The organism is Dyadobacter bucti (genome assembly GCF_005869225.1).
Lineage (GTDB): Bacteria > Bacteroidota > Bacteroidia > Cytophagales > Spirosomataceae > Dyadobacter > Dyadobacter bucti.
In genome coordinates this window covers 57,672-173,014 of record NZ_SWFP01000011.1, presented here as the reverse complement: position 1 = coordinate 173,014, position 115,343 = coordinate 57,672, and the positions used below count along the sequence as shown (strand labels likewise).

Sequence of the window (115,343 nt, the reverse complement as noted above, 5' to 3'; positions counted from 1 at the left end):
GGGTTCGGGCCTTACTTCGGCTACTGTTAACGGTTATATCAACGGTCAGCCCATCGGCACTTTTTTCCTGAAAGAATTCACGGGATTTGACGAAAACGGTATCAGCACTTTCCGCGACGTGGACGGGGACGGCATCATTACCGACAAGGACCGTATCAGTGCCGGCACTGCCCTGCCGACAAGAATGTTCAGCGTGAACGGAAACATCGCGTTCAAAGGTTTTGACCTTACTGCCAACTTCAATGGTGTAGCGGGCAACAAGGTTTATGACAATACTGCCAACTCCAATTTTTATAAGTTAAGATTGTCAAAAGGTCTGAATGTTACAAAAGAGGCGTTTGCAGAAGCAAGAGAATCGACGAATAACTCTGCACCTGTTTCTACCCGTTACCTGAAAAGCGGCTCTTATTTCCGACTCAACAACCTTGCGCTTGGATACAATCTGAACACAACTGCACTGGGAATCAACAAATGGGTGCAGAGTGTGCGGCTTTCGGTTACCGGACAAAACCTGTTCGTGATCACCAAATACAACGGATACGATCCGGAAGTTAATAACGACAGACAAATCAACGGCATTTCTTCGTACGGGATCGATTACCTGAGCTACCCGAAAGCTAAGTCCGTGATTTTTGGTTTAACAATCGGTTTATAATTTTATAACAATGAAAAAGAAATTACATATTCTGCTGACCCTGGTCGGCATGCTGTTGATAAATAATGCGTGTACGGACCTGAAAGAGGAGGTATTGGACGAAACATTAGGTAAAACCCTGACTGACCAGGAGGCTGCCGACGGCATTATCGCTCCTGTTTATGCACTTCTGCCAAACATTTTCCAGCATACAACGTACTTCGCATTGCAGGAAATCTCGACAGATGAGGCTATTCTCCCCTATCGAGGCGGAACCGACTGGGGTGACAATGGTATTTACCTTGCTCTTCATGCACATAATACAACCAGTACCGATCCCAATGTAAGGAATACCTGGGACAACCTGGTTCAGTCCATTTCCAGGTCAATTACAGCAATTAATACCCTGCCTACGCTCAACAATGCCAATGCTCCGCTTTACTTGGCCGAGGCAAGGGGCATGCGGGCTTACTACTCGATGCTGACGCTTGATTTGTTCGGGGTTGTTTTTGTGAAAGATGATCCGGGTTCGCCTTCAAAAATTATCCGTGGAGATGAAGCGGTCAAGTACATTGAAAGCGAACTACTGGCAATAGAGCCTTTGGTACAACCTAAAACAGCAGTTGGCCCGGGCCGTCTGAACCAGGCTGCGGTTTGGGGGTTATTGTCAAGATTATATCTCAATGCCGCGGTGTACCGGAATATTTACGGAGCCACTTTTGATTTCAAAGCGGAGGATATGGACAAAGTGATCCAGTACACCGACAAGATCATTGCTTCCGGCCAGGCACAACTTTCGAGCGATTATTTTGCGGTTTTTGGCAACAACAACCATACAAACCCCGAACTGATCTTCGCAGTAGACCAGCGGCCGGAGCTGAATGGCCATAACCGTATGGCTTACTTTTCGATCTCGGGAGACCAGTTTCCACTAGCCCAGTTCCCGGGCGCCAACGGAACCGATGGACCAGGTATCACTTCCGATTTTTACAAAACCTGGGTAGATGCCTACGGTGCAGTTGATCCGAAAAGAGATCCGAGATTTTACAAAGAAAACATGTCCGTTTACTCCAATCCGGCTGATACCTGTTTAAATGATGCAGATTACAAAATCAACCGCGGGATTCTCAGAGGTCAGCAGTACGGTGCTTTGCGGGTGAATGGTGCGTTTTTAAGATGTCCCGACGGAAAATTAAAAGTCGGAAAACTGGGCTATGTGACCAGAAGCAAACCGGAACTTGCAGTAAACTTTACAGAGCTGATTGATTTCACAACAGCCGGAAGCAACTACAACTCAGGTTACCGGGTTGAAAAGTACGAGTTCAGCAGCGTTTCCAACACAGGCCGGAACAAGGGTGAAGCGGATATTGTGATACTCCGTCTGGCAGATATCTACATGATGCGTGCCGAAGCCAAATTGCGTAAAGGCGATGCAGCCAGTGCGCTGGCCGACGTAAATCTTGTGCGTGCTTCCCGCACTGCAACGCTGCCTCCTCCTGCGTTAACGACCATGAACCTCGACCTGCTTTTCCGTGAAAGGGGATTTGAGTTCTACTGGGAAATGCTTCGCAGAAGTGATATGATCCGCTTTGGAAAATACGAAGGTAAGTGGACAGAAAAGACAAATACAGATGTCCACAAACGCATCTTCCCGATCCCGCAAACTGCTATCGACGGGGCATCGAATCTGCCGGGGTATATGCAGCAGAATGAAGGATATTAGGAGTTAACAAGACAGGGTAACTAAGTTAAAAATCCCGTCAGGTGTTTGCCTGGCGGGATTTTTTTGATTGCATGTATAATTGCTTTATACTATCGGCTACTGATTGCCTGATCGTTACTTTTCTGATGCCCGTTCATTGATCGTTAAACTTCAAACATTTACTCCTCTGAGCTCGGTTCCAACACCCTGGCACTTTCGAAAGTATTCACAAATGTCTGACGGACTCGCACCGATTTGTTCAAATACGGTATCCAGATCGCAGACTGAATAATTTGCCTGAAGACCTGGTTCAACTGAGAATCATAATTGTTGCCTGAAACGCCGTAAAGAAAATATGCCGCCGCAGTATCCGCTATAACAAATAGCAGGTTTCCTCCCATATAAACAGAATATAGCATAGGAAAAGAATCTCGCTTTTTGAAAAACAGAAAATTCAGCAACACAGAAAAGCAAACCATCATTACGTTAAAAAACATTTCAAAGAGCAGCAGCACCCTATATCCCAAAATCATCATTCCTGACCTGTCATTCAGTACATCCCAGCCGGATTTGGTATAATAAATTGATCCTGACTGATTCAGCATAGTGAATAAAATAACGAAAGGTTGAAGAGCAATCGAAATGCCGATTAGCGCAACCCATCCGCCTATTGGAATAGCAGGCTCATTTTCCTGACCGGCCAGGGGCGAGTATCTATACAGTCTGCGAAAGAAAAAGGCTGAACCACAGACAGTCAACAAAGAAAATATGACCGTCCCCCAATTCACATTACTTTTGCTGATGTCTCCAAGGTCAGCTGTGGTTAATTGATAATTAAGATTATCAGCCAGCTTCTCCATATCCGACCGGAACTGTCCTGCCAGGGCAACCGGCACATGATCCTGCCTTGTTTCATATTCGTAGGTAAGCTCCCAGACATTTTCATCATTTAAAAACTCGGATTTAAAATGTATAAGATAAGCCGCTCTTTCAATATTCCATGAATCGTGTGGTACTAACCGGGTTCCGCCTGTATGGACACGTATGGTGTAGGTATTGTGGTAGGGATATTTCAGAAAAACAGGATCCTTCCTTTTTCGGTTAGGGAGTATAGTCAGCTGATCGTAAAGTATTTTTCCCAAAATATTAAAATAATACTTTTTTCGGGTGCTGTCGTACTGCCACGCATTCTTCATCGTATACCGCTCGAAGAGCGAAAAATTGCTGGCCTCCCGCTGGTCATAAAATTCAAGAGTGTCGGACAATTCAAACTCTGCATGTTTGTACGTATCCCGATAGTAATTCAAATAACTTTCCTCTGTTTCAGAAATAACACTCTGCTGAAAGAAAGACCGGAAATCGTCAGCCTGGCCTTCAAAATAGATTGTTTTCACCTCTACACGGCCATTCGCGGCGGTGTCGCCCTCTTCCGGAAGGTAAATATCTTCCGTTACAGTCAGGTATCCCGGGTTTTGTATTGGTAGTGCAATGGGTCTCTTTTGCCCTTTCTTAAGAAGCAGACCCTGCCCGTATGGGGGGAAATTTAGTTTGGACAAAGCCCCGCCCTGCAAGGAAATAGTAGCATCGACAAAGATAATAGCATCCTGGGCATTCAGGTAAGGCCCCTCGTCCCTAAGCCGCATACGCACCACGACGTGATTGAAGTTATTAGGGGAAGGCAAATAGTCCGACAAAGATGCTCTTTTGTAAGTGTCCACCAGCAATGGATCACATTCAATATCGTTTGCCTTTAAGATGGCGCATAGTAAAAAGGCTTTGTCCTTGCAGTCTCCATAGCGTTGTTTAAATACACTGGCCGGATCATGCGGACGATGCGAATTTTCTCCAGTCTCAATCCCCATGTAACGTATATCATCCTGAACAAATCTAACCGCCGTTTCGATAAATTGAATAGTGCTTATACTGGACTTTTTCCATTCGTCAACCTTATCTTTCAATGCACCTGTGATAGCTGGCACTTGATAAAAATTCAGTCCCCAGTCGACCACTTCTTTCCAGCTTTTGTATTCTGTTACCTGTACAAAAGGCTGCTTATTGTACCAAAACGGCACATTGTCATCGTACGGAATATTCTTAACATTTTTCAAGTCCCACTCGTGAGCCTCCCCTTCTTGCGTGACTTTGATGGTTTTTACGGGAGGTTTATTAAAGTCTTTGAACAAAATCTCCCTACCCTTTTTTGCAATAATAGCATAATGGATGTGCGATGTGTAATCATAGGTATAGAAACTCAGATTGCGGGAGTACTTATTTTGAAAGACTGGGTTCCAGCCTTTACGGGAAAAAGAAACTTCTATCCTGTCCCCCTTCCTGATGTCTTTCAGAATCACAGACGCAGAATAGTATCCGTTGTAAATGAATCGCTGCCGGTCCGTTTCCAACGGTAAAATATTGAAATTTGATCGATTCAACTGCGGGATAGCCTGCCCGTTGCGCCAAATTATGATGTTATGAAAAGTCAAATTTTCATACATGGGGTCAAACGTTACCGAAACCTCGGACCCGTTCTGGATACCGCTTTCATTTACAATTTGCCGGATAAACCGCTCATAGGTTGTCTTTTTATCCAGATTTACCTGCGTGTCGGAAAAAGACAGGTAATAACCGCCCGAAAACTCTTTTAGAGAAGGGGCCTTACCTCCCGGAATTACGGGAACCACCCAGGAAGGAGCAGGAGAAATTTGAATAGCGGGGACTGCAAACGCTCGGGTCACTGCAAAAACGAAAGCCAGAAATACAATCCATCGAACTTTAACGAAGGTAGAGGTAATGGTCAATTTATAAGGGTATAGATGAAGGATTTTCTAATGTAAAGATATTTTTGTTAACGACCAGCGAGGAAGTTTCAAATTTCAATCTGGATCCTAACCTTTCCCCCAAGCCCCTTTTCAACTATTTCAAAAAGTGTTTTCAACGTAAGATTGCTGCCATCGTTTTCAACCCTGGATATGTATTCTCTTTTTTTCGAAACAATTTCAGCGAGTTCCGATTGTGTAAGATTTTTATCTTCCCTTGCCTTTTTCAAAAGCAGCCCGATCTTGAAACCTTCAAAATCTCTTTCAAGGTCCTTTCTCCGGGTGGTTCCTTTGGCACCATATACACGATCTTTAATTTCGGACCAGCTTGTCGTATCGATCTTATCTGCTTTTTTGTTCATAGTATGCATTCATTAAAAAGGTTGCTTTATCTATTTCGCTTTTCGGTGTCTTTTGTGTTTTCTTCTGAAATCCATTGAGCAAAATCACAAGTTTGTCATGATCGAAAAAACAGAAAACCCTCCAGATGTTCGAACCAAGTTGTATTCTGGCCTCATACAGGCCTTTCGATTCCTGTATATGTTTCAAGTAACCGGAAGGAACTCTCTGCAATGTTTCGATTGCATCAATTATCTTGAAAATTTTATCCTGAACCTTTTGAGGCTGATCTAACAAAAACTCTTCGAAATAGTTCTGGAATGCAATTACGTCTCTTATTTTTAACGCCAAAAAGGTAACTTAAAAGTTACTAAGTTCACCTCTACTTAGACGTTTGCCTTACCAAATGTTCACATTTTTAAAAATCAAATCCGCAATGAACTTTCCCTTATAATCAGCTCGGAAGGCAACACGATATTTTCGTGAACGAAATCACCGGAGCCGTTTACCTGGTTCAGAAACAGCCTCGAAGCCTCCATACCAATTTTCCGTCCTGGCCTGCTGACGGTGGTAAGAGAAGGAAATGTGTATGCGGATATCGGTGAATTGTCGAACCCGACCAGGCCCATGTCCTGCGGTATTCGCAAGCCTCTGTCTTTTACAACCCGCATCGCCCCGATTGCAACCTGGTCGTTGGCCCCGAAAATCGCATCGGGAGGCGATGCCATGTCCAGCAGCCGTTTGGTGGGTACAATGGCACTTTCCACTTTGAAATTGGTATTGATGATCAACTCTTCCTGCACCGGCATGTCATACTTTTTCAGGCAATCCACATAGCCTTTGAAACGCTGCTCGGAAACAGTCAGCCCGTTTGGCCCTTTCAGGTGTGCGATCTTCTTGTACCCAATGCTGATCAGATGCTCGACGGCCGCAAAAGCACCGTGGTAGTCGTCAACCGTAGCCCGGCTGGTTTCAAAATCCTCATATTCGCGATCGATGAATATCAGCGGTGTTTTCCGCTGGATCACATTTTCCAGATGCTCGTAATAGCCCGAATCATAAGTTTCCTGGGAGACAGATAAAAATATCCCTTCTGTCCTGTTCGACAGCAGTTTGGAGAGATACTCTTTTTCCAGAAGATAGTTTTCGTTGGTCACGCAAATGTTCAACGTATAGCCCATAGGTTGCAGCACGGTGTGCAGCCCTTCGATCACCGCAGTTTCATAATAATTGCTGATCGTAGGCACGACCACACCCAGGGAAGCGGTTTTTTTATTGAGCAGGCTCAATGACACCTCATTCCGCTGATAACCTACTTCACGGGCATATTCCTGGATGTTTTTCCGGGTATCCTCATTGATCGCGGGATGGTCGTTCAACGCTCTGGAGACCGTGGAAGGAGAGCAGCGAAAGCGGCGCGCAATGTCTTTAATAGTTACCGGACGAGAAGAATTCATTTGATGTATAATAACAATTAAAACTTATAAATTTTTTCAAACGTTTGCATTCATTATTAACATATTTACATTTTGTGTTTAATTTATACAACACTATCATTGTACAAATGTAATTGAAATGCACAATGAGCGACCTGCTAGTTAAACCCAAAGCTGACCAAAAAACCTACCATTCCCTCACCAGTCAGCAAGCGGGCTGGACTTATTTAAACTTTGAAGCGAAAATACTCGATGTGAATGAACAATTGTCCGCCAACACCGGTGAATATGAATACTGCATCGTGTTGCTGGGCGGCAATTTTAAAGTTGAGGCCGCCGGACAGACCTGGGAAACACGCAACGGTCGCAAAAATGTTTTCAGCGGGATCGGGCATGCTATGTACTTATCCAGGAATACTGATTTTACTTTAACCGCTCTGTCACCAGATACGGACATTGCGATATGCCGGGTTGCGTCGGACGAAGACCATCCGCCGAGAATGAAACGTCCCGAAGAAGCTGCTATTGAATACCGGGGTGGGGATAATGCCAACCGCCAGATCAACAGTCTGCTGGAACCGGGATTTGACTGCCACAAAATTGTTTGCGTGGAAGTGTACACACCTTCCGGCAACTGGAGTTCTTTCCCCGCACACAAACACGATGAACGAAAAACAGATGCGGAAGGAAACCTGACGGAGGCTAATCTCGAAGAAATTTATTTTTACAAGATAGACAAACCGCAAGGCTACGCCATCCAGCAGGTTTATACTGAGGACCGCTCACTGGACGAGATCGTGCGTGTGAAAAATAACGAGGCCGTACTCGTACCAAGAGGCTATCACCCAGTGGTGGCAGGGCACGGGTACAATGTATATTATCTCAATTTTCTCGCCGGCAGCGATCAGTCCCTGGCAAATACGTCCGATCCCGACCACGACTGGATCTACGGCACCTGGAAAGGATCTGATCCGAGATTACCGATTGTGACTGCAGAAATGAATGGGTAGGGAGCAGAAGCCTTCGACCGTCGGCTTTCGGCAAATCATGACAACAAATGACCACTCATGACAGTCCCTGACCATGCATGACCAAAAATGACGACCAATAACAATACCCGGCAGTCCATAATTTAAAAGCATCCACACCCAAACCGACGGCTGACCGCCGAAAGCCGAAAGTCTCCAGATATGAAAAAATACGATTTACTGACCCTGGGCCGCTCGTCTATTGATCTTTACTCAGCGAATGTCGGCAGCCCTTTTGAAAAAATTGAGGCATTCAATGCTTTTGTAGGGGGTTGTCCGCTGAATATTGCGACAGGCAGCCAGCGACTGGGTTTACAAACGGCCATTCTTACCGGAATTGGCAATGATCAGGTCGGGAATTTTATCAAGTACTTCCTTGATCAGGAAGGAATCAGCACGGAGTGGGTACCTACGATCGAAGGTACCAGAAGTTCTGCCGTCGTACTGGGTATAGAGCCTCCAGATCGGTTTCCGTTGGTCTATTATCGTGAAAATTGCGCCGATATCAACCTGAATATCGATCACGTAGACGCGATACCGTTCCAGGATTTCAAGGCAGCGGCGTTTTCAGGAACCGCGTTCAGTAAAGACCCGAGCCGGACCGCCATGTTCTACGCTTTGGAACTTGCCAAAAAACATCAGGTTACCCGTATCCTGGACATCGATTTTCGGGCAGACCAGTGGTTTGACCCACGTGCGTTTGGTGTGACTTTGCGCGCTTCCCTGCCCAGTTTCAATATTGTAGTAGGCACTGAAGAAGAAATCCTTGCGACTTTCCTGACGGACAAGGAACAGCTGCTGATCAAGCACCAGCAGATCTCGGCCCCTGAAATCCGCGGAAATATCGAGAATGCTATCGGTGAAATCTTGCAGTCAGGGGTGGAAACGTTGGTCGTGAAACGCGGAAAAGACGGCGCATCTATTTTTCAGCCGGGAAAAGATGAGGTGAAGGTCCCCGGATTCCCGGTTGAAGTACTGAATGTGCTCGGTGCCGGAGATGCTTTCTGCGCCGGATTTTCATTCGGATTGCTCAGCGGGTGGGATTTGTATAAAAGTGTCAGAATGGGAAATGCCTGCGGAGCGATTATCGTAACCCGAGAAGGCTGCGCGAATTTTATGCCCACGCATGAAGAAGTAATGGACTTTGTGTCCGGCTACGGCGGGCTTTAACAATTAATATTTATCAGGTCTCAGATCAGCATATGCCGAGACCACATTTACCAAATACATGGAAAAACTAAAAAATTATATCAACGGACAATGGGTAGACAGCCATTCTACCCATTTTGTAAACGTAGTCAACCCGGCCAGCCAGGAAGTACTTGCGCAGGTCCCTTACGGAACGGAACAGGACGTCGCCGATGCAGCAGAAGCTGCGCAGCAGGGTTTTCAGGAATGGAGAAATACGCCGGTCTCCAAACGGGTTCAGTATTTATTTAAACTGAAAACCATTCTCGAAGACAACCTGGACGATATCTCCCGTACCATCGTGCTGGAATCCGGCAAAACATACCTGGAAGCCAGGGCTGAAATTGTCAGGGCTATTGAAAACGTAGAAAACGCCTGCGGAACGCCCACACTGATGCAGGGCGAGTTTTCGGAAGACATTGCAAAAGGTATCGACGAATACATGATCCGCCAGCCGCTCGGCATTTGCGCCTGTATCGCCCCTTTCAATTTCCCGGGGATGATTACTTTCTGGTTTTTACCTTACGCGTTGGCTTGCGGCAACAGTTATATCATCAAGCCGTCCGAAAAAGTACCGCTCACAATGACCAAAATCGTCGGCCTGATGGATCAGCTGGATTTACCAAAAGGTGTCCTGAACCTTGTACAGGGAGCACGTGAAGTGGTTGACGGAATCCTGGAACATCCGGATATCAAAGGCATCAGCTTTGTAGGCTCGTCGAATGTGGCCCGCTATGTTTATTCCAAAGGTGCAGCTTACGGAAAACGTGTACAGGCACAAGGCGGGGCCAAAAACCCTGTGATCGTGTTACCCGACGCGGACATTGAAATGACATCCCAGATCGTGATCGACAGTGTATATGGATGTGCCGGACAACGTTGCCTCGCTGCTTCTACGATTATCACGGTGGGTGACCATAAGGATATTACCGAAAGCCTGGTTGAGTCGGCAAAAACACGCAAAACAGGTTTCGGGCTGGAAAGCGACGTATTGATGGGACCTGTAATCACACCTGAAAGCAAACGCCGCGTGCAGGGCCTGATTGAACAGGGTGTTAACGAAGGAGGCAGGCTGCTGGTCGATGGAAGAAACCCTGATGTCAACGGTTTCGAACAAGGTAATTTCATTGGCCCGACCATCATCGAGGACATTCCTTTGGACGGCGAGCTGGCAACAACAGAGATTTTCGGGCCGGTACTGAGCCTGGTTCACATCAATACAATCGACGAAGCGATACGTTTTATCAACTCCGGGAAATATGGAAACATGGCCTGTATATTCACCAGCAGTGGGTTGAACGCGCGTAAATTCCGCCACGAAGCCGAAGCCGGGAACATCGGGATCAATATTGGTGTCGCGGCCCCGGTTGCACAGTTTCCTTTTTCAGGATGGAAAGAAAGTTTTTACGGCGACCTCCACGGACAAGGCAAGCATGCCATTGAATTTTTTACCCAGACCAAAGTGGTCATCGAACGGTGGCTGAAAGAATGGAACAGAAAGTTTTAACCGCTTTCGACCGGCGGCTGTCAGCCATCGGCCTTGACCAGCTTTTTGAAATTTTTGATTATTTATAAACAACAACAACGAGCCAAACATCGCCGAAAGCTGAGAGCCGACGGCCGAAAGCTCTAAATAATCCTAACCCAATGACAAGAAAACTTAAAACCGGTGTAATCGGACTAGGAAGGATCGGTCAGATCCATCTCAGCAACCTAGTCCACCATATGCCCGATGCGGAGGTAATTATTGCCTCGGATCTTTCACCTGCGTCGCATGCCTTTGCCCATGGCATCGGTGTCTCGAACGTCACTACCGATGCCTACGATGTGATCAACCACCCGGATGTGGAGGCAGTGATCATCTGCTCGCCCACTCCTTTTCACGTGCCCTACACAGTTGCGGCAGCGAAGCAGAAAAAGCATGTGTTTTGTGAAAAACCCCTTGATGTGACGCTGGATGCCATTCAGGCTGCAGAAAAAGCTGTGAGCGAGAACAACGTCAAATTAATGCTGGGTTTTAACCGACGCTTCGATGCCAATTTCAGTAATGTACGCAGCCTCGTGGAAGCGGATAAAATCGGGGATCCGCATATCCTGCGCATTACCAGCCGAGATCCGGCGCCGCCGCCTGTAGAATACCTTAAAATTTCCGGCGGGATTTTTCTGGACATGTCTATCCATGATTTTGATATGGCCCGGTATATTGTGGGCAGCGAGGTGAAAGAGGTGTTTGTAAAAGGCGATGCGCTCATTCATCCGGAAATCAGAGAATTCGGGGATATAGACACAGCCGTTATCGTACTGACGTTCGAAAACGGGGCTATCGGTGTGATCGACAACAGCCGGAAAGCAGTATATGGCTACGATCAGCGACTGGAGATATTCGGGTCAAAAGGGATGGCAAAAGCAGAAAACAATACGTCCGATACGCTTGTGCACTTTGACAGCAACGGCGGGCATATTTCGCTGCCGCTGCATTTCTTCCTCGAACGTTATGAAACCGCCTATCGTGTTTGCCTGAAATCATTTATCGACTGTGTCCTGAACGATACACCGTCCCCGGTCGATGCCCACGACGGACTCATGGCAACCGCTATCGGTATCGCAGCCATGAAATCACTAACCGAAGGAAGAAGTGTGAAACTCGATGAGGTTTTGCAGCATGGGTATTTGGTGATGTAGCAGGAAAAAGCTGTCATTTATGGCCAGGTGTGGTCATTCGTTGTCATTTATGGTCATTTGTAGTCATTGATTGTAACGTTTAGTCATGGATGGGAAGAGGTAAAAGTATTGGGAAAGTTTATAAGTTTGGCGCGAAAATAAACCCCGAAACACCACAAAAAATGACTACAAATGACAATCCCTGACTATAAATGACCATCCATGACCACAAATGACCACCCACGACAGCAAATGACCACGAATGACAATAAATGACCAAAAAATGACAATAATTTCCCAAGAAATACCCTTTTCCATTCACTAACTCCGCATCAGAATGTCCAATACCGGTTTGCAATCGCTGGATTACGTAGTATTTTTTATTTATTTGATAGGCGTCTCTGCTTATGGCTATTGGATTTACAAGAAAAAAAGCGCGAAGGAAGTCAGCTCAACTGACTACTTCCTGGCAGAAGGCTCTTTGACATTCTGGGCAATCGGTGCATCGATTATTGCCTCCAATATCTCCGCTGAGCACTTTATTGGCATGTCGGGCTCAGGGTTTGCGATCGGGCTGGCTATTTCTTCCTATGAATGGATGGCCGCTGCTTCGCTTATTGTCGTAGCGTTGTTTATCCTGCCGGTTTATCTCAAAAATAAGATCTATACCATGCCCCAATTCCTGAGGCAACGGTATAATCCTACAGTAGCTACAATCATGGCGGTATTCTGGCTGCTGCTATACGTTTTCGTAAACCTGACTTCGATCCTGTACCTCGGAGCATTGGCTTTGGAAGTAACCGCCGGGCTCGACTTTACGTATGGCATCATCGGCCTCGGCGTATTTGCTGTGATCATCACCATCGGAGGCATGAAAGTGATCGGCTATACCGATGTGGTTCAGGTAATTGTACTGGTATTGGGCGGACTGGCCACAACCTATCTCGCATTGGACCTTGTTTCCACGCATTTCAATAAACCCGGGATTTTTAATGCGCTGGGGTTGCTGAAAGACCAGGCCGATTCACATTTCCACATGATCCTGCCCAAAGAAAATCCTTTCTACAAGGACCTTCCGGGCTTGTCGGTCATCATTGGAGCAATGTGGATCAACAATCTGGCTTATTTCGGATGCAACCAATATATTATACAGAGAAGCCTGGGTGCGGATTTATCCACTGCCAGAAAGGGGATTCTGTTTGCCGCTCTTCTGAAACTGCTCATTCCGATCATCGTGGTAATACCCGGAATCGCGGCATTTGTATTATACCAAAACGGCATGTTCCAGCAGGAAATGCTCGATGCGGGCGGTGTGGTTAAGCCGGATCATGCATACCCTGTTCTGCTGAATCTGTTACCGGCGGGGCTGAAAGGAATGGCCTTCGCCGCTTTGACAGCCGCCATAGTAGCTTCTCTTGCGGGAAAAGCCAACAGTATTTCCACCATTTTCACCCTGGATATTTACAAACAATATATCGCCCCGCAAGCCAGCGAAAAACAGCTTGTAAGGATCGGAAGGTATACAATATGGGTGGCGATGGCGATTGGTGTGCTGATCGCCCCGCAATTAAGGGTACTGGATCAGGCATATCAGTTTATTCAGGAATACAGCAGTTTTATTACACCCGGCGTATTTGCTATATTCATTTTCGGGATGTTCTGGAAAAGAACCACGTCGGCAGCGGCCCTCACAGCGGCTTTGCTGACCATACCGCTTTCAACCGCAGGTAAATTCTTGTGGCCAAATATTCCATTCCTGGATCGTATGGGCATTATTTTCCTGATATTATCTGCTATTATCATCATCATGACCGTAGCGGACCCAAAGAGTAAAACCAATCCGAAAGGACTGGAAATCGACGGCTCCATGTTCAGCCCTGGCAAAAGCTTTGTCATCGGATCCATCATGATTTGCGGAGTACTGGCTGCGTTGTATACGGTGTTTTGGTAAGGAGGCGGTCGGCTTTCGGCATGCGGGGAGCTTGATGGAGAAAATATTGTAAATTTTATAAACAAAAAACGTCGGCCGATAGCTGAAAGCCGACAGCCTAAAACGAGGCCGACAGCCGACAGCTCAAAGCCGATAGCCCAAATAATGCTTCTAACAACCAAACAACTCTTCCAGAAATGCTACGGCCGTTATGCAATTCCGGCGGTGAATGTGTTTTTTATGGAAGAAATACATGGACTTTTTGCTGCGGCACAGGAAGCTGAATCTCCCTTCATTGTGCAGACAACACCTTTTGCCCGTGATTATGCCCATGCAGATATGTTGCTGTCCATGATACAGTCGGCGGCGCGAATATATCCGGACGTAACCTTCGCGGTGCATATGGACCACGGCTATGAAGAGCACATTTTTGATGCCATTGAAAAAGGCGGATACACGTCAGTCATGATCGATGCGTCACATGATGATTTTGATAAAAATGTGGCCCGTACACGGGAAGTAGTCGCCCGGGCCCATGCCAAAAACATCAGCGTAGAGGCCGAGCTCGGCGTTCTGGCAGGTGTGGAGGACGACCTTACTGTGGATGCTTCCCATTCATTTTACACCAACCCGCAGGAAGTGGAGGATTTTGTGAAAGCAACTGATTGTGATAGCCTGGCCATTGCGGTCGGTACCAGCCACGGAGCGTATAAATTTTCAGGGGGACAGGGTCTTCAGTTTCACATTCTGGAAGAGATCCAGAACCGCTTACCAGGATTCCCGCTGGTACTTCATGGCGGCTCCAACGTAGTACCCGAAGTAGTGGAACGCATTAACGCAGCCGGCGGCAACCTGAAAACAGACGCAAAGGGCGTGCAGGAGGAAGAGATCAGAAAGGCGATCCCGCTGGGTATTTGCAAAATAAATATAGCAACCGATACCCGATTGCTATGGACGATGGTCAACCGGGAATTTTTTCGAGACAAACCAGATGAATTTGCCCCTACCACGCCTGGAAAGATCTTTATGGAAGAATACAGGAAGTTTATGTTAAAGAAATTTGAATTGTTCGGATCGGCAGGAAAAGCCGGTGAATTTCAATCCGCTGAGTACGCAGTAAAGTCTTAAAGGAAAAATCAGATGACCAGACGACTAACCGTAGCCCAGGCTACCATAACATTTTTAAAAAACCAGTATATCGAACGCGATGGTGTTGAGGCACCTTACTTCGGCGGGTGTTTCGGTATTTTCGGCCACGGAAACGTAGCGGGTCTGGGGCAGGCATTGCAGGAAAATCCCGATTTTCGCTACTACCAGTGCCGGAACGAACAATCAATGGTGCATACAGCCGTTGCCTATGCCAAGGTAAAAAACCGCCTTGGAGCATTTGTTTGTACCACTTCCATAGGCCCCGGAGCAACAAATATGATCACCGGCGCAGCACTCGCGACCATAAACCGGCTTCCGGTGTTGCTTTTGCCCGGTGACATTTTTGCTACCCGCGAACCCAATCCGGTTTTACAGCAACTCGAAAGCGCGTCCACCCAGGATATATCCGTAAATGACTGTTTCAAGCCTGTTTCCAAGTATTGGGACAGGATTAACCGTCCTGAGCAGTTGATTTATTCCTTGCCCGAGGTAATGCGGGTGCTTACGTCACAGGCAGAAACCGGCGCCGTAACATTATCCATGCCGCAAGATGTGCAAACACATGCATACGATTTCCCGGAGGACCTTTTCAGAAAAAGAGTATGGCATGTTGGGCGGCCAAGACCCGATCTTCCAACCCTCAGACAGGCGGCAGAATGGATCAAGTCTGCCAAAAAACCTGTGATCGTAGCCGGCGGCGGGGCTATTTACAGCGGTGCTTGTGATGTGCTTCACGATTTTGCCGCCAAAACCGGTATTCCGGTTGGCGAAACTTTTGCCGGGAAAGGGGCAGTACGTTATGATGCTCCTTACAGCGTCGGGGGTTTGGGTGCAACCGGTACAAAATACGCCATAGACATAGCCAATGAAGCTGATATCGTCATCGGTATCGGAACCAGGTACAGTGATTTCACAACTGCCTCCAAATCGATTTTTAAAAACCCGGGAGTCAGGTTTATCAATATCAATATCAGTGAATTTGATGCTTTTAAACACGCGGCATTGCCGGTGATCGGAGATGCAAAAGTGATACTGGAAGAGCTGGCTGATCTTTTAGGAGATTATGAAGTTGATAAAAACTACCGCGAAAAAATCAAGGACATCAACACAGCCTGGGATGACGAAGTTACGCAGATCTACGCGGAAGGAAACAGCACGGTACCTCCTATTGACCAGGCAGTTGTGATCGGGACGCTGAACAGCTTTATGGATGACAGGGATGTCATGATCAATGCATCCGGCAGCGCGCCAGGCGACCTGCACAAATTGTGGCGGGCAACGGACCCCAAGAACTTTCATCTCGAATATGGCTTTTCCTGCATGGGCTACGAAATCGCGGCAGGACTGGGCGCGAAAATGGCGGACCCGAGCCGGGAAATATATGTGATCTGCGGGGACGGAGGCTACCTGATGAACAACCATGAAATTGTAACATCGATTCAGGAAGGCGTGAAATTTACCATCCTGCTTTTAAACAATAACGGTTACGCAAGTATCGGAGGCCTTTCGGAAAGCATTGGCAGTGAACGTTTCGGGACAATGTATAAATACCGGGATGAAAAGTCAGGACAATTGTCCGGGAGCTTCCTACCAGTTGATCTGGCCAAAAATGCGGAAAGCCTGGGAGCGATAGTGATTAAGGCTACCGATCGCGCGTCTCTTGAAGCAGCCCTTGCCCAATCCAAAACCAGCGACCGAACGACTGTTATTTACATTGAAACCAGCTTGTACCGTACTGTGAAGGGTTACCACGCATGGTGGGAAGTACCAATTGCAGAAGTATCCACCTCGGCAACAGTACAAAAAGCATTCGAAACCTATCAGGAAAACAAAAAAGAACAAAGGATATTTTTATGATGGAGGAAATGGAGGAAGGAGGAAAGGGACGAAAGGTAAAAGCCCCCTCCTCCATCCTCCCCTTCCTCCCCTTCCTCCCCTTCATCCCTTTAAAAAAATGAACTTCGAAAATATAAAACTTGGAGTTGCTCCTATCAACTGGACCAACGATGATATGCCCGAGCTGGGCGGCGAGAATACATTTGAACAATGTATCAGCGAAATGGCGCTCGCCGGATTTACCGGCTGCGAGGTAGGAAACAAATTCCCGCGCGACACCAACGTGCTTCGGAAAGCGCTGGAATTAAGAGGTCTGCAGATATGCAATCAATGGAACAGCTATGAGTTGACAACCAAAACCTTTGCCGAAAACAGGAAAAACTTCACTGAACTTCTGGATTTCCTGGAAACCATGGGCGCGAAAGTGATTGGTGGTGGCGAAACGGGAAACAGCTGCCAGGGGCAAATGAACGTCCCGGTTTTCGAAGGTAAGGGTATGCTGGACAGCAAGGCAGAATGGGACAGCTTTACCTTTGGACTGAACGAACTTGGCAAAATTGCCCGTGACCGTGGCATGAAACTGGCTTTCCATCATCATATGGGTACCTGTATCCAGACAATCGAAGAAACGGACCGGCTGCTGAATGAAACGGATCCCGAAAATGTATTTCTGAACTACGACTGCGGACACTTCTATTTCGCCGGCGAAGATCCTGTCACGGCTTTGCAAAAGTATATTGGCAGAACAGCCCATATCCATTTGAAAGACGTTCGTCCGGATGTTTTACAAAGGGTGCACGATGAAAAGCTCAGCTTTCTGACGGCGGTGAAACAGGGTGTTTTTACGGTTCCCGGCGATCCGGAGGGCTGTATTGATTTTTCATCACTTTTTGCGGTCATCAAAGAAAGTGACTATCAGGGATGGATCGTATTGGAAGCAGAACAGGACCCCGCAAAGGCCAACCCGCTGGAATACGCTATTATAGCAAGGAATTTCTTTAAAGGACTCACAGGAATCTGATGGACTATATTTAATTTTTAACTAAATCGAACTTGTAATTTTTAAAGCGGCCGGATCTTTCCGGCTGCTTTTTTGTTTTGCCGCAACACTTCCGAGAGCAGGTACGTATTAACGGGTAAATACATTGAGCGGATCATTTCAATTTTCACCTGGCCTATGCTGCATCAGTTTACTTGTTTAACAAACTGATTTAATATGTTACATTTCAAAAAACGCTCACTACTGATTGTTCTCGCGGGGGCAATATGGATGTCGGGATGCAAAGACGAAGATGTTGCACCCGTCGACACCGCTCTGGCGTCGGATTCTCTCTCGGCTTACAAGTCCGTCAATACATGGTTGTATGAACTCATGGACGACGCCTATTTCTGGTACAAGAATATGCCCGCCCAGTCCAGCCTCGACGGTACCGTCAGCCCGTACCAGTATTTCGAAAAACTGGTTTACAACAGAGCAACCGTCGACCGTTTTTCGGGAATTACGGATGATGTGGATGCCATGCAAAACGAGTTCGATGGTATCAGCAAAATTTTCGGGATCAGCTATACCCTGTCCTATATTGATGAAGGCAATTCCAATATCGGCGCTTTTCTGAACTACGTGGTGAAAGGCAGCCCCGCTGAGGCGGCAGGATTAAAAAGAGGGGATATCCTTTTGAAAGTCAATGGATCTCAGCTTACAGCCGACAATTACACTTCCCTGCTTGGGAGCAATGAAACGGCTACCTTTACACTCGGCACATTGAACGGTTCCGAAATTGTGGCAAGCTCTTCGACAGTAACGATTACCAAGGCCGAAGTCAGCGAAGATCCGGTTGTATTTTCCAGCATAATCCGGAAACCTGCCTATGGAAAAACAATCGGCTACCTCGTTTATTCACAGTTCGTACCCGGTTCTTCCACCGATGCTGAAAAATATGACAATGAGCTGCGCCAGGCTTTTGCGAATTTCAAGAGCCAGGGTGTGAATGAACTGGTGCTTGATCTCAGGCTCAATTCCGGCGGGTATATCAGCTCGGCAGAGACGCTGGCCTCTCTGATCGGGAAAAATATATCCAGTTCAAAAACCTTTTATACGGAACAATGGAACGACAAATACATGGCCTACTGGAACCGGACAAATGGTACCAGTGCCCTGACATACAAATTTCTGGACGAAGCCAGCAACATTGGCAGCAATCTCAGCCGGGTATTTGTGCTGACATCGAACGGAACTGCGTCAGCCAGCGAACTGGTGATCAACGGTCTGAAGCCTTATATGGAGGTAATTACAGTCGGAGAAAATACTGCCGGGAAAAATTTGTTCGGGAAACTCATCGGCGACGACCTGAACCGCTGGAAATGGGGAGCCTATATCATGCTCGGGCAAACCGCAAACGCCAACGGCCAGTCGGATTATGGAACTGTCAACGGCATCACTCCCACTTATAACGTGGAAGATTCCAGCATTCCATACAAAGCTTTCGGTGACGAAAATGAAACTTTGCTAAGAAAAGCGCTGGACGTAATGGGCATTCCCGCACCGGTGAATTTAAGAGCGGAGGCGACAAAAAATGTAGCGACGTTCCGGAAGTTTTTCCGTGACGATTTGCGGGTACGCCCCGATCTGATGATAAAAAAAGGTGTAATTAAGGTCGAAAACCTGTAATCCTCTGCCGGTGAATTTAATGCAAAAGGGACCCTTAAAACGGGGTCCTCTTTTTGTATTTTTTTATAAATATCAAAAACTATAAAATGAGTGACAGATTTGTGTAATTTTATCTAAAAAAGACGAATACCCTCAATATCGCTCACGTCCCAGCATGAATCCGGCTTCCGGCCTTTGTATGAAATCAAGTTTACTTTTTGTATTAATCTTCTTCTCTACTCTGGTTTGCGCTCTTGCCCAGACGATCAATCACACCTACCGTTTCGAAAATAATTTTGAAGTACAGAAACTGCAATGCGCGCCGAATCTGGCATCGGTTCAGGCCGCAGGAAACTGTACGGATAGCCCTATATCCGGTGATTTCGTTGACGAAATCCTTTCATGCAGCCGAAACAGAAAGGTATATCACACCAACCTGAACTGGGGACTGATGTACCCGAATACCGAGGGCATCGTAGACGAGACTTACACCATTCAGATGTATGTCAAAATTACGGACTGGGGGCCGGCGCAATGGGCACGTATCCTTGACTTCTCGGACGGGCAGCTGGACGAAGGTATTTATTTCAAAAGTACCGATGATACCGAAGACCGTTGCCTGGACTTTAATCCCTACGGAACAGCAGGCATTTGCCCGGCATTTAAAAAATCAACATATTACCTGCTGACCTTCACCCGTAACGGGGCCCGTAATATACTGGACGTTTATGTGGACAACACCCTGTTTATTTCTTACAATGACTCGGAAAAACGATATGTTGGCAAGCCTGGTGTCCCTCTGTACTTTTTCAGGGACGATGCTGCAACTACCTGCGAGTCGGCTGCGGCCAATTTTGCATACCTTTCGCTCACCAACAAATATTTCAGCAGAAACGAGGTGGTCAGAAGCTATGCTTCTATTTGCACAACGATCAACTATTCCACGGCGGCCGATTTTTCAATTGCACCCAACCCTACCTGCGGCTACCCTGAAAAAGTAGAGATCAAATATACCGGTAGCATACCCGATCCGGGAACAGGATATACTTTCGAGTGGGGATGGGACGGCGGAACTGTCATTTCAGGTTCGGGAATGGGGCCTTATGTGGTTACCTGGGACGGAGGCGGCACCAAACATATCTCGCTGACAGTGAACAACGTCGACTGTAACAACCCGTTCGTGAATATCAAAGAACTTACCCTGAGTGATCTCGACCTAACAACGGCCCTCGAACCCGGCACCTGCGAAAAAAGTGAAGAAGGAACACTAACATTAACGGGGTCAGGCGGAATTCCGCCATTTCAATATTCGATTGATTCTGTGAATTATACACCGGATAACATCTTTAAGCTAATGCCCGCGACCTACCGGGTGTTTGTGAAAGATGCCAACAATTGTACGGTCAGGAAAATAGTAAAAGTGGAATTCTCAAGTAATATCACGCTGGAAACACTGAAAGACACTACAATTTGTGCCGGTCAGTCGGTAGTGCTGTTGACGAACAGCAACAGCCAGACATTTTCGTGGTCACCGCAAGCCGGGCTGGACAATCCGGCGGGCAAAGACCCGACGGCCGCTCCTGCTGCGACAACCCGCTACATCGTCACCGCGACCCAGGGCGTATGCTCACAATCAGACACTGTCCATGTGCGGGTAGCGCCAAAGATTGATGTATTGGTAACGCCGGATGCAACCATAGAAAGTAATGTGCCATTTCAGCTTTCTGCTTCGTCCCCCCAGGTACCCAACGCCAGTGATGCCCTTTTTATCTGGTCGCCGCCGAACGGCCTAAACGACCCTTTGAGCCCAACGCCACTGGCAACTTTACTAACCGACCAGACCTACTCTGTTGCAGTCACTTCGCCGGAGGGCTGCACCGTTTCGGCCGAGGTCAATCTGCGCGTACAAAGAGGTGACCGCGTGAATGTGCCGACAGCCTTCACCCCCAACGGCGACGGCAAAAATGAAATGCTGATGCCCATCGTTTCGGGTATCACGGGGATCAGTTATTTTAAAGTCTACAATCGCTGGGGAGAGGTTGTATTTTACACGAATGAGCTCGACAAAGGCTGGGACGGACAGTTTAAGGGCACCAAACCTGTCGCGGGAACGTATGTATGGATATTTGAGGGCACATCGGTGGACGGAAACATTATCCGTAAAAAAGGTACCGTGATGCTTCTTCAATAAGATTTTGGCATAAAAAAACCTCCAACCAAAAAGGAAAGAGGACGTTATAAAATTCAGTTGCTGTGAGCGTACGCTCAATTGATCCAGCTGAATTCATAGCTGAGTTCAGGTATTCTCGTGCGTTCTGCAATACGCCTCAATCTTGCCGGCAACGCCATGAGATAATCCCGTGCTTTTTCGGCCTGCTGGTTAATATCCCTCACAGAACCAATTTCCCATTCCAAAAGCAGAGAATCGAGGATTTCGATGTAATCGTGGGTGGTATATACACCAAGACGCTGGGCTGCATCCGAAAAGTGAGAAAAAGTATCCCCCATTTTCACGCCGGTTTCTCTCATAAAATGAGCAGGCATCACTATTTTTTTCTTCATCATGTCTTCCAGGGCCAGCAGCAGCTGAGACGGGTCAACTTCCAGAATACGGCTCACGAAGGCTTTATATGCCTTGGCGTGGCGCATTTCGTCCGAAGCGATCACACCGCAGATTTTCGACAAATGCGGATTTCCGAATTTTTTTGCCAAAGTTGCCGTCCGGCGGTGGGAAACATTCGTAGCCAGTTCCTGAAACGAGGTATATATAAAGTTCCGGTATGGGTCACGATCGGTTCCGATATCAAAACCATCAGCGATCAGGAACTGGGTTGACACTTCCATGGCCCGCATATTCACACGGCCCGATAAATACAGGTATTTATTGAGCAGGTCGCCATGACGGTTTTCCTCAGCAGTCCAGGCACGAACCCATTTCGACCAGCCCGAAGGATTATCCACCTGATCCACCCCGATCACATCCATCAGCCAGGATTCGTAGGTAGGCAATGCTTCTTCAGTAATCGTATCACCGATCAGAACAGCTATGTAATCATACGGCAGGTCGCGGCAACTTTCCTGCAGCAACTTCACTTCACTAAAAAAATTATCGTTGCTGGAATCCGGCAAAAAATCAGTAGGCTGCCAATTCTCCTCAATGGGCTTCAGGTATTCAGCCATCAGCGCATCCAGATCTTTTCCTACATGTTGCATGACTTCAAGTCTTTCTGCTGAAAGTGCGGTTTCCATTATCAATTCAGTTTAAACACAAAATACTATTTCACAAATTACGTAAATTAAAAGTAAGTTTTGAATGATAAATATCATTTCCTGCCCTACAAATTAGAATAAGCAAACCAGTTTTAAACTATTTTTGCACAAAAAATACGAATGAAAAAAATCCTCGATTACATCCTCAGTATTATTTATCTTGTTCATTTTGGTGTGACTTTGCTCGTGTTCCATGTTATCCAGGTTGTCGCATTTAATGTATTTGGCAAAAAAGTCCATAAAGTTTGTGTCGACTACCTGAACTTCTTTTTAACCTACGGCCTGTACCTCACAGGTTCCCGCATATCTTTTCATAATTTCTCGGTAATTCCTGAAAACCGACCCGTTATTTTCGTTGCCAATCATCAGAGTACCTTCGATATCCCGGCAATCATCTGGTTTTTGAGAAAATATCATCCGCGCTTTGTATCCAAAATAGAACTAGCAAAAGGAGTGCCCAGCATATCATACAACCTGCGCAAAAGCGGGGCCGCGCTGATCAACAGAAAAGACGGCAAGCAGGCTGTTGCCGAAATTCTAAGATTGGGGAAAATGATCCATGAAGAGAAAACCTCGGCGATCATTTTCCCGGAAGGCACCCGCACCGCCAGCGGTATCATGAAACCATTCGTGCCCGGCGGCGTGGCAACATTGCTAAAACGGGCTCCTGACGCACTTATCGTGCCGGTAGCGATCAACGGAACCGGGTCATTCAATCCCAAAGGTATTTTCCCTCTGACCTCATTTTCCGATCTTTCATGGACAGCCTTGCCTGCTATCGAGCCTGATGGAAGAAAAGTAGATGAAATACTAACCGAAGCGCAGGAAGCTATAAAGAATGTACTGACTGCCGGCAAGTAGAACATATCCCAACTCTACAATATGTTAAACAAATGCGTCAATTGTAGCGCGGTGCCCGCCGCTGCTCTCGGGGAGAAATCTGTATTAACAATCAAAAACCAGTTTGGCATTGTTCTCAATTACGCCAAACTGTGCTAGCCAATAACGCCCCTCAACGGTAACGTCCATTGACCATTTCCCTTTAACAAATCATTAACAAAGTGGCTTTAAACCCGGATATCCCGATGCGCTCTAACCGATGAACTTTAAAATTTATTAGTCATGAAAAACATACTTTTGGCCATCGGGATTTTAGCATTAGGATTTACAACCGCATCAGCCCAATACGGCCCGCGCTACGATAGCCGTGGCGGATACCAGGGTGAATACCGCCGGGAAAGGCCGTCGGAGATCAACCATTTGCAAAGAGAAGCCCGCCAGCAAATCGCAACGGGGATACAGAGGGGAAGATTATCATCCCGCGAAGCCAACGCTTTAATGAGCCAGTACGAACGTATCGAAGCAAAAGAAAGGAAGTTCAGCCGTCATGGCAGACTTTCGCCCAGAGAAACAAGAATGCTGCGTGACGACCTGCATCGCCTCATGGCCGACACCCGCAGGCTCAGCGACCGCCGCGGTGATAACTGGGCGCGCGGCCGCAGATATTAAGATAGTTGAAGGTTTAGGGTAATGTGGGAAATCATCCTGTCGCTGACGGGATGATTTTTTTACTTTACGTCATTTTTGAAATAGCGGACCAGCTTTACATGTGATTTTTCAAAGCCTTCGCGCTGATAAAACCGGTGGGCGTTTTCGCGGGTGCTTCGCGACGTCACCTCCATTTGTACCGCGCCCATACTTTTGGCAAACCCCACTACATGTTCCATCAGTGCTTTCCCTATCTGCTGTGAACGGAATTCATCTTTCACGTACATTTCCTGGATTTCCGAAACCAACGCGGCGTGGTGAAGCAAGGGCTGAATATGGCAGCTGACCATTCCGGCATCTTCGCCGGCATAACTGGCGATAAAGTAGCGGATGTTCGGACTGATCAGGTTTTTTTGAAAAACAAAGTCAAAACCATGCCGGTCCATTTCCATATTTTCCAGTCCGCATATCATTTTGTAAATCACATCCATGTCATCCAGGCCCGCTTCCCGGATCGATAATTGTCCCTCGTCCATTATGTCAGTAAGCCTGTAAATCTGCCGAATTATGTATAAATATTCCTTTTTCCTGTTTCTGGGCCAGGACTACCATAGCCCTGGCAACTTTTGCAGAATCAATTGCCTTGTATTTTTTCAGGCTGCCAGACATCAGCGGTCCCAGGAGTTTTGCAAGAACCTCTCCGACCTTCTCCCCTAGTCGACGCTCCTCCCGCTCGCCCAAAAGCAGCGAAGGCTGCAAAATATGAAGGGAATCAAAATTGAACGATGCCAGTTTATCCTGGACTTCACCCTTGACACGGTTATAGAAGAACACGGATTTTGAATCGGCGCCCATGGAGGACACGATCAGATATTTTTCAGCACCGTTGATCTTCGCAAGAGACGCAATTTTCAAAGGATATTCCAAGTCAACTTTTCTGAAAGCTTCCTGTGATCCGGCCTTTTTTATAGTAGTTCCCAGACAGCAGAAAATGTCGTCAGCCTTCACAGCGGCCTTATCCGGGCTGTCAAAATCAAAAATGATTTCTGCTAATTTCGGATGCCGGATGTTCAGGGATTTTCTCGTGAGTGCTCTCACTTCGCCGTAGTCAGGTGATTCCAGCAGGTTCTGAAGCACCTGTTTGCCTATAAGGCCCGTCGCACCAATCAGTAGTGCGGTTTTTGTATTCTTTTCAGACATGATGAACAGGAAATTTCAAATCAAAAGATACGAAATAGTCCTGACTAACGTCTCCATAATAACGTTTCGGGTATTTTATACGGGAAAAATACGGTATTTTAAAAGGCATTTTCAGCGTAGATGTCCGGTAAGCGTAAAGCTATTTTTGTAAAAATATACTTCATCAACATTTTTTACAACCTTCACGCTATACACGCACACAGCGTTTGAGTCGCACTATTTGAAGAGTGGTTCATTCAGCGGGTATAAGTGAAGGTTTTTTTATACCCGGCCGTCAAAGCTCCAACAGGTAAAATCCGGACAAGCACTCGAGATCCGATCAAGACAACATCCTCCCTAAGAGATATCTGCTTTCCAATATAACGTATATACACAAGGGTCACCTCTACTTCATGTATTCTCCGGCCCCTCAGGTTCTTCATTCTTCCAAACAAACCACCTGATTAGCCAGAAAGGGATTGCAGATACTGAAATTTCTTACGCAGGGTTACAGTAACAAAGCATTGCTGAAACCTTATTTATCAGTTTCAAAACCGTCAACCCTCCGCGAGAACATCATGCAAAAATACACTACCCTATTTTCATCGCTGCTGGTGACAATGGTAGCTTATGCCCAGGTGACCTTTGAAAGCACGATAGCGCCGGGAGATATGGAAATTTTAAAGACCATTGATGAAAACTTTCACGGTATCTCAGCCATAGAATATCTTCCCGGCACCGGCGACTGGTACCTGGGCGGCGACCGCGGACATTTCTTCAAGTTTAATAATTGCAGCAGAATCCAGGATTTCACGGGTAAAAATCTGGCTGCTGAGTTCAACACAGGATATTATTACGAGAGTATCCGCTACGATGCCGTCAACAGGATCTATTATTTTTCTGAGGAAAAAGAATCCTATACTGCCGTTTACCGGGTACGTGAAAATCTGAAATCTCAACCTTCCCAGTTACTTCAGATGACCCTTCCATCAGAAAATAAAGGAATTGAGGCACTCGCGGTCACTCCTTCCGGTGCCCTCTGGATTGCCCCGGAAGCCGGTTGGAAAAATGAGACGGCGATGGAGAAGGACACCATTCACTTTCTTCGTTATAAAAATCCTGCACCCGGAACCGGCATTCCCGACTCCGAACGTTTTAAGTTTCCGATCATGAGGTTCAGGGCTGCGTTGAAAAGTGACAAACCGGGCGGAATCTCCGAGATACTCGCAGTGGACGAAACGCACCTGCTGGTACTTGAAAGAGCGTACCATAATACGACCGACCAGGTCAGGGCATTTCTGTGGAATGTGACCGTTGATGAAAAAAATATGGAACTGGTAAAAGGAACGCTGGCCTTTGACTTTGGTAACATGAATAACCTTTGCAACATCGAAGGAATGTGCTGGGGCGACGCTGACAAGAAAAGCCTGTTTATCATTGCAGACGATAATTTCTACAATGACAAAAAAATTCCCGGTACCGATCGCTATGAAAAGCCTACACTCAGAAGCCAGATGATCGTGCTGAGAAGAAAATAAAGTCCATTCGACAGATCTGATTTGATAAACTGGCAACCAACGGTTACAAGTTTTGTATTAAATTTGAATATCTCATCAACCCGACAGATGTATGAAACATATTCTGCCAATTCTCCTTTTCCTGTTGTCCTTTTCATCATCAGCGCAAATCAGCTTTCTGGAATCTCAGACATCATGGGAACTGCTTTCTGAAAAGGCAAAAAAAGAAAACAAACTGATCTTCATTCACCTGGAAGACGACCAATGCGGGCAATGCAACTCGGTAGCCTCTCAGGGATTTGGGAGCAGCATTCTTAAAGAGAAATTCGAACAAAACTTCATATCGCTCAGAGTTAATGTTGACACGAACAATGGAAAGAGTCTGAAAGGAAAGTTTGACATAAAAGGAGCACTTATTTCTCTGTTCGTTGATGCAGACGGTAACATTCTGCACCGTTACAACGGTTCCACCAGCGCGGGGTTTATCTATGCTGAACAGGCGGATATTGCAATCAGCCGGAAATCCAGAAAAACCCTCGGCGACTATGAAAAAGAGTATGCGGCCGGAGAAAGGTCTGCCAGGTTTCTCGAAGAGTATATCGAAAGAAGGCGGGAAGTTTCCATGCCCACAGCTGATCTGCTCGACCACTACTTCGGCCAGCTGCCCGTGGACTCGCTGAATAATTCCAGGATCATCAAATTCATTTTTACCCAGGGACCGACCATTGATAGCAGAGTATACAAAACGATCATGGCGGCTACACGAAGAAGCGTTATTGACAGCGTATACAAAGTCAGCCCGATGCCCGAGGCGGTTGCGATGAACAATGCTATTATAGGAAACTCGTTCCGGAAGGCTGTCGAAAACAAAGACGCCGACCTGGCGAGCCAACTAGGTAGTTTTATCCAGAATTCATATGGACAGGATTTCCTCAAAGGATCAATAGCCAACAACCGAAATATGATCCGCTATTACCAGGCGGTCAAGGATACGGTCCAGTTTCTGGACATGGCCCGGAATTTCCTTGAATTTACGCATGTGCGTTTCTCCATAGATTCTCTCAAAAAATGGGACGAGCAGGACATGAAAAAAAATGCATCCCCGATCCATTCGCCTGGTGTACCGGTACCGATGAGTGTTTCAAAATTCACACCGTCGTCCCAGTTTTTTTACCACGAGCTAAATGAGTTTGCGTGGAACTTCTATCAAATGAGCGATAATTTAGGAGATCTGGAAAAGGCATTGGGATGGTCAAAAAAATCCATGGAATGGTTTGATGAACTCACAAAAGGCAAAGGGCATCCTATGTCGCTGGGTAACCCCGCCTATATCGACACCTATGCTCACCTTTTGTATAAACTCGGCAGGAGAGAAGAGGCTGTTCAATGGCAAACAAAAGCTGTGGAAGCGCAGAAAATAACAGGCGCTCCCGCCAGCTCATTTGAAGCGACGCTTGAAAAGATGAAAACGGGAAAGCTGTAAGTCATTTTCCGTTTTCAGACGTATATCGAAAAATTGAAGTTATGATCAGACAAAGGCGCTTTCGCCGGTTATCGCCCTCCCGACAATCAGCGAATTGATTTCCTTGGTGCCTTCATAGGAATATATGGCTTCGGCATCGGCGACAAAACGGGCGATATCATATTCCAGTAAAATCCCGTTTCCACCGAAAAGCTCCCGGGCATGGTCTACGATCGAGCGCATACGCAAGGTGCAGAATACTTTCGCCAGGGATGCATGCTCATCGGTAAGTACGCCGCCATCCTGTAACTGGGACAAGCGGTAAACCATCGTTTGCATAGCCGTAAGATCGCCGAGCATGGTGACCAGCAAATCCTGCACGAGCTGGAATCCGGCTATCGGACGTCCGAACTGCTTTCTTTCCATGGTGTATTTCAGTGCGAGTTCATAGGCTCCGCGCCCGCATCCTACTGCCTGCCAGGCCACTCCGGCACGTGTCATCCGCAACACATTGGCGGTGTCTTTAAATGAATTGGCATTCTGCAAACGGTCAGCTTCCGGAACGCGGCAGTCTGTTAAGGTGATCAACGCATTCTGAACCGTCCTCAGGGCCATTTTATCCTCCATTTTTTCCGCCTTGAAGCCCGGATTGTCTTTTTTCACAATAAAACCTTTCACCTGATTGTCGTCCAGATTTCTTGCCCAGATGATCGTAATGTCGGAAAAAGTAGCATTCCCGATCCATTTTTTCTGACCGTTGATCACCCACTCGTCCCCTACCCGCTGGCAGGTGGTGGTAAGCCCGCCCGCAACACCCGATCCTACTTCAGGCTCCGTCAGCCCGAAAGCGCCGATGATGTCCATTTTCTGCATGATCGGCAGCCATTGTTGTTTCTGCTCTTCAGAGCCGCACAAATAAATGGATCCCATTGCCAGCCCGCTGTGAACGCCGAAAAAAGTGGAAATGGAGGAATCGACACGCGCCATTTCCATGGCAATAAAACCCTCGAGTAATGCGGAGCGGCCGGCACAGCCGTAACCTTTGTAGGTTAGCCCGCAGATATCCAGTTTCGCCATCAGCGGTATGATGTGCATCGGGAAATGTGCTTTATTCCAGTATTCATTGGCAATCGGACGAATCTGCGTTTCCATAAAATCCCGAACTCTCAGCTGGATCTCCCGGTCCTCGCCGGTAAGGGTAGCACTCAGTTCGTAAAAGTCACCATTTACCACCGGCGGCGCCTTTTTCTTGCCGGAACCGGACTGCATGAATTTTAACATCTTGCCCAGGTCCTCTTCGCTCATTTTGGATACGACGCCCATAAGCTGGTTGAGATCCACTTTTTGGGAAAGCTTACTGATAGCCCCTAAATCTATATTTTTAATCAGTGAACGTAACTGGGAGAATGATTGAAAAAAACTCATAATTCAGATTTTCAGATGAGAAGAAAAAACCATTTTTATACAAAGGCTCATGAAGGGCTAATCTATTCCGCGTATCCGTAAAGATCATTCCCAAATTACCAAAGTGTAGAATTAAAGGAACAGCCCATCTGAATTTCATAGCGGCAGCCCGGTATTTCAACGTATAGGCAACGGGAACAGAAATTGATCAATGAACTGAAAACATCAGATCATAATGAAAACGCAAGCAAAAAAAGAAGACGTGGAAGGTGGATCACCGTCGCAGGGCGGGGATAAGGACAAAAACAAACACCAGGACGACAGTCAGAAACCTTCCAAAGTCCTGAAAAAAGAGTCCGTCAAAGAATCCGAAAGCGAAAATATGACAGGCAAAAAAGGCTACAATGAAACGCCGCCAACCGTCCCGGTAAAATCTACGAAGCAATAGGTCATTTTTTTTCCATCAACGCTTCGATCGCGGCAGAAAGGTAAACCATCGGCGCATTCCAGTTGATGGCTATTTCGTTCGACGCGTAGGAGCAATCATCGTCGGTAAACGACTCGTCCGCGATTTTGCTGGTATAGGTCGTGCATTTATCCTGCTGTGCGGGGTTGGGGCCGCCCGACAAAAGGCCGGGAACCGGGTCGGCGATCCCATCAGCTATGGATGGCCTGTGGTGCGGGTGCATGACTCTCTTCGATCCGAAGCCTGTCAGAAAACTGTAACCCGTGGCATTTCTGCCTAGCAGATAATCCAGATTTCCCAATGCAGCCAGCAGATATTTCCGGTCATTGGTAAGTTTGAAAGCGTAAATCAGGGCTATGCCCTGGTTGGCCGCCACAGAGCTGCTGCCCCAGCTGTAATCTTTGGCAGTTTTCCCCATCACTGTATGGTAAGGCTGTTTTTCAAGATCGGTCAGAAGATCATCGGAGAACTTGACAATGTTTTGCCTGATCGGTTGCGAAAACTGCTTCTCGATTTTAAGATCTTCCGAAAATCTTGCGATAGTATAATAGCCAAGTGTTTTCACCTGGCTCCATGTTGGCAACGGCAGCGGCTTTTCTGTTTCAAAAGAAATATTCTTGAGATAGTCTGTTTTGGATGTCAACGCATACATTTCTGCTGCGGCCCATATCCATTCATCAGATGAGGACCGGTCTCCATAAGCACCTGTCACTACATCCGGATCGAACTTCTTGTTCATTTCCTCCTGGTTATAGGTAACCGAAGGGTTCTTTTTTGCCCACTCCCACCCTTTCACTGCCGCAGTGATACATGAGTCGGACAGGCCGGGGAACTTGTTTTCGAAAGCTTTCAGAATACGTCCCGACTGAGCTGTAACCGCCACAAAGTCAAGGGTTGCTATTGTGTTTTTCTGCACAACATAGCGTGGATTTTTCGCTGCATCGGGCATCACCATTCCGTCGAATCTGGGATTGGTGAGCTTGTGGTACACGCCTCCGTCAGCCGGATCCTGCATAGTGAGCATCCAGCGCAGGTTCCATATCACCTCGTCCAGAAGGTCCGGTACACCATTGTTGCTTTCAGGAATATTGGTATTGAAATTCTCGAAATAGGATGGAAAATCTTCATAGAGCGACAACAATGTTCCCATCGTAATGCCCGAATTGACCACATACTTGTTGTAGTCGCCCGCGTCATACCAGCCACGGGGCGAACTTATCACCGAATTTTCGGGCCTGCCCTCAGAAACTGCCGAAGCATGGATCAGAATTTTATCATCCGGGTGTCCCGCGGGACGGGCCCATTTTCCGGCAAATTTTTCCGGCAGATCAATAGAGGCCCGTTGGTAATAAAACCCTTTCAATGCAGCCTGGGCCACCTCACGGTGTATCTTTTCCCCGATCTCAAATTCAGCCGACCTCCCGAGACCGGGCACTTCGATCACGTACTTTCCACTTTTTTTAAAACCTGTAAAATCGGCAATAAAACTCATCTTGCCTGAATGCTGATTGGTTCTCGGCCCCGCCGGTTTGCCTTTAAAAACAACCTTGCCCGTGCCAGCATCCTTTATTTCGAAAGACATACTTTTTTCTGCCAGGATCACAGCGGTTTTTGGGGCATTCGGGTAAAAACCGATCTGGTTCAGCCGGATGGCGGCTGAGAGTTGCTGCGCGGAAACAGGATTGAGCAATCCACACAGTACCATAAGGAGCAAGCCACCAAAGCTGCGGAAAACCGTTTGAGTCATGAGATGAAATTTTTGGTAAGAGAAGTTTTAACTTACCGTCAACCCACAAAGGCAGAAACCCGCCCTCTTTACTACTCAAAGATATCCATGATCTCTTCTATCATTTTCTCATAACTCTCAAACCGGCTTTCGTCATAACAACCAAGCGGGTCGGTCAGCACATGTGCAAGGCATTTGTTACAGTAAGTACAGGGCTTCGGCGCCCGGTCGTTTCCCGCGGCAAACATCAGCGGTAAGGTCGGGTTTGCGATCAGGGGGCGTGCAATTGTCACGGCATCACAAAAGTTATTCTCTAGGGCGGTCCTGATAATGGAGGCTGTCTGAAACCCGCCCGTGCAAAGTACTGGTATACTGACCTCATTCTTGATGGCCTTGCATACTTCAAGATTGATACCTTCCGAAATTGTGGGCTGTTTACGGGCCCATAACCACTTCACAACAGGTCGGAAAAGTCTGTAACGGAAAGACAAATAATTCACAAAAGACAACCTGCCGCTATCGATCATTGATGTATATGTGCCGGCAGCACTTTCTACAGGAAGCGGGCCTATTGGGTTACGGGGATGCGGGAACTGGCTTCCGACTGAGATATGCAGTGCGTCCACTCCTGCCTGTTCGAGCCACCGCGCAACCTGAATACCTTCCTGAAGCGTATTTCCTTTGCCAAAATTCAGGAAATAATCATCATGGTAATCAGCTGCATTGATCTTAATCTGTAAATGATAATCGTTTCCAACCTCCGAACGAATTGCCTCTACCACTTCCAGCAGGAAACGGGCCCGGTTTTCAAGAGATCCGCCATAGTCATCGGTACGCTTGTTAATGGCCGAGCTCAAAAATTGCGTAAAAAGATAACCGTTGGAAGCATGCAGCTCAATCCCGTCCATTCCGGCTGAACGCGCGCGAACGGATGCACGGGCGAAGCTGCCGACTGCCTCGGAGATTTGCGTTCGTGTCATAGCTTTCCCGATAATGCCGTGAAAGTGCTCCGGACCGTTTATCGGGCTAAGTGGCTTTAAATATTTGTTCTCAACTCCTTTGATATCTTGCTGCAGACCCGACATGGATAATTGTCCGATAAACACACAGTCAAACTCGTGAACAGATTTTACGACTTCCTTCCAAAACGGTATGCGTTCATCACGATCGATCATGGCATAGTTTGGGAGAATCCTTTGCGAACGCTCCACCGGAATGTGGGAACTGATAATGGCACCAACCCCTCCGGCAGCAAATTTTTTCTCCCAATTGATCCGGGCAGGAGTTCCGGAACCGTCATAGTTGTCTATTCTCCCGGAAATGCTGGACCGGAATAATCTGTTCTTAACATACAGGTTCCGGAACTTCAGTGGCTCAAAAATGATGTCTTTCATAAAGGCATTCCAAAACTGTGGTCCGGTGCAATCCCGAAACCCAGGTGGGCGAACCGGTCTGCAAGTCTGCTGATAAATTCCGCCTGGTCGAGTGTAGGATTGCCAATGCTGAAATTCCCCTTATAGCCTGCTTTTGCCAGTAACATCGTTTCGGCAAGGCATGCAAATGAGATTCCTGGCGGCAATCCGAGGCGCCCTATTTTATTGGTTTTTAAATGTGTGATCTTCACCAGTCCGCCATCGATGACGGTAACATCCGGTCTCTGTTTTAGAAGAACCGGATCGCTGTTCCTGGGCTGGGTATCGTCCAATACTATCGCATTGGCCTTAAGGTGGCCTGCATGTAAAATGCAATCCGCGGAGCTTGTCAGCAGCACAACAATATCCGCGTGGATAACTTCTTGCATACTCATTGACACCACCGAAACCACTTTATCATTTATTGTCTTCATCTCATCCGCCAGTTTCCTCAGACGACGTTCGTTGCGTGCCACAAGTATATAGTCAGCCTCCGCATGATGCCTCGCCAGCAGCAAACATACCAGCGCGCCGACGCTGCCCGTTGCTCCAACCAAGGCTACTACCGGACGTCCTGGCACTTTTTTGATCAAATTGACGATTTTGGTGTGTGTAATGACGGAAGTGTAGGCATTCCCATTTGTGACCGACAAATGTGGATTATCCGCTATGAGCTTTCCACCCATTGTAATTGAAGAACTAAGCGCCCCCAAGCCCATTATTCCGGCCCCTTTGGAAGCAGCAAGCTCCATGGCTTGCCTTACGCGCGGCAGCATTGTTTTTTGCTGTTCAAGCAATTGTCTTCCACTGTACGGAAGCATGATAATATATCCTTCAGGCTCGGTTGAGTCTTTTGTCAGCGTTACGTTACTCCAGACAATAGGAGGCAAGGGGCGGTTACGAAGCGCGTAACGATAGGCGGAATCCGGAATCCATCCGAGGGGCGGCACCACCCTTCCAAGATCTTTGGCATAACTGCGCAGATGTACCAGGAAAGCGAACTTTTGCATAATGTTGAATCAAAAAGTGTGTTATAAACAAGAAAGATGCAGCTCTTCCTCCGCCCAAATAATAAAAATGGCGAGAGATCAGCTGCATCCTTTTAGGGAAGGGCAGGTTTTACTTAGTGAATGGAGAGATTGGCCGTGCTGGTATTTGTATGCAACCGTTAACGGGATTCAGAAGGAATTTCTGCTTTGATACCCTGCCCCGTGATCACCGAGCGATGGTATTCGCCCCATTTTCTTAGTTCTTCGATCAACACATCCAGGGTCCGGCTGTGTTCGGTACGGTGGTATTCTACCGTCACCGGGAACGAATCAAAAACCTTCCGTTCAACCAGCTTGTTCACTTCCAGCTCTTTCAGTTCTTTGGACAACATTCTGGGAGTGATATTAGGAATGGCGTTCTGAAGTTCCATAAAACGCTTGTTCCCAAGCCCCATCGCTATCAAAATCGAAACTTTCCATTTTCCGCTGATCACATCCAGCGCATCCCGCACAGGTAGGATCATTTCCCGGCATTCAGGATGCGAATCTTTGAAACTCATATGCACTTACCTTTAGGTTATCACTATACTTTAATATATCGCTTACAAATGTATAGCAAATATACCGATCTTTGTAGTACAATTTAAATGAATCAGTACGAAGTTTAAAATTGATATAATCATGAAAAACAGGTCAATAGAAAAAGTAGTGTTTGCTCAGGAACATGCAATGGGCGATATGTATGTGAAGCAGCCCTTGCCTTCCCGCCAGGTAAATTACCTGGACCCCTTTGTACTTCTGCACCATGCCAAATACGAAATAGAAGAAGACCATCCACTGGAATTTGCCGGGGTCGGCCCACACCCTCACAGGGGCTTTGCACCGGTTACTTTTGTTTTTGAAGGTGGTGTAAGCCACCAGGATAGCCGTGGAAACGTTGGCACTGTTTACAAAGGTGGTGTTCAATGGATGAACGCTGGAATGGGGATCATCCACAGCGAAAGACCGGCGGTAAGCGGAACGCACGAGATCATTCAAATGTGGGTTAATACCCCGGCCAGAAATAAAATGGACCAGCCGACTTACCACCCCTTGAAGGCAGAAGAAGCCGGTAACTTTGTGAGCAATGACAAGCTGGTACATGTTGCCGTAGCCAGCGGAGAATTGCTGAACGTCAAAGGTTCCATACCCACATTGAGCCTGGTCAATTCCGCCATGATCAGGGCGCAAAAAGGCGGTAGCTTGTTTATTCCGTTTGGTGAAAGTCACAATGCCTTCCTGTATGTTCTGGGCGGAAAAGTGAAAATCGACGGACAGGTGATCAACAAACACCACATGGTTGTTTTCGCCCATGACGGCGAAGGTTTTGAGCTGGAAATACTGGAAGATACAAAGGCGCTCTTTATGAGCGGCGAGCCCATTGGCGAAGAGATCGTTTCTCAGGGGCCTTTTGTAATGAACAGCCAGGTAGAGATTATGGAAGCTTATCGGGATTTCAGAAAAGGGAAAATGGGGGTGTTGATTGAGTAGCGGCTGTCGGCTGACGGCTTTCGGCTTCCGCTTTCGGCTGTCATCGGGTGGAGGATTTTTACTTGTATGTCAAATTCTCAAAAAAGCCGATGCCCGAAAGCTGAAGGCAGAAAGCCTACTCCACCTTCTTCGGCCCGACCGAATCATAAACAACCATTTTTTCCCATAAATGAGAATATTCCTCGATAAAAGCCAGGTGTATCGGATGTGTCTGATAGATTTCTTCTTCGATGATATTTTTGAAAAAACACATCCAGGAAAACGTATAATCGTTAACAATAACCGGACGACCCGTGGGAGCAGGTTTACCAATGTGCGCATACTGAATGATGGGTAGTTTGGCCAGCTTTTTCAGACCTTCCAGAAGCCTGGCTTCATCCTGCGCATTATTAGGATCTTTTAGATAAAAATATACGTGGTGAATGAACAGCTCCTTCGTTCTTTCAGGCTCTGCGGCCAGGGGGGAAATTGAAGCGAGGGTAGCCAGTCCGGCATTTTGTAAAAACTGGCGTCGGGTTTTGTCTTTCATATTGCGGTTAAATAAATTTCAAATTAGTTACTACATCAGTCAGCTCATTTCCTCGGCGAGTCTTACCAGTTCGTTTACCGTTTTCCAGTTCCTGGTGGTGGCCGTCGCCTTGAATTTACTTTCAAAAAAATTGTTATGCAGCTTCGTTTGCCCATAGCCGGTCGGACAAAACAAGTAAATTGATTTCTCCTTCACTATAAATTCATCCGGCAGGTACTTTGCTGCTTCAATCTTAACAATAACGTCTTGGGCAGGACTTTGCGATAAAAATGTAACGTGCAGCTTGCCGACGTCCTTTTCCGGATCTTTGGCAAATGGATTCTCAATAAGTACTTTCCCCATTTCGGCCTTTGATAAAACAATCACCGGAACTTCAAATCCGAATGTTTTCAGGATGCCCTCATGAATGAGTTTCCCCAGATCCTGATCATCCGTTTTGGCATGATGAAAAATTACATTACCACTCTGGATATAGGTTTGAACGTCACTGAATCCGAGGTCTTCAAACATCTTTTTGAGCAACGGCATTTTTATCATCTTTTGCCCGCTGACATTGATCCCCCGCAAAATAGCGATGTAAGTCTCATTTTTCATACCTGCCGATCTCCGTTTAAAAATTCATGGTCAACTATCATGGTCTCTGTAAAGGTAAACTTACAAAATCACGTCATAGATAGTGATCCTTTTTCCCTTAACTCAATCCAGATTTCGATGATGATTACCAAAAGAGATATGATAGTCGCCGGTTTGGCCGCTTGTTTGACCATGACGGGCATGATAGCCGGCTCCAAAGTGGCTGTTATGGATTCCGCCATTTTTTCCTGGGATGACATTCCGGTCAAAACGACCAAAACTGGCGCGGTAAGAACGTTTTTTCGGTCGCAGACTGCTACGCTCGATGAGCTCGAATGCCACGTCACTACCCTGAACCCCGGACAGGAATCGCACCCGCCGCATAAGCACCCAGAAGAAGAAATCCTGATCATCAAGGAAGGTATGGCCGAAGCTCTGGTAAACGGGCAAATGCAGAAAGTCGGGCCGGGATCAGTTATTTTTCAGGCTGCCAATCAGATGCATTCAATCCGTAACGCAGGCGATGTCCCAACTACCTACCACGTTTTCAGCTGGCATTCGCCGGGTACGATGAAAAAATAACGGTTTCGGTAAGGTAATATAAACAGCAAAGCCGCAGACGAACCTGCGGCTTTGCTGTTTATCAACTCTGACAAAATGCTTTTATTTTGTTTTACCAAAATCAGCAGCTATTGTATTCAGCGCACTGTCTGACAAATGCTCGGAAGCAATCACCATACGGTATCTGAAAGTGGTCGACTCGCCTTTTTTCAGTTTGAAATTCAACACTTCCTTGCCATCACTGAACGCCTTCTGTCCCAGCGGATTTACTGCAAACAAACCGTAACCCCTTGCATGCCAGTAGGAAGGGTATCCTACGTTTTTGGGATGGTCGATCATGGCGATGCTGATGTTTTCATCCTTGATTTTTCCAGTCAGGTTACACCAGATCGCGCGTTTAGCCCATACTGCCTCTCCTTCTATTCCGTTGCTGTTCCGATAGTTGCCTGTAATTCCGGTGTTGTTCATCACAGGAACTTTGGTCGCGATCCCGGCGGCGTCGGTGAAGATCTCCGGCTTGTTGGAAGGCAATTCAAGCTCCCGTGCTACGCGGATCGCATACATGCCGTCTTTGATATCGGGCATTGCTGCATCGATAACCGCCGTCAATGTAGTGGAGCGGTCGATGAAACGCGTATCGCCTTTCGCACTGAAAACATAGGTGGTTGTTTCTTTCAACGTCAGGGTTCTGTCTTTATCGACCCAGTCTGCCGTCACAGTAAGCTCCCCTTTGTTTTTCCCGCTTTTAAGAGATGTGATCCCGGTATGCACAATCGTTCCGTATGCACGTTTGGCGTGGTCGACGGCGTCTGAATTATTCCAGTAATCGTTTCCGTTCACATCTTCATAATTCAGCCAGATGCCCACATGGTGCGGATGGTCCACCCGCTCGCCCGGACGCGGGTCCAGAGGCCAGCCACGTGTCACAAGCGTACCTTTTGCAGTCATCACCGGGTACAGTACCGCTTTTTTCAAAACATCTTCACCGGGATAGAAATAAGAGGTAAAAGGTTTTCCGTCAATACTGACTTCCACTTTTTTCTCTTTTTCATTTTTGACCAAATCAACTTTCTGCGCCTGCAACTGTCCCGACATCACTGCAAAGGAAAAAGTAGCAATTGCTATGCTGGTATGTTTAAAATTCACTTTTCTTAGCTTTAAATTTTAATAATTCACCATCCTCCCTTTCCTCCTTTCTCCCTTTCTCCTTCAAAAAAATTAACTCAAAACAATCTCCTTCTTGCCCGGATCCCAGCTCACACGTTTTCCGGTGTGCAGCGCCTGGGTAGCCATCATATTGGCAACAGAGTGATTGAACCCAACTTTCGCCGGTGCATTGGTTTCCTTCCGGCTGCGGATACATTCCATCCAGTTACGCATATGCAGGGAAGTCATCGGATCCGAACCAGTGTTGGCATCCGTCGATATTTTCTCACCTGTTTTCAGCGACATTTCGGGAAGCAAATTTGCTTCAAGACCCATCGACTTGGCGTCCTTGGCCTGCAAGCCGCCTTCCGGTGTAATTTTATTGGTATCCAGGTTGATCATCCCGCCGTTGGAATAGTAATATTCTTTTACGCCGCCCGCTTCATTATTGAACCGGGAAGAATAGATCACCTGAAAACCTTTTTCTTTATTGTCGAAAGGACCGTATTCGAACGCAGCACTGAACGTATCGGCATTGGTACGGCCGTCCTTCCAGGTGTAAACTCCTCCGTTGGCTACTACATTACGGGGAGCATCCAGGCCTGAGAACCAGTGTACGGTATCGATCTGGTGCGCCATCCATTGTCCAGGTATGCCTGAAGAATAGGGGTAAAACAAACGGAATTCAAGATAAAAACGCGGGTTCCATTCCACTTTCGGACGGTTCATCAGGAAGCGGTCCCAATCGGTATCCTCTTTTCTGATCTGAGAAACAAGGTCTTTGCGTCTCCAGCGACCGGGCTGGTTTACGTTCCAGGTCATTTCTACGGTTGTGATATCCCCGAATTTTCCCGATTTGATATAATCATAAGCAGCATGATAGTTGGGGGCACTCCGGCGCTGTGATCCAACCTGCACGATCTGTTTCGAGCTTTCTACTGCGCTCAGGGCAGTTTTTGCGTCTTCCAGCGATTCTGCAAATGGTTTTTCGACATACACATCGCGGCCGGACTTCACAGCTTCCGCGCAGTGCAGTGCATGCTGGAAATCAGCAGTACTGATGATCACCGCGTCCACATCTTTGCGGGCAAGGAGTTCATCGTTATTGCGGGCTTTCACAAATTCGCTTGCTACGTTCGGTTTGCCTTTGAAAAAGGTTGCGGCCTCGTCACGACGACGGTTCCAAAGATCCGAAACGCCCATAAATTCAAAATTCAATTCTTTCGCATGCTCGGCAAAGCTGGGAGCCAGCGAGCTGCGGAAACGGTCTGAAAAACCGATGATCCCTACCCGTACACGATCATTTGCACCCAATATCCGGCGATAGCTGGCCGCACTGAAAGCATTGGTACCTACGGCAATTCCGGCAGAAGCCATTGCAGCATTTTTTATAAAATCCCTTCTGGTAGTCATGATTTTTTTAGAATAAAGCGGTTATTATTTATCTTAAATTATCTTTTTCCATTCAATTTTAAATAGCTCTTCCAGCTATTATCTACTGTAAATTATTCCCTTTTTTGGGAAGCCGCTGCCCTTTACTTCATCTCCTTTACCTTAAGACTGCGAAAAGAAACGTTGTCGCCGTGATCCTGCAAAAGCAGGTTGCCTTTTTCAGAAAGCCCGAATCCCGGGAATCCTTTAAACTTTGATCCTGCAACCAGCTCTTTGAATTCCTGCGAACCGCGCACATACTCTACCACTTTATATCCGTTCAGGAAGTGCGTTACCGTCCCGTTTTTCTCCACTACTATCCTGCCCTGGTTCCACTCGCCGATTTTCTTAACCGAGTTTTTTGGCCTGTCGGCAGGTTTTACATCATAAAAAGAAGCGATAGTCCTGTTTCCATTCTTGCCCAGCTTGGCGTCCGGATGCTTTTCATCGTCGAGCACCTGGTATTCACATCCTATTCCCGATTTTCCGCCCGAGTTGAATTTTTGATCTACAAAATATTTCACCCCGCTGTTGGCACCTTCCGTCAGTTTGAAATCAAATTCAAACTCGAAAGCCGGGCCGTACAATTTGCGTGTAATGATATCATTCCCGGTTTCTGATCCGTCTGATTTTGAGATCGTAATAGTTCCGTCATTGTGGCTCCAGCGTTTGGAAGGAAAGTCATTTCCGCCATAGGATTTCCACTGATCCACTGATTTTCCATCATACAAAAGTGACCAGCCCTGTGCTTTTTCAGCCGGTGCTAATGCGTTGGGGATCAGGTTGACGATGCGGATATTGGCAGCAGGACTTGGTTTAAGATTGGAAGTCTGGATGCGGACGTTTTTCCAGCTCACCTGGGTTCCTTCGAGATCTTTATTACCGATAGCATGTACCTGCAGGCAGATAAACCCGCTGGGCGTCATATCATCGATCACATGTGCCACAGGTACGCCATTTAAAAACGTCCTGATCGACGTTCCGATCGCTTCAATACGGTATTTGTTCCATTGTTCTTTCTTAAAAGCTTTTTTAGCTTCGGGGTTCAGGTCCAGCGGATAAAGCCATCCGCGGCGGGCCTCGTCATACAAACCGGCTGAATAAGCGCGGTCACTCGGATCGATCTCTACCTGATAACCATGTACGCGGCCATTCTGGTATTCCGGTGTGGAAAGGCTTCTGATCTGAATACCGGAATTCAGCTTGTTATCCACTTTCACATCACATTCAAAAATAAAATCTCCGTAATTTTTTTCTGTGGTGAGAAAAGAATTGGGTGTTCCCATGACAGAAGTACCTACTATGGCACCGTCCTTTACTTCATAAGTGGCCTTGCCGTTCAACTGCTTCCAGCCTGTAAGATCTTTACCATTGAACAAGTCCTGCCACCCGTCTTTTGATTTCTGGGCATAGGCTGTGTAGATGCATGTTAATAATAGGAGACAAGAAAGGGATAATCTGTATTTCTTCATTTCGCTGAAAGTGATTTGTATTTTGTACCAGGTTAAAATCTGTGATCCGGTCCCGGCACCGGACTTATCACATACATAACGAAGTATTGCTGTAAATACCCCTACAAATCTTGTTTGGGCTATCAATTTAGTTTCGATAAAACCGTTTTATCCTCCCATCAAATCAATACTGCCAGCGAAATGACTTCCGGCCGGCAGTATTGATAGATCAGTTATATTTCAGTGTAAGGGAAATCAATAACCCGGATTCTGTGGGAAGGCCGACGCCCCTCCTTCTGTACGGTCAATCTGGGTTTGCGGGATCGGGCGCAAAAGGTGGATCGCTTTCACGTTCGGTGCTGCCTGCGGATTGTATTTCTGAACGCGGTCTACCAGGTTACCCCATCTTTTGAGATCCATCCAGCGGGTCTGCTCGCCCAGCAGCTCACGTCCTCTTTCTTCGATCAGCATTTCCATGTTCATCTGCGCCTCGGTAATTTCCATTGCGGCGGTTTTCCCGGGAAACGCAGCCCGGCGACGGACCATGTTGATCGCCTCCGTTGCCTCCTTGATTTTTCCCGTCATGAGCCTGGCTTCGGCGAGCATCAGATAAGTGTCCGCCAGCCTGAAACACATATAATCCCGGCTCCCTGGTTCGTAAGTCCTGTCGGGGCGGAGCGGATCTAGGAATTTCTTCAGTGTCGGGAAAAGCGCTTCGTCATAGCGGCTTGGCACCAGTACCTGATAAGGTTTTTTGGCCCGCTCCGCCAAGGGCATTTCATAGCCGGGAATGAATATGGCTGTATCGCCGACTTTGAAATTCACCTCCGTCTTAGAATTGTCAAACACATTCGTAAACTTGCCTGCCGTGTTCACGATCCAGGTATCCTTGAAAGTTTTTTTGTATCTCGAGTCATTCACACGGTCCTTGAACACCGTTTCGAGGCAATACTTGGTCGGGCGGAGCCTCTTGAAAGGGCGACCGTTGAGAACGTCCCGCACCATGCCGGCCTGCACGTCATACTGCATCCCGAAATACAGGTGAAGACTATTCCCTCCGCCATTGGTAAGCGGATCAGAAGTGTATTGTACCGCGAAAACGACTTCGTCATGCACCTGATTTCCCTGATCAAAAACGCTTTCAAAATCCGGCAGGAGCTTAAAGGTATAGTTATTGATCACATTGGACGCATAGGTTGCCGCTTTTTCATAATCATCCGCCGCCTTTGAGGTCGAATTTCCTTTGGCAAGATAAACGAGTGCAAGCAAATGCTCGGCCGCAGGCTTGGTTGCCCGGCCATAATCCGCTGACCTGGCCTTGTTTTCCAGATCCGGCAAGGCAGCTTCCAGATCTGAAATAATGGTTTTATAGATCTCGGATTCGGGTGCGCGGGAAGTTACTTTGGTTGGCAGGATAGTTTCCGTCAAACGTAAGTCGACTCCGCCAAACTGCTGCATCAAAAGGAAATAATAATGGGCACGCAGATATTTCATTTCAGCAACCCGCTGCTTCTTGATTCCATCAGCAACCGTTGCCGCAGGCGCACGCTCGATCACCGCATTACATACGTTGATACCACGGTAGGTTTCATCCCATATCAACGCCAGATAGTCGACCGTGGGCTGCAATTGTGCATCATAAAAATGGAACCCCTTGTATCCACCGTCCGCACCTGTTGCATACAGGTCCGTTCCATATTCGGTAATCGTAAGTCCCTGCTGGGTGCCGTAGTAGTTTCTTAATGAAGAATATGCTGCTTTTGCGGCGTCTTCAAAACCCTTGGGCGTATTGATGTAATCATTGCTGATGCTGGAAACCACTTTTTCGTCGAGCAAATCGCTGCACGACTGGCTTACCAGCAAAAACGCCAGCAGGCTTATTGTTTTGAGAGATTTTTTCAGATATATCAAATTCATTTCTGTAAAATTTAAATGTTGTTTTACCGGATTTCCGAAGATCAGAACTTCACGTTGATACCGATGGTCGAGACGCGGGTTGCTGGTGTAACGCCCGAGCCGATGGTCGTGTCCGAAGTTTCAGGATCCACACCATTGTACTTGGACCTGTATTTCGACCAGATTTTCGGCTGCTGGATGCTTGCAAACACACGCAATGATTCGAGTCCCAGTTTCTTAGTCAGGTTATTGCTGAAAGTATATCCGAAATTGACGTTACGGATTTTGACAAATGAACCATCATAGTAGATGATCGCCGAATTGTTTACCGGGAACTCCTGGTCCTTGTTGGGCTGCGGGAATTCATTGGTCGGATTGTTCGGCGTCCAGTAATCCACATACATTTGCTGATATCTTCCCGCCAGGGCATTGTTGTCGCGGTGGAAACCGCTGATGATCATCTGGCCGATTCTTGCATAAATAAAGAAGGAAAGGTCAAATCCCTTGAAATTGAAACGGTTGGTAATACCGCCGCTCCAGTCCGGTACGTCGGAACCCAGTTTTTGCCTGTCGTCTGCATTGATGATACCGTCAGGTTTGCCTGTCAGCTGCCCGTCGGGTCCTCTTCCGTTCACGTCCTCTACTTTGATCTGCCCTACACGGCTTCCGTATGCTTTTGCCTGATCCGCCTCGTTAAGCTGCCAGATACCCGCTTTTTTATAATCAAAATACTCCGACAACGGATAGCCTATAAACCATTTGTTGCCAAGATCATCAATAGGACCATTGTAAAGCGAAATAATAGCTTCTGTATTTTTTGTGAACATAAAATCGGTAGTCCATTTGAAACCGTTCTTGGTACTTACGTTGACCGTCGAAACGCCCAGCTCAATACCTCTGTTCCGGGTTTCCCCCACATTGCGGGTAACCGCGCTGAAACCGATCGATCCCGGCAGCTGGTCGGATAGCAGCAAGTCGGTGGTATTGGTTTCATACAGTTCCAGTGAACCTTGTACCCTGCCTTTGAATAAACTGAAATCGATACCGACGTTTTTGGTCGCCGACGACTCCCATCTCAAATCCGGGTTTCCGATTGTAGCCGGACGAAAACCGTATGCCGGTGTGTTGTTCCAGGCATATATACTCCTTCCCAGTAGCCCCTGTGTCTGATAAGGTGCAACCCCCTGGTTACCCACCGACCCGTAGCTCGCCCTAATTTTCAGAAGATCAAGCCAGGTAGTGCCTTTCAGGAACGGTTCGTTGGAAAGGTTCCATCCCAGGGCAACTCCGGGAAATGTACCGTATTTGGTATTCTCCCCGAACCGGCTCGAACCATCGCGACGGGCTGTGACCGTTACCAGATATTTATCGTTGTAGTCATAGTTGATACGCATCATGTAGGAGTTCAAAGTCCAGGGAATCAGCACGCTTCCTACTCCGAGCACTGCATTGGCGTTTCCTACTGCATAAAACTGCTGCGTTTCGGCAGCTACCCCCTGAACGGAAATCGTGTTCGCCTCAAAATTCTCACGCTGGATCGAATGAAGAGCGGTAATGCCGAGATTGTGTTTAGCCCCGAATGTTTTGTTGTAAGTCAGCAGGTTTTCAAGTGTCCAGTTGAAACCATACTGGTTGTATATTGCAGCCTGTGCTTCCCCTCCTTTTCGGGCGTTGGTCTGTGCACCGATAAACCTTCCGCCACGCTCCACTGCAAAGTCAGGACCAAAATTTACCCGGTACTTTAATCCTTCCAAAATCTTCACCTCGGTGTAAATACTATTGAATATCCGGTATTTTTTACGTTCATCAATCTGCGCGCCCGGCACGATTTCGGCCAGCGGGTTAGTCAGCAATGCATCGTTTGTAGGGGCAAAAATAAGGTTGCCGGCATCATCATAAGCTTTTCCGAGCGGATTTTGGTTCAATGTAAAAGCATACGGGTTAAGATCTTTCCCATTCCTGACCGAATACATAATGTAGGAAGAGATGCCGACTTTCAGCCTGTTGTTGATGTTATGATCAATGTTGGCCCGCAGAGAGGTGCGGGTATAGTCAAGGCCCTCAGAAATACCCTTGTCCCTGAAAAAACCTCCTGAGATATAAAACTGCGTTTTCTCATTTCCACCCTGCACACCCAGCGAATGGTTTTGCTGGAAACCCTGGCGCAGTATCATATCCTGGTAATCTGTAGTTCGGTTATTTTTGATACCGTCGAGCTCAACTGCCTCAAACAGTTTGGAATCTGCAAAAGCATTGATCTGCCCGCTTGGTACCGGGTTGCCCGCTTCGTCTTTGTAGAGGCTCCCGGAAGCGATCCCTCTCCGTGACTCACGCATATATTCTGCAAATTCCGGGCCGGTGAAAAGCCTGATCTTATCCAATGCGTCCGTAACGCCCACATACGTATCATAGCTGATCGTGGTCTTCCCTTTTGCCGACTCTCCACGCTTGGTGGTGATCAGTACCACGCCATTTGCACCCCTTGCCCCGTATATGGCAGTTGCGGTAGCATCTTTCAGGATTTCCATCGATGCCACATCGTTAGGGTTCATATCCTCATATCCCCCCGAAACGAAATCGAAAGGCCTGTTGGCCGCAGCCATTAACTCATTCCGATCGCCGGCCAGCGGAATACCATCCACTACATACAGCGGGTTATTTCCTGCATTGAACGAACGCCTTCCGCGAATCAGGATCTTGGGCGTGGAGCCCGGCTTGCTTCCCGACTGGGACACATCCACCCCTGCAACCCGGCCCTGCATGGCCTGTCCGATGTTGGTGATAGGCATTTCATTGATCTGTTTGGCGGAAACAGAAGAAATCGCGCCTGTCAGCTGGCTTTTTTTCTGACTACCGTACCCCACTACCACAACCTCGCTGAGTGTTTTCAAATCACTTACCAGGGACACGTTAATCACGCTTTGCGCTCCGACATTGATCTCCTGGGTTACAAAACCTACCGCAGAAAATACCAGGATACCCGAATTGTCGGGTACATCTATTTTAAACAAACCTTCAGCGTCGGTGTTGGTACCACTGCGGCTTCCTTTCAGTACTACGGAAACACCGGGTACCGGGGTGTTGTCATCCGAGGCGACCACCTTGCCGGATACCGCTTTGTCAATTCCTGCCTCGATGTTTCCGCTGGAGCCCGGCAGCGTTGCATACGCCGGGACTTTCAGTCCGATAACACCCGCCAATGCACAACATATCAAATGCCGGCTGATTTTAGTAAAGTCTTTTTTCATATTTACCTGTATTTATTTTAATAAAAATTCTTGAAATAAACTACTTGACGACAGAATATACCCGCACCCCTACCGGAAATGTATTATTTACTATATAAATAATATTACTTTATAAAATTACGGTTACTTAAAACGGCAAGAGGACCTGGGGAAAGCCGGCCGCGCTTCTGTTGGTTTAACGAGGGGGTGTTGGATTAATCTAATTTGAACAAAACCAATAAGATCAATTTTTTGTGTCTTTTGTACAAATAATCCTGAAGATGAGATTAAGTATTTGGAAAGAAAATCGGAAACAACCAGGCAATTTTATTTATGCACACGTTATCGGGAACGTTGCCAGGATAGGGACAATCTAATATTATTTTGCAGAAAAGCAATATTATCATGCATTTCAAAATGCCGGATAATTGCTATATGGTAATTTCATTTTGTATTTTACCAATAATAAATAAATAACGTGATGTAGTTGCCAACGGTTTGGAGGCACTGAATTTACTGGTACGAAACGGAGGGAATTATCTTGTCGAGGAAAATAAAAAAAAGTACAGCATCATCAGTACGGCCATTGAAATAATGCCAAGAATGATACTTTTGGTATTGAGCCTGGACCGGAGCAGGCCGCTTGATGCTTCGCCCGGCTCTCTTTCAGCTCTGATGTCCAGGCTGTTAATGATCCTGTCCCAGATGGAATTCACTTCCTGCCCGGAGAGCATTTCTGGTTTCCAATCGGAGGCGGTCAATACAATTTCGCGGGCGTTTGCTACGGTTTCCCTCATAGCCGGATATTTCAGAATCCAGTTTTCCCAGAATGAACGTATAGGTGGATCGTCAGGAAACCGAACCCATCTGATGAACAGGTTTTCCATCGCTAACTCTTCAGCCGATAACTCCGAAAACGGTTTCATTTTTACACATTTAATTGTCAAAAAAGAACACGTCAAGGAAAAGTACAATAGGCTGTTCTATTCTTTATTTCCGGTGTCCCTTTAAGATAAAAAAGAACTCCCCGATAGGTTTATACTCACTCCCGAAAACTAAGACGAAAGCCTGCTGGCACCTCCTGAAACAAGATCCGCCACGCTTTGCATAAATATTTCCGGATTCAATGAAACTAATCGAATTTTTCCCACTCTGGTTCTTCTCCGTTTACCGTTAGCATATTGATTCCCAGCCGTAGGGTAATTGCTTTCGTCTCAGGCGAAACTTTGGAGCTAAAATTACCCGGTAATTTATAAAATGGCTTCACAGCTAAAAAAATCACTTCGCAAAAATGAAAACAATGAAGGAAAATTTTTACCCTAGGATCAGCAAGTCTGCAGTTCTTATCTCATCAGTGCTACTGATTTTCTGGTACGCGCGTAATGTGTGGACACATGCCATGATGAAACACCGGAAACCCGCTGAAATTGCCGGTGATGTGGGCACAAAACCGGATGTCATTTCCGACAGTACCAGGTCTTCCATTTATCAGACGATCGCTAACCGCGAGTACAACATTACGGAGGACAAAAAACAGGGTGTTCTGCAAAGCCCCAACCGGAAGCAAAACCTGCGAGCGTATTACGAGCCCGGCAAACTGACTGTCCGGAACCGGGTTGATTCCGCAGGCCACAATTTCAGGCTGACATTAAAAAACGCCGGGGTTTTCGCAGATGGAAAAAAGCTCTTCGCGCCCCAGCCAACCGCCGCAAAAGAAACTTCCGACAGCAAACTTCTGCTGCGGCACGAGGGTTTCACGGAAGAATTCATCAATACCGAAGCAGGTATCCGGCAAAATTTCATTATTCAGCAAGCCCCCAAAAATACCAAAAGCCTACAGGTACGTCTGGAAGCAAAAGGTCTTAAAGTCAAAGATCAGGGGAAAAACAGACTGGCATTTTATGATAAAGACGATCGGGGGCTATCCGGTAATTGGCTGACATACGACGGCCTGAAATGCTGGGACGCAAACGGAAAACATTTGGATGCTACCCTGGCATATCAGCATGGGCAAATCATAATTGACGTTAATACCGCAAATGCAACCTATCCCGTCACCATTGATCCGATCATTGCGAATGGAAGTGTTAATGATGCGAATGCTTTGTTGCAGGGATTTCAGGCTGAGGCCAGATTTGGATTTTCGGTCGCCAGTGCCGGGGATGTAAATGGGGACGGATACAGCGACGTAATTGTTGGTGCCCCAGGCTACGACGACAATCAGCCCGACCAAGGCGCGGCATTTTTGTTTACGGGTTCTTCTACCGGGCTTAGCCCACTAGGGTTTCCGTACTTTGGTGATGCGATTGAAGGTGCTGAATTCGGGTGGTCGGTATCTTCTGCGGGCGATGTAAATGGTGACGGGTATAGTGATGTGGTGGTTGGTTCTCGTTTGTACACTAATGGCGAAGTAAATGAAGGAGCAGTTTATATATTCTATGGTTCAGCAGTTGGACTATCCAACGTCTCAACCAAAATTGAGTCCAATCAGGCAGGAGCACTTTTTGGCGGATCGGCAGCATCAGCAGGCGATATCAACGGAGACGGATATAGTGACGTTATCGTTGGCTCACCCTATTACAACCTACCTCCCAACACTGACTCTGACGGTGCTGCGTTTATTCTTTTTGGCTCAGCAAATGGCATAGGCCCGGTTGCCTCAGATACGATTGCAGTAGCAAGTCCCAATATAGGAGGTGGAGAATTCGGATCAAGCGCTTCAAGCGCGGGAGATGTAAACGGGGATGGCTTCAGCGACGTAATTGTTAGTTCCGAATATTATTATGTTAACGGTTCGAATTTCGCAGGTGCTGCTTTCATTTATCATGGCTCTCAAATCGGCTTACCTGCATCCCCAACACTTATGTTGCCAGGAAAAACTTTAGATAATCCTTTCGCAGATTATGTTTCATCTGCCGGTGATCTCAACGCAGACGGATACAGCGACGTTCTTGTGGGTGACGGCACATCAGTATATGTATATTATGGAGCCACTGACGGTTCAGGCATAAGCCTCCAAAGCGAAAAAATATTAGGTTACACAAACACCAGCATAGCCTGTGCCGGTGATGTAAATGCGGACGGTTATAGTGATTTAGTTATTGCAGATCATTATTTTGACAATAACTCCGGCCGCGCGCTCGTCTTTCACGGATCAAAAACTGGGGTGGTCACCACTCCCAAATCAACTATCAATGGCGATCAGGCAATCGGCCGCCTTGGCATGTCGGTTGCCAGCGCAGGGGATGTTAATGGCGACGGGGCCAGTGATATCATCATCGGTGCCTCTGAATACGACAAAATGGCCGCGGATGCAAATGATGGCATCGCCGTCATCTACCACGGCTCCGCAGCCTCGGTATCCGCATTTCCTGCTGCCCAAGTTCAGGCTGGACAATTAGATGCAGATGTAGGTTATTCCGTATCCGATGCGGGTGATGTTAATGGCGACGGTTATGCGGACGTGATAATAGGTGCTCCGTTTTATGACAATGGTCAAGTCAACGAAGGTGTTGCTTATCTGGGCTACGGAGCTTCTAACGGCACGATAAACAACCTGACATTGATAGAAATGAACCAGGCAAACGCGCATTTCGGCTACTCTGTCAGCGGTGCCGGGGATACAAATGGAGATGGTTATGATGATGTTATTATTGGCGCTAACCTTTACGACATGGGAGGAAACCTTGACGCTGGTGCTGGTTTTGTATTCTATGGGTCGTCTTCGGGAATTCAGTTGGGACTCACAAATGCCGTATCCCTCCCACAGGCCAATGCCCATGCGGGAAATTCGGTGAGCAGCGCGGGAGATATTAACGCAGACGGTTTCGATGACATAGTTGTAGGAGCTCCACTTTACGATAACGCACAGAATAATGCCGGTGCAGCGATCGTGTCGCTAGGCTCCGCCGCCGGTATCGCTACCGGGGGTGGGACGGTTATACAAGGTATACAAACCGCGGCGGAATTCGGAAATGCTGTTTCGAAAGCGGGAGATGTCAATGGCGACGGTTACGGCGATATCATCGTGGGCGCTTTCCATTCTGAAAATAACTCTAATACGTTGGATGAAGGTGGCGTTTTTGTTTACCATGGTTCAAAAACCGGAATCGAAACCGTGTCAAAAGCCCTGCTGGAACTAAACATCACAGGTGCATGGCTTGGCTATTCGGTTTCAGATGCGGGTGATGTGAATGGAGATGGTTTTGACGATGTCGTGGCTGGTGCAATTTATTATGCTAATGGTCAAGCCAATGAGGGTGCGGTAGCAGTTTACCATGGTTCAGCCTCCGGAGTGGTTCAAAACGCGGCAGCGGTTATTGAATACAATCAGGCAAATGCACTGCTCGGAAGCTCAGTTTCTTCGGCGGACCTGAACGGAGATGGGTACAGTGATATTATTGCAGGCGCACCATTTTATAGTGGGAACCAGGCCAGTGAAGGTGCAGTCCTGGTTTACTCTGGTTCCGAAACCGGCATCATTACTTCCGCCCCGACTGTTACAATGGAAGGAAACCAGGCAAACTGTCAAATGGGTTATTCGGCCTCCCTGGCGGGTGACATTAACGGCGACGGGTATGATGATCTCATTGCAGGGGCTATTAAGTACACCACCGGCGGCAGGGCACTGATCTACCATGGAAACGGCGACAATGGCGCACCAAACTATGAAAGGATAAAGGGTAATATCCGACTTTATCAAGATGATCTCACAACTTTAATAAATCAAACGAACGTGGATCAGGCGACCGTCGGCGTGGGATTGCATACCAAATCATTTCTGGGCCGCAACCGGGCCAAACTTGTGTGGGAAACCAGGAGCCAAGGTCAGCAGTTTTCGCACGCCAGCCCCATTACCAACAGCACGCAGTTTACCGGGGAGGGAAGTTTTGTGAATATCCAGTCCGGAAACACAGAATTGAAAAATGCAGTCGTCAAACCCGGCATTGCCACCAGGATCCGTGTCCGCGTAAAATACGATCCCGTGCTGGCAATCACCGGACAGGTATATGGCCCCTGGCGCTATGTAAATGATCCTGTGATCACCGATCCGGATGCTTTGCCGGTAGAACTTATTTCCTTCAAAGCCTCAGTCATCGAAAACCAGGTGCAACTTTCATGGGCTACGGCAACGGAGGTTAACAGCAATTATTTTGAAATTCAGCGGAGTAACAATGGAAAAGCCTGGGAGAAAATCGGGGAAGTTCCGGCTTTGCAAAACAGCAGTTCAAACCATCACTACACTTTCTCCGATGCCAATCCGCTGAAAGGGACAAGCTACTACCGGCTCAAAATGGTCGATCTGGACCAGACATTTGCATACAGCAAACTGCAATCCGTAAAAATCAAAAGCCTGACGACGGTTTACCCCAATCCGGTGGTCAACCAGCTGAAAATTGACTCAAAAGAAATTATCAGGAAGGTCAACGTTTTTAATTCATCAGGTATAAAAGTAATGTCAGTTGAAAACAGCCAGGGGATCGGGAGCATCGATTTGGGCGGATTGCCGCAGGGATTGTACCTGATACAAAGCCAGGATGAGACCTTCAAGGTCATGAAGAAGTAATTTTCTGTTCTCAATAATTGCCAAAAGGATCAGGCCGGTTTGTACCAGCCTGATCCTTTTGTTTTCAGAAAATACCGAAAAAAAACTACATCAAGGCCTATCGATAACTCGATACTGCCGCCTGACATGATTTGCTGTAATATCACTGACAATTATGCCCTTCCGCCTCATCCGGTAAAGTCAGTTTATACTCAATTATTATCAGTAACATTATGGAAAGGAAAACACACGTCCTCATTTTATGCCTCGCCAGTACTCTGCTTGCCGTGATATTGTACCGCAATGCAAAATTCCCGTACAGTCATCACACCAAGAAACCTGCTACTTCCAATAAAATTATCTCACCACAAACCGAAATCCCGGACAATTTCAAGGCATTGTATCAAAAAAATATTGCGCAAAGGGAATACCATATCACCTGGGACAAGGAAAAAGAATGCCTGCAAAGCCCCAACCGCAAACAGAACCTGCGCGCATATTATCAGCCCGGGGTGTTGAAAGTTCAAAACAGGGTTGATTCAGCAGGCAATAATTTCCAACTTACGCTCACCACCGAGGGTATTTATGCCGACGGCAAAAAACTGCACACCCCTTCAAAAAACAGCCCCTCCGAAATCTCGGACAACAGGCTCCTGCTTAAACACCCAGGTTTTACAGAAGAATATATCAACAATGAGCAGGGGATCCGTCAAAACTTCATTGTAGAATCGGCCCCTTCAGGCACCAGAAAATTGCAGGTACGCTTGTCGCCCTCAGGAATGCATGTCGATAAACTCTCCGATAATACCCTGGAATTTTATTCCGAAAAAGCTGGTCGAAAAACCAACCAGCTCACTTACGACAGCCTCAAATGCTGGGATGCGAATGGCAAAAACCTGGCAGCCACCCTGGCTTTTCAAAACGGACAAATCCACATCGACGTGGATGTGCATAAGGCGGCTTATCCGGTGACTATTGATCCGATTATGACAAGTGGCAACCCTGCCAATCCCGGCAATGCAGACCTGGTACTGGAGGGCTTCCAGGCAGGCGCCCAATTCGGGACATCCGTTTCCAGTGCAGGTGATGTGAATGGTGACGGGTTCAGTGACGTCATTGTAGGGGCACCATATTATTTTGATAACGAAGTAAACCAGGGTGCTTTTTTCCTATTTCTGGGTTCATCCGACGGTTTACAAACCAACGGTTACCCCTTCGCCGGACCAGCCGTTCAGGATGCTTATTTTGGAAAATCTGTATCGACTGCGGGTGACGTTAACGGCGATGGGTTCAGCGATGTGATTATCGGAGCGCCTGGCAGCAAAGCAGCCTACGTTTACTATGGTTCGGCAAGCGGCCTTGTTTTGGTACCGTTAAAAATTGACATCGCTCAAACCACGGCCGGGTTCGGAGGTGCAGTGAATGTCGCAGGCGATATCGACAACGATGGGTTCAGCGACGTAGTGGTTGGGGCCAAGAGTTTTTCAAATGGCCAAGCCATTACAGGTGCCGCATTCATTTTCAAAGGATCACAGGCGGGGCTCGGTACAATACCGTCCGACACCCTGCTATGCAACGATCCAGGGGCAGAATTTGGTCATGCCGTTGCGAGCGCGGGCGATATAAACGGGGATGGTTACAGTGACCTGATCATAGGAGCCCCTTACTACCACACGCAGCCAAATGTTAATGCAGGCGGCGTATTTATTTACAACGGATCATCTTCCGGCATCGTCCACACACCGGCAACTACACTTCCAGGCAAACATGCATTGTCTCGGTTTGGATTTTCCGTATCGTCCGCAGGGGATTACAATGGAGATGGATTCAGTGATATACTGGTGGGGTCAAACACCTACAAAGATTTTTTTCAAAATGAAGGAGCCATTTTCTTATACCTGGCAAATGGTAATGGGTATGGTATTGATCCTCAAAAAGAACATATAGTGAAGGGTGGTCAGGAATTCGGCCAACGGGGGGAATCCGTCGCCTGCGCCGGAGATATAAACGGAGACGGTTATAGCGATGTACTTTACGGAACGAGATTTGCTAACACAGGCAGCCTCAATGATCCGTTGGTAGGTTCTGGCAGGGTTAGCTGTTTCCACGGCACCAGACCTGGTTACATAGCTGGCGGCGACGGAGAACTTATCAAAGAATTATTGCATGCTGGTGCAGAACTTGGTACGTCTGTGGCCAGCGCGGGCGATGTAAATGGAGACGGATATAGTGATATCATAGCCGGAGCGCCAATGTTTGACAGAACCGGAGTGAACGACGGTGCGGTTCTTTTCTATTACGGGTTACCTGCTTTGACGATCACGAAAGCCAATATCTCGTTTGAAGGCGATCAGGAAAACGGAAATATGGGCTCGTCCCTCAGCAGCGCGGGTGATATCAATGGAGACGGTTTCGACGACCTGATCATAGGAGCCCCATACTACGACAACGGTCAGCAAGATGAAGGAATGTGCTTTCTTTATTACGGCTCAGCCAATGGAATCGATCCTGACAATGCAATTTTAATAGAAATGAATCAGACGAATGCCACTTTTGGATATTCGTTGAGTGGTGCCGGAGATGTGAATGGCGATGGTTATGACGATATTATTATCGGTGCACGTAGTTATACCATGCCAGGGTTTCAATTTTCCGGAGCGGCTTTTGTTTTTTATGGTTCATCTGCTGGAATTCAGCTAGGCGCGACGAATGTTGTGTATATACCCAAGGCCGCCGCAGGGGCAGGTCAGTCCGTCAGCGGGGCTGGCGATATTAATGGAGACGGTTACGACGATGTGATCGTTGGGGCATCCAACTATACCGGCGACAAGCAACAAGAAGGAGCGATCATGGTGGCTTTGGGTTCGGCTAGTGGCATACAATCAGGTTCCGGAACTATAATAGAAAGCAACCAGGCGCACAGTGATTTTGGAGTTTCCATGTCGGGAGCAGGAGATGTAAACGGGGATGGGTACGCAGACATTATCGTAGGGGCACCGGGATTTGCAATTAATGCGAATGCAGACGAGGGTGCCTGTTTTGTATATTATGGAACTAAAACAGGCATAAATACCAACCAGTATAAAATACTCTCACTCCCCCAGAATTCAGATGATTTCGGGACTTCGGTCAGTAAAGCGGGGGATGTGAACGGAGATGGTTACAGTGATATTGTGGTCGGAGCACCTGAGTATTCAACTCAGATGGGTGATGGAGCAGTGGCAATATATTACGGTGCGAGTATCGGCCTGTCCGAAGCCAACTCGACAATCCTGACAAGTAATCAACAGGACTCCGATCTTGGAAACAGTGTAGCAGGTGCTGATATGAATGGTGACGGTTACAGTGATATTCTGGCGGGCTCCCAGGGATACGACAATCCCGCTATTAATCAAGGTGCAGTTTTCATCTACCCGGGATCAGAAAATGGCGCTGGCAGCGAACCCATAATGCTAGAAAGAATAGGCGCCGTTGTTTTCGGCACAGAAGTTGCCTCTGCGGGTGATATTAATGGTGATGGTTATCAGGACCTTATACTAAGTGCGGCTTACGAAAAACAGGCCAATTTCGATAATGGCGTTATTTATGTTTTCTATGGAAACGCCGACCGTCTTGCATACAATCATGAAAAACTCCGTAACAATGTAAATCTTTATAATTCAAATCTCACTTCGAACTTGACGCAAACCAATACAGCCGATAGCAAAGTCGGAATAGGGCTTTCCGGAAAATCGTTTTTGGGCAGAAACAAATCCAAAATGGTTTGGGAGATACGGGAGCCTGGACAGAGTTTTTCACACAATAGCCCCATTACCAACAGCACACAGTTTACCGGCGAAGGCAATTTTACTGGTAGCCAGTTTCAAGGACAGGAACTCAAAACAGACGTTGACAAAGGCGAACCTTTTATAAAGCTTCGGGCACGTATCAAATTTCATCCAACGCTCGCTATCACCGGGCAAGTTTATGGCCCCTGGCGATATGCAGACCGTACGATCATCACCAATGAACAAGTTTTCCCGGTCGAGCTGATATCATTTTCCGCAGAAGTTATCGAAAATCAGGTGCAACTCTCGTGGGCCACGGCAACGGAGGTTAACAGTAATTATTTTGAAATTCAGCGGAGTAACAATGGAAAAGCCTGGGAGAAAATCGGCGAAGTCCCGGCTTTGCAAAACAGCAGTTCAAACCATCACTACACTTTCTCCGATGCCAATCCCCTGAAAGGGACAAGCTACTACCGGCTCAAAATAGTCGATCTGGATGCAACGTTTGCATACAGCCATATCGATTCCGTGAATATCAAAAGCAAACTGACCTTTTACCCCAATCCCACCTCCGGGCCGCTACAGATAGAGGCAGACGAACCGGTGATCGAAATTTCCGTTTACGATAGTTCGGGAATTAAAGTAATGTCATTGCAAAATGTCCAGGGCCTCAAAAGTGTGAACCTCGGGCAGTTGCCGGCTGGCAAATATCTTGTCCAGGTGAATGGCCGGGTGGTACACATAGTCAAGAAGTAGACGCAATTAATTTTTGCTGAACGAACAAGGAATCAGGCAGGTCATTGCTGACTTTACCTGATTCTTTGTTCGTTTTTCTTTACATTTGCGGGAATTTTCACGGAGATATAAGTACCTAAATATATACAATGACCTCGCATCAAATACGTCAGGCTTTTCTTGATTTTTTCCGCAGCAAACAACATTTAATTGTCCCCTCGGCACCATTGGTTGCCAAAAATGACCCGACCCTGATGTTCAATAACTCAGGTATGGCGCAGTTCAAGGACTTTTTCCTGGGTAACGGCACACCTCCGTCACGCCGGATCGCGGATACGCAAAAATGCCTGCGGGTGTCGGGGAAACACAATGATTTAGAGGACGTTGGATTCGACACCTATCACCACACCATGTTCGAAATGCTGGGAAACTGGTCATTTGGTGATTATTTCAAAAAGGAAGCTATCACATGGGCGTGGGAATTGCTGACGGAGGTTTACAAGCTACCGAAAGACCGGCTGTATGTTTCTGTCTTTGAAGGTGACTCCAAAGACGGTGTTCCTTTCGATCAGGAAGCCTGGGATTTGTGGAAACCGATTGTCGGAGAAGACCGGATTATTTTGGGGAATAAAAAAGACAATTTCTGGGAAATGGGCGATACAGGCCCATGCGGCCCCTGCTCGGAAATTCATATCGATCTGCGTTCCGCTGCGGAAGTGGCAGAAATATCGGGAAAATCACTTGTGAACAATGACCATCCGCAGGTTGTAGAGATCTGGAACCTGGTATTCATGCAGTTTGAACGCAAGGCCGATGCATCTCTTGTACCGCTTCCATCCACACACGTAGATACCGGAATGGGTTTTGAACGTCTTTGTATGGCCGTTCAAAACAAAACATCCAACTATGATACCGACGTTTTCCAGAACACGATTCAGGTTCTCGAAACTTTATCCGCAAAAACTTACGGATCTGGTAACGAACCATTTGCGGATATCGCAATGCGGGTAATCTCGGATCATATCAGGGCAGTGGCTTTTGCTATCACTGACGGCCAGCTTCCCTCCAACAACAAGGCAGGGTATGTGATCCGCCGGATTTTGCGCCGCGCAGTACGTTACGGTTATTCTTATCTGGGATTTCAGGAGCCATTTTTTTACAAACTTGTGCCTGTTCTGGCTGAGCAGTTCAAGGACGTTTTTACAGAATTAAAGGCGCAGGAAGACTTTGTAACCCGCGTGATCCTGGAAGAAGAAAAGAGCTTTTTACGGACACTCGAATCCGGCCTGAAACGCCTGGATACGATCACTACCACTTTGAAACAAAAGGAAATCAATGTAATCGCAGGCGACGAAGTGTTTGAGTTGAGCGATACTTTTGGATTTCCCGTCGACCTCACTGCCCTGATTGCCCGGGAAAAAGGTTTTATCATAGATGAAGCCGGTTTTCAGGAGGCCTTGCTGCAACAAAAGACCCGCTCCCGTCAGGATGCTGCCAAAGAGGCTACGGACTGGATCGAATTGAGAGAATCTGAGGGCACCGAGTTCCTGGGATACGACTTTGAAGAGACGCACAGCCATATTGTCAAATACCGGAAAGTGAAAACAAAAACGGGTGACGAATACCATATCGTACTCGACCGCACACCATTTTATGCCGAAATGGGCGGGCAGGTTGGCGATACCGGCTCACTTTTCCTCAGCAATGTAACATCCGGTGAAGAGGGGCAGGTCGTTCAAATTGTTGATACAAAAAAAGAAAATGACCTTTTTGTACATGTATCGAGGGATAAAAACCTGGATGAGGCTTTGCAGCACGCCGGGATAATCGTCGCAAAAATTGACAAAAACCGCAGGGACAAAATCAAAGCCAACCATACGGCAACGCACCTGATGTTATCTTCTATGCGGGAAGTTCTCGGAACGCACATCGGACAAAAGGGTTCTTTCCTGAATGATGAAGTGCTGCGCTTCGACTTTTCACACTTTTCCAAAGTAACCGACGAAGAACTGCGCCAGATCGAAGACCGCGTGAATTCGAGAATACGGGAGGATATCGTGCTGGAAGAAAGACGTAATGTACCTATTCAGCAGGCACTTGATCTGGGGGCGACCGCTACTTTTGGTGAGAAATACGGTGATTTTGTCCGGCTGATCATTTTTGATCCCAACTTCTCATTTGAACTTTGCGGCGGAACGCACGTTTCCTCGACCGGGCATATCGGTATGTTCAAGTTCATTTCAGAAGGTTCGGTATCTGCGGGTATACGCCGGGTGGAAGCAGTAACGGGCAAAAAGGCGCTGGAATTGATGCGTCAGCAGGAAGAAACTTTGAACAAACTCAAAGACCTGCTGAAAAATCCGACCGATCTGGTCAAAGCAGTGGAAAATCTGCTGGAAGAACGCGGTTCACTTCAGAAAAAAATCGTGCAGCTGGAAAATGAAAAGATCCAGACACTTAAAGTGCAGTTGCAGGATAAAATCAAAAAATACCAGACTTTCAGCCTGCTGGTGGAAAAAGTGGACGTACCCAGTGCAGATTCCCTGAAACAACTTTCTTATGAGCTCAGAGACCAGGTGGAGAACCTCATCGCAGTTTTTGGGGCTGATATTGCAGGAAAACCTCAGATCTCGGTTTTTATTGCTGAAAATCTGGTGCAGGAAACCGGCCTGAACGCAGGTAAAATTGTAAAAGACCTGGCAAAGGAAATCCGTGGTGGCGGTGGCGGCCAGCCGTTTTTTGCAACAGCCGGAGGATCCGACGTTAGCGGTCTGGATAGTGCGTTGGAAAAAGCGAAGGGATTGTTTTGATATAAATTGCTTACATACAAAAAGAGCGGAGCCCAAAAGCTCCGCTCTTTTTATTGCAGTTCACATATCCTACTCCTCGGCTTTTAACTGTCCTCTGATCTCCCCGTTGGGATATTTGGCAGAGTGAATATTCACATAATATAAGCCTGCTTTCAAATCTGCCACCTGCGCTTCTGTTAAAGTGTCTTTAAATGCGAAAGGTGAGGTAAATGTAGTCCCAAAATTGATAACTACGGCACCGGTTGAATCAGCAGGACCTTTGTGAATGTGCCATGCTGTTGGCGTAAAAGTGGAATCACCTGAAGTTGAATCCGACGCCGCCGAATCACTGTACATAATGTTCAAACTTAGTATTCTGCTTTCCTGATCCAATAATCCATCTACCGAACCCGTGGCCGTCGATGCATTAGCTGGCACTTCGTTTGCCCCTGAAAGCGTTGTACTTACCTTCAGTTCAGGTAAAACGGGAATCGGATCTGTAATCTCATCGTCATCACTACATCCCGCCGCCGCAACGATCAAAAACATACCCATGAATGCTAATTTCCTCATAATGTTGTGTTTTGGTAAAAAATTGGTTTGGCTGGTACAGATTCAAATATAAGCCCTTTCAAACCAAAGCACGACATTACATTGACTTTCAATCCTTTAATGATTTTTCGATTTTTCTATTATTGGGGAATCAGACATACCCTTTGCGGAATTATACAACATTTTCCGGCTTATGTACCGGACAGGAGGGCTGGTACCCGAATTTCCAGCGGTTATGCGACCAGAGCCACCATTCCGGCTGCCTCCGGATCGTAGTTTCCAGAGCCTCGTAATACGATTTCATAATCGCATTTTCATCGCTAAGAACTGCATTGGACGTGATCAGCCTGAAAGTGAATTTATATTTATTCCTCCCGTCTTTTTCAACATCCGCGTAAACCACTGCGCAGTTTCTTCGGACCGCAATCCGCGCCGCACCTTGCTGGATATACGTTGTTCGCCCAAAGAAATTCACGGCTTGTTTAGCAGCTTTCGGAGGACGCTGGTCTGCTATGGTAATAAAAATGGTCGGTTCGTCACCCCTCCGGTTAAGTGCTGTCCGGTACCATTCCGATTTAGGGACCAGTTTGATCCCAAAACGGCTTCTGATGGATTTCAGTTTTTTATCAATATACCCATTCGATACCGGCGAATAGGCTGCCAGCACCGTGCAGTCGGCGACCAGCGGCAACTGAAAAAGATACTCCCAGTTTCCGTAATGTGACGCGATCAGGACAATGTCCTTTTTTTGATTTATCAGCTGATGTATCAAAGAAGAATTTTCGTAACTGACGAGCTTCCTCAGATCATCGTTTTCCAGGTTAGCCAGCAGCAGCGTTTCCACAATGAGATCGCTGATATGCCGGTAGTAGCGCAAACTCAGGCTCTTGATATCACCATCTGATAATTCCGGAAAGCAGGCTTCCAGGTTTTTCCGAATTATTTTTTTACGATAGGGCCAGATGTGGGCAAATACCAGGAATATCAGATGGGACAGCCAGCGCGCCAAAGTGACGGCAGCGCCGGTAACGGGCTGTACAGTATTCATTAAAGAATAAGCTGCAAACCCGCATTGAAGCCCGCATACACACCCCGGAAGTCCTTGGAACCGTCGTTTTTCCAGATATATTTTTTGACAAAATTATAATCATCCTCCCGCGCATAGTTCACGTAATTGAAGGTTGGGCCGGCAAAAATTTCCAGCTTCGGGCCGATCCGATAGGCAGGTATGATCCGCAGCGAATTTTTAAAATAATTACCTCCCTTGAAATCGGACAATGTGTGCGAGATTGCTTCAAGATTAATCCTGAATTTATTCACCACCGGAATATGTGCCCCTAAACCCGCTTCTACGGCATACATATCTTTTTTGGTGTCTTTGAAATTAAAACCCACCCCAGCGATTCCATACATCACCTTTCCTCCCGAACGGAAAGAAGCAATTCCTGTCATGGTTTCATCCCAGGTCAGGGCTATTGATTTCTCCCCGTTTTTGATGAAGTTAAAAAGTGCGATCGGGTAGTCCGAGCTGTCGGCAATATTGATCAACCCGGCCAGCTGAACGCCTTTTACGTTGCGGGCAATGTTGGCAAAACCGGATACCTGTGCATTTACATTTCCGGCTTTATTTAAAAACCCTGCTAATTGAAGTCCCTTCACGTTTTGCCGTGCAATGTTGGTAAAACCCGCAATCTGTGCGGCCCCCGCACTTCCGGTAAGGTTCATAAAACCGGCGATCTGGGCTCCTTTTGCTTCATTTTTTACAACATTGGCAAAACCCGCCACCTGTGCCCCGCTGGCCGAATTCCCTACCACGTTCGCAGCACCCGCGATCTGCCCGCCACTGGCTGCATTTCCGACCACATTTACCGCACCGGCAATCTGAACCCCGGCGGCATTCTGCCTGATCACATTAGCCACGCCCGATAACGCAAAAGCTGTTTCATTTTTTGATAAACCTGCGATCGCATGCAGCGAAAAACGGTTGGTATAAGAAGCCGCGCTCTTGCCATTCGAACTGACCGGATATATAAAACCAATGTGAACAGCAGCTGTAGTATCCTGAGCGGAAGAAGAAAGAGTGCACGCAAAAAGAAAAAGTGCTGTAAAAAACGCCTTGTATGAATGGAATGACTGATTTTTCATGGGATTGTATTTAAAATAAAATGTCTTTAAATACATACCGGGTGGGAATACTCAATTGCAGGCCTTCAATCGTGCTCCTTCGCCGTATGTACAGTACCGACAACGACGTCAGGCTTTACCCTAATTTTTATTTAAATAATGTTGAAGAAATTTTGAATTCACTAGTCCGCTTTTGCGTAGCGGAAGCTCAGGCCGCCCTGCCAGCCAAACCAGCTGCTGAGCTTGCTTCCCATGTCGAAGCCGGGGTATTTGTTGAGAGGAAAGGATTTATAACCCTCCTTAACTTCATGCTGATCAGCTTGATACACTGAAAACGTAGGGCCGGCAAAAAGGATAAGCCGCCTGCTCAGTTTGAGGTTCAGCGCGGTTTGAAAGCGGTATATTGAAGGTATTTGCTCCCAACTTCCGAGATAGATATTCTGGCTGGTAATTTCTGTGAAAAGATCCAGGTTTTTGTTGATCCGGAATTCACGCCCGATTCCTGCCCCGAACGTGTAGGCTTTATGCTGGCTCCCGGTAGTAGTGCCGCCGATTAGCATGCTGTAAAACTTTCGCGTACCCATTTTCCAGGCCAGATTTATCGGCACAATTTCATTGGCATACACAGAAACATTGGAATTGCTTTTTTTGATAATATTGATCAGCCCCAGGCTCAGCCCCGCCGAACTATCAGCTACATTCACAATTCCAAGCTGAACACCTTTTAGTCTTTTTGCATAATTCATAAAGCCAAGCTGAAAACCTTTCACTTCCGTTTTTCCGATGTTTGCTACCCCTGAAAGCTGCATACCATCCATTTCGTTTTTTGCAAAATTGACGCCGCCCGTGATCTGTACTCCGTGGAAAGTGTCGGCAGCATGATTATAGGCTCCCGAAACCTGAACACCATCTCCTTCCCCGCCCACAATGCCCGCCGCACCGGAAACCTGGATCCCATGCAATGCAGCCGCGCTTCGACTTAGAAAACCGCTTACCTGCACACCATGAACAGCTTTTTTTACATTACCGCTAAATCCGGAAACCTGCACACCCTGCAGAGAATCGAGTACGTGATTGAGAAAACCTGCGATCTGCACACCCTTCACATAGCCCGAAACCACGTTAAAGGCGCCCGCAATCTGTACATATTGCACGTCTTTTTTTGACATATTGAAGCCGCCCGCCAACTCAACACCATTTACACCGGCAGTATAGCCTCCCAGTAAATTGAGGGAAAACTTATTGACCACCTGCGAACTCATACGCCCGTGCGTGCCAAGCCCCGGACTCAATGAGGCCTGATAGGGCAGCGCCACAAAAAACTTGCTGATATTGCGGCTTTGTGCACGCAGCCTCGCAGAAAGAAAAAGCCGGCCCAGCCAGGTGGAAGCACCTTCTGAATACCGGACAATTAAAGGATCAAGGTCGACCGCTCGTGTGGATATATTAATTTTCAGATCGTGGCTTTCTTCGGCTTGCACGACAATTGTTGTGTCGCCATACCCCACTTTGCTGACGGTAAGACTTACCGGAAAACTTCCTTTTACCCGCATCCGGAAACGGCCGTCATCATCGGTCAGGTCAGAAATGAGCAACTGCCGGGAGTAAACACTGGCATAGTCGGCGGGAGCATTGGTTTCTATATCAAAAACGCGTCCGCTGATATAGGATGTTTTCTCCTTCGGCGCTGGCAGGATAATCAGGTATTCACCCTTTTCCTTATACTGGTAATTGTTTTTGAATAAAATATCAAGTACTTGTTTGACAGGACTTTCACGCAGGTTCAGGGTCACGAGGCTGTCGCCGGGAATGATGTTGCTGTTATAGGAAAAATAAAACTTCCCCTGCTCGCTCACGGTTTTCAGCACGGAAGAAACGGGCTGTCTGCTGACGTGTACGGATACCGTTTTATTCAGAATGTTTTGGGTACGGGCAATGAATGGAATTACAATCAGGATTGCAGCCAGTTTTATGCCCCTAGATAAAGTAAAAGTCCAAATCATTCCGAAAGATAAGCCCTATTTCAAAATGATCTGCTGTCCCTGGTGTTCAACTTTCAATGTCAGAGTTTCACTAATCAGGTCAAGTATGTTGTTCAAAGGTTGGTGATCATAGGTGGAATTGATCGGCAGATCTCTCAATTTCTCATTTCCAATCACAATGTCCGCGTCGTAGACTTCATTCAGAATTTCGACAAGCCTCCACAGAGGTGTTCCTTCGCAAACCAGCTTTTGGGTCCGGTAATATTTATAAAAATCGTCCTCGGTATTTTGCTTCACCAAGTCCGGTTCAGATTTCAGCGCGGTTGCTTTTTGTTTGGGTACCAGCCGGACTTTCTCATGCTTTCTGGTTACTTCCACGAGGCCGGTTTCCACAATCACCTCCGTTTTTTTATCATTATCCTTCACATTGAAAGAGGTACCAACGACCTTCACCGTAACGTCATTGACCGAAATGATAAACGGCTTGCTCTTATCCGGCTCCACCTGAAAAAAAGCTTCGCCCGTCATCGCCACCTGGCGGGTATTTCCTCGGAAATCCCGCGGATAGGAAATGGTTGATTTTTTATTGAGCACAACCACCGATCCGTCCGGCAATGTATCAGTCAAAGTTTCAGCTCCCGAAGCGACTACAATCTGATCTTTACCGGTAAACTGAGCAGTATAAAAATAGGCCAGCCAGGCCGCACCCAGCAAGAAAACAAGCGTCGCCGCGACTCTGAACAGCGGGAATGCCGGTTTTTGATACAAAGGAATCACTGGCGTCTCCTCCTCGGGCTGCCGCGTCCTTTTCCGGAATCGCTGCCATGCCGCTTCCTCATCAATCTGGCTGTGCAAAGCCAGTTGTTTGCTTTGCGTCCAGATCAGCTCGAAATGTTCGAAATACCGCTGGTTATCTTCACTGTCGGCCAACCATTGGTTGATCTCGATCTGCTCAGCAACCGTCGCTTCATCCAGCAGGGACTTGACGAGCAGCTCATCTATGTTGTGGTTATAGTTCAATTCCTTTTTCATGATCCTGATTAGCTGAGGAAAAACAATAAAATTGACGCGGGTAGAAAGTTGACCAGCTTGATCCGCAAAAGCCGCAGCGCTTTTCCCATCTGGTTTTCAATGGTTTTGACCGGTAACTGAAGTCGGTCTGCTATTTCCTGGTATTTCAGTTCTTCAAACCGGCTCATCTGAAATATGGTCCTGCATTTTTCGGGCAGTTCCTTCAAGGCGTTTTCCAGCCTGTATTCCAGTTCGTGCAGTTCAAGATTGTGTGATGTATTGTTGCTATGTTCCATGTTGTTGACCGCATAATTCTGATAAGCCTCCCGGACTTTCAGGTGTTTGAGATAATTTAGGCTTTCGTGGTAAACAGACCTGTACAAATAGCCGCTTACCGATTCCCGTATCTCTATCTGTTCTGTTTTTTCCCAAAGTCGGCAAAAAACGTTCTGTACCATTTCCTCGGCCATGATATCATCTCTCACGATGGTACGGGCATAGGCATGCAGGCTTTTGAAATGTGCCTTGAAAACCTTTTCAAATTCCTCTTCCCTATCCTTATTTAAATAGGTTACATGTTCCGATACGGCTATGTCCATTGCAATGACACGGTTACTGAATACAAAAAAATAAGTGCCCGACTTGGGTTGTACATTGGAATGACAACCAGCCGGGCACCTACCCTAATTTTTTCAAGAAAAAATTTCCTGCAACTTAATTCGGTTTTTTAGCAGCCTTTTCTGCATCCGTAGTTTTGTTGGCTTTGTAGCGTTTATCAGGCGTTCCGTCCTTTTTCAGGTTTTTGTTTTCGCTATACCGTTTGTCCGGTGTTCCGTCTTTTTTTAGCTTCTGATTTTCACTATAACGTCTGTCCGGCGTTCCGTCGGCTTTGGTTTTGACAGTCACCGAAGTAGCCGTTTTTTCTTTTCCGGTGGTCTTTGTGGTAACTGTTGTTTTATTCGTCGGTTTGGCCGGGGTGGTCGTCTGCGCGAATACGGATGCACTCAGGGCGAGAAATGCGAGGACGAATAGGGATTTTAGGTGTTTCATTTTGGTTGAATTTTGAATGATTGAATGATTGAATGACGGAATTTTTGTTTGGTAAAGATGTTTTGGGTATTGCAAATACCAGACCAGGTTTCTTATTAAAAGGAAAATTAATAGCAATTTAATACAAGGACTTAATCAACTATCATTGATTTTTAGTGAAGGTTTTAAATTAATAATCAATTAAAATGATGGCTTTATATATTTGCATAAACAGAATCTATTATTACCCTACCTTCAATGAATATCCAGCAGCTGGAATATATAGTCGCCGTTGATAATTACCGCCATTTTGTTCAGGCAGCGGAGCATTGTAATGTAACACAACCTACCTTGTCAATGATGATCCGTAAGCTGGAAGACGAGCTTTCGGTAAAAATCTTCGACCGTACCAAGCAGCCTATTGTACCCACCAGCATCGGCAGGGAAATCATCGACCAGGCAAAAACAATTTTGAGGGAAGCCGGGAGAATGAACGAGATCGCCAGGCACTTTAACGGCGACTTGTCCGGTGAGATGCGCGTCGGTATTATTCCTACTATTGCCCCGTACCTGCTGCCCCATTTTGTCAATCCGTTTATCGCCAACTATCCTGATATCCGTCTGCACGTCTCCGAGATGATCACGGAACGCATCATCACCGAGCTGAAACTCGGGAATCTGGACGCCGGGATCGTCGCATCGGTTTCGGAAGAAAACAGCCTGCATGAAATCCCTTTGTACAAGGAGCGTTTTTATGCTTATTTGTCTGAAAATACGGACTTGTATGCCAAACAGTACATTTTGCCGACGGATATCGAACCCAACGAACTGTGGCTCCTGGAAGAAGGACATTGCTTCCGGACGCAGATCCAGCGCTTGTGTGAACTGAGCCGCAATAGCCAGTTTGGGAGCAGTTTCAGTTACCGGTCGGGCAGTATTGAAACGCTGATCCGAATGGTGGAACGCAACGGGGGCATCACAATCCTGCCCGAAATGGCAGTTATGGAGCTGTCCGAAGAGCGCAGGAAACATATCCGCAATTTCAAATTCCCCGAACCCGCCCGGGAAGTATGCCTGGTCGTCAACCGCGAACAAATGAAAACCCGCCTGATCGAAGCCCTGAAAACAGGGATTGTCGCCTATTTGCCCCAGGAGATTTTTGAGAAGAAAAGTGAGATCAGGGTTTTGTAAGGAAAAAATTAGCAATCTGTTTTAGCGCAAATTGCCACCCCATATATATCCATCAAAAAGCTTGACCGGGTGACGTCCGATTACATAAGATTGCGCAATATCAAGATTTTTGGCCAATGATTCTGTATTCTTAAGGTCGGCTTCCGTGGCTGTTTCCTTCACTTCAAAACATTGCTCTTTATTGACAATAAAATCAATTTCTCTCCCCGATTTTAACTGATAATATGCCACCTCACCTTTATGCATTAATTGATTAAACACCGCGTTTTCGAATTTTGCGCCACTACCGAGCTCTCCGGACAAAGAAGCAATGCCGTTGTCCAAAAAATATGCTTTCCTTGCTTTCACAATTTCCCTGTCGGGACTAGACGAAAGTACGGGTATCGTTTTGACCAAATAGCTTTTTTCCAGGAGGTCGATATAATTTTCAACGGTTTGACGGGCTAATCCCATAAGGCTGGTCAGTTTGGAAATATCCAGCTTTGTCCCGATCCGCACAGACAATAACTTGATGAGCTTAAACAGATTAGTGGGATTACGGATGTCCGAAAGCAGAGTAAGGTCAAAATTGATATAGGAACTCAGTATATCGCTGATTAAATCCTTTTTCTCAGCAACGGAATCCGCGAGCACAACTTCGGGAAATCCGCCATAATTAATGTAGCTGTCGTAAAGCATTTTCAGCCGCTCATATTCGGACTGCACAAATGTACCGGCGGTCTTAAAATCAGTTGAACTGGCAGGTATTTCCTTGAATGACAGCAATTCGCCAAAGTGGAGCGGATATATTTCAAATATCTTTTTTCTACCCGCCAATGATTCTGAAAACAGGTTTTTCATATAATAAGCGTTGGATCCGGTCACTATGAATTTGATATCATAGGTATCGTAGAGATACTTGAGAACACTTGGAAGATTCGGAACCAGCTGGATTTCATCTATGGCTATCAGCACTTTTTTACTAAAATCTGTCCCTTGCTGGGTGAGCGCGTAGACGATCGTCTCGTAATTAGGCTCGGCAAAAAGCGACCTGATGTCAATTCTCTCGAGATCAAAGTAATGCTTTTGAGCGATATCCGATTCAGCGATCAGTTGCTTGACAAGCGTAGTTTTACCCGTTCTGCGCATGCCGGTCAGGACAGTAATTTGCTTTCTGGGAAGGTGTTCAAGAAGGCTCGAAAATATATCTCTGGTGTAAAACATCCTTACTATTTTATAAGTGCACTGTAAAAATAGTAATACTATTTTATAAGTACACTACGAAAATAGTAATGATAAGAGGTGAGAAGTTAGCTATCTCAAAATCTTTTTACCCAAATACGCCTCCATTTCTTCCAGAGACAACGCATTAAAAGTCATGGATTTGGTCAAACCACCTTTGCGGGCAACGGCTACTCCGTAGTGCATGTCCAGGTAACCTTCTTTGGAATGTGCGTCCGGATTGATGCTCAGCAGTACGTCCTTTTCAATACAATAGGAAATCCATCGCCAGTCCAGATCGAGGCGCCAGGGGGAGGCGTTGATTTCCACTACTACTTTATGTTCTGCGCAGGCATCGATAATAACCTTATGATCGATCGGATAACCTTCTCTTGATAACAACAGGCGTCCCGTCGGATGCCCGAGAATGGTCGTATATGGGTTTTCAATAGCCTTCAGAAGCCGGGCTGTGGCCTTCTCCTGCGACATGGTCAGGTTACTGTGCACCGAAGCAACGATGTAGTCGAATGTAGCAAGGACTTCGGCCGGGTAATCCAGCGAACCGTCGCCGAGGATATCCGACTCAATTCCTTTGAGGATCTTGAAAGGTTTTTCAGGATTTTCAGCTGCGAACCTCGCGTTAAGCCGCACAATTTCCTCATGCTGGCGGATCACATCTTCCACTTTTAAACCCTGGGCATAAGTGGCAGTTTGCGAGTGGTCCGCTATTCCCAGATATTCAAAACCCAATTCCCGGCAATACAGCGCCATTTGTTCCAGTGTATGCTGCCCATCGGAATAGGTACTGTGATTGTGCAGGATACCTTTGAGATCATCCCAGGTCACCAGCTGGTCGTTGCCGTGTTTTTCAGCCCATTCAAATTCCCCGGCCCCTTCCCTCATTTCAGGAACAATATAAGGCAGCCCGGATTTCACATAAATACTTTCTTCGTTTTCGACCGGCTCGTAAACAGCGTTTTTCCAGATCGTACTACCCGAAGTTGTAGGATAACCCAGGTGGTCTGCGGTAGCTGTTTCCAAAAAGAGCTCATTCACCATGCGCTCAGGTTTCACGGCTATCACCTCAATACTCACTGCTACCTCCTGCACATTTCCTCTCCATATAAACGGCGACGATATTTTTTCATCCTGCACCAGGAATTCAATCCCGCCTAGTATGTTCTGCAGCAAAGCCGGAGATTCCGTTTTGACCAGGATTTTGATTGCATCCACAATTTCCGCCTTCCGCCTGATATCCCCCGCGACTACCACTTCTTCAAAATTCTTTTTCAGTTCATTGACAATCAAGCCAGCCACATTCTCGGCTTTGTCCATCCGCAGCTTGCCAGCCTGGTCTTTCAGGAATGCGAGAGATTCCAGGATCTTTTGCTGAATGCTTCCGCCAAAACCTTTGAGTTTGGAAACGCTGCCATTGAGGCACGCAAGTTCGAGTTCGTGGAGGTTGTCGATACCCAGTTCACGCCAGAGCAACGCAATTTTCTTTGGCCCTATTCCTTTGATATTGAACATCTCCATGACACCCAGGGGCGTATTGCTGAGGAGCTCTTCCAGCTCCGGGAATGTCCCTGTTTTGGCAATCTGGACTATCTTCCCAGCCGTACTTTTCCCGATTCCCTGGAGTTTGGTCAGTTCCTGTTCTGTCATATACTGCAGTTCACCGTCTTTGTATTTATCCAGATAAAATGCCGCAATGGAGTAGCCTTTTATTTTGAAAGGGTCGGCATCGTGCAATTCCAGCAACTTGGCGGTTAATTCCAGTATCTCGACAATTTCAGGATTGCTCATATATATCAAAAAGGTTAAAGAGAATTATCTGCGAATTACGAAGTATGTCTCAGCATTTGCAAGCCCGGCGCCTTACCAGCTGCATTTATAAGTTTCAAGTAGTTAATATAGTCCGTTGTCTTAAATAGCAAAAGCCGGAAGCAGGGAGAAAAAGCATAATATTCCTGATAAAAATATTTATAATGATAAAAGCAAGATGAGATAGCCAATAATACTGATGTCGGCGTAATACACATACAGCGTACCTGACGGCACGCAGATGATCCTGGGGATAACATGGGCTAATAATGTGGCATCCCTAGCGGGATGCTTGGCGATGTCACTCTAAATTGTAGAAGCACCATCAAGATGTCCCCATAGGGACAACATATGGGTAACAAGCGTACCTGACGGCACGCGGATGACCCTAGGGATGTGACGCTGGGCTGGGAATGTGGCATCCCTAGCGCGGTGCTTGGCGATGTCACTCTAAATTGTAGAAGCACCACCAAAATGTCCCAATAGGAACAACATATGGGTAACAAGCGTACCTGACGGCACGCGGATGATCATGGGGATGTGACGCTCGGCTGGGAATGTGGCATCCCTAGTGGGATGCTGGAAATAGCACTGTTAAAATGTAGCAGCATAATCTAAATGTCCCGATAGGGACTACATATGGGTAACAAGCGTACCTGACGGCACGCAGATGATCCTGGGGATGTGACGCTTGGCTGGGAATGTGGCATACCTAGCGGGATGCTGGAAATAGCACTGTTAAATTGTAGAAGCACGATCAAAATGTCCTGATAGGGACTACATGTGGGTAACAAGCGTACCTGACGGCACGCGGATGATCCTGGGGATGTGACGCTGGGCTGGGAATGTGGCATACCTAGCGGGATGCTTGGCGATGTCACTCTAAATTGTAGAAGCACCATCAAGATGTCCCGATAGGGACAACATATGGGTAACAAGCGTACCTGACGGAACGCGGATGATCCTAGGGATGTGAAGCTCGGCTGGGAATGTGGCATCCCGAGGGGGATGCTTGGCGATGTCACTCTAAATTGTAGAAGCACTACACATGTCCCTTAGGGACAACATATCGGTAACCAAGTAACAACTGGGTGTGCTGTCCGGTGCCGTAGGTACCGCATATAAAAAGCAGTAACGCGCAAATTTTTGAATCCTTTATTTAACAATAAACTATAATATATTCCCTAATGAGCCTTGACCAACTTAAAAATTACCGCCAGGAAATTCACAATCATTTAACAACACAACTCCTGCCTTTCTGGGAAAATCGTTGTGTGGATAAAGACAATGGCGGATTTATAACACATTTCGACAATGCCGGAAATGATTCGGGAGCAGATGAAAAGTCCCTGATCGCGCAGACCAGAACAGTTTATACTTTTTCATCTGCCCACCGCGCGGGCTACGGCGACGGACGTTATGCAGCCATCGCAAGTCACGGGGTCGATTTTCTTATTGATAAGATGTGGGACAATGAAAACGGCGGATTTTACTGGCTGATGGATCGCAAGGGCAATGTTAAGATCGATGAAAAAATAGTTTACGGACATAGTTTCGCCATTTATAGCCTCGCAGAGTATACCCTTGCTACGGGCGATCCGAGAGGTTTGGAATATGCGGAAAAAGTTTTTGACCTGCTGCAAAAATATGGTGCAGATACTTACTATGGAGGATATTTTGAAATGTTCCATAAAAACTGGGAACTGAAAGGCAAAGGCCCTGCAGGTGGCGACCGTAAAACGCTTGATGCCCACATGCACCTCATGGAGGCTTTTACTACGTTATATGAAGCGAGCCAGAAACAAGTGCACAAGCGCAAGCTGCTGGAAATAATCCAGCTGCTGATCAACAAGATCATGCACCCGCAATACAAAACGGGTATTCCGCAGTTCTGGGCTGACTGGACTGTTGCCCCTCAGATCAAGTTTGATATTATCTGGGGATGGGACAGGTTTACCGAAGACGGCCTGAAAAGTTCGGCGGAAGACAACACCAGCTACGGACATAACGTAGAATTTGCATGGCTGCTGATGCACGCGCTGGACATCGCCGGTGTTCCATACGATGCCTACCACGACCAACTGCTCGCATCGTATAACCACGCTGTCGAAAACGGGATCGACTGGGAGTACGGCGGTGTATATGTGGAGGGCTCGCACGCAGGAGAAGTATATGACCGGGAAAAAGAGTTCTGGCAACAGGCCGAGGTGATTATCGGGATGCTCGACGCATACCGGGTTTACGGGGATGAAAAATATCTTAAAGCCTACGACGCCACGCACCGTTTTGTTTTCGACCACATGATCCATTCGGAAGTAGGAGAATGGTTGCCGCTGCTTACCCGCCAGGGAGAGCCGATCTGGAAACACATGAGCCATTCCTGGAAAGTCAATTACCACTCGGTACGCTCCATGGTTCAGGGAATTGTGCGGCTCGACAAGCTGATTGCGACAGCCTAGCCCGTTCAATCTTTTATTAATTATATCAATGTGTAATTATATCCTGTTTTCTGGCAGGATATAATACACTTTCGGGAAAAAAATTTCTCAACTTTCAGCTCTGAAAACACCCTGGTAGCCTAATCTGCGCGGGAATGATTATTTAACATGGCTATTTAAACAGATGCTTATACAAGCATGATTTATTAATTTAAATAGCAAATGTTATGAGTGCTTTCACGCAACAAATTAAAGGGAACTGGAACGAACTAAAAGGAAAGTTCAAACAGCAATATGCAGATTTAACTGACGACGACCTGTTATACGAAGATGGAAAAGAAGACGAGCTTCTTGGAAAAATTCAGAAAAAACTAGGTAAGACCCGCGAAGAAGTGGAAACAGAGGTAGCAAGCTGGTCGAGATAACAAAAATGAATGAAAGCCCCGGAATCCGACGATTCCGGGGCTTTTTTTGTAGTAGGAAGCCGGATTTAATTTCTTTCATTTCTTTTAACATCACTCATTTAAAGCGTCTTCTGAATGATCAATACAAATGAAATACCGGTCGGAATAGTGGGTTTGGGATTAATGGGCTGCAGTATCGTAACATGCCTGCTGATCGCCGGACATCCTGTAATAGCAGTGGCCCCCGTGAGTGCAGATCTTTTACATGCTGAAAACCGGATCAGGAAGCATTTTGAGAATTCCGTTGAAAAAGGCCTCATTCCAAACAAACCTGAGTTTTATCTTCAAAATTTGACGATCACAGAAGACTACGGCTTACTGAAAAACTGCCAACTCGTCAATGAATGTACGATTGAAGATATTGATGTAAAAAACGCTGTATTACAAAAAATAGAAGCTGTTATCGCACCTGACGCGCTTCTGACGAGCAATACTTCCGCGATCCCGATCAGCAAACTGCAGAAACTCACGCAACATCCAGAAAGATTTCTGGGCCTCCACTGGACCGAACCTGCCCACACCACCCGGTTTCTGGAAGTAATCTGCGGAGATGATACGGATATCAAAAACGGGGAATATCTGTATGAACTTTCTCACCAATGGGGAAAAGAGCCGATTTTGGTACGGAAAGATATTGCGGGTTTCATTACCAACCGGCTCATGTACGCGATGTACCGTGAAGCAATCAGTCTTGTCGAAAACGGGTATGCGACTATTGAGGATGTGGACCGTTCCTGCCGGAATAACGCGGGCTACTTCATGACTTTCGTGGGTGTATTCCGCTGGATGGATCTCACTGGCGTTCCTGCGTATCACACGGTGATGCAAAATTTACTTCCTACACTAAATAATAGCACGGAAGTCCCGGAACTGATCGACAAAGTGGTGCGGGAAGGTGGAAGGGGCGTCGCCAATGCCCACGGATTTTACGACTATGCGCCCGGTGAAGCGAAAATGTGGGAAGAAACCTTCAAAGAATTCAGCTACGAGATCAGGGAACTGGCATTGAAATACCCTGTCGATATTGTAAAGAAAAAACTTGCTGAAAAGGAGGGAAATAGCTCCGAACAAAGTAGCTAGAAGGAAACTCCGGGGATGGAATTGGCTAATGTAAAACGATTTTCAGTCACTGGTTCCATCCCATTTCCTTTTTGAACTGTTCGTAAGTGATTGTATCTCCTTTTTCACATTCCTTAATTATTTCCAAAATAAGGATGTCTTCGTCCAGCTGATTCTCTACACCAAATAATTTGTCATTTCCCCTTGGTGTTTCATCATTTTCCTTCGCTCCGGGCATATTTATTTTTTTGAGGAGTAATATTTATACAAATCATTCAGACTGATAACTTGGCTATTCCTTAATCAAAAACCTGCTCGAACCTGAAATTCCGTTCTGATCCTTAAAATAGAAAAATGCATATTTATATCCTTCCTTTGGTTTAAGCGTGGATATGGTTTTGTTTTTGAGATCGATTTTCGCTTCCTGCTTTGTCCAGGTACGCTGCTCGTTGGTGGAAGTAAGATCGTTGGTATAATAAAATTCCGCCATTGAAACTGAATTGGGGTTGAAAGTCTCATACATAAGTTCCAGCTCATTTTCTTTGTCCACAATAAACTTGACGTTAATAGGTCTCGGCCCTTCATTCACAATTCCATCAACAAAAAACTTGATCTCTTTCGGTTCCCAGCCCGCTTCGTGGCTGTGCCTCATCTCCGGAATGATACATACTTCCCCACGAGCTTTGACCAGTGAGTAGGTCTTGTGATAGGGAATTACATTGTAATGCTTGTCCTTGTTACCATTGATAAAAAAGAATGGGCTGCTGGCATAAGGCAAGTAAACCGAAGGATCGAAGAATTTCATCCACCGCTTTTTGCTATCCATGGAAAGCTTGTCCAGCGGCACTTTGAAAACGTCGGACTCATCATAAAATCCGCAGCCGTATACCGGAACCGCAGCTTTGAACCGGTTGTCGAGACTCCCGACAATGCAGGTAAGGTAACCTCCCCAGCTGATCCCTGTCACTGCTGTCCGGTTTTTATCAATTTCAGGCAGACTGAGTAACAGGGAATGTGCAAGGATACCGCTGGCCACTGCATGGTAAGTCCATACATCCCTGATGTTAGCTGTTTCTATTTTTTCAAACTTGTTTTCATTGGATTGGTCCGGGCCGGGACGTTCAATCTTTTTGCCGTCAGGCCCGTTTCCGGACAAATCCATGGCAATAGCTGCATAACCCTCGTTCGCCCATTTTTCAACCCACTCTTTGAAAGCCTTCCCTCCGCCCCCATGGATCAAGACCATCCCGGGAAATTTCTGTCCGCTCTTTTTGCCTGATACAATATCCGGGTTCGAATAATATGCAAAAACCTCGGTCGGTTTTCCTTCGTAATCCACACTTTTATAAAGCAACGTACGCACCGGCCCGTCCGCAGTGGTCCACTTCACTTCCGGCGCAATGCTCAGGACTTTCAAGTCCCACAGCAAACTGTCGATCTTGAAAGGTTTGGTATTGATAGCAGGCACCTGAGTTTTCTGTGCATACCCGAAAGTCGTGAGAAATAATAAGAGAACAGACAGTTTTTTCATGTTGGGACAAAGGCTGGATTCAGGAAAAAAGGTTATGCAAAAAAATGGATTTTGCGGATCATTTTGTCAATAAAGGTGGTTCTTCTGAAAGGACTTCACTAGCTTTGGCCTACTCCTGAACCATCAATTTTTGACCTTTTGAAATACATTTAATTTTTCAGTAACACCGTTTCAAATGGACGATTTCATTGCCGCAAGATCACAAATGGCCCTTTCCCTGGGCTTCCACATCATATTTTCATGTATCGGAATGGTGATGCCTTTTTTTATGGCCGTCGCACATTACTACTGGCTCAGGACCAATAATATAGTTTACAAAAACGTAACCAAGGCATGGAGCAAGGGCGTGGCGATATTTTTTGCGACCGGGGCCGTTTCGGGTACCGTACTTTCATTCGAGCTAGGACTTTTATGGCCCGGATTTATGAAACATGCCGGACCGATCTTCGGGATGCCGTTCTCGCTGGAGGGTACCGCATTTTTTATAGAGGCGATCGCACTTGGCTTTTTCCTTTACGGCTGGGGCCGGTTCAACAAATGGTTCCACTGGTTCACGGGGGTGATCGTAGGCGTTAGCGGGCTGGCTTCGGGGATACTGGTGGTGGCAGCCAATGCCTGGATGAACAGTCCGGCCGGGTTTGATTTTGTCAACGGTCAGTATATTAACATTGATCCCATAGAGGCGATGTTCAACGACGCGTGGTTTTCACAAGCCCTGCACATGACCATCGCCGCATTTGTCGCTACTGGTTTTGCCGTCGCGGGCGTACATGCACTGATGATCCTGAAAGGCAAAAATGTCCTTTTTCATACCAAATCATTTACTATTGCCGCTATTTTCGGTTGTGTAGCAGCGATTTTGCAGCCACTTAGCGGCGATATTTCTGCGAAAGATGTAGCGATCAGGCAGCCCGCGAAACTGGCCGCCATGGAAGCGCACTTTGAAACCGAAAAGTCTGCCTCGCTGATCGTGGGCGGTATCCCGGACGAAAAAAATAAGAAGGTTGACTATGCCATTAAACTGCCCGGTTTTTTGAGTTTTCTGGCGCACGGTGATTTCGAATCAGAAGTAACGGGCCTCGACCAGATCCCCAAAAAAAACCACCCGCCCGTTGCCATCACACATTATGCTTTTCAGATCATGGTGGGAGCTGGTATGGCCATGATGCTGATCGCCATTCTTTATTTTCTTGCATTATGGAAAAAACAAACCTGGCTGCGAAGCCAGTGGCTGCTTAAACTTTTCGTTGCCGCCACGCCCCTGGGATTCATCGCCGTGGAAGCCGGCTGGACGGTCACCGAAGTTGGCCGCCAGCCCTGGATAATCTACAATATCATGCGCACCGCCGACGCCGTAACCCCCATGCCCGGCATTGCATACTCATTTTACCTGTTCTCCGCCGTATATGTTTCACTAGCCATAATCGTCATTTTCATGCTATACCGACAGATTAAGATGGTCGGGAAGCTGTATGATCATTCGTAAGTCAGGTTAATAAAGTCATTTGTAGTCATTAATTTTCATTGGGTCATTGGTTGTCATAGATAGTCATTAGGTCATTTATGGTCAAAAGGTCATTCATTGTTCCAAATCCTCATTCAGTCATTCAGTCATTCCCCGTTCCACGGCGGCTCATTCAGTCATTCCCCGTTCCACGGCGGCTCATTCACTCATTCAATCATTAAAAAATGCTCTACATCGTCATCACCTTCCTCTGGACCTCCATTCTCCTCTACCTGCTACTGGGCGGGGCGGATTATGGTGCGGGGATCATTGAGCTTTTTACCTCCAAAAGAAATAAAGAGGTTACCCGTAAAACTCTATATTCCGCCATCGGCCCGATCTGGGAAGCAAACCACATGTGGCTGATCATCGCCATAGTAATTCTTTTTGTGGGCTTTCCGGTTATTTATTCCACCATGTCCGTCAATTTGCATATTCCGCTGACGATCATGCTTTTAGGGATCATTGCAAGAGGCACTGCTTTTACGTTCCGGCATTACGACGCCGTCGTGGACGATATGCAAAATCTCTACAATCCGATTTTCGCCTATTCCAGTTTTATCACACCTCTATTTCTGGGTATCATCGCCGGAAGTGCGGTTTCCGGGCATATTGACCCGCAGGCGGATACTTTTCTTTCCGCATATATTTTCAGCTGGCTGCACTGGTTTTCTGTTTCAGTAGGATTGTTTACCGTCGCCATTTGCGGTTTTCTTGCATCTGTATATCTCATCGGAGAGACCAATGAAGAAACCGAGCGTCTCCGTTTTGCACACAAAGCCCAATTTTTCAATATTGCCGCCGTCATCTGCGGAGCGCTGGTGTTTATAGCAGCCTATGTTGAAAAAATCCCTCTGATAGAATGGGTATTCGGGAACTGGGTTGGCCGGATCGCCATTTTGTCCGCTACGTTGTCCCTTGTTCTGATGTGGTACCAGTTGTATCAGGGCAAGATAGGCCTGCTCCGGCCTCTGGCCGGTTTTCAGGTTACTATGATCCTGCTTACGACAACTTACCGCCATTTTCCCAAAATCGTCATCCTCAAAGACGGCGGCTATCTTTCGCTGCTGGAACATGGCGGACAGGAAAAAACGATGCAGGCACTGGGCGTTGCGCTGCTGGCCGGAAGCATTTTCATTCTTCCAGCGCTCTTTTATCTCATTTACAGTTTCCAGAAAAAACCGCTGGGATATAGTGACATCCAGAATCATTAGAACCGCCTTTAAATAATTGCGGCAATCCGCTGGTAAAGTGCATCGGGCTAACACGTAATAAATTCAATACTTTACGAGACTTCAAACACACTAATGGAGTTTTCGTATGATAAAGGTTTTAATTATCGATGATGAAGCCAAAGCCCGCAATGTGCTTTTTCACTACATACACAACTACATTCCCGAGGTAATCGAAATTAAGCAGGCGGCTTCCGTGGAAGAAGCTCAGAAAATCCTGCTCAACTATCGCCCCGGTATTGTTTTTCTTGACATTGAGATGCCGGGTCAAAGTGGGTTCGATTTCCTGCAAACGATCGATGATCCTGCGTTTGACATCATTTTCACTACCTCCTACAATCAGTACGCCATTCAGGCTATCCGTTTCAGCGCACTTGATTATCTGATGAAACCTATTGATCCGGGTGAACTGATTCTGTCCATTCGCAGGCATCTCAACAAACAAGACATGATCCGGCAAAGGCGGCTGCTCTTCCATAATCTGCTGAGTAACCTGGGGAAAGACTCCGCCAATGAATTTCGTTTGTCTATTGCCTGTTCAGACGGCATATTTTTCTTTGGTGTGAGCGAAATACTCCGCCTCGAAGCCAACAGAAATTACACGGCCATACATCTGGTGGGCAGAAAACCGTTCATTGCCAGCAAAACATTGAAGCATTTCGAAGACATGCTGGCGGATTTCAGATTTCTCCGCACCCACAAATCGCACCTCGTCAACGCCGACCACATTATACGCATCACCAACAACAGCGAATATGTGATCCTGACCGACGGTTCGCGGATCGAGATATCAAGAAGAAAAAAGGAAGAAGTGCAGCGGTTTATGAATATTCGGTGAGGGGGGGGTCAGAAATAACTAGATTCTTACTTTTCCCAAGGTTTAATCTTCACGATTTCGTCGCCCCTCATCACAACAAGCGCAGTGTCTTTTTGTTTTTTTAGCGCAATAACAGTTTCCCGGGTTTTTTGGAGCCCGAAAAGGATTTTTTCCTGTAATTCCAATTGCTTTTTAATATTAGCCATAATAGTTTCTTATTTGATCGTATTTGTCGTTTTGAATAATCTCTAAGTCAGAGCTAACTGTCTTCCTTGCTACCAATTCTTCCTTTTCAAAAGAGTTATCAATTAAAAAGGCATAATCAACAATTGGTAAATAAATATCAAATAGGTTCTTAATACCTTTAATATATCTCCTTTCAATTACATCCGGCTCAATGTTGTGGCCTCCCTCCGAAACTCTCATTTTGACACGTTCTTTTGCCAACTCGACATTTTTCAACCAGAAGAAAATCAACGTTATTGTAAATCCTTTTTTCTTTGCTTCCTCTATTTTTTGCCTATAGCTTCTGGTCGACAATGTTGTTTCGAATGCAAAGCTGTTTTCACTGTTTAATAGCTCATTAATCCTGTTCAGCATAATACGCCCCGCCTCTAACGCAACCTTTTCCGGCTGAAATGGAGATACTCCTTTTGCAATTTCATCGGCATTTACAAATTCTTTACATTCCAGAATTTCAGGCAATATTGCAAACGAGGCAGCAGTTTTTCCTGCTCCATTGCAGCCTGCGATTATGTAAAGGTCTTTATCCGCCATGAGATGAGTTGCAAGTATAGTATCAGAGTATACTTTAAAGTTTTCTATTTATCTCCCCCAATCAACCGCTCCAACCGCCCCATCATCTCATCTTTCTCCTTCAGCATCCGCTCATACAAAGCAATTTTCTCCTCGTGGAGTTGAATGATTTTGTCGATGGGATTGATGTGCTGAATGTTCACACCGTTATTGTTTACAGCGTTGTCTGCGAAGTTGCAGGATATGTTATAAATCGCTTTCTCTTCATCAAAGCTTCGGATCGCTTCAGCCGGTATTTTAAGTATGGCCGACACTTGTTCCAATATGTCGGAATCGATTTTTTCTCTTTGTTCCAATAAGGAAACTTTCTGCTGGTTCCACTCGCTGCCGAGCTCGAAAGCCAGGAATTCTTGTTTGATCCCCAGAAGTTCGCGGAAGCGTTTCAGATTGCGGCCTTCGTGGATGCTGGGATTGGAGGTAGTATGTGTCATGCGGAAAGGTAGTTTCGTTGAAAAGGCAATTTATATAAATCCGGCGGGAAGTCTCGGGATAATTTACAGGCACTTGAATGTAATTTACCGGGCCGACATATTCGGCAAAGTCTGAACAAAAGCCTCGCGGTAACTTTGCGGGCTTTGGCCTGTAACCGCTTTAAACCGCCTGTGAAAGCAGCTGAAATTCATAAAACCGCTTTCAAAACAAAGCTGCTTGATACTGATATCCCGTTCCATCAGCAGCTTGCAGGAATACCCTACCCTTATTTCCATCAGGAACTGCGAATACGTTTTCCCTGTCCTCGATTTGAAATATCTGCAAAAGGAATTGGGTACCATACCGGCAATCTCGGCGATTTCTTCCAGGGTGACCTTCCGGTGAAAATGGCTTAATGTGTAATTGTAGATCGCATTGATCCTGTCGCTGTCCGATTCCGAAAGATCCCGCTGATAACCCATGGACGACAGTAACGTATATTGACTGGACCGGGAGATCAGCCACAGCATTTCCAGCAGGGTAATGATACGGTCGGGACCTTCGGCATACAGTATCTTTTCCATGAGCCCGGCTACCTGCTGCCGCAGCTGCCCCGAAAGCAGCAGGCCCCGCTGCGCCTTTTCCAGTACCTGTTTGATCGGTTTGTTTTCCATCAGATCCAGAAAACGGCTGCCCCAGAAATCAGGCGCAAAGTGAATAACCGTTGAATAGGGCTGGCTTCGGTCAGGATCCTGCATATCGTCATCGTCCCGCCAGTAATGCGGCAAACCGCTTCCCACCAGCACGATGTCGTCTTTGGCAAAACGTTTGATATCGTCGCCTACAAACTGGGTGCCTGAGCCCCGGTGAAAATGAATGAGCTCGATTTCCGGATGGTAATGCCAGCGGTTATTGAGATTGGGGACTTTGTCGAGACGTACACTGAAAGAGTAAGACGGGGCTGTGGGAACCTTTAATAGACGGGGTTTCATGGTGAAATTTATACACGATCGATCAGATCATTTTCAAAAAGATGTTAAAATATCTCATTACTTGGATAAATAGTCGGCATATCTTCATTATAAAATATAATTCCTTTGCATTGTTTAATTTTACCAGAACTGTTTCCGGAACCCTTAACTGCTAAAACACTATGACAGATCGTAAGACGCGGCTGGCTATCATTCTTATTACCTCTCTGTTCTTTCTCTGGGGATTTGCATTAAACCTGAACCCGATACTAATTCCCCACCTGAAAAAAGCATGTCAGCTCAGTGATTTTCAATCTGCCCTGATCGACTCGGCCTCCTACATCGCCTACTTCCTGATCGCATTGCCCGCAGGTCTTTTCATGAAAAAATACGGTTACAAAGCCGGTATTACGCTCGGATTGCTGCTTTTTGCCTTCGGTACTTTCCTTTTTTACCCGGCGGCGGAGCTGAGGCAGTTCAGCTTTTTCCTGGTAGCATTGTTCATCATTGCCAGCGGGCTTACTTTGCTGGAAACCGCTGCCAATCCTTACATCACTGTTTTGGGAGACGCGGATTCAGCCACGCAGCGGCTCAATTTTGCTCAGTCTTTCAACGGCCTTGCGGCATTTCTGGCACCGCTCATGGGTGGTACTTTTATCCTTTCCGGCGTTAATTTATCGGAGCAGGAACAACAATCGATGTCGGCCAGCCAGCTGAATGAATACCTGACGGCAGAGGCATCTTCTGTACAAATGCCCTTTATTGTGATCGGAATTGTGGTTCTCCTGGTTGCTTTGCTGATCTGGCGCACACCGCTTCCGGAAATTCAGGAGGAAAAAGATGCGCCTGGAAAAGTAAAAGGTTCTATACTTTCTGAGAAAAACCTGGTTCTGGGTATTGCAGCCCAGTTTTTCTATGTAGGCGCACAGGTTTGTATCAGCAGTTTCTTCATCCGTTTTTCCGATAAAGTGGCAGGAATCGACGAAAAAACCGCAGCTTACCTGCTGTCCGGCGCGTTTCTTAGCTTTATGATCGGACGTTTTATAGGTACTTATCTGATGCGTTTTATTGCTCCTCCGCGTTTGCTGGCTATTTACAGCGTCATCAATGTCGCGTTACTTGTGATCGCAGTGATCACGCAGGGAATGGTGTCGGTGTATGCGTTGGTGGCCGTTCAGTTTTTCATGTCGATCATGTTCCCGACCATTTTTGCGCTGAGCATCAGAGGATTGGGCGAGAAGACCAAAATCGGGTCGTCGCTGGTGATTATGTCCATCGTTGGCGGGGCGGTTTTTCCGGTCATCATGGGCCAGGTTTCGGATGTCTCTTCTATTCAGACGGCTTATATTGTCCCGGCAGTGTGTTTTCTGGTCGTTCTGTATTTTGCGATCAAAAATAATTCTATCAAAAATGTAACCCTCGGGGCGTCTCACTAGCCGCCTTTGGCGTATTAATACCAATCATTATCAATTCAGTTTATTATGGATTTACAGCTTCAAAATAAAGTAATAATCGTTACCGGCGGCGCAAAAGGCATTGGCGAGGGAATTGTACAGGTTTTGGCAGGAGAAGGTGCGATACCTGTGATCGTGGGCAGGAATGCTGTGGATAACCAGAAAGTGGTGGATGATCTGGCCGGTAAAGGTTTCAAATCGTTCCAGGTCGAAGCAGAGCTTACCCAGCCCGAAGCATCCGAAAAAGCAGTCAATGCTGTTTTGAAGGAATTTGGCCGGATCGACGGCCTGGTGAATAATGCAGGTGCCAATGACGGCGTCGGGCTTGAAAGCGGCGATTACGAGCGCTTCATGCATTCGCTCCACAAAAACATGGTACATTATTACCTGATGGTACATTATGCGCTTCCTGCTTTGAAAGAATCGAAGGGTGCAATTGTCAATATCAGCTCCAAAACAGCTGATACCGGACAAGGCGGAACGTCGGCGTACGCAGCGGCCAATGGTGGCAGGAATGCACTGACGCGGGAATGGGCGGTTGAATTGCTGAAATATGGCATCCGCGTTAACTCGGTGATCGTGGCAGAATGCTGGACACCGCTTTACGAACGTTGGATCAATACCTTACCGAACCCAAAAGAAACATTGGAATCCATTGTAGAGAAAATCCCTTTCGAAAACCGCATGACAACGGCTGAGGAAATTGCCAATATGACTGTTTTCCTGCTTTCGCAACGTTCCAGCCATACAACAGGTCAGCTGATTTATGTAGACGGCGGTTATGTGCACCTCGACAGGGCACTGGCCAATTCGTGATCAATATGGAAACACTGGTTTGTACCACACCGGGTCAGTTTGAATATCGGAAGGCTGAAAAGCCAGTTTTGACGCCAGACCATACCATTATCAAAATCAAACGGGTTGGTGTCTGCGGAACCGACCTGCATGCTTTTGAAGGGACCCAGCCTTTTTTTAATTACCCCAGAATACTCGGACATGAGCTGGCCGGTGAAATTGTGGAAACAGATGGTGCACCGGATTTCACGGTCGGGGAAGCGGTTACTTTTATTCCCTATTTCAATTGCGGAAAGTGCATCGCGTGCAGGCAGGGGAAACCCAACTGCTGTACCACGCTGAAAGTTTCCGGTGTGCATATCGACGGAGGTATGCTCGAATACATATCGGTCCCCTCCTATTCGCTTGTTCACGGCGACGGTCTCAGTTTTGACGAACTCGCGCTTGTGGAGCCGCTGGCCATCGGAGCCCACGGAATCCGGCGGGCAGATATCATTGCGGGTGAACACGTACTGGTAGTTGGTGCCGGGCCGATTGGTCTGGGTGTAATGGAATTTGCAAGAATAGCGGGCGGGAAAGTGATTGCGCTGGATATCAACGATTCAAGACTGGAATTTTGCCGGGAGAAACTGAACGTATCCGCGACCGTCAATGGCTTGACCGATAATGTGGCCGAAAAATTAGCTGAGATTACCGGAGGAGATATGCCTACGGCTATCATTGATGCTACGGGCAGCCTGCGGGCAATCAATACTGCCTTCAGTTACCTTGCCCATGGTGGCAGGTATGTGCTGGTAGGTTTGCAAAAAGGCGATATCAGTTTCAGCCACCCTGAGTTTCATAAGCGTGAGGCCACACTTATGAGCAGCCGCAATGCTACAAGGGCCGATTTCGAACATGTGATTAAGAGTATGAAAAACGGGTTGATCGACCCGAAAACTTATATTACGCATCGGGTGGCTTTTGGGGAGGTGAAGGATCGGTTTGAGAGTTGGCTGGATCCGGCTAGTGGGGTTATTAAGGCTATGGTTTCTTTGGAGTAGTTGTGCTTGTGCCGATTGGAAATCGGCGACATATTGGCACCGATTTGGAAATCGGCGCCAGCTGCTAGTTCGTTTTTTTGTAGTTCAAAACAGCCCAGCCGTTTAAAAATACGGCCATGGCGGACACAGCTGCCAGATGCGGCAGGATATCGCGGAAACCACTGCCTTTTAGTATTACCATCCGCATCACTTCTATCATATAACGGACCGGATTAAACCGCGTGATCAGCTTTGCCCAATCCGGCATGCTGTCGATGGACGTGAACAATCCGCCCAGCAATATGAATATCATCATGAAAAAGAACATGATAAACATAGCCTGCTGCTGCGTATCGCAGAAGGTTGACACCAGCAGCCCGAATCCCAGTACGGTAAGGAGGTAAATGGCTATGAAAATATACAGTACCAGCAAACTGCCAATTGGTACAATGCCATAGATCAGGCGGGCTAGTATCAGGCCGATGGTGAATACAATATTGGCTAGCACCCAGAACGGGATCAGTTTGCCGAGGATAAAAATATGTTTTTTGATCGGCGTCACATTGATCTGCTCTATCGTACCGATTTCCTTTTCTTTTACAATATTAAGTGCAGCCAGAAAACCTCCGATCATTGTTACCAGGATGGCAAGAATACCTGGCACGATGAATACTTTGTAATTTAAGACTGGATTAAACCAGTTGGAAGCAACAATTTCGATCACCGGAAACTGGCTGAACCTCGGCTGTTGCACCAGCTGCATCCGGATATCCGCGTTGAAATCCCCGATAATACTTCCAAGATAGGCCCCGCCCAGATTGGCTTTTGTCCCATTGATCGCATTGACGGCCAGAAACAGTTTTTGTTTATCCTCGCGGATCAGGTTCCGCTCAAAACCATGCGGTATTTCAAGGATCAGGTCTGCTTTATCGGCTTCAATGAGTTTAAAAGCATCTTTGTAAGAATCATTGTAGCCTGTCAATTTGAAGTAACCAGAAGCTATTACTTTGGATATCAGTTTTTGGGAATAAGGAGAATGATCATTGTCCACCACGGCGAGATTGATGTTTCTCACCTCATAGTCGGCGGCCAGCGGCATCACTAAAAACTGCATCACAGGCATCACGAATATCAGGGTCACAATCGCCCGGTTCCGGAAAATCTGCCGGAATTCTTTTTGTAGTAAAAATCTGAGAGTTCTCATTCCAGACGTATTTTGAAGCTTTTTAAACTGATGATCAACAGGAACATAGTCATTCCAATGAGTATGACCGTCTCTTTCCACAACGCAGCAATCCCCAGTCCTTTGATCATAATGGATTTGACAATGATGTAAAACCATTTTGAAGGAATGATATTGGAAACGACCTGCAAAGGATACGGCATGTTTTCGATCGGGAACAAAAACCCGCTGAACATCATGGTCGGCAGAAGCATTCCCATCAATGAAATCAGCATCGCGATCTGCTGGGAATTTGTTTTGATCGAGATAAATATTCCCAGCGACAAACAGGTGATAATAAACAAAGTACTCTCCGCAAACAGTAAGACGAGGCTGCCTTTCACCGGCAGTTCCAGGGCAAAAACGCTCAGAAACAGGATCGCAGACACATTGATCAGCGACAATATCAGATAGGGAAATGCCTTCGCAAATATCACCAGTATCGGCTTGAATGGCGAAACCAGCAGAATTTCCATGGTACCCGTTTCCTTTTCTTTCACAATGGAGATCGCCGTCATCATTACCGACACCAGCATCAGTACCAGCGCCATTACGCCAGGCACAAAACCATGCGCGCCTTTGAGCTGCGGATTGTAAAGCATCCGCGTTTCCGGGATGATCTGGTAGGGAATGGAAAGGTTTTCGTTCACGTCGTTTTGATAATCCGTGATGATCGCCGTGAGGTAATTGGTGATCATATTGGCGGTATTGATGTCGGTAGCATCGGTGATGACCTGAACTTTCGCTTTATTATTATGCAAAAGATCATTATTGAAGTCAGCCGGAAATACCAGTACCGCCTTAATTTTGCCTTCCTGAAAAGTAGACAGGATATCTTTATGGCTCATCGCCTCCTTGCATACCTCAAAATACCGGCTCGCTTCTACCCTGTCGATAATATGTCTTGAGGCATCGTCCCTTGCATAGTCCACCACCAGTATCTGCGAATCCTTCACCTCATTGGATAGCGCAAAACCGAATATCAGGATCTGCGCGATGGGCATCCCGAAAAGGATCAGTAAAGTCCTTTTGTCGCGCAGGACATGGTAAAATTCCTTTCTTACAAATGCTATAAACTGCTTCATGTTGCTTTCGGTTAGTCGCCTCTTTTCGCGCTTCTTGCCAGCTGGTAAAATACCTCGTCCATCGACTCAGCATTGAATTGCTTTTTCAGATTACCCGGCGTGTCCAGCACTTCTATTTTTCCGTCCACCATGATGGATATACGGTTGCAATATTCGGCCTCGTCCATATAATGCGTGGTCACAAAAACGGTGATGCCACGGTCGGCGGCGGCATAGATCAGGTTCCAGAACTGCCGCCGGGTTACCGGGTCCACGCCGCCAGTAGGTTCGTCCAGAAAAACGATTTTCGGTTCGTGTAAAACGGCCACCGAAAACGACAGTTTTTGTTTCCAGCCCAGCGGAAGCGATCCGACAAGCTTTTTTGTTTCATTTTCCAGTCCCAATGTGGTGATCAATTCTTTCGTTTTGCTGTCGATCTGCTGATTGGTAAGGCCGTATATTCCCCCGAAAAACCGGATATTTTCCATTACGGTCAGGTCTTCGTAAAGCGAAAATTTCTGGCTCATGTAGCCGACGTTCCTTTTGATCTGCTCGGGCTCTTTGTAAATATCATAGCCCGCTATCGCGGCCGAACCCGAAGACGGGGCCGACAATCCGCAAAGCATGCGCATAGCCGTGGTTTTGCCCGCGCCGTTCGCGCCAAGAAACCCGAATATTTCGCCTTTTTTTACCTCAAAAGAAATCTCGTTGGTCGCTATAAAATCGCCGAAACGCTTGGTAAGCTTTTCGCAGACGATCACCTTTTCAATTTCTGCCATATTCAACCGGCAATGCCGTTTTTTTAATGTAACAACCGGATAAAAGAATCCTCGATAGTGGCCTCAATGTCTTTGATTTCGATGCCTGAAAGACCTTTCGAACTCAGGTAATTATCCAGCTCAGACACGTCGTTATTTTTAAAAGTCGCATGCGCATATTCGCCAAAAGCGTAACTATTGCTGGTGTCGGGATACGATTCCAGCGTTTTCAGCAGCAGGTACATTTCATTGGCTTTTATAGCGTACAACCGGTCTGGGTAAGTGTTTACGATGTTATCAGGCGTGTCCACAGACAGTATTTTCCCTCCCTGGATCAGCGCGATCCGGTCGCAGAGCGAAGCCTCGTCCATGTAGGGCGTGGACACCATGATCGTGATGCCCTGTTCTTTGAGCCGCCGCAGCATTTCCCAGAATTCCTTCCGCGATACCGGATCGACACCCGTAGTAGGTTCGTCCAGAAAAAGTGTAGTCGGCTTGTGTATCAGTGCGCAGCAAAGCGCTAACTTCTGTTTCATGCCGCCCGACAATTTACCCGCCCGCCGTTTTTTAAATGGCTCTATCTGAACGTAAATGTCTTTGATCAGGTGATAATTCTGTTCCACGGTTGTATCAAAAACCGTCGCGAAAAAATTCAGGTTTTCTTCAATGGTAAGGTCCTGGTACAAAGAGAATTTACCCGGCATATAACCGACAGAATTCCGGATTTGCCTAAAATCCTTTACTACATCAAATCCATCTACGGTGGCAGTTCCTTTATCCGGCAAAAGCAAGGTAGTAAGCATTCTGAAAATGCTGGTTTTCCCTGCGCCGTCCGGCCCTATCAGCCCAAACAACTCTCCCTTCCCGACCGAAAACGATACATCGTCCACAGCCTTCACCTTTCCCTCGTTGTAGGTTTTGGTAATATGGTTAACCCTGATCGCCTCCATCGTTACAAAACCACTTCGCCGTACATACCGATTTTCAGGAACCCGTCATTCTTTACCCTGATTTTGAGTGCATACACCAGATTGGCGCGTTCGTCTTTTGTTTGAATGGTTTTGGGCGTAAATTCCGCCTTGCTGCTGATCCATTCTATTTCACCGCCAAGCTCGCGGTATTTGTCATCTGCATCATCCACAAGTACTTTTACGTTCTGGTTCAGCTTGATTTTTGCGAGCTGACCTCCCGTCACATAAGCTCTCAATATGATCGTTGAAAGATCAGCCACTTTGTAAAGCGGCTTGCCGGAAACCGCCATTTCGTTGGTTTCCGCATATTTGGAAAGTACCGTCCCGTTTACCTCGTTCACAATTTTAGATTTCGCCAGCTGATCATTGATCTGTTCGATCTGAACATATAGGGGCAACACGTCGGCTCTTAGCCCGGAAGTCTGCGTTTTCAGTACCGAAGCCTGGGCTGCATCCTGCTTGCGGATTACATCGAGTTGTTTCTGCAGTTCTTTGATCTGCGCGGTGATATCATCCAATTGTTTGGGCGTGGCGGCGTCTGCTTTTAGGAGGTTCTGGATGCGTTTTTGTTCGTACAACAGATTGTCGAGCCGCACCTGCGTTACCGCCTGCTGCTGCTTGTAAACATTCGTTTGCGCCACAATATCAGGTAGCCTGCTGCCCGTCGCTCTGATCTGCGCTTCCAACTGTTTCTTTTTCAGGTACAGCTGCACACTATCGATGTACCCCACATTCTGGCCGACTTTGAGGAGCTGGCCTTCTTCAATGTTAAGTGCCACGATGCGGCCGGTTGCCTCGGCCGAAACAATGGTTTCCACCGCTTCAAAAGTACCCGATGCATCATATACGTTGTCCTTGTTTTTACAAGCCGCCACAGAAATGGCCATTATGATCAAAAATAGGTTTGATTTCATTTTGTTTTATTTTTCATCTAATTGTTGTTATTCCAAAGACCTTCCCAGCGTCGTCTGCAGGTTATACTGGGAAGTCAGGAGCTGGATTTCATGCACGATCTTGCTAAGCCTGGCCTGGTCTCCGGCGTTTACCTCCCTCAGGTAATCATTCGTATTGATCACCCCGTTTTCCAGCTGGGCAGCTGCGGTAGTTTTGATATTGTCGCGCAATGCAATGATATCATCATCGGTAGCCAGCAATTTTTGCAGTCTGGTAACATCCGTATTTTGCTGTTTTAAAATCAGATTGGTGTTGTATAAAAATGTTTCCCGCTGAACCTGAATACTTTGCCTGTTATTGGCGATCAATGCTCGGTCATTTTTCAATGTATACAAGCCTGATAAAGCCCAGTTAAGGCGGATACCGGTTATATAGTAGGGATCAAAACCATTGTTGAGAATATTCAGCGCAGGCCTTCCCGCCCCTCCCTGGAAAAAGAAGTTCAGTTTGGGCTTATTGCGAACATTGAGCAGCCTGTTTTGTATATCCAGACTCTGAGTCTGATAATCGTATAATCGCAATTCCGGACGGTTGATCTGGGCCGGCACAGCTGATGCGGCAGGTTTGACAATCACGGTGGCGTCGTCGAGGTTTTCATTGATAAAAAGGCCTAGCATATCCAGATATGCGCGCCGGTTTGACTCCAGTTCGTTAGTGCGCTGCTCGGTTTTCAACAGCTCCGCCTGCAATGTATAGCCGTTGCTTTTGAACGCGGTACCATTGCTGATCAGAGCATGAACTTTGCTGATACCGAGCTCGATATCCTTTTTCAAAAGTGCATTTTGTTTGATCTGCTCGTCGAGCATCAGTATCCCGAAAAAAATCTGGTTAAGGCGTTCGTTCAGCTTGTAAAGTTCGACTTCCAGCTTTTCATCTTCTACCACGGCATTCATTTCGTGCACCTGCTTTTGCGTCCGGATTGCCCCCCCGTCGTAAATGCTCTGGTTGACCTCTGCGTAGACTTTATACTGGTCTTTGCTGATCGTTGGGAATTCCACGCCGGGCAGGGAAACCGGCAATCTGAATTCGGTTACAGCCGACTGGTAAGTAGCCTGTCCCAAAACGCTGATCTGCGGCAAATAGCCTTTTTCAGCGTTTTGAATAGAATAATCCTTCGCTTTGCTGATCAGTTCGCGCTGCCGGATCACCGGATAATTTTTCCGCGCGAGCTGGTACGATTCTTCGATGCTGAGTGTTTTCGGCTGGGCTTCAACTTGTATGATGCATAGCCAGAAACAGAGCCCCAGCGGCCGTATGTCAGGTAATTTAATCATTACATTTAGTCGTTTAGTTTAATCATTTGATTAATTAACGTGTAAAAAAAATCGCTATTCGTCTAGCATGCCGACAATCCATTTCGGGATCAGTCTCTTTCTTTCTTCCATCAGATTATTAAAATCACTGTCATTCCCGATAGCCGCTTGTAAAACAGGTTTTCCGATAAAGGGGAAAACGGTCATTCCCAGGAGGTTCATCAGAAAATGCAGCGGGTTAATATCAGGTTTTCTTTCCCGGAGCTGTTTAATGAAAACCGACTGGGTAAGGATTGCCTTCACCTGCAGTTTGTGAGAAAACTGCTCCGGATTGTTACGGATTTCGCTCAGCACAAAAATCGGCAGTTCCGGATGTTCTGTCAGCATGTTAATGTAATTTTCAGCGATCGTTGCCAATTTCTCGTCCAAAGTCGTCGAGCCGTCGTTCAATACAGGAAACAGCACGCCGAACATTTTTTGTATCCGTTCCATCATCACGATCGCAAAAAGCTTTTCCTTGCTGCGGAAATAGTAATTCAGCAGAGCAAGATTGATCCCAGCCTCTTCGGCGATATCACGTGTACGGGCATTCCCATACCCTTTTTTTGTAAAAACAATAACCGCAGCTTCCTTGATCTTCTGCTCCGTTGTCAGGTCTAATTCCCCCTTCTCGATCTTCGCCATTCCTTTCAAATTCTTTTTAATATGACAAAGCTAAGTGCGATTTTTGAGTTACACAAATTATTTAATCAAATGATTAAATAATTTGTGTAAAAAACTGCCTGTGTCTCGTTAGCTCTGTTACACGCCACTATTTCCTTTTAGTTTGCGGTTCCAAAAAGAAAAGCTGTTGAAATATTAATTACCCTCTTAATTTTGTATTTGCTTTGGCCCCAACTGTTTAAAATCAAAGCGTCTGAATTGTAACTGCTTCATGAATAAAATTCGTAATTTTTGTATCATTGCCCACATTGATCATGGGAAAAGCACACTCGCCGACCGTCTGCTGGAATTCACCAAAACAGTGACGCACAGGGAGATGCAGGCCCAACTTTTGGACAATATGGATCTGGAAAGAGAACGTGGCATCACGATCAAAAGCCACGCGATCCAGATGAACTATATCTATAAAGGTGAAGAGTACATTCTCAACCTGATAGATACTCCGGGACACGTCGATTTTTCTTATGAAGTTTCCCGCTCAATCGCGGCCTGCGAAGGTGCACTCTTATTGGTAGACGCCTCCCAGGGAACCGAAGCCCAGACTATTTCTAACTTGTATTTGGCTATCAACCACGACCTGGTGATTATTCCCGTTTTGAATAAGATAGACCTGCCAGGTGCGATGCCCGAAGAGATCAAAGACGAAATGGTGGATCTTCTGGACTGCAAACGTGAAGATATTATCCCCGCCAGCGGAAAAGAAGGAATAGGTATTGAGGCCATATTAAGTGCGATTATCGAACGTATCCCCGCACCTGTAGGCGACCCGAACGGGCCTTTGCAGGCATTGATATTCGATTCTGTTTTCAATTCTTACAGAGGTATCGAAGTAATTTTCCGGGTTAAAAACGGCAGTATCAAAAAAGGTGACCGCGTAAAATTCATGGCCACCGGCAAGGAATATAACGCGGACGAGATCGGCACGCTGGGCCTCGCCCAGATCCCGAAAGAAGTGGTGGAATGCGGCGACGTAGGTTATCTGATCTCGGGTATTAAAGTAGCTAAAGAAGTAAAAGTAGGTGATACAGTTACCCACCTCCACAGGCCTGCCAGCGAAGCTATTGTAGGGTTTTCAGAGGTAAAACCAATGGTTTTTGCAGGGATTTACCCGGTTGATACCAGTGAATTCGAAGAGCTGCGTGAAGCTATGGAAAAGCTTCAGTTGAACGATGCAGCACTGGTTTGGGAGCCGGAAACTTCGGCTGCGCTCGGTTTTGGGTTCCGCTGCGGCTTCCTCGGGATGCTCCACATGGAGATTGTGCAGGAAAGGCTGGAACGTGAGTTTGATATGACCGTGATCACGACCGTACCTTCGGTGCAGTTCCGGATCACCAATACAAAAAATCAGCTGATCAATATCAGTGCACCTTCGGAAATGCCTGATCCAAACTATATCAAGTCGATCGAAGAGCCTTTCATCAACGCTCAGATCATTACAAAAGCGGATTACATCGGCCCGATCCTGAATTTGTGTATGGATAAACGCGGTATCCTGAAAAACCAGGTATACCTGACCGCCGAACGCGTGGAACTGCAATTCCTGATCCCGCTGGCGGAAGTTGTTTTCGACTTTTTTGATAAGCTTAAAACGATTTCAAGGGGATATGCTTCCCTGGATTACGAACTGGCGGGTTATCAGGAATCGGATATGGTGAAGCTGGATGTGATGCTCAATGGAGAACCTGTGGATGCGCTTTCTGCAATCGTTCACAGATCCAAATCCTATGAATGGGGCAAGAAGCTTTGTGAAAAATTGCGCGAGCTGATCCCGAGACAAATGTTTGAAATTGCGATCCAGGCTGCAATCGGACAGAAGATTATTGCCCGTGAAACTGTAAAAGCGATGCGTAAAGACGTGATTGCGAAATGTTACGGTGGTGATATTTCCCGTAAACGTAAACTGCTCGAAAAACAGAAAAAAGGCAAGAAACGGATGCGCCAGGTAGGTAATGTAGAAATACCGCAGGAAGCATTCATGGCTGTCCTAAAGATCAATTAAGCCGCATATTACAAAAGGCAGGCTACTACAATCCTCTAAGAGATTGCAGTAGCCTGCCTTTTTCTTTTCCTGCACTTCGACAGCTTCCGCAATAGCTCCTGCGCGAAAAAGGTATATATTTGATAATCAATACAAAGTATACCAGAAAATTTACCCCCGACCGCCCGGGAGGCCGTTTTGGTCAATTTTATGGAGTGAAAGACCCTACCTATTCACCTTTTATTGTAATTTTGACTAAAATCTGAGTTTAGACTAAGAAACTAAAATACCTTAACAAGCGATATGGCTGAAGTAGTTCGTATGCCCAAGATGAGCGACACCATGGAAGAAGGTGTTATCGCAGAATGGCACAAAAAAGTAGGTGATAAAATCAAGTCCGGTGAAATTATTGCTGAGGTCGAAACCGATAAGGCAACAATGGACCTGGAATCTTATTATGACGGTACACTTCTTTACATTGGTGTCAATAAAGGCGATGCAGTTCCGATAGATGGCATTATGGCTGTGGTTGGGGCCGAAGGAGAAGATTATAAATCACTTCTGGAAGATGGAGGCGGCAACGGAGCCGCCAAATCCGCAGCCAGCGAAGAACCGGCAAAAGAAGAACCGAAAGCTTCCGCCGCAGTGGACAGTGCCCCGGCGGTGGAAACTGCTACACCTGAGCCTGCAAAGAAAGCTGCCAAATCGACCGAGAAAATTAATGCGGTGGTCGTTCGTATGCCGAAAATGAGCGATACTATGGAAGAAGGGACTTTGGTTTCGTGGCAGAAAAAAGTAGGTGACAAAATAAAATCCGGTGATATACTGGCCGACGTCGAAACCGACAAAGCTACGATGGAACTGGAAGCGTACGAGGACGGTACACTTTTGTATATAGGTATTAAAGATGGTGAGGCCGTACCGGTAGATGGTATCATTGCCGTGATCGGTGAGGAAGGAGCCAATGTAGAAGCTTTGCTTGCACGTGAAAACGGAGAAGCAGGTGACGAAGTAGAAAATATAGATGCAGCGGATGAAGGGAAATCAGAAAAAGCAGCAGCTTCCAGCCAGAATGGCTCGGAAAAAGCGGTTTCAGTAGCTGATGCCGGTGACCGTGTAAAAGCATCGCCTCTGGCCAAACGCCTAGCCGATGAAAAAGGTATCAACCTCAGCCAGATAGAGGGCAGCGGAGACAATGGCCGGATCGTGAAACGAGATGTTGATGAGTTCAAGCCGGCTGCCAAAACAGAAGCGGCACCTCAGGCGACAGCACCTGCTCCAAGCCACGCTCCAAAAGCAGAACCGGCAACAAGCGCACCGGCAACAGGAGATTTTGTGGATACCCCTGTTTCTCAAATGCGTAAGACAATCGCCAGGAGATTGAGCGACAGCTTATTTACGGCGCCGCATTTCTATGTAACCATGGAAATCGTGATGGACAAAGCAATGGCTTTGCGCCCGCAACTGAACGAGGTAAGCCCAGCGAAGATCTCTTTCAATGACATGGTGATCAAAGCCTGCGCCGTTGCTTTGAAACAGCATCCTGCCGTAAATTCTGCATGGTTGGGAGATAAAATCAGAAGATATAATTACGTGAATATAGGTGTTGCGGTAGCCGTGGACGAAGGTTTGCTCGTTCCAGTGGTTCGTGACGCTGACAAGAAAACTTTGTCTACGATTTCGGCTGAGGTTAAAGACTTTGCCGGAAAAGCAAAAGATAAAAAACTGCAGCCAAAGGACTGGGAAGGCAATACTTTCTCGATCTCCAACCTGGGAATGTTCGGGGTAGATGAATTTACAGCTATCATTAACCCACCCGATTCTTGTATCCTGGCTATCGGTACCATTAAGAAAGTGGCTGCATTCAAGGAAGACGGAACTGTTTATCCGACCAACATCATGAAAGTGACGCTCTCTGCTGATCACCGCGTAGTTGATGGTGCATTAGGAGCATCTTTCCTGCAAACTGTTAAAAAGCTTTTGGAAGAACCAATGAGCATGCTAGTTTAAAATCAATATGAGATTAACACACTATATGACCCCAGATAAGAGATTGGACCAGATCGAGCCGGTTCTTGCCGAGCTTTTGTTAAGGCAGGATAAAATAGAACAGAAAGTTGATCAACTTACGGATATTGTAGTCAGGACAATGAAAATTGTCGAAAAGCAAACGGAAAACATTGATTTCCTGCTGCAAAGTCAACTACTGCTTTCCAATAAGATGACCCAGTTCGAAACTCGCCTCGACCGTGTTGAGAAAAGGCTTGATAAGGTTGAAGGCAGACTTGATAAAATCGAGTACAGAATTGAAAAAATCGAGTACAGGCTTGACAAAATCGAAGATAAGATCGACAAAATCGAAGACAAAATCGATAAAATCGAAACCAGGGTTGACAAAATTGAGCTGAGACTGGACAAGATTGAAAGTAAGGTCGATCACATTGATATCAAGCTGGATGACATTGATACCAGGCTGGATGGAATGGATGCCCGGTTTGATCAAATGGATGCCCGGTTTGACAAAATGAATGGCCAGTTTGACAAAATGGATGGCCAGTTTGACAAAACGGATGGCAGACTGAACCAAATGGACAATCGTTTCGACAAAATGGAAACTGCCTTCGACGAAATGAAGGAAATGCAAAAGACAATGCTATCGATCCTTTTGAAAAAATAGGTTACAGCTATCGTTTTTATAAATACTGTACAAAGTGTCAGGTTTCCATGCCTGGCACTTTTGTTTTGTAGCCTTTGGGCATAAGCAAGTAAACATGCTTGCGGGACATTATCTGAATTTAAAATATTTGTATGGAAAAAATACACGCCACAACTGTTCTAGGAGTGCTTCATAACGGAACTGTGTCACTGGGCGCCGACGGACAGGCTACAATGGGAAATACGGTTGCAAAAAGTAATGTAAAAAAAATCAGAACTTTAATGGGTGGAAAGATCCTCGTAGGATTTGCCGGCTCCACGGCTGATGCCTTTACATTACTTGAAAAATTCGAAGAAAAACTGAATGCTTACGGAGGCAATATGAAGCGGGCCGCCATTGAACTGGCAAAAGACTGGCGGACAGATCGTTATCTGCGAAAGCTTGAAGCTATGATGATCACCGCCAACAAGGAAGAAATTCTGGTAATATCCGGCACCGGCGATGTGCTGGAACCTGAAAACGGGATCGCAGCTATCGGATCGGGAGGCAATTATGCGCTGTCAGCAGCACAGGCCCTGAAAAAACACGCTGCGCATTTATCAGCCGAAGAAATTGTAAGGGAAGGACTGACGGTTGCGGCAGATCTTTGCATTTACACCAATCATAACCTTGTTATTGAGAAGGTTCAGTAACATTAAAATAATTACGAACTGGTAGCCGGGGCTTCGTGCCCCGGCTTTTTGTATTTACAGCTCGGCCATTAAAGCCATAAGCCTTACCAATTCATCGGTCATGATCCGGTTGCTACCAGGCATGTATTTGTTCGCGATAATGGAAAAACTGAGCAACGTACCCGATCTGGAAGTGACATAACCTGCATAAGCCCTTGTCCCTTCAATAGATCCGCTTTTTACACGGACGTTTCCGGCAGCACGTGTTCCTTTCCCAAGGTTCCTAACAGTGCCGTTCACTCCAAGTATGCCTATACTTTTGTAAAAATCAGGAAAAGTTGCTTCCTTGTTTACGGCATTCAAAATATCCGTGAGATTACCGGTAGTCACCGAACCTGATGGAGAAAGCCCACTCCCATCCTTGATATAAAAACCACGCATATCAGCGTTTCTAGCCGACCAAAAAGCGGACATCGCGAGAGACGCCTCATCATAGCCAGACTTCCCGGTTAACCTTTTTCCCACCTGTTTTAAAAATGCATCTGCATATAAGTTAATGCTCCAGAAATTGGTTTGCTGGCACAGCTCACGCAGGGGCGGAGATTTGTATTCATCCAAAACTTTCTTAGTACCGGATAAAGAGGCGGGAATATTGGCGATGTCACTACTGTCTATGACAGCAATGGAAACACTCCTCAGTTTTTCTTTTAAAGCAAAAACCACATACTCAGCAGCATCGGGAATTGAGCCTTTCACAGAAAAACTCGAAAAACCGGTCGGAACCGTTCCCGTTAGCACCACATTGTTTCCAAGCGGACTGCTGTAAACGATAGTCTGATCGCCGGAACCTTTATCGCCGGTTGTAACCTGGTTCACAAAAGACAAATAAGGAATTGCTGGCTCAATGCCCAAAAACGAAGAAGGGTCACCCGGCTCTGCACCAGGCTTAAACTTGATTTTGTACTGATTTTCATTGAAATTAAGGCCCTGTACCCCTGCCCCGTAGTAATTCCCGATATCTCCCCATATCCAAGTGCTTGCGAGCGGCTGATTGTCAAAAAACGAAGCATCTCCCAATATTTTGCCTTTGATGTAGCGGATACCAGCCTTTTGGATAGCAGCCGCCCAGCGGCTAAGTAACTCCGCGCTGCCGGGATACCCCTTGAACCGGTCGCTCCCCAGGGACGGGTCGCCGGTTCCGTGGATATATAGATTCCCTACAAGTGTGTCCTTTCTGATAACCCCGTCATATTCAAGAAATGTCTGAAACCGGTAATCTCCCCCAAACACCGACAGTGCCGTAGCAGTGGACACCAGTTTCAATGTAGACGCAGAAGGCAGCGACCGTTCCTGATTTACAGAAAAGATATGTTTCCCGTCCTTTACCGTTTTGAGGCTGACCGCCAATGAGCCGTTGCGCAATAATTCGCTATTTTGCAGCTCAAGAACCGCGTCGCGAAAATTATTCAACGCGAGGGAGTCAATATTCTGGGCAAGACAAATCTGGCAGAAAAGGAGGTTAAAGAGCGCTATACTGAATTTCATAATGATCAAACCGGTGACCTTCCCGGAAAAAGTTGATATTCCAAATCTAATCTAGGAAGTAATCGCCTATTCTCAGTGTGTTTTTTGGTACTTTTGTAAGGTATTAACCCAAATAAAACTAATTCAGGATTCCATAGTGATATTGGTTTTTCCGGCAGAGTGAAAAATCATAATATAGAAATTCACCCCATTTTTAAGTATGAAATTGACATTTTGGGGAGCTGCGCAACAGGTTACAGGTAGTATGTTTCTTTTAGAATCGGACGATTACCGGATTTTGATTGATTGTGGTTCCGATTTTGATTTGGATGAAATAGGCAGGAAAACAAGATATGAGGAACAAAAAAGTGTCTTTCCATTTGACGCAAGTCTGATCAACACGGTGCTTTTAACACATGCCCACATTGATCATTCCGGCAATATTCCCAATTTATATAAAGAAGGTTTTGAAGGCAGGGTTGTTTGTACCGAGCCTACACTTGCGCTTACCTCACTTCTTCTGAAAGACGCCGCCAATTTGCATCAGAAACGTCTCAATGCCCGCAACGGCTCCAAAAAGAAGGGGAAGAAGAAAAAAGAAGTGCCTATGGATTATTTTGTTGAGAAACATGTGATCGAGGCACTTGATAATTTCGTTCCCGTTGCCTTTGGCCAGCGCTACCGTATCGCCGACAATATTACCATTGTTTTTTATGGTGCGGGGCATTTGCTTGGCGCTTCGCATATCGTAGTGGAGGTTTACGAAGACGGCCAAAAGAAAAGAATCTGCTTTTCGGGAGATATCGGCCGCAGCAACTACCCGCTCCTGACCGACCCGCAGGAAATCCCTCAGGTTGACTATCTCATTTGCGAGTCCACTTACGGCAACCGCTTGCACGAAGATCAGGGGTCGCCGGTCGAAGCATTGGCCGACGTCATCAAACGCACTTGTATCGACATTCCCGGAAGGCTTATTATCCCTTCTTTCAGCGTGGGCCGTACACAGGCTTTGCTTTATACGCTGAACAAGATCTACATGGACCGTTCATTTCCCTATCTGAAGGTCTTCTCAGATAGTCCTCTGGCCCATAGCAGCACCAAAGTGTACCAGCGGCATGTACGGTTGCTCAACAAGGAGGCCCGGAGTTTCCAGGAAGATAATGATATGCTCTTTGATTTCGAGAACCTGATCTATCTCGAAAGCTCGGATGCAAGCCGGGCGGTATCCAATTACAATGAACCTTGTATCATTATTTCGTCCTCGGGTATGGTCCAGGGCGGGCGTGTCGAACAACATGTGGAGGCAAATATCGGCAACCCTTATGCTACCATCCTGATGATCGGTTACGCCTCGGAAGGAACGCTCGGGTGGAGGCTGTTAAATGGACAGGATACCATTTCCATTCGTGGAAAGCAATTGCCGGTCTTGGCTAATATTGAAAAAATTGACGTATTTAGCGGCCACGGAGATCAGAATGATCTGCTGAAATTTGTAAAAATGCAGGATCCGGAAAAACTCAAAGGCGTTTTCCTGGTACACGGAGAGCAGCAGAGTATGGCCGATTTCCAAAGTATAATTGAACAAAATGGCTACAAATCGGTGGAAATACCGACCAGGGGACAAACTTACGAACTCTGATTTTTAGTGATAGCCTACGAAAAGAACGTAAATATGAGAACATACCTGGACTTTGAAAAACCTATGGCCGAGCTCGAACGTAAGCTCGAAGAAATGAAAACATTGGCAAAAGAGAATAATGTTGATTTTTCTGATGCCATTTCCTTACTGGAAAATAATATTACAGATCTTCGAAAAGAAATATTTGAAAATCTTACGCGCTGGCAGCGCGTACAGCTTTCACGCCACCCCGACCGTCCTTACACCCAGGATTACGTGGAACTGATCTGCGACGAGTTCATCGAACTGCACGGCGATCGCCAGGTGAGGGATGATCCGGCAATTATCGGCGGACTGGCCAATGTAGGCGGACAATCGTTTATGTTGATAGGTCAGCAAAAAGGCCGGAATACCAAGCAGCGGCAACACCGTAACTTCGGTATGCCCAACCCGGAGGGTTACCGCAAGGCACTCCGCCTGATGAAGCTCGCCGAAAAGTTCAACAAGCCGATCGTTACTTTGATCGATACCCCGGGTGCATTTCCCGGGATGGAGGCGGAGGAACGCGGGCAGGGCGAAGCAATTGCAAGGAACCTGAAAGAAATGTTCATGCTGAAAGTACCCGTGATCTGTATCGTGATCGGTGAAGGAGCTTCCGGCGGGGCACTGGGTATTGCGATTGGCGACAGGGTGCTGATGCTGGAAAATACCTGGTATTCGGTTATTTCCCCTGAAAACTGTTCGGCGATCCTGTGGAGAAGCTGGGATTTCAAGGAGCAGGCAGCCGAGGCGATGAAGATCACTGCCAAGGATATGAAGAAAAACAAGCTGATCGACGATATTATCCCTGAACCATTGGGCGGCGCACACCTGGACCATCAGTGGATGGCAGAAACATTAAAAAAGGTGATCCTGGAAAACATTGCCGAACTATCGACCATCAGCGACGAAGACAGAATCGAACAGAGGATAGAGAAATTCTGTGCGATGGGCGTGGTGGTTGAATAAGACAAAGCAGGATAAAAACATATTTTCCGAAGCCGAAAGCCAATAGCCCCGCTCATGAAAAACAGTAAAATCAAGAATATCATTTTTGATCTTGGTGATGTTATTCTCAACATAGACGTCCCCATCGCCTCCCGCTCTTTTGCAGCACTCAGTGGCAGGGAACAGGAGGAAATTTTACATATTTTTAAAGAAAACGCCCTTTTTCGTCAATTTGAAACCGGGCAGCTGGATGAAAAAGGATTTCGTAACTACGTCAGGGAGATCCTCGATTTTTTGGACCTTTCAGATGAAGCCATAGACACGGCATGGAACAGTTTGCTGCTCGACCTTCCTCCTGAAAGGGTGGAGCTGCTTCAGAAACTGAGCAAAAATTACCGGTTGTTCCTCCTCAGCAATACAAGTTCCATCCATATTACCGAGGTCAACAAAATCCTGAAAGCTTCCACCGGCATAGAAAAGCTCGACGATCTTTTCGAAACCGTATTTCTTTCCTACGAAATGGGACTGATGAAACCCGATCCCCAGATCTATCAGCAAGTGCTGGAACTGGCTGGCCTGAATGCTGAGGAAACACTCTTTTTGGACGACAATCCTGACAATATTACCGCAGCTTCAAAATTGGGCATAGACACGATCCTCGTCCAAAAACCATCAACCATACTGGAATATCTTAAAGACTATGCAGTCTAACACGCGTACCTACGTCATCCAGGCCACTCTTTTTATCGTTACCATCATTACGACAACAATGGCCGGGGCCGAGTGGATGTATGGAAGCTTTTTCACTTTTGTTATCGATATCGTCAAATTCCTGGCAGGGTCTGCCGACGCAATTCCTTCTTCCGTCAAACGCCTGGGCTGGGCAGAGTTTGTGCAGGGATTTCATTTTTCCCTACCATTTATCGCCATACTGACGATCCACGAATTCGGGCATTATTTTATGGCCAGGTATCATCAGGTACGAGTTACATTACCTTATTACATCCCGCTCTGGTTCGCGGTATCCCAGAGTATTGGGACGATGGGCGCCTTCATCCGTATCAAATCGCAGGTTCACTCGCGGTTAAAATTTTTTGATATTGGTATTGCAGGCCCGCTGGCAGGATTCATTGCTGCGGTAGCTTTGTTATGGTACGGATTTACGCACCTGCCCCCTGCTGATTATATTTTCACGATCCATCCCGAATACGCCCGGTTTGGTTCCAGCTACCCGCAGTTTGTCTACGAAAATGCCCGCGGGAATCTAGCATTGGGCGACAATATCCTTTTCTGGTTTTTTAAAACCTACGTTGCCGACCCTGCACGTCTTCCACACGCTTACGAAATGACCCATTACCCCTACATTTTTGCAGGATATCTCGCGCTTTTCTTTACATCCCTCAATCTTATCCCGATCGGACAGCTGGATGGTGGCCATATTTTGTACGGGCTGATCGGTAAGAAAAAATTTGATATAGTGGCGCCCGCACTGTTTACGATATTTGCTTTTTACGCCGGTCTGGGGATTTTCAGGGCCGATTCGTTTGCAATCGGAAACGATGCCCTTTTTTATGAAAGGCTCTTTTACCTCGCCATTTATATTTATTTCCTGTATATCTGTTTCAAAAGGGCTACCGACAATCCGTCAACCGGCTTAATGCTCAGTCTGATAGTCGTGGTATGCCAGTTTGCGGTTTCCTATGTGCACCCCGACTGGGAAGGAGCTCGGGGCTTTCTGGCTTTTGTTTTTATCCTGGGCCGTTTTCTGGGAATCAGACATCCAGAAACAGAGGAAAATAAACCGCTCGACCTCCCCCGCATAATCCTCGGTATTTTCGCACTGATTATCTTTATCATAACGTTCAGTCCTCAGCCGTTTACAGAGGTTTAGAACCGAAAAGAAATATAGGTATGCAGCATTCTTATTGTATTTCCCGAAACCAGTTCATCAGACTCTGCACCTTTTTGCCATTCGCTATACCCGATTTCCGCGTTGATGAAGACTTTATTTTAACGGTTAAAGGAAAAATAAAACCATCGGAGTTGGGTAGTACACTCATCCATGAGCATGTACTGGTGGATTTTATAGGAGCTGACAAGATCACAGCCGATCGCTGGAACCACGATGACGTGATCAAAAAAGTCCTGCCTTATCTCTTGGAACTAAAGGCCAGAGGTATCAAAAGCATGGTGGAATGTACCCCGGCGTACATAGGGCGGGACGTGAAGTTGCTTCAAAAACTAGCTGACCTATCCGGATTAAATATTCTGACAAACACCGGTTTCTACGGAGCTTCCGACAATAAGTACCTGCCGGCCCTGGCGTTTACAGAAACCGCCGAACAACTTTCCAGCCGCTGGACTGCCGAATTTGAAAACGGGATCGACGGCACTTCAATCAAACCCGGATTTATCAAAACCGGTGTCAATAGCGGCCCGCTTTCAGATATTCATCAGAAACTGATCAGGGCAGCGGCGCTGACGCATTTAAAAACAGGCCTTACCATTTGCTCCCACACAGGACCTGCTCTGCCCGCACTTCAGGAAATAGGAATATTAAAAACTTTAGGGGTAAGTCCGGCGGCATTTGTCTGGGTTCATGCGAGCGGAAGTAATGATGATTTTCTTAAAACTGGAAAAACGGGCTGCTGGATCAGCCTGGACGGGATCAGTGAAGGTAGTCTCGCTAAGAACGCTGACCTCATCCTGTTCCTGAAAAAAAATGGATTTCTCAAACAAATCCTGATCTCGCACGATGCAGGCTGGTACCGACCAGGCGAACCAAATGGCGGCGATTTCCGTGGCTACACTGCGATCTCTGACAAATTACTACCGCTATTGAAAGAAAAGGGCCTGAAAGACTCCGAAATCCGACAACTAATGCTCGTTAACCCTGCCAATGCTTTTAAAATCGGTATCCGGAAAATTTAATTACCGAATTATCTAGTCAGTCCAATCCTGAAAACAGTCCAGCCATCCGTGCCGGTTTCCAGCGAAAAATCAAACCCGTGGTTGAGGAGAATCTCCCTTGTCAGTGTCAGACCGATTCCTTGCCCGTCGCTTTTGGTACTAAAAAACGGGTTGAAAAGTTTCACACCTGTTTCCGGGCTGATAGGCTTGCCATTGTTGCGAACCAGTATTTCCCCGTGAGTCAGTCCCAAAATGATCCTGCCATCCTTTTCGCAGGCCTCAATGGCATTTTTGATCACATTTACCAAAACCTGCTCGATCTGTCCTGTATCGATCATTTTGAACACATCAGTTTCCGGCAAATCCGTTTCAATATGTATACCGCTCTGCGAAGCAGCCGATTCCATAAAAACAGCCACATCCTTCATCAGTTTTTTTAAATCGGTACTTTCCCTGCTCGGTACCGGCAACCTCACCACATCCGCAAAATTCCTCATAAACCGGGTCAGCCGCCGGTTTCGCTCGGAAGCCACCTGCAACGCCTCTCTCAGATCTGAAAATGAATCGTCGCAAAGAAGCTGTGTGGTAGTCTGAAGAATCGAATCTGTCGCGCCAAGGGTATTGTTCACCTCATGCGCCATCATTCTGATCACTTTTCCGTAGGCATTCTTCTCGGATTCCAGGATTTCATTTGTAAGCTCCTCGATCATCAGGAAAGAACGTCTGAATCCCTGGTCCATAAAATGTGACCGCTGGACCTTAAACGTAACGATACCATTGGTTTTAACAACCCGCGATTCTCCGTCCAGCATATTTTCGAGTTCCGTCAGCAATGAGTGCTCCGTTTCTGCAAGCCTTTTCCCTTCTAACTCACTAAGATCACACTTAAACTGCTCCCTGGCCTTGATATTCAGACCAGAGATCCTGTCGTCAAAATCGAGGATCACAATCGAAATCGGGGATGCTTCGATCAGCTTTTCCAGAAAAAAATGCTGCTCATGTAACTTTGTCCGCTCTTCGCGCAACTGATCAATCATCAGATTATATACTTCGATCAGCGTATCTACCTCACCTTTGCCGGTAGGGACGAATTTGATCGAAAAATCCTTGTCCTTAATAGCTTCAATCCCGGATCTCACAAATTGGATAGGTTGCATAAAATTTCTGTAAATCTGTATGGAAACAATGGTGGAAAACAGCAGAAAAACTTCCGATCCAATGAACAGGAGCTTGTCCTGAAAAAGGATTTTATACACCAGAAAAACCAGTATGACATGCAAAACCAGAATGTAGAGAATGTATTTCGCTTTTGTAGATATCCTCATATTTCCTCTGAATCATAAGAGATTCCGTATTTTTCAAGCCGGCGGTAAAGGGCAAAACGCGTGATACCCAATGATCTCGCCACTTTGCTGACCTTATTCTGATGAAACTGCATCGCCCTGGTAATCATCTGAAATTCCATCTCGTCAAGCGTAATGGTGCCTACCTCGGGCAATGCTTTTGAGCCCGAAGGCTGAGGATTGCCGCTGAGGTTTTTTTGAAAATCAGCAATGTCCAGCACATCATTGCCTGATAGCAGAACAGTTCTTTCAACCAGGTTTTTCAGCTGTCTGATATTTCCTTGTAATTGCAGCGTTCTAAGCCACTTCGTTGCCGCCGTACTTAACTGCAGGTTTGGGCGGTTATAAATGGTTTTGAGGTTATTAACAAAAAAGCCGGATAGTAACGGAATATCATCGGGCCGCTCCCGCAATGCAGGAAGCTTCACTGTGATGAGATTGATACGGTAATACAAGTCCTCCCGGAATGTGCCCTGCGCCACCATTTCTTCAAGGTTCCGGTTTGTGGCGCAGATCACGCGGACATCCACCGTCCTGCTTTTGCTGCTTCCCAATGGTTCAAAAGTTCGTTCCTGCAATACGCGCAGCAGTTTCACCTGGCTTGAGAGATCAAGTTCCCCTATTTCATCCAAAAATATAGAGCCGCGGTTTGCCATTTCAAAACGCCCGGCGCGATCCGTCTTGGCGTCGGTAAACGCCCCCCGCACATGCCCGAACAGCTCGCTTTCAAATAACGTGGACGAAATACCGCCCAGATTGACCTTCACAAATGGCCTTACCCTACGTTTGCTGTTCAAATGGATTGCTTCTGCGATCAGCTCTTTACCTGTGCCGCTCTCACCGGTAATCAGTACAGGTGCATCGGTAGACGCCACCCGACCGACAGTTTCCAGGATATCCAGTAGCTTCGCGTCCTGCCCGACAATGTTGTCAAACTGATATTGCTGATCCAGTTTGCGACGGCTGGGGGACTGCGGTGTTTGTCTTGCCAGGTTCAGAATAGTATCTACAGATTGCAGCAGATGGTCATTTTGCCAGGGTTTTGTGATAAAATCCGCAGCTCCCTCCTTCATACCTTTCACTGCAAGATCAATCGTACCCCAGCCGGTAATCAGGATCACGGGCACCGCAGGATAACTTGTTTTAATGCGCTGCAACAGTTGCATCCCCTCGGCCCCCGAAGTCTCTATGGAGAAATTCAGGTCAAGCAGGATCAGTTCGGGTGTTTCTTTTTTTAGTATTTCAAAAGTTTCTTCCGGTGAAGCAGCACCCTTTACATCAAACCCCTCCTTTTTCAGCAGCAGGATCAGTGAAGCACGTATCGCCAGGTCATCGTCAACGATTAAAAGCATTTGGAAACTATTTTTCCCTGTTAAAAAATTGTTCGAACTCCGACATACTCATGACCTGCACAGGTGGGAATTTCATTTTCTTTACAGCCGTAAAGTGTTTGTCTTCAGTAATCAGGCAAACCGCGCCGGCAGCGATATAACAATCCACAAACTTAGCGTCATCCGGATCAGCCTTCACTGCAAACCAGCGATAATAACGTGTGATGTATTTGATGTTTTGTCAGGTTATCAAAGGCACTTAAGACTCCGCCCGAAACGCCAGGTCCCAGCTTCCGGTCAATGATTTCAGCGTATTCTTCCAGGATGTCGTGATTGAATTTCCATGGCGTTCAAACATTAAAATAAAATACCAGAATGAATTGTATTAACAAAGCATATCCGGTAAACAAATTTCATTCAATGCAAGTTACATAATAGTTGTGTTCGAAGGCTCTACTCTTCATGCAAAGCTACTGCCGGATGTATCCGCGATGCTTGTTTACTCGGAAACCAGGCACAAAGTGTTACAATCAAGTAAATAACCGCCACTGCGGCCAGAATCGCGATGATATAAATGCTGCTTTCGATATCAAAGACCTTCATGATCGGAAACTGCACCGCGAAAAGAAGTCCTACAACCATACTCAAAGTGGCCAAAACCCAGATTTCCCCCAAAAACTGGAAAGTTATCTTGGCCTCTGTCGCACCCATGGCCCTGCGTAAGCCTATTTCATTTTTCCTCCTGCTGATGCTCAGGTTAAGGACACCGAACAGACCAAGCGCTACGTTGGTCAGCAAAAATCCGCTGACGATCAGAAAAATCGCTACCGGCACAAAAGTCAATTTGTGGCGGTTGGCAAGTGTCTCAGTCAGATAACTTACTTCAATTCCCCAGCCAGGCAACATAACGGCTATGTCCTTTACAAGTCTTGCCTCAAATTCCGCATCTGTGCCCGGTTTTGTTTTGATCAGCACATTCGAATTCCAGGAATCATCTTTCCCAATCATCTGGAAAAAAGCTGGATCGTTGGACATAAACTCTCCTTTCGCCTTAAAATTGTCAACCGTCCCGATGACTTTATAAGATACCTTATCGTCCAGCTTTATCACTTTTCCCAAAGGGTTTTCATCGAGGAACAGCTTTTCCCTCATTTTGCCATTGATGACAATCGGTATAAATCTGGCAACCAAATCACTTTCTTTATACCACCGCCCCGAGTACATCGGAAGATCAATTGTTTTGCTCAGTTCCTGATCCGAATAATAATGGTCTGCAAGTACATTTATTTTATTATAAGTAACCGAATTATTCATCTGATTAGCGGAAAACGGCGTATTACTGCTCATCCTTGAAGCAGACGCCACCTCAGGATACGACCTGATCCGTTGCATAGCTCGTTCCAGCTTTGCCGCTACCTCCACAGTGTCCTGATTGTTAGTCAGCCCCACATTCCAGACTTGCGCGTACGAAAACCCAATCGGTTCAAGGTAATTGCGCACATTGTACACAATGAGCGAAAGCACACCAAAAAGCACCATAAAAGAAGCCCATATCTCAACAATCAGCAGCGAGTGGGCCCCTTTTTTATTCCATATTAATTTGAACAAGTGACGTAGCATGGGGTTTAATTTTGAATGAGTGAATGACTGAATGAGTGAATGTTCAATTTTGAATGAGTGAATGACTGAATGTTTTAAATGTTGAATTTTTAATGACTGAATAGTTAATTTTTTGCTAAGTGGGCTCGTGATTAATCACTTGATTATTAATGAACAAAGTGAATTATTGAAAACTAATTTGCTAAGTGAATTATTGAAAATTAAAACATCATTCACTCATTCAATCATTCAATCATTCACTCATTCATTCATTCACTCACTCATTCACTCATTCACTCACTCACTCACTCATTCAATCATTGCCTCAAAGCGTCTGCGATTTTTAGTTTTGACATTCTGTAAGCGGGTAGGACACCGGATAACAGGCCGAATACCAGACAAACCAATATACTGATCAGAAATACGCTGACATTGATCGTGAGATCCGCGTAAGGGATCCAGCCACTGGAATTGATCATCTGGATGATCATAAATGACAAAGACAATGCAATGAACCCGCCGATGAATGTGATAAAAATATTTTCAATGATAAATTGCCAAAGCAGGGCTTTTGACGGTGCTCCGAATGCTTTCCTCACCCCTATTTCCGAAGCTCTTTCGAGTATGCGGCTTACGTTTACATTGACCAGATTGATGGCGGGTAGGCCCATGAACATGAGTACGACCAAAAAGGAAATTGTATAGAAAAAGAATTTCTGGGCGGGATTTCTGGTAAACGCATCCAGAAAATGATCAAAATATTTCTCTGCCCTTACTATCAGAATCGAATACTTTTGTCCCTCCTGAATTTCTGCCAATGGTATCCGGCCGATGTTACCATCAAACTCTGACTGGATCGCAGCAAAATCCGACGGGCTTTTGGCAAGAACCATTGCGATAAAGCTGCCTCTTATACCCTTGTTTTCATAATTGCTTTTGGGCGCGGTGTAGGGAAAGTATACGTCGCTGTAAGTGTAAACCCGCGTAGCCGGACTACCCTTCACAACCCCGATCACCTTATAGTTTATATTTTCGATCTCGATATTCCTGCCTACAACCGTCTTGCCGTCATCTTCAAAATACTGTTTTTTAAGTGCATCCGTAATAACCGCCACATGGTCTCCGCTTTTTATATTCAAGTCATTGTAGGGTTTGCCTTCCAGAAAAACAAAATCGGTCACTTCCCAGAAGTCGGCGTCCGTGTATTTGGTGTTGAGCTTGATTCTTTTGCCATTTACATAGGTATTGGAAAAACTGAAATTGGAAAGGATCGCAACCCGTTCAGGCGTTTTCATGGATTTCGCATATTTTTTCAGGAAATTGAAAGTGGCAGGGCCCATAGATCTTGACTCCCGGGCAGAGTCCGTCTGAGTAACGGTAGCAATGTAAAGCATCCTGTGCCGCTTGCCCTCCGGATAATGTGTACCAAAAAGATGGTCCAGAAAAGACGTCAGCACCATCAATACAGTTAATGTCAGACTTATGCCAAACAAGGTGATAAACGTATAGAAAGGATGCCGCAGCAGTACCTTCCAGGCGATTTTTATATAGTTTGAGAGCATTTTTAATGAGTGAATGAGCCGCCGTGGAACGGGGAATGAGTGAATGACTGAATGACTGAATGACTGAATGTTAATTTTGAATGAGTGAATGAGGGATAATTTAAGTGATTGAATGAGCCCGCCTTCGAACGAAAATGAGCTTAGAATTTGAATCGACAATTATCAAACTTCCCATTTTGAACCCTCCCCTCCTATTCATTTACTAATTCAAAATTCCCTCACTGGCTCATTCACACATTCACACATTCAATCATTCAATCATTCAATCATTCAAAGGACCTGCGTTCCGTCAAAGAGCCTCACCAGCCGGTGGGTACGTTTGGCCATGGCATCATCATGCGTAACCATCACAATGGTCGTCCCGTCGTCGTTCAGTTTCTGCAGAATGTTCAGGATCTCGTTGCCCATGGCACTGTCCAGGTTTCCGGTTGGTTCATCGGCCAGGATAATTTCCGGCTTTCCTACTATCGCCCTGGCGATAGCGACGCGTTGTTTTTGCCCTCCCGATAATTGTTTCGGAAAATGCTTTGTGCGGTTGCTCAGACCCACTTTTTCCAACGCCTCCTGTGCTAAGTCCCTGCGCTGTTTGGATGAACTATTCCGGTAAAGCAGCGGGATCTCCACGTTGTCTATCACCGTAAGGTCATTGATCAGGTGAAAACTCTGGAATATAAAACCCAGCTTCTGGTTGCGTAAATGCGCAAGTTCTTTGTCCCTGTACGTTTCCACTTTGCTTCCGTCGATCTCGATATAACCTTTTGAGGGGACATCGAGCAAACCCATGATGTTGAGCAGCGTACTTTTCCCACAGCCCGAGGGCCCCATGATGGATACAAACTCACCTTTTTTGACATTCAGGTTAATGTTATTGAGAGCCAGCGTCTCTATTGAACTGGTCCGGTATACTTTTTCGACATTTTGGAGTTTGATCATGACTAATTTTGAATTTTGAATGAGTGAATCTTAATTTTGAATGACTGAATGACTGAATGAGTGAATGAGTGAATGACTACAAATGACCCAATGACCACAAATGACCCAATGACTACACATGACTCAATGACTACAATGACCACAAATGACCCAATGACTACACATGACTCAATGACTACAATGACCACAAATGACCCAATGACAACACATGACTCAATGACTACAATGACCACATATGACCCAATGACAACACATGACTCAATGACTACAATGACCACAAATGACCCAATGACTACACATGACTCAATGACCACAATGACCACAAATGACCTAATACCCGATCTTCCTATTTTGTTCAAAGTCATACAATGTCAATAATCTGAGGCTGTAATAGGATTGCCAGTAATCCCGGAGCGCGAGGATGTAGTCCCGGCGGGCGATGTCTTTTTCCTGGGTGGCAATACCGAGGTCCGTCACGCTGAGATCGCTCAAAATGAACCGTTCCTTTGCAATCTGGTAACGTTCTGCTGCAATATGATCCGCCAGATTCGTCAGTTTGACCTGCTTTTGTAACATTTGCAAAAGCGTCACTTGCGTAAAAATCTCCTGCTCAAAAGTAAGCTTGTCCTGCTCCACGGCCTGCTGCATAAATTCTCTGTTGGCTTTTGCCACTTCGGTTCTCGCCTTGTTTCTTCCCCAGGTCATAATCGGCAACGTAAACTGCAATTCCACAAACTCCCTGTCCTGCGGGTTGGCATAGACATCCCGCGGACGCGGGCCTTGGTTGGTCAGACCGAAAGTGGCATTCAGCGATGCATTCAGACCATTTTCTTTTTTGGCAAACTGTACATCACGTTCCGCCTCAAGCAGCTTGCGCTGAAAACCGATTGCGTCTGCGCGGTTTGCAAATGCCTCGTCCAGGGCAATCTGCGTGTTGATAGCAAATTCTGAGGCTTCCAGTGGAATTTCCAGTTCCAGGTCCCGCTCATCCCGGGAACTCAGGAACATTTTCAGTTTCAACGAAGCCACTGCTGCTGCCTGCTGAGCCGAAGCAAGGTCTTTCTGCGCAGTCAGCAAGCCCATTTGTAATTGCAGGAGATCATTCTGAGAGATCTTGCCCAATTCCAGCTTGTGCTGCGCTATCTTATAAAGGGTATCATTATTGCTCCTGTTCTTCTCCGCGATCTGAAGGTTAACCTGCGCCACAAGCAGTTCAAAATAAAAACCCGTGGCATCGAGCGCAACCTGTTCCAGCGAAGCTATAAACTGCTGGTTTCCCTCCTGGTATTGCAGGGGCTGAATCTTTCTCGCCCATTTCATCGGGTTAAAACGAAACAGCGGCTGATCAATCCCGATCGCAAAAGGTATTCCGTTGTAACGTGTATTGTTTCTTGCAAAATCGTCGAACCGCTGCAATTGCTGCTGCACGAACACGGTACCCCCTGTGAACGCTATGCTTTGGCTTAATGACAAATTCAGCATCGAGTTGTTGTTGGAAACATTCTGAAATGCCACCGTACCATCTGGCTGCACCACTTCTATATATGACCTTGTGAAGCCTGGTACAGTTCCGTTCAGACTCAGCTGTGGCTTATAATCTGCCAGAAATGACCGGTACTGCCAGAAATTGGTCTTCTTTTTGGTAGCCGCTTGCTTGGAAGCGATGGATTGGGACTTGGCCGTCTCAACCACCTCCCGCAGGTTCATGGTCTGCACCTGGCTCAAAACCGGGCTGCTTACCAATAAAATAAGTACGGAGAGATATTTCATGTAAAAAGTCATTGAATTGAAATCTCTTCCAGGTGCTCATAATCATTCATATCCGTGAGAACAACCTTCTCCCCGGGCTGTAAACCGCTTTTGATCTCGACATAATCGAAGTTCGAGAGACCAGTCTCTATTTCCCTGCGGTACGCAGTTTTGTCTTTCAGAACATATACAAACTGCTTCCTTTTTCCGGTAAAAGCCGGGCCGTTGGCGACGCGGAGCGTTTTTGGACTGTTGCTCGTGATCACATAAACTTCCACTTTCATATTGGGGCGTAACGATTCATTTTGAGCGTTATCAAGCTGAATCACGAACTCTACAATTCCGTCCTTTACCGCAGGCTTCACCTGTGTGATGATTCCCCGCAACACCACGTCATTCAGTTTAATGATAACTGAAAGGCCCGCTCTCACCTGGTCTGTATATACATCAGAACAGCTTCCGTCGACCCTGAAACTCCCAAGATCAGCCACCTTGGCCAGCATCTCGCCTTCATTTACTGAAGACCCTATATTTTCATTTACCCAGGTCAGGACTCCTTTCCTGTCGGCTACGATATCCGCCCTGGTGAGCTTATGCTGTAATTCCTGCAAGTTTTTGCTTTCAATCTGTGCGCCTAGCTCCGTTTCCCTGAGGCTCGCGTGCATCGACTCACGGTTGTAGCTAAGGTCATTTTCAAGCTGCTTTTTCTCCAGTTCAGCAATTTTCAACGCATTTTCTGCCCTGGTAACATCCTCCGCGGTGCCTCCCCCTACTTTTTGCAGACGTTTGGCATCATCATAGTCTGCACGCAGTTTATTGATATTCAAAGACTTGATCTTGTCACTGATTTCAGCGTCAAACAAATTTTTGTTCAGCTTCATGCGCAACTGCTCAATACTGTTCTGTTTCAGTTCAAGCTGGTCTTTGTAGCGTTCAAATTCAATCTGGGTTAAAGACTTATCGAGTTCAACGATCGGCTGGCCAGGCTGCACCCTGGTTCCCGGCGTGAGCAAAATCCGCTTGATACTGGCACGTATCGGACTCGTGAAGATCTGTTCATAGGCCGGGATCACCACACCTGAGGCACTAAGTGTATTCTCGACATCGCCGGTTTCAACAATGCCGGTCCGGATACGCGCGCTTTCCAGCGTGCTTCCCAGAGATCTTCTGAAAAGGTAAAGAATGCCGCCCAGGGCAATGATAGCAGCGGCTATCAAGAGCCACCGCCGGTTTCGGGATGTTTTAATATAGTCTGGTGCAACTTCCCGGTCCATGGGCGTAATCAATAGGAGGTGTAAATTTCATTTCATGGCTAATCCTCCATTTATAATCTATTTTCATGCCATGATACAACACACTGTATTACAGATATTTATATATTTTATATAAACAAAAAACCGTGCGGTAGCGCACGGTTTGTGTGATTTGGAACGGAATCACTCATGGAATAAAAATGCACCAAAATCAGGTCTTCATTTTTTTCTTTTTAGCCGCCGGGAACAGGATATTATTGAGTATCAGTCGGTATCCGGCTGAATTTGGATGCAGGTTCAGATCTGTCGGCTCTTCACCTACTCTATGCTGATAATCTTCCGGATCGTGGCCCCCGTAAAATGTAAAAAAGCCTTTTCCGTGCGTACTGTGTATGTATCTTGCTTCTTTCGCCGACTTGTTTTCAGCCAGCACAATCACTTCCGGCTTGATCAGACGGTTTTTAAAAGCAGTTGTCTGCCCTAAAAATCCTTTGATGATCGTTTGATGGTTCTGGGTCAGCATGCTGGGTACGGGATCCCATTTGGCTGAAAACTGGAACAGCGAAAAGAAATCGTTCGCCTCGTTCAGCCCACGCTCTTCCGGCTGGTTATCGATATCCGAGAACTCGATCTCATAAGGGTATGGAATAGTCTTGAAATCCCTGAACGCGAAAGTGTTATCATAATTCAGCTTACCGTTCGCAGTAGGATCGGCTGGCGTGCCGTCATACATAGCCTCCACGATATCGAGGCCGTCGGCTGCCAGGGTAATATCAAAAGTGTCGGTTGCATTGCACATGGCAAACATATATCCGCCGCCGGAAACAAATTCAGAGATCTTTTTCGCTACCGCCAGCTTCATCTGCGGCACGTTGGCAAACTGGAATTTTGCGGCTGTTTCCTCTGCTTCACGCTTTTGCTCGCGGTACCAGGGATAATCTTTGTACTGAAAAAATTTACCAAACTGACCTGTGAAATCTTCATGGTGCAAATGCAGCCAGTCGTACTCTGGAAGCTTGGTATTCAGCACTTCATCATCATAAATCACGTCGTAAGGAATCTCTGCATAGGTCAGCACGAGCGTTACGGCATCATCCCACGGAAGCTTGGATTTGGGCGAATAGACGGCGATTTTAGGCGCTTTTTGCAATTTCACTGCGTCCATATTCACATCCGGCGCACTGATCTGACTCAGTATTTGTCCGGCCTGCCCCTCGGAAATCACCTCAAAACTCACCCCGCGTACCGTCATTTCGGAAGCAAACTGCTGATTATAAGCTACCATAAAACTTCCTCCCCTGTAATTCAGCAGCCAATCCATCTCCATTTCGTAATTTTTCAGGATCCAGTAAGAAATGCCGTAAGCCTTCAGATGGTTTTTCTGGGTGTCGTCCATCG

At 46.6% G+C, this 115,343-nt stretch carries 92 protein-coding genes (2 of these 92 cut by a window edge); 41 read left to right on the top strand and 51 right to left on the bottom strand.

Features of this window, described 5'->3' with window-relative positions:
• Positions 1-655 carry the 3' end of a SusC/RagA family TonB-linked outer membrane protein gene (locus FBF61_RS29435; RefSeq protein ID WP_138484279.1) on the top strand. 2,432 nt of this gene lie to the left of the window's left edge, so 655 of the gene's 3,087 nt are visible here — the last part of the coding sequence; its start codon lies off the left edge, out of view; its stop codon occupies positions 653-655.
• 10 nt (positions 656-665) lie between these two features.
• Complete coding sequence (locus FBF61_RS29430; RefSeq protein ID WP_138484277.1) at positions 666-2,357, top strand: RagB/SusD family nutrient uptake outer membrane protein; 1,692 nt, start codon at positions 666-668, stop codon at positions 2,355-2,357.
• A gap of 158 nt (positions 2,358-2,515) precedes the next feature.
• On the opposite strand, the gene FBF61_RS29425 is transcribed toward FBF61_RS29430, so the two are convergent.
• From FBF61_RS29425 to FBF61_RS29410, 4 genes are all read right to left on the bottom strand, one after another.
• Positions 2,516-5,134, bottom strand: a complete 2,619-nt coding sequence (locus FBF61_RS29425; protein ID WP_138484275.1) for a DUF3857 domain-containing protein — start codon at positions 5,132-5,134, stop codon at positions 2,516-2,518.
• Between the two features lie 68 nt (positions 5,135-5,202).
• Entirely contained in the window at positions 5,203-5,514 is a 312-nt protein-coding gene (locus FBF61_RS29420) for a helix-turn-helix domain-containing protein (protein WP_229215278.1), read from the bottom strand.
• A complete protein-coding gene (locus FBF61_RS29415; RefSeq protein ID WP_229215280.1) occupies positions 5,495-5,788 on the bottom strand; it encodes a type II toxin-antitoxin system RelE/ParE family toxin in 294 nt (97 codons plus the stop codon). The genes FBF61_RS29420 and FBF61_RS29415 overlap by 20 nt, the downstream gene beginning before the upstream one ends.
• A gap of 128 nt (positions 5,789-5,916) precedes the next feature.
• Positions 5,917-6,948, bottom strand: a complete 1,032-nt coding sequence (locus tag FBF61_RS29410; RefSeq protein WP_138484271.1) for a LacI family DNA-binding transcriptional regulator — start codon at positions 6,946-6,948, stop codon at positions 5,917-5,919.
• A gap of 125 nt (positions 6,949-7,073) precedes the next feature.
• On the opposite strand from FBF61_RS29410, the gene iolB reads away from it, so the two are divergent.
• The 10 genes from iolB to FBF61_RS29360 all read left to right on the top strand — a co-directional run bounded on the left by iolB (position 7,074) and on the right by FBF61_RS29360 (position 21,557).
• Positions 7,074-7,937, top strand: a complete 864-nt coding sequence (iolB, locus tag FBF61_RS29405) for a 5-deoxy-glucuronate isomerase (RefSeq protein WP_138484269.1) — start codon at positions 7,074-7,076, stop codon at positions 7,935-7,937.
• A gap of 180 nt (positions 7,938-8,117) precedes the next feature.
• A complete protein-coding gene (iolC, locus tag FBF61_RS29400) occupies positions 8,118-9,125 on the top strand; it encodes a 5-dehydro-2-deoxygluconokinase (RefSeq protein WP_138484267.1) in 1,008 nt (335 codons plus the stop codon).
• 58 nt (positions 9,126-9,183) lie between these two features.
• Positions 9,184-10,650: a CoA-acylating methylmalonate-semialdehyde dehydrogenase gene (locus FBF61_RS29395; protein ID WP_138484265.1), complete on the top strand. Its 1,467-nt coding sequence runs from the start codon at positions 9,184-9,186 to the stop codon at positions 10,648-10,650.
• A gap of 140 nt (positions 10,651-10,790) precedes the next feature.
• Positions 10,791-11,825, top strand: coding sequence for an inositol 2-dehydrogenase (gene iolG / locus FBF61_RS29390; RefSeq protein WP_138484263.1), 1,035 nt, complete (start codon positions 10,791-10,793; stop codon positions 11,823-11,825).
• Positions 11,826-12,141: 316 nt separating this feature from the next.
• Positions 12,142-13,755: a sodium/sugar symporter gene (locus FBF61_RS29385; RefSeq protein ID WP_138484261.1), complete on the top strand. Its 1,614-nt coding sequence runs from the start codon at positions 12,142-12,144 to the stop codon at positions 13,753-13,755.
• Between the two features lie 144 nt (positions 13,756-13,899).
• On the top strand, positions 13,900-14,862 hold the full coding sequence (locus tag FBF61_RS29380; RefSeq protein ID WP_138484259.1) for a class II fructose-bisphosphate aldolase: 963 nt from the start codon (positions 13,900-13,902) through the stop codon (positions 14,860-14,862).
• Positions 14,863-14,874: 12 nt separating this feature from the next.
• The gene (iolD, locus tag FBF61_RS29375) at positions 14,875-16,740 is read left to right on the top strand and encodes a 3D-(3,5/4)-trihydroxycyclohexane-1,2-dione acylhydrolase (decyclizing) (protein WP_138484257.1); all 1,866 of its coding nucleotides are present in this window, start codon (positions 14,875-14,877) and stop codon (positions 16,738-16,740) included.
• A gap of 97 nt (positions 16,741-16,837) precedes the next feature.
• Entirely contained in the window at positions 16,838-17,740 is a 903-nt protein-coding gene (iolE, locus tag FBF61_RS29370) for a myo-inosose-2 dehydratase (RefSeq protein WP_138484254.1), read from the top strand.
• 195 nt (positions 17,741-17,935) lie between these two features.
• Positions 17,936-19,387 (top strand): S41 family peptidase, encoded by a 1,452-nt coding sequence (locus FBF61_RS29365; protein WP_229215277.1) that lies wholly within the window; start codon positions 17,936-17,938, stop codon positions 19,385-19,387.
• Positions 19,388-19,565: 178 nt separating this feature from the next.
• Positions 19,566-21,557, top strand: a complete 1,992-nt coding sequence (locus tag FBF61_RS29360; RefSeq protein WP_138484252.1) for a T9SS type B sorting domain-containing protein — start codon at positions 19,566-19,568, stop codon at positions 21,555-21,557.
• Positions 21,558-21,631: 74 nt separating this feature from the next.
• Here the strand turns inward: FBF61_RS29360 and FBF61_RS29355 are convergent, their stop codons facing one another.
• Positions 21,632-22,615 carry an acyl-ACP desaturase gene (locus FBF61_RS29355; protein WP_138484250.1) on the bottom strand — a complete coding sequence of 328 codons (984 nt, stop codon included), beginning with the start codon at positions 22,613-22,615 and terminating at the stop codon, positions 21,632-21,634.
• Between the two features lie 141 nt (positions 22,616-22,756).
• On the opposite strand from FBF61_RS29355, the gene FBF61_RS29350 reads away from it, so the two are divergent.
• Both FBF61_RS29350 and FBF61_RS29345 read left to right on the top strand, forming a co-directional pair.
• Positions 22,757-23,497 carry a lysophospholipid acyltransferase family protein gene (locus FBF61_RS29350; protein ID WP_138484248.1) on the top strand — a complete coding sequence of 247 codons (741 nt, stop codon included), beginning with the start codon at positions 22,757-22,759 and terminating at the stop codon, positions 23,495-23,497.
• A gap of 261 nt (positions 23,498-23,758) precedes the next feature.
• The gene (locus FBF61_RS29345) at positions 23,759-24,145 is read left to right on the top strand and encodes a hypothetical protein (protein ID WP_138484246.1); all 387 of its coding nucleotides are present in this window, start codon (positions 23,759-23,761) and stop codon (positions 24,143-24,145) included.
• Positions 24,146-24,204: 59 nt separating this feature from the next.
• On the opposite strand, the gene FBF61_RS29340 is transcribed toward FBF61_RS29345, so the two are convergent.
• Positions 24,205-24,660, bottom strand: coding sequence for a GNAT family N-acetyltransferase (locus FBF61_RS29340; protein ID WP_138484244.1), 456 nt, complete (start codon positions 24,658-24,660; stop codon positions 24,205-24,207).
• A gap of 4 nt (positions 24,661-24,664) precedes the next feature.
• Complete coding sequence (locus FBF61_RS29335; protein ID WP_138484242.1) at positions 24,665-25,324, bottom strand: oxidoreductase; 660 nt, start codon at positions 25,322-25,324, stop codon at positions 24,665-24,667.
• A 458-nt stretch (positions 25,325-25,782) separates the two neighbouring features.
• Here FBF61_RS29335 and FBF61_RS29330 point away from each other — a divergent pair, with 458 nt between their 5' ends.
• The gene (locus tag FBF61_RS29330) at positions 25,783-26,841 is read left to right on the top strand and encodes an esterase-like activity of phytase family protein (RefSeq protein ID WP_138484240.1); all 1,059 of its coding nucleotides are present in this window, start codon (positions 25,783-25,785) and stop codon (positions 26,839-26,841) included.
• Between the two features lie 91 nt (positions 26,842-26,932).
• Entirely contained in the window at positions 26,933-28,303 is a 1,371-nt protein-coding gene (locus FBF61_RS29325) for a hypothetical protein (protein ID WP_138484238.1), read from the top strand.
• 45 nt (positions 28,304-28,348) lie between these two features.
• Here the strand turns inward: FBF61_RS29325 and FBF61_RS29320 are convergent, their stop codons facing one another.
• Entirely contained in the window at positions 28,349-29,707 is a 1,359-nt protein-coding gene (locus FBF61_RS29320) for an acyl-CoA dehydrogenase family protein (protein WP_138484236.1), read from the bottom strand.
• A gap of 214 nt (positions 29,708-29,921) precedes the next feature.
• Here FBF61_RS29320 and FBF61_RS29315 point away from each other — a divergent pair, with 214 nt between their 5' ends.
• On the top strand, positions 29,922-30,134 hold the full coding sequence (locus FBF61_RS29315; RefSeq protein ID WP_138484234.1) for a hypothetical protein: 213 nt from the start codon (positions 29,922-29,924) through the stop codon (positions 30,132-30,134).
• Position 30,135: 1 nt separating this feature from the next.
• Here the strand turns inward: FBF61_RS29315 and FBF61_RS29310 are convergent, their stop codons facing one another.
• The 4 genes from FBF61_RS29310 to FBF61_RS29295 all read right to left on the bottom strand — a co-directional run bounded on the left by FBF61_RS29310 (position 30,136) and on the right by FBF61_RS29295 (position 34,839).
• On the bottom strand, positions 30,136-31,899 hold the full coding sequence (locus tag FBF61_RS29310) for a glycoside hydrolase family 9 protein (protein ID WP_138484231.1): 1,764 nt from the start codon (positions 31,897-31,899) through the stop codon (positions 30,136-30,138).
• Between the two features lie 71 nt (positions 31,900-31,970).
• Positions 31,971-33,272 (bottom strand): NADH:flavin oxidoreductase, encoded by a 1,302-nt coding sequence (locus tag FBF61_RS29305; protein WP_138484229.1) that lies wholly within the window; start codon positions 33,270-33,272, stop codon positions 31,971-31,973.
• The gene (locus FBF61_RS29300) at positions 33,269-34,300 is read right to left on the bottom strand and encodes a shikimate dehydrogenase (protein WP_138484226.1); all 1,032 of its coding nucleotides are present in this window, start codon (positions 34,298-34,300) and stop codon (positions 33,269-33,271) included. The genes FBF61_RS29305 and FBF61_RS29300 overlap by 4 nt, the downstream gene beginning before the upstream one ends.
• A 158-nt stretch (positions 34,301-34,458) precedes the next feature.
• Positions 34,459-34,839, bottom strand: coding sequence for a winged helix-turn-helix transcriptional regulator (locus tag FBF61_RS29295; protein WP_166444640.1), 381 nt, complete (start codon positions 34,837-34,839; stop codon positions 34,459-34,461).
• A 121-nt stretch (positions 34,840-34,960) separates the two neighbouring features.
• Between FBF61_RS29295 and FBF61_RS29290 the strand changes: the two genes are divergently transcribed.
• The gene (locus FBF61_RS29290) at positions 34,961-35,809 is read left to right on the top strand and encodes a pirin family protein (RefSeq protein ID WP_138484221.1); all 849 of its coding nucleotides are present in this window, start codon (positions 34,961-34,963) and stop codon (positions 35,807-35,809) included.
• A 115-nt stretch (positions 35,810-35,924) separates the two neighbouring features.
• Here FBF61_RS29290 and FBF61_RS29285 read toward each other — a convergent pair whose 3' ends face one another.
• A complete protein-coding gene (locus FBF61_RS29285; RefSeq protein ID WP_138484219.1) occupies positions 35,925-36,338 on the bottom strand; it encodes a Dabb family protein in 414 nt (137 codons plus the stop codon).
• Positions 36,339-36,377: 39 nt separating this feature from the next.
• Positions 36,378-36,932, bottom strand: a complete 555-nt coding sequence (locus tag FBF61_RS29280; protein WP_138484216.1) for a DUF1697 domain-containing protein — start codon at positions 36,930-36,932, stop codon at positions 36,378-36,380.
• A gap of 117 nt (positions 36,933-37,049) precedes the next feature.
• Between FBF61_RS29280 and FBF61_RS29275 the strand changes: the two genes are divergently transcribed.
• On the top strand, positions 37,050-37,493 hold the full coding sequence (locus FBF61_RS29275) for a cupin domain-containing protein (RefSeq protein WP_138484214.1): 444 nt from the start codon (positions 37,050-37,052) through the stop codon (positions 37,491-37,493).
• An 81-nt stretch (positions 37,494-37,574) separates the two neighbouring features.
• On the opposite strand, the gene FBF61_RS29270 is transcribed toward FBF61_RS29275, so the two are convergent.
• From FBF61_RS29270 to FBF61_RS29245, 6 genes are all read right to left on the bottom strand, one after another.
• Positions 37,575-38,567, bottom strand: coding sequence for a DUF6807 domain-containing protein (locus FBF61_RS29270; RefSeq protein ID WP_138484308.1), 993 nt, complete (start codon positions 38,565-38,567; stop codon positions 37,575-37,577).
• Between the two features lie 123 nt (positions 38,568-38,690).
• Positions 38,691-40,031, bottom strand: a complete 1,341-nt coding sequence (locus FBF61_RS29265) for a Gfo/Idh/MocA family protein (RefSeq protein ID WP_138484212.1) — start codon at positions 40,029-40,031, stop codon at positions 38,691-38,693.
• 122 nt (positions 40,032-40,153) lie between these two features.
• On the bottom strand, positions 40,154-41,521 hold the full coding sequence (locus FBF61_RS29260; RefSeq protein ID WP_138484210.1) for a 3-keto-disaccharide hydrolase: 1,368 nt from the start codon (positions 41,519-41,521) through the stop codon (positions 40,154-40,156).
• Between the two features lie 234 nt (positions 41,522-41,755).
• Complete coding sequence (locus FBF61_RS29255) at positions 41,756-43,417, bottom strand: RagB/SusD family nutrient uptake outer membrane protein (protein WP_205748330.1); 1,662 nt, start codon at positions 43,415-43,417, stop codon at positions 41,756-41,758.
• A 41-nt stretch (positions 43,418-43,458) separates the two neighbouring features.
• Positions 43,459-46,644: a SusC/RagA family TonB-linked outer membrane protein gene (locus FBF61_RS29250; protein WP_138484208.1), complete on the bottom strand. Its 3,186-nt coding sequence runs from the start codon at positions 46,642-46,644 to the stop codon at positions 43,459-43,461.
• A 515-nt stretch (positions 46,645-47,159) separates the two neighbouring features.
• Positions 47,160-47,549, bottom strand: coding sequence for a hypothetical protein (locus FBF61_RS29245; protein WP_138484206.1), 390 nt, complete (start codon positions 47,547-47,549; stop codon positions 47,160-47,162).
• 374 nt (positions 47,550-47,923) lie between these two features.
• Here FBF61_RS29245 and FBF61_RS29240 point away from each other — a divergent pair, with 374 nt between their 5' ends.
• The 3 genes from FBF61_RS29240 to alaS all read left to right on the top strand — a co-directional run bounded on the left by FBF61_RS29240 (position 47,924) and on the right by alaS (position 59,480).
• Positions 47,924-52,189 (top strand): FG-GAP-like repeat-containing protein, encoded by a 4,266-nt coding sequence (locus FBF61_RS29240; protein WP_166444639.1) that lies wholly within the window; start codon positions 47,924-47,926, stop codon positions 52,187-52,189.
• A 212-nt stretch (positions 52,190-52,401) separates the two neighbouring features.
• Positions 52,402-56,691, top strand: a complete 4,290-nt coding sequence (locus FBF61_RS29235; RefSeq protein WP_138484202.1) for an FG-GAP-like repeat-containing protein — start codon at positions 52,402-52,404, stop codon at positions 56,689-56,691.
• 128 nt (positions 56,692-56,819) lie between these two features.
• A complete protein-coding gene (alaS, locus tag FBF61_RS29230; RefSeq protein ID WP_138484200.1) occupies positions 56,820-59,480 on the top strand; it encodes an alanine--tRNA ligase in 2,661 nt (886 codons plus the stop codon).
• Between the two features lie 69 nt (positions 59,481-59,549).
• Here the strand turns inward: alaS and FBF61_RS29225 are convergent, their stop codons facing one another.
• From FBF61_RS29225 to FBF61_RS29195, 7 genes are all read right to left on the bottom strand, one after another.
• A complete protein-coding gene (locus FBF61_RS29225) occupies positions 59,550-60,032 on the bottom strand; it encodes a CHRD domain-containing protein (protein WP_138484197.1) in 483 nt (160 codons plus the stop codon).
• Between the two features lie 151 nt (positions 60,033-60,183).
• Complete coding sequence (locus FBF61_RS29220; protein WP_138484195.1) at positions 60,184-61,059, bottom strand: lysophospholipid acyltransferase family protein; 876 nt, start codon at positions 61,057-61,059, stop codon at positions 60,184-60,186.
• Positions 61,059-62,156 carry a hypothetical protein gene (locus tag FBF61_RS29215; protein ID WP_138484193.1) on the bottom strand — a complete coding sequence of 366 codons (1,098 nt, stop codon included), beginning with the start codon at positions 62,154-62,156 and terminating at the stop codon, positions 61,059-61,061. The genes FBF61_RS29220 and FBF61_RS29215 overlap by 1 nt, the downstream gene beginning before the upstream one ends.
• Before the next feature lie 161 nt (positions 62,157-62,317).
• Positions 62,318-64,138, bottom strand: coding sequence for an STN and carboxypeptidase regulatory-like domain-containing protein (locus FBF61_RS29210; protein WP_138484191.1), 1,821 nt, complete (start codon positions 64,136-64,138; stop codon positions 62,318-62,320).
• A 15-nt stretch (positions 64,139-64,153) separates the two neighbouring features.
• The gene (locus FBF61_RS29205; protein ID WP_138484189.1) at positions 64,154-65,149 is read right to left on the bottom strand and encodes a FecR family protein; all 996 of its coding nucleotides are present in this window, start codon (positions 65,147-65,149) and stop codon (positions 64,154-64,156) included.
• An 8-nt stretch (positions 65,150-65,157) separates the two neighbouring features.
• Positions 65,158-65,727, bottom strand: a complete 570-nt coding sequence (locus FBF61_RS29200) for an RNA polymerase sigma-70 factor (protein ID WP_138484187.1) — start codon at positions 65,725-65,727, stop codon at positions 65,158-65,160.
• A gap of 115 nt (positions 65,728-65,842) precedes the next feature.
• Positions 65,843-66,178, bottom strand: coding sequence for a hypothetical protein (locus tag FBF61_RS29195; protein WP_138484185.1), 336 nt, complete (start codon positions 66,176-66,178; stop codon positions 65,843-65,845).
• Between the two features lie 237 nt (positions 66,179-66,415).
• On the opposite strand from FBF61_RS29195, the gene FBF61_RS29190 reads away from it, so the two are divergent.
• Positions 66,416-67,348, top strand: coding sequence for a hydrogen peroxide-inducible genes activator (locus FBF61_RS29190; RefSeq protein WP_138484183.1), 933 nt, complete (start codon positions 66,416-66,418; stop codon positions 67,346-67,348).
• Between the two features lie 21 nt (positions 67,349-67,369).
• On the opposite strand, the gene FBF61_RS29185 is transcribed toward FBF61_RS29190, so the two are convergent.
• Together FBF61_RS29185 and FBF61_RS29180 are read right to left on the bottom strand one after the other, a co-directional pair.
• Positions 67,370-68,551 carry an ATP-binding protein gene (locus FBF61_RS29185; RefSeq protein WP_138484181.1) on the bottom strand — a complete coding sequence of 394 codons (1,182 nt, stop codon included), beginning with the start codon at positions 68,549-68,551 and terminating at the stop codon, positions 67,370-67,372.
• A 90-nt stretch (positions 68,552-68,641) separates the two neighbouring features.
• Positions 68,642-70,354, bottom strand: coding sequence for a DNA polymerase/3'-5' exonuclease PolX (locus tag FBF61_RS29180; RefSeq protein WP_138484179.1), 1,713 nt, complete (start codon positions 70,352-70,354; stop codon positions 68,642-68,644).
• 1,205 nt (positions 70,355-71,559) lie between these two features.
• Between FBF61_RS29180 and FBF61_RS29175 the strand changes: the two genes are divergently transcribed.
• The 3 genes from FBF61_RS29175 (at position 71,560) to FBF61_RS29165 (ending at position 74,354) form a co-directional block, all read left to right on the top strand.
• A complete protein-coding gene (locus tag FBF61_RS29175) occupies positions 71,560-72,831 on the top strand; it encodes a beta-1,2-mannosidase (RefSeq protein ID WP_138484176.1) in 1,272 nt (423 codons plus the stop codon).
• Positions 72,832-73,037: 206 nt separating this feature from the next.
• Complete coding sequence (locus tag FBF61_RS29170; RefSeq protein ID WP_138484174.1) at positions 73,038-73,235, top strand: CsbD family protein; 198 nt, start codon at positions 73,038-73,040, stop codon at positions 73,233-73,235.
• A 114-nt stretch (positions 73,236-73,349) separates the two neighbouring features.
• Positions 73,350-74,354 carry a 3-hydroxyacyl-CoA dehydrogenase family protein gene (locus FBF61_RS29165; protein WP_138484172.1) on the top strand — a complete coding sequence of 335 codons (1,005 nt, stop codon included), beginning with the start codon at positions 73,350-73,352 and terminating at the stop codon, positions 74,352-74,354.
• A 46-nt stretch (positions 74,355-74,400) separates the two neighbouring features.
• On the opposite strand, the gene FBF61_RS34765 is transcribed toward FBF61_RS29165, so the two are convergent.
• Together FBF61_RS34765 and FBF61_RS29160 are read right to left on the bottom strand one after the other, a co-directional pair.
• Positions 74,401-74,571, bottom strand: coding sequence for a hypothetical protein (locus FBF61_RS34765; protein ID WP_166444638.1), 171 nt, complete (start codon positions 74,569-74,571; stop codon positions 74,401-74,403).
• A 54-nt stretch (positions 74,572-74,625) separates the two neighbouring features.
• Positions 74,626-75,864, bottom strand: a complete 1,239-nt coding sequence (locus FBF61_RS29160; protein ID WP_138484170.1) for an alpha/beta hydrolase family protein — start codon at positions 75,862-75,864, stop codon at positions 74,626-74,628.
• A 175-nt stretch (positions 75,865-76,039) separates the two neighbouring features.
• Here FBF61_RS29160 and FBF61_RS29155 point away from each other — a divergent pair, with 175 nt between their 5' ends.
• From FBF61_RS29155 to FBF61_RS29145, 3 genes are all read left to right on the top strand, one after another.
• Complete coding sequence (locus tag FBF61_RS29155; protein WP_138484168.1) at positions 76,040-77,350, top strand: cytochrome ubiquinol oxidase subunit I; 1,311 nt, start codon at positions 76,040-76,042, stop codon at positions 77,348-77,350.
• Positions 77,351-77,553: 203 nt separating this feature from the next.
• On the top strand, positions 77,554-78,582 hold the full coding sequence (locus FBF61_RS29150; RefSeq protein ID WP_138484166.1) for a cytochrome d ubiquinol oxidase subunit II: 1,029 nt from the start codon (positions 77,554-77,556) through the stop codon (positions 78,580-78,582).
• Between the two features lie 106 nt (positions 78,583-78,688).
• Positions 78,689-79,438 (top strand): LytR/AlgR family response regulator transcription factor, encoded by a 750-nt coding sequence (locus FBF61_RS29145; RefSeq protein WP_138484164.1) that lies wholly within the window; start codon positions 78,689-78,691, stop codon positions 79,436-79,438.
• A 26-nt stretch (positions 79,439-79,464) separates the two neighbouring features.
• Here FBF61_RS29145 and FBF61_RS34760 read toward each other — a convergent pair whose 3' ends face one another.
• The 4 genes from FBF61_RS34760 to FBF61_RS29130 all read right to left on the bottom strand — a co-directional run bounded on the left by FBF61_RS34760 (position 79,465) and on the right by FBF61_RS29130 (position 81,636).
• A complete protein-coding gene (locus FBF61_RS34760; RefSeq protein WP_166444637.1) occupies positions 79,465-79,623 on the bottom strand; it encodes a hypothetical protein in 159 nt (52 codons plus the stop codon).
• The gene (locus FBF61_RS29140; protein WP_138484161.1) at positions 79,616-80,194 is read right to left on the bottom strand and encodes an ATPase; all 579 of its coding nucleotides are present in this window, start codon (positions 80,192-80,194) and stop codon (positions 79,616-79,618) included. Before FBF61_RS29140 ends, FBF61_RS34760 begins: the two co-directional genes overlap by 8 nt.
• Before the next feature lie 44 nt (positions 80,195-80,238).
• The gene (locus FBF61_RS29135; protein ID WP_138484159.1) at positions 80,239-80,664 is read right to left on the bottom strand and encodes a helix-turn-helix domain-containing protein; all 426 of its coding nucleotides are present in this window, start codon (positions 80,662-80,664) and stop codon (positions 80,239-80,241) included.
• A gap of 84 nt (positions 80,665-80,748) precedes the next feature.
• Complete coding sequence (locus tag FBF61_RS29130) at positions 80,749-81,636, bottom strand: AraC family transcriptional regulator (RefSeq protein ID WP_138484157.1); 888 nt, start codon at positions 81,634-81,636, stop codon at positions 80,749-80,751.
• Positions 81,637-81,797: 161 nt separating this feature from the next.
• On the opposite strand from FBF61_RS29130, the gene fucP reads away from it, so the two are divergent.
• Genes fucP through FBF61_RS29115 form a run of 3 tightly spaced genes read left to right on the top strand, consistent with a single transcriptional unit; the run spans position 81,798 to position 84,907 of the window.
• Positions 81,798-83,051 (top strand): L-fucose:H+ symporter permease, encoded by a 1,254-nt coding sequence (fucP, locus tag FBF61_RS29125; RefSeq protein WP_138484154.1) that lies wholly within the window; start codon positions 81,798-81,800, stop codon positions 83,049-83,051.
• A 45-nt stretch (positions 83,052-83,096) separates the two neighbouring features.
• Entirely contained in the window at positions 83,097-83,885 is a 789-nt protein-coding gene (locus FBF61_RS29120; protein WP_138484152.1) for an SDR family oxidoreductase, read from the top strand.
• A gap of 5 nt (positions 83,886-83,890) precedes the next feature.
• Entirely contained in the window at positions 83,891-84,907 is a 1,017-nt protein-coding gene (locus FBF61_RS29115; protein WP_138484150.1) for a zinc-binding alcohol dehydrogenase family protein, read from the top strand.
• Positions 84,908-84,971: 64 nt separating this feature from the next.
• On the opposite strand, the gene FBF61_RS29110 is transcribed toward FBF61_RS29115, so the two are convergent.
• Genes FBF61_RS29110 through FBF61_RS29080 form a run of 7 tightly spaced genes read right to left on the bottom strand, consistent with a single transcriptional unit; the run spans position 84,972 to position 91,792 of the window.
• Entirely contained in the window at positions 84,972-86,090 is a 1,119-nt protein-coding gene (locus FBF61_RS29110; RefSeq protein ID WP_138484148.1) for an ABC transporter permease, read from the bottom strand.
• Positions 86,087-87,193: an ABC transporter permease gene (locus FBF61_RS29105; RefSeq protein WP_138484146.1), complete on the bottom strand. Its 1,107-nt coding sequence runs from the start codon at positions 87,191-87,193 to the stop codon at positions 86,087-86,089. The genes FBF61_RS29110 and FBF61_RS29105 overlap by 4 nt, the downstream gene beginning before the upstream one ends.
• Positions 87,194-87,204: 11 nt before the next feature.
• Positions 87,205-87,951, bottom strand: coding sequence for an ABC transporter ATP-binding protein (locus FBF61_RS29100; RefSeq protein WP_138484144.1), 747 nt, complete (start codon positions 87,949-87,951; stop codon positions 87,205-87,207).
• 23 nt (positions 87,952-87,974) lie between these two features.
• Positions 87,975-88,880, bottom strand: coding sequence for an ABC transporter ATP-binding protein (locus tag FBF61_RS29095; RefSeq protein WP_138484142.1), 906 nt, complete (start codon positions 88,878-88,880; stop codon positions 87,975-87,977).
• 2 nt (positions 88,881-88,882) lie between these two features.
• A complete protein-coding gene (locus FBF61_RS29090) occupies positions 88,883-89,815 on the bottom strand; it encodes an HlyD family secretion protein (protein ID WP_138484140.1) in 933 nt (310 codons plus the stop codon).
• A gap of 27 nt (positions 89,816-89,842) precedes the next feature.
• A complete protein-coding gene (locus FBF61_RS29085) occupies positions 89,843-91,129 on the bottom strand; it encodes a TolC family protein (protein ID WP_138484138.1) in 1,287 nt (428 codons plus the stop codon).
• 54 nt (positions 91,130-91,183) lie between these two features.
• Positions 91,184-91,792: a TetR/AcrR family transcriptional regulator gene (locus FBF61_RS29080; protein ID WP_138484136.1), complete on the bottom strand. Its 609-nt coding sequence runs from the start codon at positions 91,790-91,792 to the stop codon at positions 91,184-91,186.
• 250 nt (positions 91,793-92,042) lie between these two features.
• Here FBF61_RS29080 and lepA point away from each other — a divergent pair, with 250 nt between their 5' ends.
• The 4 genes from lepA (at position 92,043) to hslV (ending at position 97,157) form a co-directional block, all read left to right on the top strand.
• A complete protein-coding gene (gene lepA, locus FBF61_RS29075) occupies positions 92,043-93,830 on the top strand; it encodes a translation elongation factor 4 (RefSeq protein WP_138484134.1) in 1,788 nt (595 codons plus the stop codon).
• A gap of 282 nt (positions 93,831-94,112) precedes the next feature.
• Complete coding sequence (locus FBF61_RS29070) at positions 94,113-95,819, top strand: pyruvate dehydrogenase complex dihydrolipoamide acetyltransferase (RefSeq protein ID WP_138484132.1); 1,707 nt, start codon at positions 94,113-94,115, stop codon at positions 95,817-95,819.
• 25 nt (positions 95,820-95,844) lie between these two features.
• On the top strand, positions 95,845-96,486 hold the full coding sequence (locus FBF61_RS29065; RefSeq protein WP_138484130.1) for a hypothetical protein: 642 nt from the start codon (positions 95,845-95,847) through the stop codon (positions 96,484-96,486).
• 131 nt (positions 96,487-96,617) lie between these two features.
• Positions 96,618-97,157 carry an ATP-dependent protease subunit HslV gene (gene hslV, locus FBF61_RS29060; protein ID WP_138484127.1) on the top strand — a complete coding sequence of 180 codons (540 nt, stop codon included), beginning with the start codon at positions 96,618-96,620 and terminating at the stop codon, positions 97,155-97,157.
• Between the two features lie 54 nt (positions 97,158-97,211).
• Here the strand turns inward: hslV and dacB are convergent, their stop codons facing one another.
• Entirely contained in the window at positions 97,212-98,681 is a 1,470-nt protein-coding gene (gene dacB / locus FBF61_RS29055; RefSeq protein ID WP_138484125.1) for a D-alanyl-D-alanine carboxypeptidase/D-alanyl-D-alanine endopeptidase, read from the bottom strand.
• A 199-nt stretch (positions 98,682-98,880) separates the two neighbouring features.
• On the opposite strand from dacB, the gene FBF61_RS29050 reads away from it, so the two are divergent.
• From FBF61_RS29050 to FBF61_RS29030, 5 genes are read left to right on the top strand one after another with little or no spacing between them, the layout of a single operon-like run.
• Positions 98,881-100,299: an MBL fold metallo-hydrolase RNA specificity domain-containing protein gene (locus FBF61_RS29050; RefSeq protein WP_138484124.1), complete on the top strand. Its 1,419-nt coding sequence runs from the start codon at positions 98,881-98,883 to the stop codon at positions 100,297-100,299.
• A 33-nt stretch (positions 100,300-100,332) separates the two neighbouring features.
• The gene (locus FBF61_RS29045) at positions 100,333-101,286 is read left to right on the top strand and encodes an acetyl-CoA carboxylase carboxyltransferase subunit alpha (RefSeq protein ID WP_138484121.1); all 954 of its coding nucleotides are present in this window, start codon (positions 100,333-100,335) and stop codon (positions 101,284-101,286) included.
• Positions 101,287-101,340: 54 nt separating this feature from the next.
• On the top strand, positions 101,341-101,976 hold the full coding sequence (locus FBF61_RS29040) for an HAD family hydrolase (protein ID WP_138484119.1): 636 nt from the start codon (positions 101,341-101,343) through the stop codon (positions 101,974-101,976).
• Positions 101,966-103,156, top strand: a complete 1,191-nt coding sequence (locus tag FBF61_RS29035) for a site-2 protease family protein (RefSeq protein WP_138484117.1) — start codon at positions 101,966-101,968, stop codon at positions 103,154-103,156. Before FBF61_RS29040 ends, FBF61_RS29035 begins: the two co-directional genes overlap by 11 nt.
• A gap of 20 nt (positions 103,157-103,176) precedes the next feature.
• On the top strand, positions 103,177-104,196 hold the full coding sequence (locus tag FBF61_RS29030; protein ID WP_138484115.1) for a phosphotriesterase family protein: 1,020 nt from the start codon (positions 103,177-103,179) through the stop codon (positions 104,194-104,196).
• 8 nt (positions 104,197-104,204) lie between these two features.
• On the opposite strand, the gene FBF61_RS29025 is transcribed toward FBF61_RS29030, so the two are convergent.
• From FBF61_RS29025 to FBF61_RS28990, 8 genes are all read right to left on the bottom strand, one after another.
• Positions 104,205-105,500 carry a sensor histidine kinase gene (locus FBF61_RS29025; protein ID WP_138484113.1) on the bottom strand — a complete coding sequence of 432 codons (1,296 nt, stop codon included), beginning with the start codon at positions 105,498-105,500 and terminating at the stop codon, positions 104,205-104,207.
• Positions 105,497-106,870, bottom strand: coding sequence for a sigma-54-dependent transcriptional regulator (locus FBF61_RS29020; protein WP_138484111.1), 1,374 nt, complete (start codon positions 106,868-106,870; stop codon positions 105,497-105,499). Before FBF61_RS29020 ends, FBF61_RS29025 begins: the two co-directional genes overlap by 4 nt.
• Positions 106,871-107,302: 432 nt before the next feature.
• Positions 107,303-108,469, bottom strand: coding sequence for an ABC transporter permease (locus FBF61_RS29015; protein WP_138484109.1), 1,167 nt, complete (start codon positions 108,467-108,469; stop codon positions 107,303-107,305).
• Between the two features lie 296 nt (positions 108,470-108,765).
• Positions 108,766-110,010 carry an ABC transporter permease gene (locus FBF61_RS29010; RefSeq protein ID WP_138484107.1) on the bottom strand — a complete coding sequence of 415 codons (1,245 nt, stop codon included), beginning with the start codon at positions 110,008-110,010 and terminating at the stop codon, positions 108,766-108,768.
• A gap of 270 nt (positions 110,011-110,280) precedes the next feature.
• Positions 110,281-110,943, bottom strand: coding sequence for an ABC transporter ATP-binding protein (locus tag FBF61_RS29005; protein WP_138484105.1), 663 nt, complete (start codon positions 110,941-110,943; stop codon positions 110,281-110,283).
• A 330-nt stretch (positions 110,944-111,273) separates the two neighbouring features.
• The gene (locus FBF61_RS29000; protein WP_229215276.1) at positions 111,274-112,713 is read right to left on the bottom strand and encodes a TolC family protein; all 1,440 of its coding nucleotides are present in this window, start codon (positions 112,711-112,713) and stop codon (positions 111,274-111,276) included.
• Between the two features lie 8 nt (positions 112,714-112,721).
• Entirely contained in the window at positions 112,722-113,966 is a 1,245-nt protein-coding gene (locus tag FBF61_RS28995) for an efflux RND transporter periplasmic adaptor subunit (RefSeq protein WP_138484101.1), read from the bottom strand.
• 190 nt (positions 113,967-114,156) lie between these two features.
• On the bottom strand, positions 114,157-115,343 hold the 3' portion of the coding sequence (locus tag FBF61_RS28990) for an asparagine synthetase B (RefSeq protein WP_138484304.1). 76 nt of this gene lie beyond the right edge of the window; the window shows 1,187 of its 1,263 coding nt (coding positions 77-1,263); its start codon lies beyond the right edge, outside the window; the stop codon is at positions 114,157-114,159.

Bases quoted from the DNA above. Each gene is read 5' to 3' on its own strand.
- FBF61_RS29105 (WP_138484146.1), bottom strand. From the start codon at position 87,193: ATGAAGCAGTTTATAGCATTTGTAAGAAAGGAATTTTACCATGTCCTG.
- FBF61_RS29035 (WP_138484117.1), top strand. From the start codon at position 101,966: ATGCAGTCTAACACGCGTACCTACGTCATCCAGGCCACTCTTTTTATC.
- FBF61_RS29065 (WP_138484130.1), top strand. From the start codon at position 95,845: ATGACCCCAGATAAGAGATTGGACCAGATCGAGCCGGTTCTTGCCGAG.
- FBF61_RS29200 (WP_138484187.1), bottom strand. From the start codon at position 65,727: ATGGACATAGCCGTATCGGAACATGTAACCTATTTAAATAAGGATAGG.
- FBF61_RS29305 (WP_138484229.1), bottom strand. From the start codon at position 33,272: ATGAAAGACATCATTTTTGAGCCACTGAAGTTCCGGAACCTGTATGTT.
- FBF61_RS29360 (WP_138484252.1), top strand. From the start codon at position 19,566: ATGAAATCAAGTTTACTTTTTGTATTAATCTTCTTCTCTACTCTGGTT.
- FBF61_RS29225 (WP_138484197.1), bottom strand. From the start codon at position 60,032: ATGAGGAAATTAGCATTCATGGGTATGTTTTTGATCGTTGCGGCGGCG.
- FBF61_RS29320 (WP_138484236.1), bottom strand. From the start codon at position 29,707: ATGAGTTTTTTTCAATCATTCTCCCAGTTACGTTCACTGATTAAAAAT.
- FBF61_RS29090 (WP_138484140.1), bottom strand. From the start codon at position 89,815: ATGAAATCAAACCTATTTTTGATCATAATGGCCATTTCTGTGGCGGCT.
- FBF61_RS29110 (WP_138484148.1), bottom strand. From the start codon at position 86,090: ATGAGAACTCTCAGATTTTTACTACAAAAAGAATTCCGGCAGATTTTC.
- FBF61_RS29240 (WP_166444639.1), top strand. From the start codon at position 47,924: ATGAAGGAAAATTTTTACCCTAGGATCAGCAAGTCTGCAGTTCTTATC.
- FBF61_RS29340 (WP_138484244.1), bottom strand. From the start codon at position 24,660: ATGGACGAGGGACAATTATCGATCCGGGAAGCGGGCCTGGATGACATG.
- FBF61_RS29080 (WP_138484136.1), bottom strand. From the start codon at position 91,792: ATGGCGAAGATCGAGAAGGGGGAATTAGACCTGACAACGGAGCAGAAG.
- FBF61_RS29015 (WP_138484109.1), bottom strand. From the start codon at position 108,469: ATGCTACGTCACTTGTTCAAATTAATATGGAATAAAAAAGGGGCCCAC.
- FBF61_RS28995 (WP_138484101.1), bottom strand. From the start codon at position 113,966: ATGGACCGGGAAGTTGCACCAGACTATATTAAAACATCCCGAAACCGG.
- FBF61_RS29430 (WP_138484277.1), top strand. From the start codon at position 666: ATGAAAAAGAAATTACATATTCTGCTGACCCTGGTCGGCATGCTGTTG.
- FBF61_RS29395 (WP_138484265.1), top strand. From the start codon at position 9,184: ATGGAAAAACTAAAAAATTATATCAACGGACAATGGGTAGACAGCCAT.
- FBF61_RS29045 (WP_138484121.1), top strand. From the start codon at position 100,333: ATGAGAACATACCTGGACTTTGAAAAACCTATGGCCGAGCTCGAACGT.
- FBF61_RS29350 (WP_138484248.1), top strand. From the start codon at position 22,757: ATGAAAAAAATCCTCGATTACATCCTCAGTATTATTTATCTTGTTCAT.
- FBF61_RS29010 (WP_138484107.1), bottom strand. From the start codon at position 110,010: ATGCTCTCAAACTATATAAAAATCGCCTGGAAGGTACTGCTGCGGCAT.
- iolD (WP_138484257.1), top strand. From the start codon at position 14,875: ATGACCAGACGACTAACCGTAGCCCAGGCTACCATAACATTTTTAAAA.
- FBF61_RS29250 (WP_138484208.1), bottom strand. From the start codon at position 46,644: ATGAAAAAAGACTTTACTAAAATCAGCCGGCATTTGATATGTTGTGCA.
- fucP (WP_138484154.1), top strand. From the start codon at position 81,798: ATGACAGATCGTAAGACGCGGCTGGCTATCATTCTTATTACCTCTCTG.
- FBF61_RS29030 (WP_138484115.1), top strand. From the start codon at position 103,177: ATGCAGCATTCTTATTGTATTTCCCGAAACCAGTTCATCAGACTCTGC.
- FBF61_RS29220 (WP_138484195.1), bottom strand. From the start codon at position 61,059: ATGAATACTGTACAGCCCGTTACCGGCGCTGCCGTCACTTTGGCGCGC.
- FBF61_RS29310 (WP_138484231.1), bottom strand. From the start codon at position 31,899: ATGACTCAAACGGTTTTCCGCAGCTTTGGTGGCTTGCTCCTTATGGTA.
- FBF61_RS29295 (WP_166444640.1), bottom strand. From the start codon at position 34,839: ATGAGTTTCAAAGATTCGCATCCTGAATGCCGGGAAATGATCCTACCT.
- iolG (WP_138484263.1), top strand. From the start codon at position 10,791: ATGACAAGAAAACTTAAAACCGGTGTAATCGGACTAGGAAGGATCGGT.
- FBF61_RS29345 (WP_138484246.1), top strand. From the start codon at position 23,759: ATGAAAAACATACTTTTGGCCATCGGGATTTTAGCATTAGGATTTACA.
- FBF61_RS29215 (WP_138484193.1), bottom strand. From the start codon at position 62,156: ATGAAAAATCAGTCATTCCATTCATACAAGGCGTTTTTTACAGCACTT.
- FBF61_RS29135 (WP_138484159.1), bottom strand. From the start codon at position 80,664: ATGACACATACTACCTCCAATCCCAGCATCCACGAAGGCCGCAATCTG.
- FBF61_RS29285 (WP_138484219.1), bottom strand. From the start codon at position 36,338: ATGAAAGACAAAACCCGACGCCAGTTTTTACAAAATGCCGGACTGGCT.
- FBF61_RS29100 (WP_138484144.1), bottom strand. From the start codon at position 87,951: ATGGCAGAAATTGAAAAGGTGATCGTCTGCGAAAAGCTTACCAAGCGT.
- FBF61_RS29365 (WP_229215277.1), top strand. From the start codon at position 17,936: ATGTTACATTTCAAAAAACGCTCACTACTGATTGTTCTCGCGGGGGCA.
- alaS (WP_138484200.1), top strand. From the start codon at position 56,820: ATGACCTCGCATCAAATACGTCAGGCTTTTCTTGATTTTTTCCGCAGC.
- FBF61_RS29275 (WP_138484214.1), top strand. From the start codon at position 37,050: ATGATGATTACCAAAAGAGATATGATAGTCGCCGGTTTGGCCGCTTGT.
- FBF61_RS29190 (WP_138484183.1), top strand. From the start codon at position 66,416: ATGAATATCCAGCAGCTGGAATATATAGTCGCCGTTGATAATTACCGC.
- FBF61_RS34765 (WP_166444638.1), bottom strand. From the start codon at position 74,571: ATGCCCGGAGCGAAGGAAAATGATGAAACACCAAGGGGAAATGACAAA.
- FBF61_RS29185 (WP_138484181.1), bottom strand. From the start codon at position 68,551: ATGTTTTACACCAGAGATATATTTTCGAGCCTTCTTGAACACCTTCCC.
- FBF61_RS29410 (WP_138484271.1), bottom strand. From the start codon at position 6,948: ATGAATTCTTCTCGTCCGGTAACTATTAAAGACATTGCGCGCCGCTTT.
- FBF61_RS29380 (WP_138484259.1), top strand. From the start codon at position 13,900: ATGCTTCTAACAACCAAACAACTCTTCCAGAAATGCTACGGCCGTTAT.
- FBF61_RS29290 (WP_138484221.1), top strand. From the start codon at position 34,961: ATGAAAAACAGGTCAATAGAAAAAGTAGTGTTTGCTCAGGAACATGCA.
- FBF61_RS29245 (WP_138484206.1), bottom strand. From the start codon at position 47,549: ATGAAACCGTTTTCGGAGTTATCGGCTGAAGAGTTAGCGATGGAAAAC.
- FBF61_RS29150 (WP_138484166.1), top strand. From the start codon at position 77,554: ATGCTCTACATCGTCATCACCTTCCTCTGGACCTCCATTCTCCTCTAC.
- FBF61_RS29385 (WP_138484261.1), top strand. From the start codon at position 12,142: ATGTCCAATACCGGTTTGCAATCGCTGGATTACGTAGTATTTTTTATT.
- FBF61_RS29040 (WP_138484119.1), top strand. From the start codon at position 101,341: ATGAAAAACAGTAAAATCAAGAATATCATTTTTGATCTTGGTGATGTT.
- FBF61_RS29095 (WP_138484142.1), bottom strand. From the start codon at position 88,880: ATGGAGGCGATCAGGGTTAACCATATTACCAAAACCTACAACGAGGGA.
- FBF61_RS29255 (WP_205748330.1), bottom strand. From the start codon at position 43,417: ATGAATTTGATATATCTGAAAAAATCTCTCAAAACAATAAGCCTGCTG.
- FBF61_RS29420 (WP_229215278.1), bottom strand. From the start codon at position 5,514: ATGAACAAAAAAGCAGATAAGATCGATACGACAAGCTGGTCCGAAATT.
- FBF61_RS29235 (WP_138484202.1), top strand. From the start codon at position 52,402: ATGGAAAGGAAAACACACGTCCTCATTTTATGCCTCGCCAGTACTCTG.
- FBF61_RS29130 (WP_138484157.1), bottom strand. From the start codon at position 81,636: ATGAAACCCCGTCTATTAAAGGTTCCCACAGCCCCGTCTTACTCTTTC.
- FBF61_RS29270 (WP_138484308.1), bottom strand. From the start codon at position 38,567: ATGTCGGGACAGTTGCAGGCGCAGAAAGTTGATTTGGTCAAAAATGAA.
- FBF61_RS29165 (WP_138484172.1), top strand. From the start codon at position 73,350: ATGATCAATACAAATGAAATACCGGTCGGAATAGTGGGTTTGGGATTA.
- FBF61_RS29025 (WP_138484113.1), bottom strand. From the start codon at position 105,500: ATGAGGATATCTACAAAAGCGAAATACATTCTCTACATTCTGGTTTTG.
- FBF61_RS29195 (WP_138484185.1), bottom strand. From the start codon at position 66,178: ATGAAACACCTAAAATCCCTATTCGTCCTCGCATTTCTCGCCCTGAGT.
- FBF61_RS29000 (WP_229215276.1), bottom strand. From the start codon at position 112,713: ATGAAATATCTCTCCGTACTTATTTTATTGGTAAGCAGCCCGGTTTTG.
- FBF61_RS29175 (WP_138484176.1), top strand. From the start codon at position 71,560: ATGAGCCTTGACCAACTTAAAAATTACCGCCAGGAAATTCACAATCAT.
- FBF61_RS29020 (WP_138484111.1), bottom strand. From the start codon at position 106,870: ATGCTTTTAATCGTTGACGATGACCTGGCGATACGTGCTTCACTGATC.
- FBF61_RS29260 (WP_138484210.1), bottom strand. From the start codon at position 41,521: ATGAAGAAATACAGATTATCCCTTTCTTGTCTCCTATTATTAACATGC.
- FBF61_RS29280 (WP_138484216.1), bottom strand. From the start codon at position 36,932: ATGAAAAATGAGACTTACATCGCTATTTTGCGGGGGATCAATGTCAGC.
- FBF61_RS29070 (WP_138484132.1), top strand. From the start codon at position 94,113: ATGGCTGAAGTAGTTCGTATGCCCAAGATGAGCGACACCATGGAAGAA.
- iolE (WP_138484254.1), top strand. From the start codon at position 16,838: ATGAACTTCGAAAATATAAAACTTGGAGTTGCTCCTATCAACTGGACC.
- FBF61_RS29325 (WP_138484238.1), top strand. From the start codon at position 26,933: ATGAAACATATTCTGCCAATTCTCCTTTTCCTGTTGTCCTTTTCATCA.
- FBF61_RS29050 (WP_138484124.1), top strand. From the start codon at position 98,881: ATGAAATTGACATTTTGGGGAGCTGCGCAACAGGTTACAGGTAGTATG.
- FBF61_RS34760 (WP_166444637.1), bottom strand. From the start codon at position 79,623: ATGGCTAATATTAAAAAGCAATTGGAATTACAGGAAAAAATCCTTTTC.
- iolB (WP_138484269.1), top strand. From the start codon at position 7,074: ATGAGCGACCTGCTAGTTAAACCCAAAGCTGACCAAAAAACCTACCAT.
- dacB (WP_138484125.1), bottom strand. From the start codon at position 98,681: ATGAAATTCAGTATAGCGCTCTTTAACCTCCTTTTCTGCCAGATTTGT.
- FBF61_RS29205 (WP_138484189.1), bottom strand. From the start codon at position 65,149: ATGAAAAAGGAATTGAACTATAACCACAACATAGATGAGCTGCTCGTC.
- FBF61_RS29005 (WP_138484105.1), bottom strand. From the start codon at position 110,943: ATGATCAAACTCCAAAATGTCGAAAAAGTATACCGGACCAGTTCAATA.
- FBF61_RS29170 (WP_138484174.1), top strand. From the start codon at position 73,038: ATGAGTGCTTTCACGCAACAAATTAAAGGGAACTGGAACGAACTAAAA.
- FBF61_RS29180 (WP_138484179.1), bottom strand. From the start codon at position 70,354: ATGAGCAATCCTGAAATTGTCGAGATACTGGAATTAACCGCCAAGTTG.
- FBF61_RS29210 (WP_138484191.1), bottom strand. From the start codon at position 64,138: ATGATTTGGACTTTTACTTTATCTAGGGGCATAAAACTGGCTGCAATC.
- FBF61_RS29085 (WP_138484138.1), bottom strand. From the start codon at position 91,129: ATGATTAAATTACCTGACATACGGCCGCTGGGGCTCTGTTTCTGGCTA.
- FBF61_RS29335 (WP_138484242.1), bottom strand. From the start codon at position 25,324: ATGTCTGAAAAGAATACAAAAACCGCACTACTGATTGGTGCGACGGGC.
- lepA (WP_138484134.1), top strand. From the start codon at position 92,043: ATGAATAAAATTCGTAATTTTTGTATCATTGCCCACATTGATCATGGG.
- hslV (WP_138484127.1), top strand. From the start codon at position 96,618: ATGGAAAAAATACACGCCACAACTGTTCTAGGAGTGCTTCATAACGGA.
- FBF61_RS29155 (WP_138484168.1), top strand. From the start codon at position 76,040: ATGGACGATTTCATTGCCGCAAGATCACAAATGGCCCTTTCCCTGGGC.
- FBF61_RS29145 (WP_138484164.1), top strand. From the start codon at position 78,689: ATGATAAAGGTTTTAATTATCGATGATGAAGCCAAAGCCCGCAATGTG.
- FBF61_RS29120 (WP_138484152.1), top strand. From the start codon at position 83,097: ATGGATTTACAGCTTCAAAATAAAGTAATAATCGTTACCGGCGGCGCA.
- FBF61_RS29265 (WP_138484212.1), bottom strand. From the start codon at position 40,031: ATGACTACCAGAAGGGATTTTATAAAAAATGCTGCAATGGCTTCTGCC.
- FBF61_RS29300 (WP_138484226.1), bottom strand. From the start codon at position 34,300: ATGCAAAAGTTCGCTTTCCTGGTACATCTGCGCAGTTATGCCAAAGAT.
- FBF61_RS29315 (WP_138484234.1), top strand. From the start codon at position 29,922: ATGAAAACGCAAGCAAAAAAAGAAGACGTGGAAGGTGGATCACCGTCG.
- FBF61_RS29115 (WP_138484150.1), top strand. From the start codon at position 83,891: ATGGAAACACTGGTTTGTACCACACCGGGTCAGTTTGAATATCGGAAG.
- FBF61_RS29140 (WP_138484161.1), bottom strand. From the start codon at position 80,194: ATGGCGGATAAAGACCTTTACATAATCGCAGGCTGCAATGGAGCAGGA.
- FBF61_RS29160 (WP_138484170.1), bottom strand. From the start codon at position 75,864: ATGAAAAAACTGTCTGTTCTCTTATTATTTCTCACGACTTTCGGGTAT.
- FBF61_RS29355 (WP_138484250.1), bottom strand. From the start codon at position 22,615: ATGGAAACCGCACTTTCAGCAGAAAGACTTGAAGTCATGCAACATGTA.
- iolC (WP_138484267.1), top strand. From the start codon at position 8,118: ATGAAAAAATACGATTTACTGACCCTGGGCCGCTCGTCTATTGATCTT.